Raw genomic sequence first — 114,111 nt, 5'->3', positions numbered from 1 at the left:
TCGTCGCGGTCGCGCTGGCCGCGGCCCGCGAGTTCGGGTTCGAGGTGCTCGCGTGTCCGTCGACCGGCAACCTGGCCAACGCGACGGCCGCCGCCGCGGCCCGCGCCGGCTGGCGGTCGGTCGTGCTGATCCCCAAGACCCTCGAGCGCGCCAAGATCCTCACCACCGCGGTGTACGACGGCGACCTCCTCGCCATCGACGGCAACTACGACGACGTCAACCGCCTCGCCACCGAGCTGGCGGGCGAGCACCCGAAGTGGGCGTTCGTCAACGTGAACGTCCGGCCGTACTACTCGGAGGGCTCGAAGACGCTGGCCTTCGAGGTCGCCGAGCAGCTCGGCTGGCGCATCCCGCCGCAGATCGTCGTCCCGATCGCCTCCGGTTCGCAGCTGACCAAGGTGGACAAGGGTTTCCGCGAGCTGGGCCAGCTCGGCCTGGTGGAAGCCAGCCCGTACAAGGTGTTCGGCGCGCAGGCGACCGGCTGCTCGCCGGTGTCGGCGGCCTTCCGCGAGGGCCACGACGTGGTCCAGCCGGTGAAGCCGGACACGATCGCCCGTTCGCTGGCGATCGGCAACCCGGCCGACGGCCCGTACGTGCTCGACATCGTCAACCGCACCGGCGGCGCGATCGAGGACGTCTCGGACGAAGAGGTGGTCGAAGGCATCCGCCTGCTGGCCCGCACGGAGGGCATCTTCACCGAGACGGCGGGCGGGGTCACGGTCGCCACGGCGAAGAAGCTGGTCGAGACGGGCAAGCTGGACCCGGACGCGGAGACGGTCCTCCTCATCACCGGCGACGGCCTCAAGACCCTGGACGCGATCGAGAACCACGTCGGCCCGAAGGCGACGCTGCCGCCGTCGGCCGCCGCGGTGAACAAGGCCCTCGGCTACTGAGCTGCCGCCGGGGGCAGGCAGAGCTTGCCCGCCCCCGGCGAGCGGCCGGGCGCCGCGCAGTGAGCCACTTCGCCATCGCCGCCCGGCTCGGAGCAGCCTTGCGCACTAGCGGCCGGCTCCGGCTCAGCGGCGCGGCGGTCCTCGAGGTTCGCCCCGGCGGCTGACTGCCGGGCCTGCCGGGTCGGGCACCACTGCCGTGTCGCCGTCGACGTCCGTTCTCGTGACCCGGGCTCCCAACGCCGTCAATGTGTCCAATGTGGACTTATTCGGGTGGCCGTAGGTGTTGCCCGCGCCCACGCTCACCAATGCCACTCTGGGCGCCACCGCCGCGAGGAACGTGGGCAAGGAGTACCGCGAACCGTGGTGGGGCACCTTCAGCACCTCCGCTCTCAAGTCGCCGACGTCCGCCAGCAGGTCTGCCTGTGCTGCCAGTTCGACGTCGCCGGTCAGCAAGACCCGGCCCGCCGCGGTTTGCGCGCGCAGCACCACGGAACTGTTGTTGATCGTGGTGCCGTCCTGCTGCCCCGGTGAGCGGGACGGCACGTACCGCGGGCCGAGCACGTCCAGGGACAGCCCCGGCCAGTCCAGCCGCTCTCCCGGGCTCAGCTCCGCCAGCGGCACCCCCTGCCGGGCGGCCTCCGCGGCAACCTGCCGCCACGCCCACTCCGGCGCGCGGCCCGGCCCGACGGCGATTCCGCCCACCTCCCGCCCGTCGAAGACCGACGTGAGGCCGCCGATGTGGTCGGCGTGCAGGTGGCTGAGCACCAGCAGCGGGATCCGGTCGACGCCGAGCCGGTGCAGGCACTCGTCGACCGGGCCCGGTTCCGGTCCGGTGTCGATCACGACCGCGCGGCCGGGTGACGCGGTGGCGAGGACGACGGCGTCACCCTGACCGACGTCGCACTCGACCACCGCCCAGTTCCGCGGGGGCCAGCCCGGCACCAGCACCTTCACCGGCACGAACACCAGCAGCGCCCCGACAACGAGCACCGCCATGAGCACCCGCACGCGCCGGTGCCGGGCCGCGAGCACCAGCACGCCGAGGACAGCCGCGGCGAGCAGCCCGCCCACCCAGCCGCCGGGCCAGGTGACGACCGCGCCCGGGGCCCGCGCGCCGTGGCGGGCCACCGTGATCAGCCACCGGGCCTCGGGATCGGCCAGGTGCACCAAATCCTTCCCGGCGCCCGGCCACCACGGACCGGTGAGCGTTGCCAGCACGCCGAGCACCGTCGCCGGAGCCACCACGGGCGCGGCGAGGATGTTGGTCAGCACCGAAACCAGGCTCACCGAGCCCGCCATGCCGGCCAGCACCGGCGCCGTCACGAGGAAGGCCGCCAGCGGGATCGCCAGCCCTTCCGCGAACCCCGGCGGAACCCCGCGGCGGACCAGCGCGCCGGCCCAGCGCGGCGCGAGCAGGACGAGCCCGGCGGTGGCGCAGACCGACAGCGCGAACCCGAAGTCCGTGGCCATCGCCGGATCCGCCACCACCAGCACGCACACCGCGAACGCGAGCGCGGGCAGCGCCGAACCTCGCCGTCCCAGAGCCAGTGCCAGCAACGCCACGGCGGCCATGACACCCGCGCGCAGCACGCTGGGCTCCGGGCCGACCAGGACGAGGAACCCGGCCAGGCACGTCCCGGCGGCTGTCGCCGACAACCGCGGCCCGAGCCGGAGCAGGCGCAGCAGGAGCAGCACCGCCCCGCAGACGACCGCCAGGTTCCCGCCGCTGACCGCGGTGAGGTGCGCGAGACCCGCGGTGACGAACTCCTGCTCGACACGCGGCGACAGCGCGCTCGTGTCGCCCAGCACCAGCCCGGGAAGCAGGCCGGCGGGTTCGTCGGGCAGGGCCTGGCACAGGTCGTGCAGGCCGGTGCGCAGCCCGGCCGCCGCCCGCTGCCACCACGGCGCCGGGCCGGGTTCGCCCGGCGGCCCGCGTACGGAGAGCACCGCGACGGTCAGGTCCGAGCCGCGCGGCGGCATCAGCAGGCCCGTCACGGCCACTTCCTGGCCCGGCAGCAGGGAAGCCCATTGAGCGACCGGCGCCAGCAGCAGGACGCGGCCGGAGGACGGGACCGGCCGTCCGTCGACCGACGCCGTGCGCACGTCGGCCGCGAGCACGACCGACCGGGCACCGGCCTGCCGATCGGCGTACCCCGCGCTGCGCACGGGTTTCGGACGCTCGGCGACGACGACCCGCAGCGCGGCGGGCAGCCCTTCGGCGGCGACGGCGCGGAGTTCGTCGTGCTGCGCGTCGCGGATCCGCCAGGCGACCGGGCCGGCGGCGAGCAGGCCCAATGCCAGCAGGGCTGCTGCCGCACCGCGCGCCCGGGGCCGGTCGCGGGCCCGCCAGAGCACCAGCCCGGCAAGCACTGCCGAAGCAAGGCCGATCACGGCGGCCGTCCACCAGCCGAGCAGCAAGCCCGCGAGGGCGGCGAGCCAGCACGCCAGTGCTGCCGGGACCAGCCGCATGTCCTGCCGGGTGTCGACCACGGGGAAGGTGCTCATCCGGCTGTCACCTGCTCCCGGAAGCGGACGCCACCGCACGAAGCCGGATGCCAGCGCCCAAGCTGTCGGCTCGCGTACCCAGAGGGTCGGCCGGCGTACCCAGACGGTCGGTTCGCGTACCTGGACCGTCGGACACCCGTTCGGCCTCGGGGTGCGCGAGCCGGCTCCCCCGGTACGCCAGCCGCCCGGCGGTCGGCCACTCGAGCGAACCACCGCCAGGGACCAGCCCCACGCCGACGACGAACAACCGCGCTCATTCGGCCGTCGGCTGCTGCCGGAAGCGAAAGCCGCCGCGCGCCGACCGGATGCCGGCCACGAGGGAAAGCACTCGCCCGGCGATCGGCTGCTCCGGCGAACCGCCGCCGGAAGACAGCCTCACGCCGACGACGAAGATCCACGCTCATCCGACCGTCACCTGCTCTCTCAAGCGGGCGAATTTGCTTTCCCCGATGCCGTCGACATCGCGCAGTTGCTCGACCTTCGCGAAGCCGCCGTGGTCGGTGCGCCACTGGACGATCCGCTTGGCCATCACCTCGCCGACGCCCGGCAGTGTGTCCAGCTGGTCCGGGGTCGCCGTGTTCAGGTCGACCTTTCCGGCGCCCGCCGGGTCGGCGGGGGCCGCGGCCGGTGCCGGGACGCCGACCGCGAGCTGCTCGCCGTCGGCCACCTTGCGGGCCAGGTTCAACGAGCCGAGGTCCGCGCCCGGCTGGGCTCCGCCGGCCGCGCGCAGCACGTCGGCCACCCGGGCTCCCTGAGGCACGGTGACCAGGCCCGGTGAGCGGACGCGGCCGACCACGCTGACCACGAGACCCGTCGGCGGGGCCGCGCGTGCCTCCGCCGCCGGTTTCGCGCTGGGCAGCGCGGGCGGTGGCTCGGGCGCCGGGCTGCCACCGGCGAGGGCGACCGAGCCGAGGACGATCACCACGACCGCAGCGAGGACGCCGGCCAGCGCCCACCGGCGGCGGCCGGCGCCGGTCGGTCCGCCCGGCAGCCAGCGCCGGATCAGCCGGCCGCCGGGCCCGACCGTGCTCGCGTCGGGCGAGAGCTGGTCGGCCAGCCAGGAGAGCCGGTCGTTGACGGGAGGGCCCGGATCCCGGGCGGTCTGCTCGAACACACGATCGACGTTAGGGCCCGCGGGGAGTGTCCGACAGGGGTGCCGCCGCGGCCTGTGGACAACCGGGGTGTTGTGGACGGATTCCCGGTACCGGGCCCGGGATCAGCCGTTTCCGTCGTACCCGGGTGGCATGCTGACGGGTTCGGCGCGCCGGCGCCCGGGTGGGAGCGTGCGCTGGACGACCACGCCCAGCACGCCCGGCCCGGTGTGCGCCCCGATCACCGCGCCCAGCTCGGAAACCACGCAGCCCGCCGAGCGCGGCACGGCCTCTTCCAGCCGGTTCGCCAGCTCGACCGCCCGTTCCGGCGAGGCGAGGTGGTGAACGGCGAGCTCGACGTCGTCGTCCTCGGCGGCCGCCGCGGCCAGCTCGACCAGCCGCGCGATCGCCCGGTTCATCGTGCGGACCTTCTCCAGCGGCAGGATCCGGCCGTCGGACATGTGCAGCACCGGTTTGACCGCCAGCGCCGTGCCGAGCAGCGCCGCCGCCGGGCCGATCCGGCCGCCGCGGCGCAGGTGCTCGAGGGTTTCCACGACGAACAACGTCGACGAGCAGCCGGCGGCGGTCACCGCCGCGGCCTCGACCTCGGTCGCCGAAGCTCCGGCGGAGGCGGCCGAAGCGGCGTGCAGCGCGGCGAAGCCGAGGCCCATCGCGGTGGTCCGGGAGTCGACGACGCGGACCCGGTCCGGCCCCACTTCCTGGGCCGCCAGCACCGCCGCTTCCCAGGTGCCCGACAGCTCGCGCGACAGGTGCACCGACACGATCGCGTCCGCGCCGTCGGCGAACGCCGCCCGGTACTCCGCCGCGAACTCGGTGGGGGTCGGCCGCGAGGTCGTGACGATCTTCCGCTGCTTCATCGCCTCCGCGACCGCCGCCGGTCCGGTCTCGACGCCGTCGAGCGAAACCACGCCGTCGACCAGGACGTGCAGCGGCACCACCCGGACCGCGTGCCGTTCGGCGAAGCCCTCCGGCAGGTGGGCGGTGGAATCCGTGACTACGGCGACCGACACGCCGTCAGCCTACGTGGCGGGAGGCCAGCACCGGCGCCATCAACACGGACATCGCCTCGCCCACCGCGGCGTGCCCGGGCCAGCCCCAGTGCATGCCGTCCGGGTTGCCCGCGCCGCTGAGCACGTGCTCGCCCACGACGGCTTCGAGGTCCAGCAACGGAACTCCCGCCCGCGCTCCCCAGGCCGCCATCGCCGCCGCCGCGGCCGGCCGCGCGGTGTGCACGCCGCCGTAGGCCGCCGCGCGGTGCACCGACGGCAGCATGCCGAAGATCGGCAGCCCCGGCCGCAGGACGCGCAGCGCGCCCACGGCGGTGTCGAGGTACTGCACGGTGAGCTTGGCCGGCAGCACCGCGGGCCGGCCGCGGAAGGCGACCGAAAGCCGCGGTTGCGCCGCGAGATAGGCCTTGCGGACGACGCGCCGCACCGGATCGGGCCGCAGGTACCGCAGCCCGGTGCGCAGGTAGGTCGGCAGCGGCGAGGGCAGCGTGTCCATGCTGCCGATCGCGAACACCACCGCGTCGACGTGGTGCAGGTCGGCCCAGACGCGCGGGTCGCCGGTCAGCGCCCACCAGGCATCCCGGGCGTTCCAGCCGATGCCGGCGACCAGGTCGGCGGAGCCGTCCAACGCGGCGGCCGCGACATTGGGCCACAGCCGCGGCTCGTCCGCGGCGCAGGGTCCTTCCGGACCGTGAAAGCTCAGCGAATCGCCGAACACCAGCAGGCGCGGCCCCATCGGCTAGCCGTGCATCCCCGCGTTGTAGGCGTGCAGCCGCCACTTCCCGTCGCGACGGCCCAGCTCGACCCAGTGGCAGTTCGAGATGCCGCCGAGCGACGGCCAGATCGCGACCGGCAGGTCCAGCAGCCGCGCGGTGAGCGCGATGATCAGCCCGCCGTGCGCGGCCAGCAGCACGGTGTCGCCCGCGTCGGAGTTGGCCTGCTGCAGGTCGGTGACGACTTCGCTCGCGCGGTCGGCGACGTCGACGCGGTTCTCGCCGCCCGGCGGGGCCCAGGTCGCGTCGGTGCGCCAGCGGTCGCGTTCACCGGGGTAGGCCTGGTCGACCTCCTCGCCGGTGAGTCCCTGCCACTCGCCCAGGTGCGTCTCGCGCAGCCGCTTGTCGATCCGCAGCGGGACGCCGATGGCGTCGGTGAGCACGGTGGCGGTGTCGGTGGCCCGGCGCAGGTCGGAGGCGATGACGAGGTCCGGGGAGAAGCGGGCCAGTGCGGGCACCGCGAACCGGGCCTGGTTCCAGCCGCGCGGCGTCAGCGCGGAGTCGAGGTGACCCTGCATCCGCCCGGCGGCGTTGTAGTCCGTCTCGCCGTGACGCCAGAGCACCAGCCGCCGCGGGCTCACGGGACGTCCGGGTCCTCGTCGGCGGGTGACTCCTCGAGACCGGCCACCTCGATGCGCGGGCAGTCTTTCCACAGCCGCTCGAGGCCGTAGAAGGTGCGCTCTTCGACGTGCTGGACGTGCACGACGACGTCGACGTAGTCGAGCAGGACCCAGCGCCCTTCGCGGGCGCCTTCGCGACGGACCGGCTTGTGGCCGCTCTCCCGCAGTTTTTCCTCGACGTTGTCCACGATCGCGCCGACCAGGCGCTCGTTGGACGCGGAGGCGATGACGAAGGCGTCGGTGATGACGAGCTGTTCGGACACGTCCAGCACGACGACGTCGCTGGCCTTCTTGTCCGCCGCCGCGTGGGCGGCCGCTACGGCCAGCTCTCGAGCCTCGGACGTGGCTGCCACAGTGCTCCTTTTCCAGATCGGGTTCGCCCGAGAAGGGTACCCGCAGGCACCGACAGTGGTTCAGTCGCTCTTCCGGTACAGGTCCTTCTTGGCGATGTAGCGGACGACGCCGTCGGGAACGAGGTACCAGACCGGCTCCCCGCGCTCGACCCGGTCGCGGCAGCCGGTGGACGAAATGGCCATCGCGGTGACCTCGACGAGGCTCACCTTGCCGCTGGGCAGGTGGTGCGAGTTGAGCCGGTAGCCGGGCCGCGTGACGCCGATGAAGTGCGCGAAGTCGAACAGCTCGTCGGCCTTGTGCCAGGTCAGGATCTGTTCGAGCGCGTCGGCGCCGGTGATGAAGAAGAGCTCGTCGCCGGGGTATTCGGCGTGCAGGTCGCGCAGGGTGTCGACGGTGTAGGTCTGGCCACCGCGGTCGATGTCCACCCGGCTGACGGAGAAGACCGGGTTGGACGCGGTCGCGATCACCGTCATCAGGTAGCGGTCCTCGGCCCTGGTCACCTCGCGATCGGTCTTCTGCCACGGCTGCCCGGTGGGGACGAAGATCACTTCGTCGAGCTCGAACCGGGACTGGACCTCGCTGGCCGCGACGAGGTGGCCGTGGTGCACGGGGTCGAAGGTGCCGCCCATGACCCCGATCCGCCGTGGTGACATGACCGGAGAGCCTATAAGGCCGGGAGCCGCCGGGCCGGGTGCTCTTCGCCACCCCGCCCGACCGGGTCAGATGTGTGATTCAGCTCACATTACGGCCGGTATCGGTCGCAAACTCTCCGTTCGCGGCGCCGCCGATTCCCGATCTGTCGGTGTCATGGGGTAGACGTGGGGACGTGGACACGACCAGCACCGCCTCAGCCCTCCGCGACCGCGCCGAGACCCTCCTCCGGGCCCTGGCCGGCGATGCGGCGAAGCTGCGCGAAGACCAGTGGACGGCCATCGAGGCGCTGGTCGCGCAGCGGCGCCGCGCGCTGGTCGTGCAACGCACCGGGTGGGGCAAGTCGGCGGTGTACTTCCTGGCCACGGCGTTGCTGCGGGAACAGGGCAGCGGGCCGACGGTCATCGTCTCGCCACTGCTCGCGCTGATGCGCAACCAGATCTCGGCGGCGGCGCGCGCGGGGATCCACGCGGCGACGATGAACTCCGCGAACCCGCAGGAGTGGGACCAGGTCCAGGCGGCGGTCGCGGCCGGCGAGGTGGACGTCCTGCTGGTCAGCCCCGAACGGCTGAACAACCCGGACTTCCGCGACAACGTGCTGCCGAAGCTGACCGCGAGCACCGGCCTGCTGGTGGTCGACGAGGCACACTGCATTTCGGACTGGGGCCACGACTTCCGGCCGGACTACCGGCGGCTGCGCACGCTGCTGGGCGACCTGCCCGACGGCGTGCCGGTGCTGGCGACGACGGCGACCGCGAACGACCGCGTGGTCACCGACGTCGCCGAGCAGCTCGGCCTCGGCTCCGGCGCGGACACGCTGGTGCTGCGCGGCAGCCTCGACCGGGAAAGCCTGCGGTTGTCGGTGTGCCGGCTGCCGACGTCGCAGGCGCGGCTGGCGTGGCTCGCGGAACACCTGGCCGAGCTGCCCGGATCCGGGATCATCTACACGCTGACCGTCGCGGCGGCGCACGACGTCGCGTCGCTGCTGAAGGACCGCGGCTACCCGGTGGCGGCCTACACCGGCAAGACGGACCCGGCCGACCGGCAGGCGGCCGAGGACGACCTGCTCGGCAACCGCGTCAAGGCCCTGGTCGCGACGTCCGCGCTCGGCATGGGGTTCGACAAGCCGGACCTGGGGTTCGTGGTGCACCTCGGCGCGCCGTCGTCGCCGATCGCGTACTACCAGCAGGTCGGCCGCGCCGGGCGTGGCGTCGAGCGCGCCGAGGTCGTGCTGCTGCCCGGCGAGGAGGACAAGGCGATCTGGGCGTACTTCGGGTCGCTGGCCTTCCCCGACGAGCTGCGGGTGACGCAGGTGCTGAACACCCTCGCCTACGCCGACCGTCCGATGTCGACGGCCGCGCTCGAGCCTTCGGTCGAGCTTTCCCGGTCACGGCTGGAAATGGTGCTGAAGGTGCTGGACGTCGACGGCGCGGTCCGGCGCGTCAAGGGCGGCTGGACGAGCACGGGCGAAAACTGGGAGTACGACCGCGGGCGGTACCAGCGGGTCGCCCAGGCGCGTGACCGCGAGCAGGAGGCGATGGTCGGCTACCTCGCGACCGATGGCTGCCGGATGGAGTACCTGCGGCGTCAGCTCGACGACCCCGAGGCGACGCCGTGCGGACGGTGCGACAACTGCACCGGGAAGCACTGGGACACGTCGGTGGCCGACGAGGTCGTCGACGCGACCCGGGAACGCCTGCAGCGGCCCGGTGTCGAGGTGGCGCCGCGGAAGCAGTGGCCCACCGGGATGTCCTCTTTGGACGTTCCGGTGTCCGGCCGGATCTCGGCCGACGACCAGGCCGAGCCAGGGCAGGTGCTCGGGCGGCTCACCGACGTCGGCTGGGGCAACCGGCTGCGGGAGCTCGTCGGGCCTCAGGCGAAGGACGCCGAGGTGCCGGAGTCGGTGTTCAAGGCGTGCGTGCAGGTGCTCGCCGGGTGGCAGTGGACGGAACGGCCGGTGGCGGTGGTGGCGGTGCCGTCGTCGACGCGGCCACAGCTCGTGTACAGCCTCGCGACGCGGCTGGCCGAGATCGGCCGGCTGGAGTTCCTCGGCGCACTCGACGCGGAAGGGCCGCCACCGAGGCAGGCGAACAGCGCGCAGCGGCTGGCGGACCTGTGGCGGCGGATGAGCATGCCGGCCGACCTCGCGGGCGTCCTGCCGTCCGGGCCGGTTCTGCTGGTGGACGACGTCATCGACACCGGTTGGACGATGACCCTCGCCGCGCGCCTGCTGCGGCGGGCCGGGGCGCCTGCGGTATTGCCGTTCGCGTTGGCCAGCACGGCCTGAGCGGGAGGAGGGGGCGAAGGGAGGACGCGTACTTGGAGGGACGACTCGCGTAGCTGGACGGTCGGCTCGCGTACCCGGAGGGTCGGGTCGCCGTGAACGGGGTCGGCGGCCGGTGGGGATCTTTCGCACCGCGAACGGATGTGGCAAAGTCCCGTGACACCTTCGGGTGACGTGGAGGCCGCCATGACCGAATCCGCCGTCCAGGTGTCGCAGCGCCACCGGCTGCCCTTGCGCAAGCTGCTCGCGGCGAGCGCCGGGAACGCGCTGGAGTGGTTCGACTGGACGATCTACGCGACGTTCAGCATCTACTTCGCCAGTGCGTTCTTCCCCGCCGGGAACGACACCCTCGCCCTGATCAACACCTTCGCGACCTACGCGCTGGCGTTCTTCTTCCGGCCGCTCGGCGGCGTCCTGCTCGGGCGGTTCGCCGACACGCGGGGCCGGAAGCCGGCCATGATCCTCACCATCCTGCTCATGGCGGGCGGATCGGTGGCGATCGGGCTGCTGCCGACGTTCGCGCAGGTCGGCTGGCTCGCGCCGGTCCTGCTGCTGCTCGCGCGCGTCGCGCAGGGGCTGTCGCTGGGCGGTGAGGTGTCGAACGCGTCGGCCTACCTGGGCGAGATCGCGCCGCCGGAGCGTCGCGGCCGGTACTCGGCGTTCTTCTACATCTCGACCGGGTCGGCGGTGCTCGTCGCGACCGTGCTCGGCTTCGTGCTGGCTCGGACGCTGGACAAGGCCCAGCTCGCGTCGTGGGGCTGGCGGCTGCCGTTCCTGCTCGGCGGCGTCTTCGGCCTGGTCGGGCTGTGGCTGCGCCGCAGCCTCGCCGAGACCGAGCTGTTCGAGCAGACCAAGACCAAGGCGCGGAAGATCGAACGGCCGCTGCTGACCACGCTGACGCACCACCCGAAGGCCGTCGGCCGGCTCGTGGGCTTCACGATGCTGTCGACCCTCTGCTACTACACGTTCTTCAGCGCGCTCACGTCCTTCGCGGTGAAGAACCGGCACGCCGGCGCCGACGCCGTCTTCCTCGCCCTTTCGGTCGGGACGGCGTTGTTCATCGCCCTGCAGTACCCGCTCGGGGCGTTGTCGGACCGGTTCGGCCGCAAGCCGCAGCTGCTCGTCTGGTCCGGGGCGACCGCGGTCGCCGTCGTGCCGCTGTCCACTTTGATCGGTCCGGGCATCGGCGGGCTGCTCGTCGTGTTCTGCGTCGGTCTCGGGCTGTACACGGCGATGACGTCGATCGCGCCGGCCATCATGAGCGAGCTGTTCCCCACCGAACTGCGCGGGCTGGGCATCGGGGCCTGGTACAACCTGACCGTCGCGATCTTCGGCGGCACCGCTCCCCTGCTCATCACCCTGTTCGGCGCGGTGTCGCCGACGCTCTACTTCTGGTACGTCGCCGCCGGCGCCGCGATCGCGTTCGCGGTGATCCTCACACTGCCGGAGACCAAGGGCAGCGAGCTGCGGTAAACCCTTCGTCATCGGCCGGTCACGCTCGCTACGCTGCGGGCCTTCAAGACCGAGCCGAAGGAGGGACACCGTGCAGCAGACCGCCGACGTTACCGAGGAGCTGGCGCGCCGCGTGGTGGCCGCCGCCGGCCGGGCACTGGACGTCGAGCTGACGGCGGAGCAGGCGCTGGTCCAGGCGTCGCCGCGCGATGGCGTCGACTACCAAGCGAACCTCGCGATGAGCCTGGGCAAACAACTCGGCCGCCCACCACGCGAGGTCGCCGGGCTCATCGCCGGGGCGCTGGAGCTCGACGAAATCGCCGATCCGCCGGAAGTCGCCGGGCCGGGGTTCCTGAACTTCGTGCTGCGCACGGATTGGCTCGAAGCGCGCACCGGCGCTTTGCTCGGCGATCCCCGTCTCGGCGTGCCGGAAACGACGGCGCCCCGGCGGATCGCGCTCGACTACAGCAGCCCGAACGTGGCGAAGGAAATGCACGTCGGGCACTTGCGCTCGTCGGTGATCGGCGACGCGCTCGCCCGTCTGCTGCGGTTCGCCGGCCACGAAGTGCTGCCGCACAACCACCTCGGCGACTGGGGCACGCCGTTCGGCATGCTCATCGAGCACCTCCTCGACGTCTCCGCCGGGCAACGCGCGATCGCCGACCTCGACGCCTTCTACCGCGAAGCACGCCAGAAGTTCGACAGCGACGAAGCGTTCGCGACGCGGGCGCGCACCCGCGTCGTCAAGCTGCAAAGCGGGGACGAAGACACCCTCACCGTCTGGCAGGAGCTCGTCGACGAGTCGACCCGGCACTTCAACGCGGTCTACGCGCTGCTCGGGATTTCCCTGACCGACAAGGACATCTACGGCGAAAGCTTCTACAACCCGTACCTCGCGGCCGTCGTCGACGACCTCGAGAAGGCCGGGCTGACCGAAGTCAGCGACGGCGCGGTCTGCGTGTTCCCCGAAGGGTTCCGCAACCGCGAGGGCGACCGGCTGCCGCTGATCGTCCGCAAGCGCGACGGCGGTTACGGGTACGCCGCCACGGATCTGGCGACCGTCCGGTACTGGACGTCGGAGCGCGGCGCGACCGACCTGCTCTACGTCGTCGGGACGCCGCAGGCCCAGCACTTCGCGATGGTCTTCGCCGCCTGCCGCGCGGCGGGCTGGCTGACCGGGCACGCCGAGCACATCGGCTTCGGCACGGTGCTGGGTGCGGACGGCAAGGCGATGCGGACGCGGGCCGGCGAAACGGTCAAGCTGGCCGATCTGCTCACCGAGGCCGTGACGCAGGCCGCCGCGGTCGTCGCCGAACGCAGTGAGCTCGACACGGCGGGACAGGCCGAAGTCGCCCGGGCGGTGGGCATCGGCGCGGTCAAGTACGCGGACCTGTCCGGTGACCGCGAACGCGACTACGTCTTCGCCTGGGACCGGATGCTGGCCAAGGAGGGCAACACCTCGGTGTACCTCCAGTACGCGCACGCGCGGACGCGGTCGATCCTGCAGAAAGCCGGCGGCACGCCCGAAGGCACGCAGGTGCTGCTGGAGGAGCCGGCGGAACGCGCGCTCGCGGTGAGGCTGCTGAGGTTCGGCGAAGCCTTCCGAGCCGCGACGGGCGAGTACGCACCCCACAAGCTCTGCACGTACCTCTACGAGACGGCGGTCCTGTTTTCCCGGTTCTACGGCGATTGCCCGGTCCTCAAGGCGGCGACCCCCGAGCTGCGCGCGTCCCGGCTGAGGTTGACTAGGCTGACCGCGCAAACGCTCGCGCTCGGGCTTTCCCTGCTCGGCATCGAGGCGCCCGACCAGCTCTAGCGGAGGACCACTGTGGACCTGCCCGGCGACCTGCTCGCACTGCTGCGCGAGCCCAGCCTCTGCTTCCTGGCGACGTCGATGCCGGACGGCTCGCCGCAGCTCACCCAGACCTGGGTGGACACCGACGGCACGCACGTCCTCGTCAACACCGTGCTGGGGCACCAGAAGCAGCGCAACGTCGAGCGTGACCCGCGGGTGGCGCTGAACGTCGCCGACCGCGAACGGCCGTCGCGGTACTACGCCATCCGCGGGCACGTACTGAAGATGACCGAAGACGGCGCCGTCGAGCACATCGAGAAGCTGGCGCAGCGCTACCTCGGCGGGCCGTACCCGTGGTGGGGCGGGCGGGACCAGACCCGGCTGCTGCTCACGATCAAGCCGGATCGGATCAACCCGTCATGATCATCATCGCCGGTTGGCTGGCGGTCGCCCCTGAGACGCGGGCCGCTTATCTGGAGGGGTGCGCCGAAGCCGTGCGTCTCGCGCGAGAAGCGCCGGGCTGCCTCGAGTACGCGCTGGGCGCCGACCTGCTCGACCCCGGCCGCATCACGGTGTACGAGCGCTGGGAGTCCGACGAAGACCTGGAGCGCTTCCGCGGGTCCGGGCCGTCGGACGAGCAGGCGGCGCAGATCCTCGGCGCTTCCGTGGCGCGCTACCGGATTTCGGCCGTCGAGGCGCCGTGATCCGCCAGCAGCGTCACTAGTTCACCGGCCAAGCCGCGGTCGACCGGCTCGCGCGTCGCGAGGAGCCGGTACCAGAGCGTGCCGAACACGACGTCGATGACCGTGCTGGGCTGCACACCGGCCGGGAGTTCGCCGCGCTCGCGGGCGCGGCCGACGAGCGTCCCAAGCGCCTCGCGGCGGCGGTGGAGGAAGTCTTCGCGGAACCGGTTGCCGAACTCCGGGTCGATCTGCGCCTGCGCCATCAGCGCCCGCAGCGTGTCCGCGACCGGCGACTTCTGGCCCAGTTCGAAGGTGCGGCTCAGGAAAACATCGAGGTCGGCGCGGAAGGAACCCTGGTCCGGGATGGGGATCTGCAGGTCCGCCTTCGTCGCGAGCGCGTCGAGCAGGACGTCGGCCTTCGACGGCCACCAGCGGTAGATCGTCTGCTTGCCGACGCCCGAGCGGGCGGCGATGCCTTCGACGGTCAGCGCGCCGTAGCCGCCTTCGGCGACGAGGTCGAGCGTGGCGGCGAGGATCGCCAGCCGACTCTGTTCGCTGCGCTTGCGGCCGGGACGGGACTGGTCGGTCATGGGATCCGATGGTAGCGTCGAATTCGAAACGAGACGTACCGGTTCTAAATGGAGAACAAGCATGAGCATCGCTCTCGTCGCCGGCGGCACCTCGGGCATCGGCCTGGCGACCGCGCGGCGGCTGCGGCAGCGGGGGTACGACGTCCACGTCACCGGACGCGGCAAGGAACGCCTGGACGACCTCGCGTCGAGCGATCCGGACCTGACCGGGCACCGCGCCGACGGCGGTGACGCCACGGCGATGGCCGCGCTGGCCGGGTCACTCGGGACGGTCGACGTGCTGGTGGTGAGCCTGTCCGGCACCGAAGGCATGGGACCGATCGACGCACTGGACCTGGCCATGCTGCGGCGGGCGTTCGACGCGAAGTTCTGGGCGCACCTGACCACGGTCCAGGCCGTGCTGCCGCACCTGGCCGCGGACGGATCGATCACGCTGCTCAGCGCGATCACGGCCCGGGCGGCGATGGCCGGCACGGCCGGGATCGGCGCGCTGAACGCGGCCATCGAGGCGCTGGTCAAGCCGCTGGCGGTCGAGCTGGCGCCGCGGCGGGTGAACGCGGTGTCGCCAGGGGTGGTCGACACGGCGTGGTGGAGCGGGTTCCCGGCGGAAATGCGGGAGGGGTTCTTCGCGCAGACGGCGGCTTCGATCCCGGCCCGCCGTGTGGCGACGGCCGACGACGTCGCGGAGGTGGTGACGCTGGCGGCGACGAACCGGAACCTGACGGGCACGGTCCTGGAAGCCGACGGCGGCGCCCGCCTGGTCTCGCTGGGCTGAGGCAGCTGGCGTGATCAGAGGGGCATCTCGCGTGATCAGAAGGTCATCTCGCGTGATCAGAAGGTCATCTCGCGTGATTGGAGGGGCATCACTCGTGATTGGAGGGGCATCACTCGTGATGCCTCTCGGCGCACGGGGGATGCCTGGCTGGTCACGCGAGATGCCCCTTGCGGGACGGGTCAGCGGCGGAGGGGGACCAGGTCGTCGGCGTGGACCACCTCGCGGCGGTGCTCCTGGGGAAGCTCGGGGGTCGAGCGGCCGATCAGGTCCGGGAGTTCCGTTGCGTCGAACGCCACCACTCCGCGGGCCACCGGACGGTCGCGGGCGTCGACCAGGTCGACCACGTCGCCGGCCTGGAAATCGCCGTCCACGCCCGTGATGCCCGCGGCCAGCAGGGACCGGCGGCGGCGGACCACCGCCGTCACCGCGCCGTCGTCGAGGCGGAGCTTGCCCGTCGTGTCCGCCGCGTAGCCCAGCCAGAACCGGCGGGCCGACAAGCGCGTGTCCGCCGGGGCGAACGCCGTGCCCGGGGACGCCGTCGTCAACGCCGCCGAGGCTTCCGACGCGGCCGCCAGCAGCACCGGGATACCCGCCCCGGCCGCCGTGCGGGCCGCCGCCAGCTTGGACACCATGCCGCCCGTGCCCAAGCCTGAGCTGGACATGCCGACCGAGATGCCGTCCACATCGGACTCCGAGAGGACCTCCGTCAGCTTGCGGGTCGCGCCGCTGCGGGGGTCTCCGTCGTACAGTCCGTCCACATCGGACAGCAGGAGCAGCGCGTCCGCGCCGATCAGGTGGGCCACCAGGGCGGCCAGGCGGTCGTTGTCGCCGAAGCGGATTTCCTCGGTCGCCACCGTGTCGTTCTCGTTGACGACCGGGACCGCACCCAGCGCCAGCAGCCGCGAAAACGTCCGCTGCGCGTTGCGGTAGTGCGCCCGGCGGACCACGTCGTCCGAGGTCAGCAACACCTGGCCGACGGTCAGCGAGTACCGCCCGAACGACTCGGCGTACGCGTGCGCCAGCGCCAGCTGCCCGACGCTCGCCGCCGCCTGCTGCGTCGCCAGGTCGCGCGGCCGCTTGCCCAGCGAGAGCGGGGCCAGGCCGGCGCCGATCGCGCCCGAGGACACCAGGACGATCTGGGTTTCGCGGGCGACGCGCTCGGCGATCGCGTCGACCAGCGCGTCGAGGCGGGCCACGTCGAGCCCGCTGCCCGCGGTGGTCAGCGCCGACGACCCGACCTTGACGACCAGCCGCCGCGCGGCGGCGATCGCTTGACGCGTGCCGCTCACTCGCCGGCTTCCAGGTCGTCCTCCAGCTCGTCCGAGCCGGCCCGCCGGACCCGGCGCGCTTCCTTGCGCTCGGCCGCGCCGATCCGGTCGCTGCGCTCCAGCCGGACGTCGGTGCCGCGCCCGGAGAGGTGGACCGCCACCGAAGGCGTCGACGGCTCCCACTCGAACTGGACGTCGCCGATCGTGACCGGGCTCCCCGGCCGCGCGCCGAGCTTCGCCAGCTCGTCTTCGACGCCGAGGCGGTTGAGCCGGTCGGCGAGGTAGCCGACGGCCTCGTCGTTGGCGAAGTCGGTCTGGCGGATCCACCGCTCGGGCCGCGCGCCGCGGACGACGAACGCGCCCTCTTCCTCGGGGTCGACCTCGACGGTGAACCCGGAGTCGTCGACGGCCAGCGGCCGCAGGACGATCTTCTCCGGCTCCAGCACCGGCTGCGCCTCGCGGTACTTCTCGACGATCGCCCCGAGCGCGAAGGTCAGCTCGCGCAGGCCCTTGCGGGACGCCGTCGAGACCTCGAACACCTGCAGGCCGCGGGCCTCGAAGTCGGGACGGACGAAGGCGGCGAGCTCGGCTGCCTCGGGGACGTCGATCTTGTTGAGGACGACCACCCGCGGCCGCTCCTCGAGCTTCCCGCCGAGACTGGGCGTGTACTTCGCGAGCTCCGCCTCCAGAGCGTCCACATCGGACAGCGGGTCGCGCCCGGGCTCCAGCGTCGCGCAGTCGACGACGTGCACCAGCACCGCGCAGCGCTCGATGTGGCGGAGGAAGTCCAGCCCCAGGCCCTTGCCCTCGGACGCGCCGGGGATGAGGCCGGGCACGTCGGCCATGGTGAAGACCGTGTCGCCGCCGGTGATGACGCCGAGGTTCGGCACCAGCGTGGTGAACGGGTAGTCGGCGATCTTCGGCTTGGCCGCGGACAGCACCGAGATCAGCGACGACTTGCCGGCCGACGGGAACCCGAGCAGGCCGACGTCGGCGACCGAACGCAGCTCCAGCACCAGGTTGCGGGTCTCGCCGGGCTCGCCCAGCAGGGCGAAGCCGGGCGCCTTGCGGGCCTTCGACGACAGCGCGGCGTTGCCGAGCCCGCCGCGGCCGCCCTGGGCGGCGACGAACGTGGTGCCCGGGCCGATCAGGTCGGCGACCATTTCGCCGTCTTCGGTGAACACGACGGTGCCGGACGGCACCTTCATGGTCAGGGTCTCCCCCGCCGCGCCCGCGCGGTTGCCGCCCTGGCCCATCTTGCCGTTGCCGGCCTTGGCGTGCGGGCGGAAGTGGAAGTCGAGCAGGGTGTGCACGTTCGGGTCGACGACCAGCAGGACGTCGCCGCCGTTGCCGCCGTTGCCGCCGTCCGGGCCGCCGAGCGGCTTGAACTTCTCGCGGTGCACCGAGGCGCAGCCGTTGCCCCCGTCACCGGCGGTCAGGTGGATGACCGCACGGTCCACGAACCGGGACGCCATGACTTTGCCTCACTTCACTCAACGACAAGCTACGAACAAAACAAACGAGGGGTGGCACCGGATATTCCGGCCCCACCCCTCGTCAGAGGTCTAGACAGAAGCCGAAACTCAGGCTTCCGACGGCACGATGTTGACCGTCTTGCGACCACGCTTCTCGCCGAACTGGACCGCACCGGCGGCCAGGGCGAACAGGGTGTCATCGCCGCCACGGCCGACGTTCACGCCGGGGTGGAACTTGGTGCCGCGCTGGCGGATCAGGATCTCGCCGGCGTTGACTTCCTGGCCGCCGTAGCGCTTGACGCCGAGGCGCTGCGCGTTCGAGTCACGACCGTTGCGGGAGCTGGACGCACCCTTCTTGTGAGCCATAGCTCAGTCCTCTTTCTACCTAAGATCCGGAGAAGTTCTTACAGCGAGATGGCGGTGACCTCGACGCGGGTCAGCTTCTGCCGGTGACCCTGGCGCTTGTGGTAGCCCGTCTTGTTCTTGAACTTGTGGATCCGGATCTTCGGACCCTTGGTCTGCTCGACGACCTTGCCGGTGACCGAGACCTTCGCCAGCGCGTCGGCGTCCGTGGTGACATCGCCACCGTCGACGTACAAAACGGCGGGGAGGATGTGCTCGGTGCCCGGCTCGCCCTCGAGCTTCTCGACCTCGACGACGTCGCCGACGGCCACCTTGTACTGCTTGCCGCCGGTCTTGACGATCGCGTACGCCGACACGGAAGTCTCCTGCATTACTCGACAATGGGTGGGGGCTTGCGCAACCGGCCCACCTGATGGAAACGGTGGTCCTGGACTCGCGCAGGCGACCTGCTCTGGTGGCAGGCCGTACTACAGGTTACGTGGGGTGCCCCGGTGCGTTACCACCGGGGTCCCCTAGTTGTTCACTGGCTCTGGTCGGAGGCGTGCACCGGCGGACCCGCGGGCCGCGACGCCGCCCGGCGCGGACGGCGCCGGGTGGAGCGCACGGCCGGTTCGGGCACGCTGACCTCGGGTTCGGCGACCGGCTCGGCGGCCTCCGGGGACGCGGTGACCGGCTCCTCCGCCGGTTCCGGCGCCGAAGACGCCTCGACCTCGGGCTCCTCGTCCTGCGGCACCGGCACCTCGTCCGCCTGGGTGGTCACCGGGGTGCCGGCGACCTCCTGGGCGGGCTCGGCGGGCGGCTCGGCCGCCACCGGCGTCTCGTCCGCCTCCGTGGTCGCCGGGACGCCCGCGACCTCCCTGGCCGGCTCCGGGACGGGCCCGTTGCCGTTCAGCGCGCCGTGGTCGTGCTCCTTGGCGGCCTTCGCGGCGTTGGCCACCGCGGCCACCGCGGACGCGATCGACTCGCGCCGCTCCGGCGGCGGCACCGCGTGCACCTCGGCCTTGGCGGCTTCGGCCTGCTCCTTGGCGGCCTCTTCGCCCTTGCCGCGGCCCCGCGACCGGCGGGAGGTCTTCTCCCCGCCGCCGTTGCCACCGTTGCCGCCGTTGCCGTTCCCGCCGCCGTGCGAGGACACGTTGTTCGCCGTGCGCTGCAGTTCGGTCGAGACGAGCACGCCGCGGCCCTTGCAGTGCTCGCACGGCGCCGAGAACGCCTCCAGCAGGCCGGTGCCGATCTTCTTGCGGGTCATCTGCACCAGGCCGAGCGAGGTGACCTCGGCGACCTGGTGGCGCGTGCGGTCGCGGCCGAGGCACTCGGTCAGGCGGCGCAGCACCAGCTCGCGGTTGGACTCGAGCACCATGTCGATGAAGTCGATGACGATGATGCCGCCGATGTCCCGCAGCCGGAGCTGGCGGACGATCTCCTCCGCCGACTCCAGGTTGTTGCGGGTCACCGTCTCCTCGAGGTTGCCACCCGAACCGGTGAACTTGCCGGTGTTGACGTCGATCACGGTCATCGCCTCGGTGCGGTCGATGACCAGGTAACCGCCCGACGGCAGCCAGACCTTCCGGTCGAGGGCCTTGGTGATCTGCTCGTCGATCCGGTGGTCGGCGAACGCGTCACCGGTGCCGGTGTAGCGCCGGAGCCGGTCGGTGAGCTCCGGGGCGACGTGGCTGACGTAGCCGTTGATGGTCTCCCAGGACCGGTTGCCCTGGATCTCCAGCTTGGTGAAGTCTTCGGTGAAGAGGTCACGCACGACCTTGACCAGCAGGTCCGGCTCTTCGTAGAGCATGGTCGGCGCGCCGCCCTTCTTGCCGGAACCGGCGGCGGCCTTCTCCTTGATGACGTCCCACTGCGCCTTCAGGCGGTCGACGTCGCGGCCCAGCTCCTCCTCGCCGATGCCCTCGGAGGCGGTGCGGATGATGACGCCCGCGTCCTCGGGGACGATCCGCTTGAGGATGTCCTTGAGCCGGCGGCGCTCGTTCTCCGGCAGCTTGCGGGAGATGCCGGTGGCGCCGCCCGCGGGGACGTACACCAGGAAGCGGCCGGGCAGCGAGATCTGCGTGGTCAGCCGGGCGCCCTTGTGCCCGACCGGGTCCTTCGTGACCTGGACCAGCACCGAGTCGCCGGTGGACAGCGCCTGCTCGATCTTGCGGGCTTTGCCTTCCAGGCCGGCGGCGTCCCAGTCGACCTCGCCGGCGTACAGCACGGCGTTGCGGCCGCGGCCGATGTCGATGAACGCGGCCTCCATGCTGGGCAGCACGTTCTGGACGCGGCCGAGGTAGACGTTGCCGACGATCGAGCCGGAGCCCGACTGGGTCACGAAGTGCTCGACGAGGACGCCGTCCTCGAGCACCGCGATCTGGGTGGAGTCGCCGTGCTCGACGACGACCATCGTGCGCTCGACCGACTCGCGCCGGGCCAGGAACTCGGCCTCGGACAGGATCGGGGCGCGGCGGCGGCCGGCCTCGCGGCCGTCGCGGCGGCGCTGGCGCTTGGCTTCGAGCCGGGTGGAACCGCGGACGCTGCGCACCTCGTCGCGCGCCGGGCGCTCGCGCTCGGCCGCCTCGGCCTTGGCCTGGCGGACGTGCGTGACCGTGTTCGGCGGGTCGTCGGTGCCGGTGGCTTCGGCGTCTTCGCCGTCCGAGCCCTTCCGGCGGCGACGGCGGCGGCGACGGCGGGTGCCGCCTTCGCCCTCGTCGGCGTCGCTCTCGGCCTCCGAAGACGACTCGGCCGCGTCGTCGGCCTCTTCGGCCTCCGCTTCGGGCTTCTCGTCCCCGCCGCGGCTCCTGCGGCGCGGCTGCTCCTCGACCGGCTCGTCTTCGTGCTCGGCGGTGTCGTCGCCGCCATCGGCGCCCTTGCCCCGGCCACGGCCGCGACGGCCCCGGCGGCGACGGCGGCGGCTGCCGGCGTCCTCGTCGTCGTCGGCCCCGGCGTCGGTGACCGGCGTGGTGTCTTCGGGCTCTTCCTCGACCACCTCGGGCTCGGGACGCGCGGGCTCGGCGAACGGGTCGGCCGGCTTGCGGGCCGGCTTGGCCGCGGGCTCCGGCGGCTCCGGCGGCAGGAAGACCGGCGACGGCGCGGCGAACACCGGCAGGTGCGCGCGGGTCTTCTGGCGCGGCCGCGGCTTCTCGGCCTCGGCGACCGGCACCTCGGGCACCGGCGGGCGGGCCGGCGCGGCCTCGCGGGCTTCCGGCGGCTGCGGGGTCTCCTCGGGCGCCTGCTCGGCAGGCGCACCTGCCGCGTCACCGGTGTCCGCCGGGGCGAACGCCTCGGCGACCTTGAGCGCCACGTCCCTGGTCACGCTCGACTGCGCGCTGCGGACGCTTTCGCCCAGCTCCGTCAGCTTCGCGAGGACGTCCCGGCTGTGCGATTCGAGCAGCTTGGCCAGCGCGTGCACCCGGATCCGGGCGGGCAGGTCGGCCAGCGGGCCGCTCGTGGGTGTGGCGGGATTCCCGCCGGCGTGCTCGGCGGGTGTTTCCGCGTTCGACATGTGTCTCCTCCGCCCCCGGGCGCGTCTGCCGGTTCGCACCGGCAGGGACGCGGCCGCGCAGGGGCCCCTTTCTGTTCGTTCCGCCGTGGTGGTCACCAGCGGCGGGAATCCTGGCCCGACGACCGGGCGCCGCACACCACCGCTTCCGGTGGCGCGCAACCCGGCCAAAGGTCTGCTCGGCGGCGTGCATAAAGGCACTCGCGGCCCCCGGGCCGCCCGCCACGTCGTCCAGCCGCCCGGTTCGCGGGCGGCGACGCGCGTCGCGGGAGTCCACGCACTTCACCGGGCCACAACGCCGCAGGCAGCACCTCTCACGTGCGCCCCGCGGCCCAGCGGCCACCCCGAGTATCCCACACCGGGTGACCGCTCCGGTGTACTCGGTACCTCCGCCCACGCCGCCGGGCGCGCCGGGCACCCCACCGGCGGGGGAACTTCGCCGCAGCGCTTGTCCGCCGGGCACCGGGTGGCTACCGTGCGGCTCGGGGTGACCGGGATCTCGCGCGCCGGCACCCGCGGTTCCTGCATCCGGTGGGAGGTCCGGTGTCCCTGCTGGCGCGGCCCCTGCGGGCGGCCGTGTGCACCGTCCTGGTGCTTTCGGGGTGCGTCACCGCCGGTCCCGCGGTGGCCGGCGAGCCGGGCTGCGCCCAGGGCCGGGTCCTGCGGTACGTCGTCACCTTCGACCGCGGCACCGCCGAGCCCGCGGCCCGCTCGGAGATCGCCGCGGCCTGCGGCTCGACCACCGTGTACTACCCGCAGATCGCCGTCGCGGTCGCCACCTCCGGCGACCCCGGCTTCGGCGGGCGGATCGGGCCGGACCGGGCGTTCAGCGCCCAGGCCGAACGGCTCGCCGCGCAGCGCGCGACCGAGGTCCGGCCGCAGCCGGTGCGGGCGGCGCTGCCGCCGACCGACCCCGCGAAGGTGCCCGGCGCGGACCTGAGCGGGCAGCAGTGGGACATGCGGATGATCAACGCCCGCGGCGGGTCCGGCGGCCGCCGGGACGTCGTGGTCGGCGTCCTCGACTCCGGGATCGACCCGCACCACCCCGACCTCGCCGCCGCCCTCGACCCCGACGACTCGGCCGGCTGCCTGACCGGCGCCCCGGACCGCTCGCCCTCGGCCTGGGCGCCGACGACGTCGGTGCACGGCACGCACGTGGCGGGGATCATCGCCGCGGCCGACGACGGCCACGGCGTGACAGGTGTGGCGCCCGGGGTCAGCGTGGCGTCGGTGAAGGTGATCGACGACCGCGGCTACGCCGACCCCGAAGCCGCGGTGTGCGGCCTGATGTGGGCTGCGTCACGGCACATGCGGCTGACGAACAGCAGCTTCTTCGTCAACCCGTGGACGCTCTCGTGCATCCGCGGCAACGACCGCGGCGTCGTCCACGAGGTGCTGGCCCGCGCGGTCGAATACAGCACGTCGGCGGGGACGCTGAACGTCGCGGCGGCGACCAACGAGGCGGTCGACCTGACGCCGTCGGCGCGGTCCGGCTCGCCCGGGGCGGGCAGCGGCTGCGAAGCCCTGCCGGCCGCGCTGCGGGACGTCGTCGCGGTGTCCGCCGCCGGCGCCGACCGGGTGAAGGCGGGCTACAGCTCGTACGGGCTGGGCGTGATCGACATCACGGCGCCCGGCGGCGAGGCCGGCGAGTGCGTGCTCTCGACCGTGCCGGGCGGGTACGCACCGCTGTGCGGGACGTCGATGGCCGCGCCGCACGTCACCGGGGTGCTGGCGCTGCTCGCGTCCGCCGCGGAGCAGGCCGGGCCCCGGCAGCTGCGGCGCACGCTCGACGCGCAGGCGATGCCGATGCCGTGCCCCGCCGACTACGACCTGACCGGCGACGGCCTCCAGGACGCGTACTGCGCCGGGTACGAGGGCTACAACGGGTTCTACGGGCACGGGATGGTCAACGCACCGGCGGCCGCCGCGGCACCCGGCGGGCGGCCGGACCCGGCGCGCTGACCGCGTCACGTCAGGAGCAGTTTCGCGATCCGCCGCGTCGACGCCCAGAGGCCCACCGCGCCCAGGACCAGCAGGTAGGCCAGGTTGACCAGCATGCCGCCGGACAGGATCCCGGTCGCCAGGCCGCGCATCAGCTCGATCGCGTGGTAGAGCGGGAGGCAGCGGACCACCCACTGCAGCGGCTCGGGGTAGACCGACAGCGGGAAGAACGTCGTCGCGAAGAGGAACATCGGGGTCAGGCCCAGCTGGATGTAGTCGAACTGGGCCGTCGACCGCAGGAACGTCACCAGCGCCATGCCGATCGCCGAGAACGCCAGGCCGACCAGGAGCGCCGCCGGGACCATCAGCAGCGCCCACCACGACGCCAGCAGGCCCATCGCCGCCGCGATCGCCAGGAACGCCACCGCGTAGATGCCGCCGCGCGTGATCGCCCAGCCGATCTCGCCCAGCGCCACGTCGAGCGGGCCGATCGGGGTAGCCAGCATGGCGTCGTACAGCTTGGCGTAGCGCAGCTTGAAGAAGAGGTTGTACGTCGATTCGAAGACGGCGCCGTTCATCGCCGACGTCGCCAGCAGCGCCGGCGCCACGAAGGCGACGTAGCTCATCGGGTGCCCGCCGGGGCCGGTCACCTCGGTGACCAGCCTGCCGAAGCCCAGCTGGAACGCCAGCAGGTAGAGGAACGGCTCGACGGCGCCGGACAGGAAGATCAGCCAGCTGCCCCGGTACACCATGACCGAGCGTTCGACGAGCATGCGTGCGCGGCCCGCGTACAGGCCGGGCGGCAGCACGCGGAAGAGCAGCCCGGCACGGGTTTCGACGGTCGTCATCAGACCACCAGCCTCCGGTAGAAGGCCCGGTGCGCGAGCACCCACCCGGCCGCGAACAACGCCGCCAGCACGGCGAAGTGGCCGAGCAGCGCCCAGCCGCCGACCCCGCCGATGCTGAGGCCGCGGGCCAGCTGGGTGCCGTGCCACAGCGGGGAAAGCCAGGCCAGCCACCGGATCGCGGCCGGCAGCTGGGAGATCGGGAAGAACGTGCCGGAGAACAGGGTCATCGGCATCACGACGAAGCGGAAGATCAATCCGAAGCGCTGGCCCTCGTCGAAGGTGCTCGCCGCGAGCGCGGCCATCGGCGTGGTGCAGGCGAGCCCGGTGACGGTGCCGGCCAGGACGACCAGCAGCACGCCCGGGCCGGTCCAGGCGCCGAAGAAGAGCGCGACGAACGCGTAGATCGCGCCGGCGAGGGTCAGGCGCAGGGTCGACCAGATCAGGTGACCGCCGAAGACCTGGCCCGGTGACACCGGGGTGGCGGTGACGGCCAGGTAGTCCTTCTGCCACTTGAAGCCGGACAGGACGGGGTAGCTCGACTCGCCGACGGCCTGCTGCGCGGCCCCGGCGGCCAGCAGCGCGGGCGCGATGTACTGGAGGTACGAGAGGCCGCCGGTGACCGCGCCGGGCCGCACCTGCGAGCCGAAGCCGAGCCCCATCGCGGCCAGGAAGAGCACCGGCTGGAGGCCGGTGGAGTACAAAGTGGACACCCAGTGGCGGCGGTACCAGGTCCAGTACCCCTCGACGCGGAGCCAGGCGCCGTGCCACTTGCCGACCACGCGGCCGGTGGATTCGACGGTCGTCATGGCCGGCTCCCCGGCCACGACCGGAGCCGCGGGAGACCGGGCGTGGGGGCTGCGCCCACGCAAGACACGCCGGCGGGGGTCATGGGCGAGCGCTTTCCGCGAGCATGGTTGTTTTCCATCCGAGTCAGTCCACCAGCGTCCGGCCGGTGAGCCTCAAGAACACGTCCTCCAGCGAGCTGCGCCGCACCAGGCTCGACAACGGCCGCACGCCGCGGGAGTGGGCGTGCTCCAGCGCCGCTTCGCCGTCGTCGCTGTACAGCAGGACCCGGTCCGGCAGCACCTCCACGCGCTCGGCCAGCCCCTCGATCTGCCGGGCCGCCGCGACCTGCTCCCCCGGGGCGAACCGGAGCTCGACCACCTCGCGCGTCGAATACCGCCGGATCAGGTCGGCCGGGGAGCCCTCCGCCGCGATGCGGCCGTGGTCCATCACCACCAGCCTGTCGCACAGCTGCTCGGCTTCGTCCATGTAGTGCGTCGTGACGATCAGCGTCGTGCCCTGGGCCTTCAGCCGGAACAGGCGATCCCACAGCAGGTGGCGGGCCTGCGGATCGAGGCCGGTCGTCGGCTCGTCGAGCAGGAGCAGCTCCGGGTCGTTGACCAGGGACCGCGCGATCGTCAGCCGCCGCTTCATGCCGCCCGACAGCGGGTCGACCTTGTCGTCCGCGCGGTCACCCAGCTGGGCGAACTCCAGCAGCTCCGCCGCCTTGCGCCGGGCCGCCGCCCGGGACAGGCCGAAGTAGCGGCCGTAGATCAGCAGGTTCTCCCGGACCGTCAGCTCGACGTCCAGGTTGTCCTGCTGCGGCACCACGCCGAGGCGCGCGCGGATCCGCGGCCCGGCGGCCTCCGGATCCAGCCCGAGCACGCGCAGGTCGCCGTCGGTGCGGGGCGACACGCACGCGATCATCCGCATCGTCGACGACTTGCCGGCGCCGTTCGGGCCGAGGAAGCCGAACGCCTCCCCGCGCCGCACCTCGACGTCGATCCCGCGCACGGCCTCGAACTCGCCGAAGCGCTTCACCAGTGCCTTGGCCTGCACCAGTGCCGGTTCCCGGTCCTCCGATTCGTCCACGCTCCGCACCATAGGACCCACCACCGACAAAAACCGAACGCTTTAGCCGCGCACCGTCACGACCAGCGACTGCGTCACCCCGTTGACCGTCACCGAAAGCCGCGCGACCCCGGGCCGCAGCGCGGTCAGGACGCCGGAGGCGGGATCGAACGAAACGACGCCCCGCGTGGCCGTCCAGTCCGCGCTCACCGGGTACGACACCGGCACGTCCCGCATCCCCTGCCGCAGGGACGCGCGCACCTGCGCCCGCTCGCCGGGTGCCAGGGACGACGGCCCGGTGAGCGTCAGCGAGTCGACGTTCGGCCGCGTCTCGAAGCGCACCGGCTGGGCGCGGTCGGCCGGGTCCACGCGCAGCAGCGTCCAGCCGACGAACCCGCCGTCGCCCGGTGCGGCCGCCGGTGCCTTGCCCGAATTGCCGTTGACCAGGTACGGCACGCCGTCGACCCGGGACAGCGAGAACACGCCCGCGTGCGACGCCACGGCCGCGGCGGGCTTGCCCGATGCCTGCTCGAACCCGGTCAGCCACTGGGTCAGCAGGGCCGCTTCCTTGCGGTCGCCGAGCTGGGAGTTGCCGGTCGGGCTCGGGTCCTTCACCGGGTGGTGCATCGCGACGACGACCCCGCGCACGGATCGGTCGGCGGCCGCCGAGTCGAGGGCCGAGCGCAGCAGCCGGACCTGGTCGAAGCCGCCCGCACGCAGCGAGCCGCGCGAGGAGTCCAGGAGCACCAGCCGGATACCGTGCACGTCGACGACGCGGTGAGTCTCCCCGAAGGCGGCCTGGAAGTTGGCGAGCCCGTTGCCCGCCTCGGCCTCGTGGTTGCCCGGGACGTAGTACCAAGGCACCTTGCCGTCGAGCTCTTCGGTGATCACCTGCCGGGCGAGCACGAAGTCGGGTGCCGTGCCGCGGTCGACGAAGTCGCCGTTGATCAGCACCAGGTCCGGTTTCGCCGCGACGGCTTCGCGCAGCGCCCGCCGGGCCTGCGCGACCAGCGGTCCCGCCGGGTCGTCCGCGGTGAACTGCGCGTCGCTGACCACCGCGACCCGCAGGCCACCGGTCAGGACGCCGTCGGTGACCAGGGCCGGGTCGTGCGGGGCCGGGTCGGCGGGCACGGTCGTCGCCGGCGCCACCTCGAACGTCAGGTCGTCGAACACGAGCCGGCCGTCGTACTGCTGGTCGGGCACGTTTTCGACGGCGTAGAACCGCGCCAGGCGCTGCCCGGCGGGCAGGCCGGCCGGGATCGCCGCCGTGACGTACCGCCAGCCCGTCCAGTCGACGCTCAGCGAAAGGTCCACAATGGACGCCACGTTCGCCGCGTCGCGCAGTTCGGCCCGCAGCCACGCGCCCTTGGCGTCGCCGTTCACCCACAGGCCGATCTTCTGCGTGCCGTCCGGGACCGGCAGCGGCGCCGACGGCGTCACGTAGGCCGCGCGCGTGGCCGTCGTGCCGGTGAGCCGGTAGTCGAGCGCGAGCCCGGCGCCGCCGTCACGGCCGGGTGCCGCCGACAGCGCCGCGCCGACGACCGCCGGGAACACCGTCGCCGTCCAGCCCGCCGGACCGTCCAACGGGGACGCGACCTGCGCCACGGTGCCCACCGACGCGGCCAGGTGCGTGGTGAACCCCGCCGCCGACGCGGTGATCGCCGTCGCGCCGGACGCGGTCAGCGCGGTCACCGCGTAGCCGTCCCCGGACGGTTCGACCCGCACGACCGAGTGGTCGTAGTCCAGCTTGACGTCGTCGGGTTCGAGCCAGGTGCCGTAGCCGTCGGCGTCGTAGCCGTAGACCTTGAACGTGCTTCGCGCGCCCGCGCCCGACAGCGCGACCTGCTCGGTGCTCGTCCCCAGCCGGACCGGCTCGCCCAGCACGGAAAGCGCCGTCTTCCCGGCCGCCCGCCCGGAGCGGGCGACGACGTCGACGCGGCCCGCGCGGTGCCCGGTGACGACGCCGTGCGTCACGGTCGCCCGCCGCGGATCCGACGTGCGCCACCGCGGGTCGGCGGCCACCGCGGCGCCGGTCTCGTCGTGGCCGTCGGCGACCAGGTGCCGGCTCAGGCCCGTCAGCACGCGGTCCGCGCCGTCCGCCGCCACGGCCGGTGCCGGCGCGAAGCCGGTGAGCCTGCCGCTGCCGGGCACGGTCGCGAAGCCGATCCCGTTGGGCACCAGGCGTTCCCCGCCGTCGGACGGCGAATTCCGGACGCTCGGCGCGGCTTCGCCCTCGTTGCGCGCCAGGAGCGTCGACGACCCGCCGCCGTCGAGGTTGATGGCGTCGTCGGCACCGAGGTTCTTCATGTGCCGCGCGAGTTCGAGCTCGGTCATCCCGCGGCTGTCGGCCTGCCGCCCGTCCACGGTGGCCAGCCACAGCTTCCGGCCGTCGGCGGAGAAGCCGACCGCAGTCCGCGGGTGCATGGCGACGTTGTCGACCGGCTGCACGACGCCGTCGCGGAGCAGGACCTCGTTGCCGCCCACCGCGACCGCGATCTTCCCGGCGTCCGTGCGCGGCGCGTACGTGACGCTCACGGCGTCACCGGGCTGCAGCGCGGCGAGCGCGTCCGCACCGGCTTCGCGGGCCAGCAGCACCGTCGTCCCCGCGGCGATCGGACCGGGCGCCGGCTGCTCGCGCACGGCGGTGACCACGCCGTCGCGGAGTTCGACCTCGCGCACCCGGGCAGCTCCGGCAACCGAGCTCGCGCGCCCGGATGCGCCCCACAACGGCGTGTAGACGCCGATCGCGTCCGCACCCAGGACGGGGCTGTTGAAGTTGGTCGCCTTCACCGTGCCGCCGGGCAGCGTCACGGTGGCTTCGAGGAAGATCGACGCGAGCCGGGCCTTGCCCTCGTCGGTGATCGACGCGGTGAGATTGTGCCCGTCGGCGGGAGCCGTCTGCAGCTGCCCGCGGTCGATGCCGACGCCGATCGGCGCGCCGGTGGCGGTGATGTCGAAGAAGTCGCCGTTGACGCCGGCCACCGCGCCCGCCCGCGCGATCTGCTGCGACAGCGGGGTGCGCGCCGACACCGTGCCGGGGCTCAGGTACGCCGGCTTGAGCACCTTGCTGTCCAGGTCGACGGCGAGGGTGTCGCCGCGGATCCAGCCGGCCGGGTCGAACCGGTCGAACTGGGTGAGGTTCAGCCCGGGCGCGACTTCGGTGGTCGCACTGCCGGTGACCAGGCCGTCGTCGGGGTCCGCGGTGGCGAAGGCGGCCGGGCCTTCATGGGCCGAGGACGCGGCGGGCGAGGCCTCGACCGGTGGCGTGCCGAGCGGAGCTTTGAGGGGATCGGCGTGCGCGGGGACGACGAAGGCCGACATGAACAGGGCGACCAACGGCAGCGCAGTGCGTGACTTCTTCACCAGGTACCCCAGTATCGAGTGAGAGTGAGCCGGACCAGCACAGCGCAGCGGAACGGCCGGGGGAAGACTTCCCGGTGAACGCCGCCTGAATGGTCTAGAACACCATCAAGGGGTCAGCGGTGCGGCGAGAAGCGCCTTCGCGGCGTCACCGGAGACACGCGGGTCCAGCCCGGTGCGCTTCCACAGGCGCAGCAGGAGATCGCGCGCGGGAGCTTCGACGCTCGCGGCGCCGGCGGTGGCCGCACCCAGCGCGGGCGGCTCGCCGGGGTGCACGGTCCAGACGTCGCCGGTGTCGGTGGCGCGCAGGGTGACCGGCCCGGGCAGCTGCGGCACGGCGTGCCAGCGCGTCACGCGGGGCAGCATCGCGGTGAAGACCTCGTCGACGCCGTCCGCGGCGACGGCCGGGTCGAGCCCGTGGTCACCGCCGAGGTCGGCGAGGTGGATGGCGGTTTCGTGGACCTGGCGGCGGTACCAGAACGCCTTGGTCTTCCCGGTGCCGCCGAAGTGCCAGCACGGGTCGCCGGGCTCGGCGGCCTGGAGCTCGCCGAGCAGGAGCTGCGCGCTTTCGGCGTACCACGACGCGAGGTCGTCGCCCGCTTCGGCGGCGAAGTTCTGCGGCCGCACCTCGCCGGTGCGGACGACGGTCGCGGCCCAGCGGTGGACGTTGCCCAGGTGCGTCGCCAGGTCGGCGACGGTCCAGCCGGCGCAGTCGGGCACCACCGCGGCCGGGTCGGCCGTGCGCAGGGCGCCGGCGAACGCGCCGGTCAGCTCCTCCAGCACCGGGAGGTAGGCGCGCGGCGCGAACGGCATCGTCGTCATGCGGACTCCGCGGTAAAGGGAACCGGGGCCACGCGGACGTGGCCCCGGTTCGGGCGCATCACAGGTCGGGGAACCAGAGCTTCAGCTCGCGCTCGGCCGACTCCGGCGAGTCCGAGCCGTGGACCAGGTTGTACTGGGTCTCCAGCGCGAAGTCGCCGCGGATGGTGCCCGGGGTGGCCTTCTCGACCGGGTCGGTGCCGCCGGCCAGCTGGCGGAACGCGGCGATGGCGCGGGGGCCCTCGACGGCGAGGGCGACCAGCGGGCCCGAGGTGATGAACTCCAGCAGGTCGCCGAAGAACGAACGCTCCTTGTGCTCGGCGTAGTGCTCCTCGGCCAGCGCCTGCGGAACGGTCCGCAGCTCGAGCGCGGCGAGCTTGAGGCCCTTGCGCTCGATCCGCGAGATGACCTCGCCGACGAGGCCGCGCGCGACGCCATCGGGCTTGACCAGGACCAGCGTGCGTTCAGTCACGACGGTGTTTCTCCTTGCTGATGTTTTTCGGGGTCCGGATGGCGGAGCCCCCGGCTCGGGGCGAAGCCCCGGATGCCGTTGGTGCGGTGGGTTTCGGTGCGCGCGAGCCTAGCCGACCCCGCTCAGCGCCCCGCCGGGTGCAGTGTCTTCGACCACAGCGACGCCCCGGTGGCGTCCCGGAGATCGACCGTCAGGTCGCCGCTCGCGCCGTCGACGTTCAGCTCGCCGAAGTGCTGGAAGCCGTCGATCGGGGCCGTGTTCGCCGCCGGCGGGGCGTGCACGAACACCGCTTCCGGGCCGAACGTCGGGTCCAGCGTGTTCGGCCCGAACGCGCCCGCGTTCAGCGGCCCGGACACGAACTCCCAGAACGGGTCGAAGTCCTGGAAGGCCGCCCGGTCGGGCGAATAGTGGTGCGCGGCGGTGTAGTGGACGTCCGCGGTCAGCCAGACGACGTTGCGGACGCGGCGGCGCTGGATCTCCCGCAGTACCCACGCCAGCTCGGTCTCGCGCCCGCCCGGCGCACCCGGCAGGTTGTTCGCCACGGCTTCGATGTCGGCGCCGTCCGGGACGACCAGGCCCAGCGGCATGTCGGCCTGGACGATCTTCCACGTCGCCGTGCTGCGGCCGAGCGCGTCGGCGAGCCACCGGGCCTGCGCGTCACCGAGGATGTAGCCCGGCTTCGTCTGGTCCGCGGTGTTCGCGTTGCGGTAGGTCCGCATGTCCAGCACGAAGATCTCGACCCGCGAGCCGTAGGTGAAGCTGCGGTAGACGCGGCCGTCGACGGCCCGGCGCGAGTCGATCGGGTGCCACTCGTGGAACGCCTGGTACGCCCGCGGCGCGAGGACGTCGACGCGTTTCTCGGTGTAGGCCGGGTTGTCGAGGATCTTGCCCGGGTACCAGTTGTTCAGGACCTCGTGGTCGTCCCACTGGACATACGCCGGCACCTGCGCGGCGAAGCGCTTGAAGTTGTCGTCGAGCCGGTTGTAGGCGTGCTGGCCGCGGAACTCGTCGAGGGTCTCGGCCACCTTCGACTTCTCGGGCGTGACGACGTTGCGCCAGGTGCGGCCGCCGGGCAGGGTGACCGTCTCGGTGAGCGGGCCGTCGGAGTACACCGTGTCGCCGCTGTGCAGGAACAGGTCCGGGCAGCGGGCGGCCATCGCGGAGAAGATCGTCATCCCGCCCAGTGCGGGGTTGATCCCCCAGTTCTGGCCGACGACGTCGCCCGACCACAGGATCCGGGCGTCACGGCGGCCCACCGGCGCGGTGGCGAACCGGCCGGTCAGCGGCTCGCTCGCGGCGCGCCCGTCGAGGGCTTCGGCGGTGACGCGGTAGTGGTACTCGGTGCCGGGTTGCAGCGCGGCGACGCGGACGCGGCCGGTGCCGCCGCTGCCGGGACCCACCAGCGGGCCGGCCACGCGGCGGGCGTGCCGGAACGACGGGTCCCGCGCGATCTCGACGACCAGCCGCGACGGGCGGTCCGCACGCGACCAGACGATCGCCGAGCCCGGCGTGACGTCGCCGGACTGGACGCCGTGGGTGAGCACCGGCCGGTCGCGGCGGACCAGCGGGACCGCGGCGAAGGCCGTGGACGGCGCGACGAGGCCGGCGGCGACGGCGGAGGCGCCGGTGAGCCCGGCCTTGAGCAGCGTGCGGCGGGAGTGGTGGGTCGGTTCGGTCATGCGCGGTTTCTATCCCGCCGCGGCCAACGCCGGTTTGCGGGCGGGTGAACGAATACCGGGGGTTTCCCCCATGTCCGGACGTCGTCGCCGTCGGTAGCTTGGCGATCACGACAAGGGGGTTACGAATGACACACATCCGGAAGGCGCTGGCCGTGGTGGCTGCGGCGCTCTCGGTCACCGCATTGAGTACCGGCGTCGCGACGGCCGGGGAGGACGGCGCGAAGGCCGTCCTGCGCTACACCGAACACGGCATCCCGCACATCGTCGCCAAGGACTTCGCGGGCCTCGGCTACGGCTACGGCTTCGCGGCGGCGACCGACAACGTCTGCGAGCTCGCGAAGATCTACGTCACGGTGAGCGCGCAGCGGTCTCGGTACTTCGGCCCGGACGGCGAGGGCTACCGGTCGCTGTCCGAGGCGAAGAACAACCTGCACAGCGACCTGTTCTTCCAGCAGCTCAACGACTCCGGCGTGGTCGATCGGCTGGTCGCGCAGCCCGCGCCGCAGGGGCCGCGGCCCGAGGTCCGGCAGGTCGTTTCCGGCTACGTGAAGGGGTTCAACGCCTTCCTGGCCCGCACCGGCCGGTCCGGGATCACCGACCCCGCCTGCCGCGGCGCGGACTGGGTCCGGCCGATCACCGAACAGGACTTCTACCGGCACTTCTACGCGATCGCGGTCACCGGCGGCCTCGGCTTCGTCACCGAGGGGCTGTTCGCGACGCCGCCGTCCGGCACGGCGGCCGCGAGCCCGGGCACGACCGCGCAGCTGCCGGCGAGCCTGCGTGACGGGCTCGGCAAGGGCGGCCTGGGCAGCAACGGCATCGCGATCGGCGCCGACGGGACCGCGGCGGGCAAGGGCAGCGTGCTGCTCGGCAACCCGCACTACCCGTGGCACGACGGACGGCGGTTCTGGCAGAGCCAGCTGACCATCCCGGGCCGGGTCGACGTGGCCGGGGCGAGCCTGCTCGGCATGCCGTTCGTGATGATCGGGCACACCACCGACGCGGCCTGGACGCACACGGTGTCGACGCCGGTCACCTTCGGCCTGTTCGAGGTGCCGCTGGCGGCCGGCGACCCGACGACGTACCTGGTGGACGGCAAGGCCGAGAAGATGACGTCCCGCGAGGCCACGGTCCAGGTCCGCCAGGCCGACGGTTCGCTGGAGCCGGTCCGGCAGACCTTCTGGGCGACGCGGTACGGGCCGGTGCTGAACGACGTCGGCGGGTTCGCGGTGCCGTGGACGGCGAAGTCGGCGTACGCGCTGCGAGACGCCAACGCGACCAACCTGCGCGGGTTGAACACCTGGTTCGAGCTCGACCAGGCCCGTAGCACGGCCGACATCGTCAAGACGCTCAGCAGCACGCAGGGCGTGCCGTGGGTCAACACGATCGCCACCGACCGGGCGGGCAACGCGCTCTACGCGGACATCCAGGTCGTCCCGCACGTCACCGACGAACTGGCCGAGGCGTGCAGCACTCCCCTGGGGCGCCAGACGTTCCCCGGCGATCAACTGGCCATTTTGGACGGTGGGAAGTCGTCCTGCCGATGGGGTGCCGACCCGGGTGCGGTGGAGCCGGGGATCTTCGCGCCGTCGAGGCTGCCGCTGCAGCAGCGCCGTGACTACGAACTGAACACGAACGACAGCGCCTGGCTGGCGAACGCGAAGGCGCCGATCACGGGGTACCCGCACATCGTCGGAGACCAGGCCACCGAGCGCAACCCGCGGACCCGGGAAGCGCTGCTCACGGCCGAAAAGGGCGGGTTCAGCACGGACTCGATGAAGAAGATGCTCTTCACCGACCACAGCCTGCTCGCCGACCTGGCGGCGGCGGACCTGGCGAAGCTGTGCGCGTCGTTCCCGGGCGGGCAGGCACCGTCTTCGTCCGGCCCGGTGCCGGTCGGCCCGGCGTGCACCGCGCTGGCGAACTGGGACCACACGTACTCGCTCGACAGCCGGGGTTCGCTGCTGTTCCAGCGGTTCGCCGCGCGGCTCGGCGGGGTCGACCGCTTCACCGTGCCGTTCGACCCGAAGGCGCCGCTGACCACGCCGAACACGCTCAACGTCGGGGATGCGGGCCTCCAGCGGGCGTTCGGCGACGCCATCGCCGAGCTGCGCACGGCCGGGCTCGCCCCGGACGCGCGGCTGCGCGACGGCCAGTCCGTCACCCGCAACGGCGAGCGCATCCCCATCCACGGCGGGCAGGGCTTCCTCGGCGTACTCAACGTGATGACGCCGGTGTGGGACCCGTCGCGCGGCAACACCGAGGTGGCGCACGGCTCCAGCTACATCCAGGTGGTCGGGTTCAGCGGGCGCGCCTGCCCGGATTCCTCCACGCTGCTGACGTACTCGCAGTCGGCCAACCCGGCGTCGCCGTACTTCAGCGACCAGACGAAGCTCTACAGCCGGGGCGAGTGGGTGAAGGGCCGGTTCTGCGAGGCCGACATCCTGCGCTCCCCCGCGCTGCGGGTGGTCGTGCTGCGCTGACCGTCTCGGCGGAGGCGGGTGCTCAGCCGCCTGCCTCCGCCGACAGCGCGCGCAGATCGGCGAAGGCCTCGTCGAGGTGCTCGTCCAGGCTGCGCGCGGATTCCCGGATCCACGCTCCGGCCGCGTGGTGGAAGGTGATCCAGCCGACGTGGGCGGCCAGCGCGGCGAGCCGGTCTTCGACGCCGCGCTCGCGCAGCGCCGCCGCCAGGGCATCGGCCATCGCCGCGGCCTTGGCCAGGTCGCGCTCCCGCAGCGCCGGCGTCGCGGCGATGACCGCCAGCCGCGGTTCGGCGAACGCCCGGTTCCCCTCGAGGATCCCCGCCGCCTTCCGGAAGGCGCGGAGCAGGACTTCGAGCGGCGGCAGGTCCTCGGGCGCGTCGGCCACCGTCCGGGTCAGGTCCGCGCGCAGGGCGGCTTCGCCGTCGAACAGCACTTCGCGCTTGTCCGGGAAGTGCCGGAAGAACGTGCGCTCGGTGACGCCGGCCCGGGCGGCGATCTCGGCCGTGGTGGTCCGGTCGAAACCCCGCTCGGCGTACAGCTCCAAGGCCGCCTGCTGGAGGCGGCGGCGCGCTTCTTCTCCGCTGCGTGGCACTCCGTCAGCCTACCCGTAGCGACAGTGGCTGACACTACGAGGTAGGGTCGGTAGCGTCAGTCACTGTCACTACCTCGGGGAGAGTCCCATGCACGTCTTCGTCACCGGCGGTTCCGGCCTGACCGGCCCCGCCGTCGTCGCCGAGCTGATCGCGGCCGGCCACACCGTCACCGGCCTCGCGCGTTCGGACGCGGCCGCCGCCCGGCTGGCCTCGCTCGGCGCCACCCCGCACCCCGGCTCGCTCGACGATCTCGCCGGCCTGCGCGCGGGAGCCGAAGCCGCCGACGGCGTCCTGCACATGGCTTTCGGCGGCGATTTCAGCGACCCGGACGACATGATGCGCCGCGACCGCACGGCGATCGAGACGCTGGGCGGGGCCCTGGCGGGCTCGGGCAAGCCGTTCGTGAGCACGTCCGGCACGCTGGTCATGCCCGCCGGCCGGGAAAGCACCGAGCGGGACGAGCCGGACACCTCCGGGCTCGCCGCGTTCCGGATCGCGGGCGAGCGGGCTTGCCTCGGCTTCGCCGGTCGCGGGGTGCGCGCGAGCGTCGTCCGGCTCGCGCCGACCGTCCACGGCCCCGGGGACCACGGTTTCATCGGCATGCTCGTCGAGACCGCCCGCAAGACCGGAAAGTCGGCCTACGTCGGCGACGGCGGCAACCGGTGGCCCGCGGTGCACCGGCTCGACGCGGCCGTCCTGTTCCGCCTGGCCCTGGAGCAGGCGCCGGCCGGCAGCGTGCTGCACGGAACGGCGGAGGACGTCCCGTTCCGGCGCATCGCCGAGACGATCGGGCGCGGCCTGGGCCTGCCCGTGGTTTCCCTGACTCCGGACGAGGCCGCGGGGCACTACGCGAGCCCGTTCATGGCCAGGGTCTACGGCTTCGACGCGCCGGTCTCCAGCACCTTCACGCGGGAGCTGCTCGGCTGGTCGCCCACCCGGCCGCCCCTGCTCGACGACATCGAGCACGGCGACTACCTGTGATGATCACGAGGGAGGTGCGTGCCTGCCAGGCGACGCCGCACCCGTGACGGGCTCTCCCGCGCAGTGCCGGATCCTGGCGGCCGTCAGCGGCCCGCCCAGCGCCGAGGTGAACACTTCGCACACGGGTGCCGACGTCGCCACACCGTGCAGGTTCGCGGGGAGGTGGTCGGCCACCAGGATGGGTTCCAGCACCCCGGCCACGGCGTCGGGGCAGCACTCCAGGTAGTCGAACAGGCTCGGCCAGCGCATCCGGACGATGCTCCACAGCGCCAGCGTGTCCCGGCTCGGCGTGTTGCCTTCGAGCGTGCGGACGCAGCGGAAGATGCTGTAGGTGTTGAAGAAGTGCTTCATGCCACGGGGGTTCTCGCCCAGCAGCGGGCGGAACTTCCGGAGTTCGTGTTCGGTCCGCCGGACGACTTCCGGTTGGAGGAGCGCCAATGCCGCATCGCCGGCCACAGCGGCCTTCGCGGCCGGGGATGCCTCCGCCACCAGGTCGAGGATCTCGCTTTCCCGGCCCTGTCCCGCGTTCAGCCGCCTGCGCAGATCTGTCGTCTCGGCCGTCACCGCTGTCGCGTCCTGGTCACCGATCCGCAGGAGCCGGTCGACGTAGTGCTGCTGCTTCGCCTCGGTGAGCAGGGGCATGCGGACCGTCAGCTGGAAGATCTTGTCCAGGAACAGGTAACCCAGCGGCTTCCCCGGCAGGGCGACGCAGTCGCCGAAGGTTTCGTACGTCAGCTCGTAACTCTTGCGCAGCCAGGCGCCATCGGCCGCGACGACGAAGAACGGTGCGGGCACGTCTTCGGCGCCCGCCCGGCGTGGTGCGTCGCGGAAGAGGGTCTGGACGGTGTCGAGCAGGTCGACGACCTGGGCGTGCGGGCAGCGATCGAGGTCGTCGACGAAGAAGACCACCGGCTTGCGCGTCTGCCCGAGCAGCCAGGAGAAGTGCGCCGAAACCTCGTGCAGCGGGTTGGTCCCGGACTGCTCGAACAGCTTCGCCCCGCGGGCGGAGTTCCACAGCAGGAACCGGCTCGCGACGAGCGCCCCGGCCCACAACGGGACCAGCGCCCCGGCAACGGCGGTGACGACCTTCGCGGCCGCACCCCACTGGTCCGACGTGCCTTGCCGCGGCCAGAGCCACATCGCGATGCCGCCGGCCAGCACCAGCAGCACGGCGACGGCAGCGACGTATGGTCCGCCCGTCCGCCGGACGCGCTCGGAGATCTCCTTGACCCGCAGGGCTTTCCGGCGCCACCACCCGAGGTCGCCGGCGATCGCGTCCCGGGCGGCGGTGAGCAGGAACCACCAGGGGTGCGCGAGCCGGGCCTGACGCCAGGCATCGAACTCGACGACGAGAAAGCCCGGCTCGAGGCGTTCGCGCAGGAACTTGAGCAGGGTGCTCTTCCCGGTCCCCCACCGGCCGTCGAGGTGAACCAGGAACGACGAATCCGGCCGTTCATCGGCGATCCGGGCGAGGCGGTCGTGGATCACCCTGGCGAGGGCCTTGCGGTCGAGGAGGTCGTGGTCGGCGGGCGAGTCGCTGAGCCAGTCGACATCCGAATCCGGCGGGGCGACGGCGGCCGCGGTCTCCGGGCTCCAGGCGACCCGGAGGGCCCCCACCCGCCCCCGGAGAGAGACGCTTGGCTGCTGCAGGATCGTCCGGGCGTGGTCGACGACATACTCTGCGAGCTCTTCCCCGGTCACGACCCCGTCGCCGCCGAGATCGGCGGCACCGGTTCGCAATCCCTCGATCACGACACCGGTCAGTACCCCCTCGGACCAGGCCGGCCCGTTCTCGGTCTCCCGGGAGCCGTTGGTGGCGGCGATCGTCAGGGTCGTTCCCGCGCGCTCCCGCGGAAGTTCCAAGGCTGCCATGAACGAGCCCGAGTGGCAGAAGTCGAGAACGATCACCCGGTTGAGGCACGGGCTGTCCGCCAGGCAGGCCCGGATGAAGTCGGCGCTCAGTCCGGTGCCGGCCAGGTCGGCGGGGTCGGTTTCCGTGGCGGCGAGGTAGTAACGGCCGGCAGTGCCCTCGATCCCGTGACCGGTGAGGTAGAGGAACAGGTCGTCGTCCGGCTCGGCCGTCGAGAAGAAAAGCGAGATGGTCTGCTCGACCTCGCGCAACGACGGGTTGGTGGAGGATTCGACCGAGCCGTACCGGCCGACGCCGCTGTCGCGCAGGACCTGGTAAAGCCCGTAGGCATCGACGCCAACCGGCCCCAGGGACGGGTGGTCGTACGAGGTGAAGCTGATGAGGAGGGCTTTCCTGGCCAAGGGTCGCTCCCATCGACGAGTCCCTCAGGGAGTCGCGCGACGGGGGCGAAATGTCACGGCTGGGGCTGCTGGCTCGCCAACGTCCCCGCCGCCATCCGGCGTGCGACGTCTCGCCGCAGCCACAGCAGCCACAGCCACACCGCCAGGAAGATCACGCCCAGCACCGCGATCGCCGGCAGCCAGAACACCAGCGCGATCAGCACCACCTGCAACGCCAGGATCACCGGTACCGCCCACGGGCGCTTGACGAACCCGCACGTCACGATCAGCAGGACCGCCACGGCGATGACCGTCCAGCCGGTGCCCGTCGAAATGCCGCCGCCCAGTTTGTTCACCACCGGCAACGCCAGGGCGACCGTGATCGCCTCCATGATCAGCGTCCCGGACATCACGCCGCGGAAACCCTTCATCGGGTCCTTGGGCTTCGGCTGCGAAGGCGTTTCCTGCGACGACGTCACGCCGGCTCCTTCCCGAACAGCGTGCGCGCCTCGCCTGCCGTGACCACCGAGCCCGTCACCAGCACGCCGCCGCCCGCCAGTGGCTCCTCCGGGTCGTCGTTGGTCTCCACCAGCGCGATCGCCGTCTCGATCGCCGTCTCCAGGTCCGTTTCGGCGACCACGCGGTCCTCACCGAACACCGAGATCGCCAGCTCGTTCAGCTGCTCCAGCGGCATCGACCGGGGCGAGGAGTTGCGCGTCACGACGATGTCCGACACCACCGGCTCCAGCGCGTCGAGGATGCCGTGGGCGTCCTTCTCGGCCATCACGCCGACCACCGCGACCAGGCGGCGGAACGCGAACTCCTCCGACACCGTCGTCGCGAGCGCGCGGGCGCCGTGCGGGTTGTGGGCCGCGTCCAGCAGGACCGTCGGTGCCGAACGGACGCGCTCGAGCCGGCCCGGGGTCTCGACCTCGGCGAACGCCTCGCGCACCGCCTCGACGACCAGCTGCCTGTCCTTGCCCGCGCCGAAGAACGCCTCGACCGCGGCCAGCGCCAGCGCCGCGTTCGCGGCCTGGTGGGCGCCGTGCAGCGGGAGGAAGATCTCGTCGTACACCCCGCCGAGGCCCTGCAGCTTCAGCAGCTGCCCGCCGACCGCGATCTCCTTCTCCAGCACGCCGAACTCGCTGCCCGCACGCGCGACCGCGGCGTCGACCTCGACCGCGCGCTCCAGCAGCACCTTCAGCACCTCGGGGTCCTGCTCGCCGATCACCGCGACCGAGCCGGGCTTGATGATGCCCGCCTTCTCGCGCGCCGCGCCGAGGATGTCCGGGCCGAGGTACTCGACGTGGTCGAGGCCGATCGGGGTGATGACCGCGACGTCGGCGTCCGCGACGTTCGTGGCGTCCCAGGCGCCGCCCAGGCCCGCTTCGAGGACCGCGGCCTCCACCGGGGCGTCGGCGAACGCGGCGAACGCCATCCCGGTGAGGATTTCGAACTTGCTCATCGCGACGCCGTCCGCGGCCGCACCGTCCACCATGGACACATACGGCGCGATGTCGTTCCACAGCTCGGCGTAGCGCGCGGCGGAGATCGGCCGTCCGTCGAGCGCGATCCGCTCGGTGACCAGCTGCAGGTGCGGGCTGGTGTAGCGGCCGACGCGCAGGCCCATCCGGGTCAGCAGCGCGTCGATCATGCGGGCCGTGGAGCCCTTGCCGTTCGTGCCGGCGACGTGCAGCACCGGGTAGCCGCGGTTCGGCTCGCCCAGCAGCTGCGTCAGCGCCGAAATGCGGGTCAGCGACGGCTCGATCTTCGTCTCCGGCCAGCGCTGGTTCAGCTCGGCCTCGACGGCCATCAGCTCGCGCCGCGCCTGGGGGCCGTCCGGATCGCCGTACTCGACCTGCTCGCCCTGGTCGTCGAGCTCGTGCAGTTCGGTGTCCTCGGGCACGGTGAGGTCGGGCACCGGGCCGGTGGCGAGGTTGTCGCCGAGCTGGCCGACGCCGCCGATCCCGCCGCGCGAGCCGCCACCGGCTTCGAACGCGGTGTCGCGGACGTCCAGTTCCGGGTCGTGGTCGTCGGACTCCTCGTACCCCGACGTCCCCAGTTCGTCGACGCCCGCGAAGCTGTCCAGATCCGACAGGTCCGGCCTGCGACCTGTCTCATCCTGCGGCACTGAATCTCCTCCGGCCTGGGGTTTCGCACTTGCGGTCCGAGTCTACGTGCGTGCTTGGTGGCACTCTCGACGCATGCCGTTCAACCACAACGACCACTACCACCCGCTGCTGCTGGACCTGCTGCCGCCGGGGCCCGGGATCGCGCTGGACGTCGGCTGCGGCACCGGCCGGTTCGCCCGGCGGCTGGCCGCGACCGGCATGGCGGTGGAGGCGATCGACGTCTCGGCGGCGATGGTCGCGGCGGCGGCCGGGCTGGGGTCGCCGGGGCCCGGCGAGATCGTCTACCGGCACGCCGACGTCACCACCGACGCCCTGCCCGAGGGGCACTACGACTACATCTCGTGCATCGCCTCGCTGCACCACGTGCCGTTCGAAACGGTCACCAAGCTGCGCCGCGCGCTGGTGCCGGGCGGCGTGCTCGTGGTGCTCGGCCTGGCCCGGCCGAGCACGCCGGTGGACTGGGCCCAGGCCCTCGCCGCGGTCCCGGTCAACGCGCTGGCGCGGCTGGTCGTCTACGCCGCCGAACGGCTGAACGGCGGCCCCGAGGACGGCCCGAAGGCGCCCCTCGTCGACGACTACCCGACGCTGGCCGAGCTGCGCCGCGAGTCGGCCCGGCTGCTGCCCGGGAGCACGGTTCGGCCGCTGCTGTTCTGGCGGACCTTGATCACTTACCGTGAGCAGGGCGACGGTGACCCGGCTGACGGGTGACGTCCGTCCCGGTGACGCTCAGGGCGTCGACCGGATGAAGTCCAGGACGACCCGGGCGAACTCGTCCGGCAGCTCGGCCGGGGCGCCGTGTCCCGCGTCGATCTCGGCGGCGCGCGCGTCCGGGATCGCGGCGACCAGCTCCCGCTGCTGGCCGGCGGTGACGATCCGGTCGTGCGCGCTGCCGAGCACGAGGACCGGCGCGGTGATCTTCCCGAGGACGGGCCGCAGGTCGACGGCGCGGTCGGCCGCGATCTGCCGGTCGGCGCCCGGCTGGATCACCGTTTCGAGGGTCTTGACCAGCTGTTCGTTGCTCTCCGCGGTCGCCTGGTCCCAGTAGCGCGGGCCGAAGGCCATCAGCGGGAGCATCCGGGCGAAGGTCCCCGTTTCGAGCAGGCCGAGCCAGTAGCGGAACTCGGCGTCCTGCCGGGTGTCGGTGACCGGCCACGCGGCGTGCAGGACCGCGTTCCGGACGCGGTCCGGGTGGGTGCCGGCCAGCTGCGCCGCCACGACCGCGCCGAGCGAGTGCCCGGCGACGTGGGCGGTCGCGAACCCGGCGTGGTCCAGGACGGCCGCCGCCTGGGCGGCGAGGGCTTCGACGGTGATCGGGCCGCCGCCGTCGGTGGTCAGGCCGGAGCCGGGGAAGTCCGGGGCCAGGACGGTGAAGCCGTGCGCCTGCGCGGTCAGCGGCGCCCACTGCTCGCGGGAGGCGGCGGTGCCGTGGAGCAGGAGCAGGGCGGGCCCGTCGCCGGTCCGGTCGTAGTGGACGACGGCGTCTTCGAGGGTCACTTTCGGCATGGTCGTGTCCTTCAGGCGATCTGGCGGAGGGCGGCGGTGAAGGCGCGCGGCTTTTCCTGGTGCGGCAGGTGCCCGCAGCCCGCGAGGACGTGCACGCGGGCGCCGGGTGTCCGGGCGGCACAGGTGCGCGGCACCTCGAGCGGGATTTCGGCGTCGAGCTCGCCGTGCAGGTAGGTGATCGGGACGGCGAGGTCCGCGAGCCGGGGCCGCGGGTCGTAGGTGGTGCACTCGGTGAACAGCTCGTCGATGTAGACGCCGGAGTCGAGCAGCTGGCGGATCGTCCAGTCGACGAGCCCGCGCGCGGTGCCGGGGGCGAACCAGTTCGGCACCCAGTCCTCGAGCGTGCCCGCCCGGTCGTCGACGAGCCGTTTCCGCAGGTCGTGGACCTTGTCGAGCATGCCGGTGCCGGGCCAGTAGCCGGGGCTGCCGACGGCGACGACGCGTTCGACGAGCTCGGGCCGGGCGAGGGCCAGCTCGGTGGCGAAGACGCCGCCGATGCTCGACCCGACGACGGCGGGGATGATCCCGAGCCGTTCGACGAGGCCGGCGACGTCGGCGGCGATCCGGGCGATGGTGTTGCCCTCGGCGGGGTGGTCGGAGCGGCCGCAACCGCGCCAGTCGAGCGTGATGACGCGGTGGTCGCGCACGAGGTCGGGCAGGCACGACTGCCAGACCCGGCTGCTGGTCCCCCAGCCGTGCAGGAACAGCAGGGCGGGGCCGGTGCCGGCGTCTTCGTAGTGCAAGCGGGTGTGGTCGATTTCCATGAACGGCATGCAGGTGATGGAACCGTGCTCGTTCGCGATCATCGATGGGCAATCCGCTCCTACACTGATCACGGATCCTGATGAATGGGGGCGGCGTGGAGCTGCGTCAGCTGAAGTACTTCGTGACGGTGGCGGAGGAGCTGCACTTCGGCCGCGCGGCGGAGCGGCTGCACATCGTCCAGCCGGCGGTGAGCCAGCAGGTGCGACGGCTGGAGCGGGAGCTGGGGGTGACGTTGTTCACCCGCACGACGCGTTCGGTGGTGCTGACGGAGGCGGGGCAGCGGTTCCTGCCGGAGGCGCGGGCGGTGCTGGCGGCGGCGCGGCGGGCGGAGGATTCGGTCGTGACGTTCCGGCCTTCGGAAGCTTTGGTCCGCCTGGGGACCAGCGAGGGACTCGGCGACCGGCTGGACGGGTTGCTTCGGGCGTTCGCGCGGCTGTGCCCGTCGGCGTCTCTGGAGTTGCTTCACGCGCCGACCCTCGACCGGCTTCAGCGGGTCCGGGACGGTTCTTTGGATGCGACGATCGTGCGAGGATCCTGGCCTGCTTCGGGGCTCGACCTCACTCCTTTGTGGATGGACGAGGTGTGGGTGGCGCTACCCGCGTCGCACGAGCTCGCTTCGTCTGCGACGGTTTCGTTCGCTTCGCTGGCTTCGCTTCCGGCGCGGCTGAGCCCGCCTTCGCGGAATCAGCCGCTGTACGACCTGGTGGTTTCGTCCTGCCGGGAGGCGGGGTTCGAGCCGTTGCTGGGCAAGGAGTTCACGACGGCGCAGGACACCTTGGGGACGCTGGGTTTCGGCCGTCCACACTGGACGGTGTTCTACCGGGCGCACGCGAACCTGCTGCCGGTACCGGGGGTGGTGTTCCGGCCGCTGCGGGACCCGGCACCCCGGATGCAGACGTACCTGGCAACACCCTCGGACCGGCGGCTGACACCGGAGCTGGCGGCGCTGATCGAAGCCGCGCGGGAGACAGCGGGCGACTGAGCAGCCTTCACGGCGCGTTGCCCGGGCACGGGGTCGCCGATGCGCCATCATGTCCGGGTGGCCGACGCCGAGCCGGGCAGCAAGCCTGCCGAGAAGGAGCAGAAGCCGCCCGAGGGCTTGTCCCAGTTCATCGGCAAGGTGCTCGACCAGCTGAGCTTGAGCGCCTGGATGCCGGCCGCCATGCTGGTCGGCTGCGGTGCGGTCCTGCTCCAACTGCGAAGCCAGCAGAACTTCAACGTGGGCGCCGCGGTGGTGGCCTTGACCGCGAAGCCGCTCGGCATCCTCGTCGTGTTGGCGTTCGCCCTCGTCCTAGCCACCAAGATCAGCCAGGCCTTTTCGTTCTCGGCGATCCGGTTTTTCGAGGGCTATTGGAAGGGACCACTGGTCTGGCTCGGTGTCTACCGGCTCTTGGTCCGCCGGAAGGCGAAAAAGCGAGTCAACCTGGAGACGAGGCTGGAAAAACAGACCAAACGAGCATTCGAGGCCGCCCGCCCGATCTTGCTCGAGCGCCACATCGCAAGGTCGCTGATCGATGCGGCCGAGGACGCGGCCTACTCGAGACCACTCACCGCCCGGCGCGAACAACTCGCCGCCGAGTTCCACTGGCAGGAGTGGCTCCCACCGGACGTGGCGGGACGGCTGGTGAGGATCGAGCAGGCACAACGCGACTACCCGCCGCCACACCTGATGTTGCCCACCAAACTGGGCAACATCCTGCGCGCCACCGAGTACGAGATCACCGAAGGAGTCGGGGATCCCCAGGATCTCGTGCTCCGGCGGGGAGACACGATCCCGTCCCGGCTGCGGCTCCACCACGACCAGTTCCGGACCCGGCTCGACATGTACTGCACGCTGATCCTGGTCCACCTCGCCTTGGCGGCCCTCAGCCTCGCCTTACTGGGGTCGGCCGGCCTGCCGGTGGCCGGTACCGCAGTGACGACCACGACTTTCCTGATCTTGGCAGGGGCCAGTTACTCGGCCGCCATCGCGAGCGCCCGCGGATACTGCACCACCCTGAGCGTGATCTTCTCGACGGAATCCGAATCAACGCCCCGGGGATGAGGACGGTTTCATCGGCAGCTTGTGCTTCGGACAGTCGGGCTTGCCGAAAGAGCTCTTGCGCTCCTTGCAGCCCGGCACCCTGCATTCGTACTGCTTCATGTGCGGCCCAGGTGTGCCAGGAACCCGGTCTTCGACCACCGACCGACTTTCCCCCGGTGCGAGGCGAGTTGTCAACGCGCCGAACGGCGGCAATGCCTGCCCGATCCTCGACACATCTTGTTCGGCCTTCACGACAAAGCCCGGCGCTCCGCACGAGAGCACCGGGCTTTGTCCACAACCTCAGGAAGCCGGCAGGGCCGCCAGGCGAGCGGTGATCCGGTCGATGTCCGCCACCGCCGTCTCCTTGCGGAGCTTGATCTTGGCCACCACCTGCTCCGGGGCCTTCGCGATGAATGCCTCGTTGCCCAGCTTCGCCTCCGTCTGCGACAGCTCCTTCTCCGCCGCCGCGAGGTCCTTCTGGAGCCTCTTGCGCTCGGCCGCCACGTCGACCGTGCCCGACAGGTCCAGCTCCACCGTCACCACGCCGTCCGCCAGGGCCACCTCCAGGGACGCGCTCGCCGCGAACTCGGGCGCCGGCTCCGTCAGGCGGACCAGGGACCGGATCGCCGGTTCGTGACCGCCCGTGTACCCCGCCAGGCGGGCCGCCACCTTCTGGCCCGGCTTCAGCCCCTGGTCGGCGCGGAACCGGCGGATCTCCGTCACCAGCTTCTGGACGTCCGCGATCCGGGCGTCGGCCGACGCGTCCGCGTAGCCCTCGAACGGAGCCGGCCAGGCCGCGACCACCAGCGACTCGCCGCCCGTCAGGGCCGTCCAGAGCTTCTCCGTGATGAACGGGATGAACGGGTGCAGCAACCGCAGCACCGTGTCCAGCACGTGGCCCAGCACCGACCGCGTCGCGGCGACGCGCGCGTCATCCCCTTGGTACAGCTGGACCTTCGCCAGCTCCAGGTACCAGTCGCACAGCTCGTTCCAGGTGAACTGGTAGAGCGCGCCCGCCACCTTCGCGAACTGGAAGTCCTCGAACAAGCCGTCCACTTCGGACACCAATGCGCCCAGGCGGCCGAGGATCCAGCGGTCGGCCTCGGTCAAGGAAGACGCGGAAGGCAGCGGCGAAGCGACCGAAGCGCCGTTCATCATCGCGAACTTCGTCGCGTTCCACAGCTTCGTGCAGAAGTTGCGGGAGCCCGCCGCCCACTCGTCGGCCAGCGCCATGTCCGCGCCCGGGTTCGCGCCGCGGGCCAGGGTGAACCTGGTCGCGTCCGCGCCGTACGCGTCCATCCACTCCAGCGGGTCGATCACGTTGCCGCGGGACTTCGACATCTTCTTGCCGTGCGCGTCGCGGATCAGGCCGTGCAGGTACACGTGGTCGAACGGCTGCTTGCCCGCCATCTGGTGCACGCCGAACATCATCATCCGGACGACCCAGAAGAACAGGATGTCGTAGCCGGTCGACAGCACGCTCGTCGGGTAGAAGCGAGCCAAGTCTTCGGTGTCGGCCGGCCAGCCCAGCGTCGACATCGGCCACAGGCCCGAGGAGAACCACGTGTCCAGCACGTCCGGGTCCTGCGTCCAGCCCTCGCCGGACGGCGGCTGCTCGTCCGGGCCGACGCACACGACTTCGCCGTCCGGGCCGTAGTAGACCGGGATGCGGTGGCCCCACCACAGCTGGCGCGAAATCGTCCAGTCGTGCATGTTGTCGACCCAGTCGAAGTACCGCTTGCCCAGCTCCGGCGGGTGGATCTGGGTGCGGCCGTCACGGACCGCGTCGCCGGCCAGCTTCGCCAGCTCCTCGACCTTCACCCACCACTGCAGCGACAGCCGCGGCTCGACCACAGTGTCGCAGCGCGAGCAGTGCCCGACCGCGTGCACGTACGGCCGCTTCTCGGCGACGATCCGGCCCGCCTCCCGCAGCGCGGCGACGACCGCCGGGCGCGCCTCGAAGCGGTCGAGGCCCTCGAACGGCCCCGGCGCGGTGATCTCCGCGCGCTCGTTCATGATCGTCAGCATCGGCAGGTCGTGGCGGCGGCCGATCTCGAAGTCGTTCGGGTCGTGCGCCGGGGTGACCTTCACCGCACCCGTGCCGAACTCCGGGTCGACGTGCTTGTCGGCCACGATCGGGATGCGGCGGCCGGTCAGCGGCAGCTCGACCTCGGTGCCGACCAGGTGCGCGTACCGCTCGTCGTCCGGGTGGACGGCGACCGCGGTGTCGCCCAGCATCGTCTCCGCGCGGGTGGTGGCCACCACGATGGCGTTGTCGCCGTCGCCGTAGCGGATCGAGACGAGCTCGCCGTCGTCGTCGTTGTGGTCGACCTCGATGTCCGACAGCGCCGTCTGGCAGCGCGGGCACCAGTTGATGATCCGCTCGGCGCGGTAGATCAGGCCCTCGTCGAAGAAGTTCTTGAACACCGTCTGGACGGCCTTCGACAGGTTTTCGTCCATGGTGAAGCGCTCGCGCGACCAGTCGACGCCGTCGCCGAGGCGCTTCATCTGGCCGAGGATCTTGCCGCCGTACTCGGCCTTCCACTCCCAGACGCGCTCGACGAACTTCTCGCGGCCCAGGTCGTGGCGCGAGAGGCCCTCGCCGGCCAGCTGCCGCTCGACGACGTTCTGCGTCGCGATGCCCGCGTGGTCCATACCCGGCAGCCACAGGACCTCGTAGCCCTGCATGCGACGGCGGCGGCTCATCGCGTCCATCAGCGTGTGGTTGAGGGCGTGACCCATGTGCAGCGAACCGGTGACGTTCGGTGGCGGCAGTACGATCGAGAACGGCGGCTTCCCCGACGAAGCGTCGGCCGTGAAGTACCCGGCCGCTACCCAGCGGTCGTACATCGGTGCTTCCTCGGCGGCCGGGTCCCAGGCACCCGGAAGGTCGGTGGTCTGCTGCGGAGCGTTCTCGGTCACAATGGACAAGTCTACGAACCCGTCACCGCGGGTCACCCAGGGGGAAGGCACTCTGACGATGGCGGAGCCTCAGCAGCCGCAGGACCCGGACGACCGGCGCCTCGAAACGCACCCTGACCTGATGAACCCGGACTGGCAGAAGTACGCCGAGCGGGACGCCTGGCTGGGTGCGAAGAAGGACCTGAAGAAGCGCCGCAAGCGCGAGCGCCGCACCGGCGGTTTCCAGCAGCCGGGGCACAGCCGCTGGCCGGGCGTGCTGGCCCTGCTGATCGTGGTCGGCCTGGTGGCCGCGGCGATCATCGTGCACCAGATCCAGGGCGTCGGCGTCAACGAATTCGCGTACTTCGGGTAACGCTCGTCCCCCGCTGTCGATGATCAGTCGTCGACCTTGGGGGAACACGTGGACCTGATGGACCCGGACTGGCGCGAGCACGCGCAGACCGACGCTTGGCTGGACCCGGAGCAGGCTCGTAAGCGGCGGACCGCCGGACGCCGGCGCTGGTGGTTGTTCGCCGCGTTCCTGCTGGTCCTCGCCGTGGGCACGACGGCGATCGTGCTGGCCGCCCGCCGGCCCGCCCACGACGCCGCGCCGCCGGACCCGACTTCGGTGCCGGACGTCGCCCCGGTCGACCTGGCCCGGCCGTACGCGCACACCCCCGCCGACATCTGGCCGAAGGGTCTCGACGGCATCACCTCGCCCGCCCCGGCCGCCGTCGGCCCCTTCAAGGCCGACGCGGTCGCGGACGCCTACGCGAAGGTCCGACACGCGATCGCCGCCGCGAACCTCGACCCGGCCGTGCTCTACCGCCACGACACCACCGCCTTCCTCGCCGCCTTCGCCCCCGACCAGCGCGCGGACCTGACGTCGAAGCTCACCGAGAAGCCGTCGAAGGACGGCGGCTTCGACACCTACGTGACCGAGATCGCCGACGGCTACCACCTCCTCGACGCGGGCCCCCGCACGTTCGGCACGCTCACCGCACGCGTCGGCGACAACCCCGGCGAACTGGCCGTGGCGGCGAAGTACGTCATCGCCTACGCCTTCGACGACCCCCACCCGCAGACGCTGACCAGCCCGAACGAGATCGTCACCTTCCTGCGGGTGGACGAGACCTACGTGGTGGTCACCGGTTCGCGCGCCGCGAAGTCCAGCCTGGGCCTGTGGCTCGACGGCGGGCAGAGCGCCCTTTCGTCGGTGGGCTGCGCCGCCGCCAAGGAGGGCTACCTCACCCCCGGCTACGCGAACCCGCCGTCGGCCACGCCCTCCACCGGCGAGAAGAACCCGCCGGGCTACTACGACCCGAAGTACCCGGTGCCGACCATCGACGACTGCGGCTGATCGTTCCGGCCCCACAAGATGCACAGCCTGGACTGCACAGTTAGACTGTGTGTATGGGCGAAGTACCTCCGCACGTGGCCGAGAGCGCCGGGTGGATCCGCGGGGTCGTCGGGCAGCTGCACCGGCGGCTGCGCCAGGTCGACAACGCCGGGATCCTGACGCCGTCGCAGTCCGCCGTGCTCAACCGGCTCCACCGCGAGGGCCCGGCCACGCAGGGCGAGCTCGCCGCCGCCGAGCACGTGCGGCAGCAGTCGATGGCCGCCACCCTCGGCGTCCTCGACGAGCTCGGTTACCTCGCCCGCACGCCCGATCCGGCCGACCGGCGGCGCGTGGTGATCAGCCTCTCCGAGGCCGGCACCGCCACCGTGCGCGGGATCCAGCAGCACCGCGACGAGTGGCTGGCACAAGCCCTGCTGGACGAGCTGTCCCCCGCCGAGCTCGACGCCGTCACCCACGTGCTGCCGCTGCTGCAGCGCGTCGCCGAACACTGAAGGAGTTCCTCACGAGCACCGTCACCGCTCCCGCCAAGTTCGGCGCCCGCCTGGTCACCCCGCTGGTGGCCGGCGCGGTGCTCAACCCGATCAACTCCACGCTCATCGCCGTCGCGCTCGTCCCGATCGGGCAGAGCTTCGGCGCCGGCCCCGGCCAGACCGCCTGGCTCATCTCCGCGCTCTACCTGGCCACCGCGGTCGGGCAGCCGGTGGTGGGGCTGCTGGTGGACCGCTACGGCGCCCGCCGCGTCCTGCTCGGCGGCGCGAGCCTCGTCATCGTGGCCGGGATCGCGGGCATGATCCCCCTCTCCGTCGGCTGGCTGACCGGCGTGCGCGTCGTGCTCGGCCTGGGCACGTGCGCCGGGTTCCCGGCCGCGATGGCCGTGCTGCGCCACCACGCCGAAGCGCACGGCCAAGGCGTGCCCGCACGCGTGCTGTCGGTGCTGTCGATGTCCGCGCAGACGGTGATGGTGATCGGCCCCACCCTGGGCGGCGTGCTGATCGGCCTCTTCGGCTGGCCCGCGATCTTCGCGGTGAACATCCCGCTCGCCGGGCTGTCGCTGGTGCTGGCGCTGCTGTGGGTGCCGAAGGACGAGCGCGGCGCACGCACCGCCACCCGGATCGACGTGCTCGGCATCGCGCTGTTCTCCGCGACCCTGCTCGCGCTCCTGTTCTTCCTGATGGACCCCGGCACCGAGGTCTGGCTGCTCGCCGTCGTCGCCGCCTTCGGGACCGCCTTCACCCTCGTCGAACTGCGGCGCGACACGCCCTTCCTCGACCTGCGGATGCTCGCGGCCAACCGGGCGATCCTGCGGACGTACCTGCGGCAGGCGCTCAGCTTCATGGCCATCTACGCGGTCATGTTCGGCTACGTCCAGTGGCTGGAGACCGCGCGGCAGCTGTCCGAGGAGGCTGCCGGGCTGATGCTGCTGCCGATGTCCGGCACCGCCGTCTGCGCCGCGGCCTTCTCCGGACGCGCGTCGGGGATCAAGGCGCGGCTGGTCATCGTCGCGGTGGCCCTGGTCGGCGGCTCGGCCCTGCTGCTGCTCGTCCACGACGGCACCTGGGCCGGCGCGCTGCTCGCGCTGGCCGCGTTGTTCGGCTTGGCCCAGGGCCTGACCAGCGTCGCGAACCAGACGACGCTCTACCGCGAGGCGCCGTCCGAGCAGATGGGCACCGCGAGCGGCCTGTTCCGGACCGCCCAGTACCTCGGCGCGATCGTGGCCTCGACGCTCATCGCGCTCTGCTACGGCCCGCACGCGGACTCTGCGGGCCTGCACCGGCTGGCCGTCGCGCTCGTCGTCATCAGCGGGCTCCTGCTGCTCGTCACCGTCGCCGACCGGGGACTGCGCGCCGGAAAGGCGTGACCCTCGTGGCGCCCGACGATCATCGAGGCGCACGATGAACGCATGACCCGTGAAGCGCCGGCGCAGGACGTGGACGAAACCCGCCTCGAGGTGGGCAAGCCGAAGGGGTGGGCGGCCGGGATCCCCGGCGTCGCCGTGTCGCTCGCGCGCAGCGTCGAGCAGATGGGCACCGGGCGGACCATCAAGGCGCTGCGGCTGCTGAACCAGCGCGAGGGCTTCGACTGCCCCGGCTGCGCGTGGCCGGAACCCCGCGAGGTCGACGGCGAGAAGCGGAAGCCGGCCGAGTTCTGCGAAAACGGCGCCAAGGCCGTCGCCGAGGAAGCCACGAAACGGCGGGTGGACCGCGAGTTCTTCGCGCACCACCCGGTCCGGGACCTGAAGACCAAGACGGACTACTGGCTGGGCCAGCAGGGCCGCGTCACCGAGCCGTTCGTGCTGCGCGAGGGCGCGACGCACTACGAGCCGATCTCCTGGGACGACGCGTTCGAGCTGGTCGCCGGCGAGCTGAAGGCGCTGACCGACCCGGACGAGGCGATCTTCTACACCTCCGGCCGCACCAGCAACGAGGCCGCGTTCCTCTACCAGCTGCTGGTGCGCTCCTTCGGCACCAACAACCTGCCCGACTGCTCCAACATGTGCCACGAATCCTCGGGCGCGGCGCTGTCGGCCACCACCGGTGTCGGCAAGGGCTCGGTGAGCCTCGCCGACATCCACCGGGCCGACCTGATCGTCGTCGTCGGGCAGAACCCGGGCACCAACCACCCGCGGATGCTCTCGGCGCTGGAGGAAGCCAAGGTCCGCGGCGCGCAGATCATCGCCGTGAACCCGCTGCCCGAGGCCGGGCTGATGCGGTTCAAGAACCCGCAGAACGTCCGCGGCGTCGTCGGCAAGGGCACGCCGCTGGCCGACGAGTTCGCCCAGATCCGCCTCGGCGGCGACCTGGCGCTGTTCCAGGCGGTCGGGCACCTGCTGCTGGCCTGGGACGCCGAAGCGCCGGGCGCGATCGTCGACCGCGAGTTCGTCGACCGGGTCACCGAGGGCTTCGACGACTACGCCGAGCACCTGCGGGAAATCGACTGGGCGGCGGTCGGGCGCGCGACCGGGCTGCCGCGCGAGCAGATCGAGCGCATCGCGCGGATGATCGCCTCCTCCGAGCGGACGATCTACTGCTGGGCGATGGGGCTCACCCAGCACAAGCACGCGGTCCCGACGATCTCCGAGATCGCGAACCTGGCCCTGATGCGCGGGATGATCGGCAAGCCCGGCGCCGGCCTGTGCCCGGTGCGCGGGCACTCGAACGTCCAGGGGGACCGGACGATGGGCATCTGGGAGAAGATGCCGCAGTCGTTCCTCGACGCCCTCGACGCCGAGTTCGGCATCGAGGTCCCCCGCGCGCACGGCTTCGACACCGTCGACGCGATCCGGGCGATGCGCGACGGCCGCGGCAAGGTGTTCTTCGCCGTCGGCGGCAACTTCGCGTCGGCCACGCCGGACTCGGAGCTGACCGAGAAGGCGCTGAGCTCGTGCTCGCTGACCGTGCACGTGTCGACGAAGCTGAACCGCTCGCACGTCGTGCACGGCCGTACCGCGCTGATCCTGCCGACGCTCGGGCGCACCGAGCGGGACGTCCAGGCGAGCGGCGAGCAGTTCGTCACGGTCGAGGACTCGATGTCGCAGGTCCACACTTCGCGCGGGCGCCTGAAGCCGGCGAGCGAACACCTGCTGTCCGAGGTCGCGATCGTCTGCCGGCTGGCGGAAACGCTGTTCGGCGCGGGGCACGCCGTGCCGTGGCGGACGTTCGAGACCGACTACGACCTGATCCGCGACCGGATCTCGCGGGTCGTGCCGGGCTGCCAGGACTACAACCGCCGCGTCCGCGAGCCGGACGGCTTCGTGCTGCCGCACGCCCCGCGCGACTCCCGCGAGTTCACCGGCACCGCCAACGGCAAGGGCAACTTCACCGTGTCCGGCCTGGAGTACCCGCAGGTGCCCGGCGGCCGGCTGCTGCTGCAGACCCTGCGCAGCCACGACCAGTACAACACCACGATCTACGGCCTCTCGGACCGCTACCGCGGCATCGAGAACGCCCGCCGGGTCGTGCTGGTGCACCCGGACGACCTGGCCGAGCTCGGTCTCGCGGACGGCGCCGTGGTCGACCTGGTCTCCGAGTGGCGCGACGGCGACCGGCGCGCGCCGGTGTTCCGGATCGTGGCGTACCCGACCGCGCGCGGCTGCGCGGCGGCGTACTTCCCGGAGGCGAACGCGCTGGTGCCGCTGGACTCGGTCGCGGACAAGTCGAACACGCCGGTGTCGAAGGCGATCGTGGTGCGGCTCGAACCGGTCCGGGCCGAGCCTCAGCCCTGAAAGCTCCGCTGCAGGGTGCTGGTCATGTCCGTCACCGCGGCTTGGACGTTGTCCAGCGTCGCGGGCGCGATCAGCGCGGCCTCGGTGCCGCCGTCGGCGATGGCCACCCCCAGCACAACGTTGCCGGTGCGCACGGCGGCCCACTGCTCGGAGAAGCCGGCCTCGTCGCCGACCCCGGTGACGAGCCGGACGCCGGAGTGGTCGCCGAGCGCGTCAGTCATCAGCTGGCTCGCCTTCGTGGCGCCCTGCTCGGCGTCGGAACCGGTGAACCGGACCACGGCGATCGTCACGACCCGGTAGTCCTGCGGGTCGGCCTTCCCGCCGCCGAGGTCACGGGCGAACACGCGCTTGCAGCCGGTGACGTCGGTGCCGTCGCCGGGCTGGTCCTCCGGGATGACCTTGGTCTCGGCGGTCTTGAGCGAGCCGGCCGGGATTTCCACGGTTCCGGGCGCGAGCTGCGCCTGCAAGTTGGCGCCGGGCAGCCGGCAGGCGTCGATCGCGCCGGGGTAGTGGACCGAAGCGGACGCCGACTGGCACCCGGCACAAAGCACGGCGAGGACCGGCAAGATCCATCGGCCGCGGGCGAAGCTGCTGCGCATAAATCCCGGACTTTCCGTATTCTCTGAAATTGACTTTCCGACTCGCTTCACCGATCGGGTGAACTTCTCGGGCCGTCACGTGGTCCTGCCCGCCGACGGTCACCGCACCCTGCCTCACCAGTGCGGCAGCGTCAAGACCACCGACCCGGGTGGTCCACCGTGGTCCGGTGGCACGGCGGGGCCGCGGCGCCCGCGGGAATTCCGGGCGCATTTCACAGAATCAGTCGAAATCCGGTTACCCGAGGACGATCAAAAAACGCAGACGACCCCGTCGGAGGTGATCTGCTCGTCGCCGGCGGGGGCACCGCCGCCACCGGCCGCGCCGGGCCCGGAGTACACCGAGCCGAGGATGACCTCGATGTGCCCGGCCGGGACCGCCGCGGACTGCTGCGTCGCCAGGCCGCCGAGCAGCTTCGCCACCTCGGCGCCGCGCTCGGCCAGGCCGGGGCCGAACCGGACCAGCGACGTCCGCCGGGTGTCGGTGTTGCGGGTCGGCCCGGGGGTGAAGCCCTTGTCCTTCAGGACGCCGGCCACGCGGGCGGCGAGCCCCTCCTTCGGGCCGGCGTTGGCGATGTCGACGGTGACCGGGGCGCCCGGCCGGGTGGACGGCGCCGGCGGCGGGGTCCCGATCAGGCTCGCCGCGAAGGCCTTCACCGCGGCCGGGTCGACCTGCACCGCCGTCAGCCGGCGGTCGGCCGGGTCGTACCGGTAGTCGACGTTCTCGACCGGGATCGTCCCGAACTGGATGCCGCCGCCGCTGACCCCGCGCATCTGCGCGACGAAGTCGAGCAGGTTCCACGAGTCGTCCAGCACGACCGAGCGCTTCACGGCGTCGATCAGGTCCGAAAGCTTCCCCGGGTCGCCCAGCGTGCCCGCCGACAGGACCTGCCGCGCCAGCCCGGCGAGGAACACCTGCTGCCGCCGGACGCGGGCGAGGTCGGTGCCCGGGAGGCCGTCACGCTGGCGGACGAACGCGAGCGCGTCGGCGCCGGAAACGCGTTGCGGCCCGGCCTGGAAGTCCGCGCCCGAGTTCTTGTCCTTGGTGGCTTCCTTGAGGCAGACGTCGACGCCGCCGACGGCCTTGCTGATCTCGTAGAAGCTGAGCAGGTTGACCTCGGCGAAGTGGTCGATCTTCACCCCGGTGAGGTCCTCGACGGCCTGCCGCGTCGCCCGCCGCCCCGCGGTGAGCGCGCCCTGGTTGATCTTCGCCTTGTCGGTTTCGCCCGCGTTGCGCAGCCGCCGGGCTTCCGCGGCCTTCCCGCGCCCGAAAGCGGCGTTGATCTTGTCCTTGCCGCCGCCCGGCATCGACACGTAGCTGTCCCGCGGGATGGAGAACGCTTTCACTTCCTTGGTGCCGTTCGGGATGCGCAGCACGATCAGGGTGTCGGTGAGGTCGTCGCCGTTGGCGCCCACCCGCAGTTCGCGCAGCACCTCCGGCGGCAGCGGATTGCCCTGCTGGTCGGCGCGGGAGTCCCGGCCGACCAGCAGGATGTCGAGCGAGCCGTCGGCCGGCTGTTCGCCCGGCCGCGTGCCGCCGTCCGCGTCGATGACGCTGTCCCGCGTCACCTCGTCGAGGGCGTGGAGGTTCGCGTAGCCGTACGCCGTGCCGCCGAAGACGACCAGGGCCAGCCCGGCGACGGCGATCTTGCCCAGAACATGCACGCCCTCTCGACGCGCGGGCGCCGGGCTCCGCTGCACGGGTGACCGGAGTCACATCCGCAGGTGCGAGGCTCCGTTGAGGTCGAGGATCGCGCCGGAGGCCCAGGTCGCTTCCGCGGAAGCCAGGTACACCACCGCCGCCGCGACCTCTTCGGGCGTCCCGACCCGGCCGAACGGGCTCTGCGCGCGCAGGGCGTCGTCGATCCGGTCCGCCACGCGCTCGGTGGCGGTGAAGCCGGGCACCACCGACGTGACGGCAATCCCGTGGGGCGCCAGCGAGACGGCGAGCGACTGGCCGAACGCGTGCAGCGCGGCCTTGCTCGCCCCGTACGCCGGGTGGTCCGGCTCGCCCTTGAAGGCCCCGCGCGACCCGATGTTGACGATCCGGCCGGGCGCGCCGCGCCCGATCAGGTGGCGGGCGACGCAGTAACTCAGGTTCGCCGCACCCACGAGGTTGACGTCGAGGGTGCGCCGCCAGATCCGCTGCCAGTCCGCATAGGACACCGCGCCGACCGGGTGCGCGGTTTCCGGCGACGTCGCGACCGCGGCGTTGTTGACCAGCACGTCCACCCCGCCTAGCCCGGCCTCGGCCGCGTCGGCGATCCGCCGCGCGGCCTCGGGATCGGCGAGATCGCCGCTGACCAGCACGTGCCCTCCGCAGGGAAGCGCTTCCAGCGTCTCCTCGGCGTCGGCGACCCGGTGTCCATAGTGGACAGCTACGCGGTCGCCGCGCGCCGCGAACGCGACGGCCACGGCGCGTCCGATACCACGGGACGCGCCGGTGACCAGGACTCCGCGGCTCACCCGAACAACTGCACCAGCTTCAGGAACAGCTGGTAGACCCCGTACCCGAACGGGATCACCACCCACGCCCAGGCCAGCACGATCAGCGGCATCCGGTTGGGCCGCGCCGACGGTTCGGTCATCACGCCTCACTCCTCACGGCCGCGGGGACCGGCTCGTGGAACTTCTCCTTGACCGGCCGCACCAGTTCGTTGGCCACGAAGCCGACCACGAGCAGGCCGATCATGATGTAGAACGACGTCGTGTACAGGTCGGGGCCGGACTTGCCCGCCGCCTTCTCGCTGTCGGCGATCCGGTTGACGATCAGCGGGCCGAGCACGCCGGCCACCGACCACGCGGTGAGCAGCCTGCCGTGGATCGCGCCGACCTGGTAGGTGCCGAAGAGGTCCTTCAGGTACGCCGGGACGGTCGCGAACCCGCCGCCGTAGAACGACAGGATCACCATCGCGCACAGGATGAACACGAGCTTCGACGAGTTCTGCGTCAGCGCGATCACCAGGTACAGCAGCGCGCCGACGCCGAGGTAGGTGCGGTAGATGTTCTTGCGCCCCACCAGGTCCGAAGTGGACGACCAGACGAACCGGCCGAGCATGTTGCACAGCGACAGCAGCGCGACGAACCCTGCCGCCGCGGCCGTACCGACCGGCGTCGACGTATTCTTGAAGAAGTCGACGATCATCGGGGACGCCTTCTCCAGGATCCCGATGCCCGCGGTGACGTTGAAGCACAGGACCACCCACAGGCACCAGAACTGCGGCGTCTTGATCGCGTTGGCGGCCGAGACGTTCGCCGTGCTGATCATCGCCTTGCCGTGATCGGTCTTCGGCTCCCAGCCCGCCGGTTTCCAGTCGTCGGCCGGCACCCGCACGAGCAGCCAGCCCATCGACATGAACACCGCGTAGACGATCCCGTGGACCAGGAACGCCGTCGCGATGGTGCCTGTGGTCGGCGTGGTGCCCAGCATCGACGACGACCACGGCGAGGCGATCAGCGCGCCGCCGCCGAAGCCCATGATCGCGATCCCGGTGGCCATGCCCGGCCGGTCCGGGAACCACTTGATCAGCGTCGACACCGGCGAGATGTAGCCGATGCCGAGCCCGACGCCGCCGACCCCGCCGTAGCCGAGCACGACCAGCCAGAACTGCCCGGTCGCCACACCGAGGGCGGAAATGAGGAATCCGCTGGCGAAACAGCACATCGACACGAACATCGCCCAGCGCGGCCCGTTGCGCTCGACGAGGGTGCCGCCGAACGCGGCGGACAGCCCGAGCATGACGATGCCGAGCTGGAACGGCAGCGAGCTCTGCGTGCCGTTCAGGTGCATCGCCTTTTCGAGCGGGGTCTTGAAGACGCTCCACGCGTAGGCCTGCCCGATCGACAGGTGTACCGACAGGGCCGCCGGCGGCACCAGCCAGCGCGTCCAGCCAGGGGGTGCCACGATCCGGGAACGGTCCAGGAAGCCGAGAGCCATCGGATCCCTCTCCTAGAGTGGGGGTGATGGTGGGAATGTATTACTAAATACCCGGTGTTGCACTATGCGACTGTCAAACTTCCGGGCAGGGAAAGGTGTGCCGATGGGCAGGGTGACCGTGCGCAGGCCGGTGCGGCGGATCTCCGCGGCCGGGGACCGGCGCCGCCTCGACGCACTCGCGGCCGAAGAGCCCTTGGAGCTGCGGGTCGGCGGCAAGGCGCTGGCGGTGACCATGCGCACCCCCGGCCACGACGTCGAACTCGCCCACGGCTTCCTGCTGTCCGAAGGCGTCATCGGCGGCCGCGAGGACATCGCGGTCGCCCGCTACTGCGACGGCGTCGACGACCAGGGCCGCAACACCTACAACGTGCTGGACATCGCGCTGGCCGACGGCGTGCCGCCACCGGACACCGGCGTCGAGCGCAACTTCTACACCACCTCGTCGTGCGGCGTCTGCGGCAAGGCGGCGCTCGACGCGGTCAAGCTCCGCACCCGCTTCTCCCCCGCCGAGGCCGCCTTCGCGGTGAAGAGCGAGACGTTGTCGGCCCTGCCGGACGCCCTGCGCGCCCGGCAGAAGGTCTTCGCCAGCACCGGCGGCCTCCACGCGGCGGCCCTGTTCACCCCGGACGGCGGCCTCGGCGTCGTCCGCGAGGACGTCGGCCGGCACAACGCGGTCGACAAGGTCCTCGGCTGGGCGGTCCTGGAAGGACGGGTGCCGGCACCGGGGTACGGCCTGCTGGTGTCCGGGCGCGCGTCGTTCGAGCTGGTCCAGAAGGCCGCGATGGCCGGGATCGGCCTGCTGGCCGCGGTGTCCGCGCCGTCGTCACTGGCGGTGGAACTGGCCGAGGAGAACGGCATGACGCTCGTCGGCTTCCTGCGCGGCGACTCGATGAACCTCTACACCGGCGACCACCGCATCCTGACGTAGCTCGGCGCCGGCGGTCGTGAGTGGTAAGGCGCGTTAGAACTCGCCTTACCACTCACGAGGCCGAGGCGACCCAGTTGCCGTGGAAGCCGTTCGGCACGCGGTCGGGCAGGTGGACCGCCGCCACCGTCTCCAGCGTGCCCGCGTCCAGGATCGTCAGGTCGCTGCGCTGGGTGGCCGGGTCGTACACGAAGCCCATCAGGACGCCGTCGTCCTCCGCCGCGTCGTCGTGGCAGGGCACGAACACGAACTCGCCGGGCTGCCGTCCCGCACCGAACGCGCGCTCAGCCCGCTCGCCCGTCCGGAAGTCGTGCTTGTACAGCGAGCCGCCGGGCTGGGCGCCGTCGTCGGCCGACATCGCGTAGCCGTAGCGGTGACGGCGGCCGACCAGGCGCTCGTCGACGCGCGGGAACTCCTGGCCGCGGTCGTCGAGCCGCTCCTCCAGCACCTTGCCCCCGGCCAGGTCGACGGTCCAGCGGTCCAGCGTCGGGCCGCCCTCGTCCGGGCCGTGCAGCTCGGTGTCGAACATCTTCGGGTGGCGCACGACGTCGAGCACGATGCTGTCGCCGTCGTCGTAGGCGTTGAGCGGGTGGAAGACGTAGCACGGCTCGACCTCGAACCAGCGGACGTCGCCGGAGCCGCCCTCGCGCGGCATGACGCCGATCCGGGCCGGGTACTTCGGGTTCCAGCGGTAGGGCAGGCCGCCGTTCGCGCCGATCTTGCGGGCCATCATCGCGGTCACCGGGTCGGGCACGCGGACCTTGCCGACCATGGCCGACACCACCAGCTTCGCCGGCGCGCGCAGCACACCCGGCACGCTCGCGGCGACCGCCATCTCGGCGTTGAACGTCACCGGCAGGTCATAGAAGACGACGTGCCGCTCGGTCAGCGAGAAGTCGTGCATCATCGGCGACCCGGTGACCTCGACGTCGACCGTGCGGCGGACGCGGCCGGCCGTGTCGATCACCGAGTACTGGACCTGGTGGCCCATGCCGAAGAAGTACGAGACGGCGTGCAGCTCGCCGGTGCGCGGGTCGCGCTTGGGGTGGGCGGTGTAACCGCCGGGCAGCGTGCCGTCGAAGTCGCAGCGGCCGACGGTGTCGAGCTCGTCGGTCAGCTCGTAGATCGGCGCGCCCGCCTCGACCAGGGCGAGCGTCTTGCCGCCGTGGCCGATGACGTTGGTGTTGGCGCCGAGCGCGTCCAGCCCGCAGAACCGGCTCGCGTCCTCGCCGTTCAGGGTCGCCGCGACGGCGGGGTTGCGGACCCACCGGTTGCGGTACCACTCGGCCTTCCCGTCGCGCAGGCGCACGCCGTGGACCATGCCGTCGCCCATGAACCAGTGGTAGGCCGCCGGATCCACCTCGGACAGCGGGTTGGGGCCGTTGCGCAGGTAGCGGCCGTCGAGGAAGTCCGGGATCCGCCCGGTGACGGCGAGGTCGGTGATCGTGTGTTCCCGGCTGACCGGAGCGAAGTTTCCTTCGAGGAACTTGTTGCCCATGTGACCCCTCCACGGTTTCTATAACTCGGTTATAGAACCAGGTATAACAGGGTTATGGGATACTGGCAAGCATGAGCCCCAAACCGCGCGCGACCGACGTCAAGGACCGGCTCGTCGAGGCCGCCATCCGGCTGCTCGACGAGAGCGGTCCCGAAGCCCTGCAGGCCCGCAAGCTGGCGGCGGAGGTCGGCGTCTCGACGATGGCGGTGTACACGCACTTCGGCGGCATGGCCGCGCTGGTCGACGAAGTCGCGCGGGCCGGGTTCCTGCGCCTGTCGGAGTGGCTGGCCGGGGTCGGCGAGACCGACGACCCGGTGGCGGACATCTTCAGCCTGGCCCGCACCTACCGGCAGGCGGTCGCCGAGCAGCCGCAGCTGTTCGCGGTGGCCTTCGGCCAGTCCGCCCCCGGCGGCAAGCGGGCGACGCTGTCCGACCTGACCACCGCGGAAGGCCGCGAGGCCGCTCAGGAGGGGCTGGAGGCGTTCGCCCACATCGTCCGGGCCACCGAACGGGCAATCCGGGCCGGCCGGTTCCGGCCCGCGGACGAGTACCAGGCCGCCGCCCAGCTGTGGAGCGCGCTGCACGGCTTCGTCACGCTGGAGGCGTCCGGCCACTTCGGCCCCGGCGAACAGGGCATAGACCACATTTTGCTCCCCCTCGGGATCACCATGGCGGTGGGTCTCGGGGACACTGTGGACCAGGCCCGGGCCTCGGCCGAAGCGGCGAAAGCGGCTTGGCGAGCGAGGACCGGAAACACCGGGCAGGGTGGTAACGATTGACCCGGTGAACAGGGACGCGAGGGAACGCGCAGCGGCTGCGCGGCGTCTCTGATTACGGGGGCAGGGGGATGGAGACAGGGTGAACGAGCAAAACGGGGACGCGGACCCGGCCGGGACGGTCGCGGAGGCGGTCCAGGGCGCCCGGCGGTGGCTGAGCCGCCGATCGGTGCTGATTGCGGGCGCGTCCGGGCTGGCCGTGACGGGGCTGGCCGCCGGCACGGCGACCGGCAAGCTGCCGTTCAGCCAGGCCCTGCAGCGGACGCTGGGCGTGACGTCGTCGAACCCGACGACCCAGCTGGGCAGCACGCGCGTCGAGCGCGTCTATTCCGCCGCCCGCGGCCGGATGGTCGACCTGGTGTTCATCCTGCCGTCGAAGACCCCGCCCAAGGGGCTGCCGATGTCGCTGATGCTGCACGGCCTGCACGGCAATGCCCGCAGCGCGGTCCCGACCGGCACGCTCAAGCAGCTGGCCAGCGACGTCGCCCGCAAGGCGGTCCCGGCGTTCGGCTTCGTGGCCGTCGACGGCGGCGACAACTACTGGCACGAGGTGCACCCCGGCGACGACCCGATGGCGATGCTGCTGGAGGAGGTCCCGCAGTGGCTGCGGGCCCGCGGCTTCGCCGGCCCGACCGGCCAGCCGTTCGCCTGCACGGGCGTGTCGATGGGCGGGTTCGGCGCGCTGGTGTACACGCGCCGCCGGGTCGAGCGGCGCCAGCCGCCCGCCGCCGTCGCGACGCTGGCCCCGGCGCTGATCACGTCGTGGCCGGAGATGGCCAAGCGCCACATCTTCACCGGCATCCAGGACTGGACCGCACTGGACCCGCTGCGGCACATCGACGAGACCAAGAGCGTGGCCAACGGCATCTGGTGCGGCACGGAGGACCCGTTCATCACCGGCGTCCGCCGCTACATCGACGCGGCCCGCCCGGCGGTCGCCCACACCGCCCACGGCAAGCACGGCGACCCGTTCAACCGGACGGTGGTGCCGAGCCTGGTCAGCTTCCTCGGCAAGCACGTCCCCCGCGCCGACTGACCGGTCCGGCTCGCGTCCGGGTACGTCAGCGGGCGAAGTGGATGCGGGTGGTCGTGCGGCCCGGGATCCAGTACGTGCGGACCAGGTCGGCCAGGCGGTTCACCAGCAGCAGGCCGCGGCCGCCCAGGGTGGTCGCCGCGGGCGGGACGCGGCCGGCCAGCGGCTCGGCGATCGTGCCCGCGTCGGTCACCTCGCCGACCACCTGGGCCGGCTCCGCCCACAGCCGCAGGACGCCGGTGCCGCCGCCGTAGAGCACGCTGTTCGTGGTCAGCTCGGCGATCGCCAGCGCGAAGTCGTCACGGCGGGGCCGGCGCAGGCCGTGCCGGGCGGCCCAGATCTCCGCGAAGCCGCGCAACGACGCCAGCTGGCCGAGGTCGAACCCACGCTCGACCGCGCCCGACGGCGGGTAGAGCGGACGCGTGAAGTCCGCGCGCACGCCGTCGGGGTCGAAGCGGGAGCTGACGAACGGCCCGGCCAAGCCCCACAGCTCCGGGTGGGTCCGCTCGGCGTCGGCCAAGACCGGCGGCGGCAGCTCCCCGACGTCGTACGGGCAGAGCACCGCCAGGTCACGTCCCGCGAAGGCGTTGTTGATCAGGGCTTCGTGCACCACGCACGCCGGGTACTCCGAGTCCGAGCGGCCGGCCCAGATCGGCTCCCCCACGATGCGCACCGGGCCCGCGTGCGCGCCGGCGAAGGCGTGCAGCACCGAAGGCAGGATCGCGCCGGGGTTGCGGCCCGCCCGTTGCATGTCGATCAGCCGGACCTCGTTCGCCCGGTCTTCCAGAGCCTTCTCGATCAGCAGCAGGTTGCGCCCGGGAACGGCGACAGCCGCGGGCTCACCCCGGTCGAGACCTTCGAGGAGGAACGGAATGACACCGTCCAGATACTCAGTGTCACCACGGTAGAAGAGTGCGGGATGCCGGAACGGTCTGAGGGCATCTACCACGGGACTGACATACCCCACCGCCACCGGGCCGAAACCCTACGGACGTCGGGAATTCACTCCACCCAGCGGCCGACGACCGAAATCAGCCAAAATCCCACGATCGTCGCCAGGGCGAACAGCAGCACCCAGTTGAACAGCTGACGCCGGGCGCTGACACCGCGGGCCTGCCGCAGCGCGTAACCCGCGACGACGAACAGCGGGACCGGGATCAGCGGCAACGGCGACAGCCGGGCCACCACGGCCACGACGCAGGTGCCGGTGAACACGGCCAGCATGCCCATCAGCACGCGATTCAGCCACGGGTACCGCTCGAACACGGACGCGATCACGCGTTCGCTCAGCTCGCGGAACCCGAGAACCGGCCCGGCCGGAGCGGGCTCATCGGGTACCGGGGCCGGCGGTGGGGGCGCCTGCACGCCACCACCCGCCACGGCCCCGGAACCCGGGAGAGAGTCAGCAGTCATTCAGCTTTCCTGTCGGGTCTCCGGGCCGGGTGGCCCGGAGACGCCCGGCCTCAGGCCGACTTCTCGCCGCGCTCGCTGCGCGCGCGCCGCGTCGGCTGCCGGGCGACGATCGTCGGGTTCACGTTCTCCCGGACGGTCTGCTCGGTGATGACCACCTTCGCCACGTCGTCGCGGCTCGGGATGTCGTACATCACCGGCTGGAGCACTTCTTCCATGATGGCGCGCAGGCCGCGGGCACCGGTCCCGCGCAGGACCGCCTGGTCGGCGATGGCGTCGAGCGCGGTCTTGGTGAACTCGAGCTCGACGTTGTCCATCTCGAAGAGCTTCTTGTACTGCTTCACCAGGGCGTTGCGCGGCTGGGTCAGGATGTTGACCAGCGAGTCCTTGTCCAGGTGGTTCACCGTCGCCACGACCGGGAGGCGGCCGATGAACTCCGGGATCAGCCCGAACTTGATCAGGTCCTCGGGCATGGTGTCCGAGAAGACGTCGCTCTCCTCGATCTCGGACTTGGTGCGGATCTCCGCGCCGAAGCCGAGGCCGCGCTTGCCGACCCGCTCGTTGATGATCTTCTCCAGCCCGGCGAACGCGCCGGCCACGATGAACAGCACGTTCGTCGTGTCGATCTGGATGAACTCCTGGTGCGGGTGCTTGCGGCCGCCCTGCGGCGGAACCGAGGCGGTCGTGCCCTCCAGGATCTTCAGCAGCGCCTGCTGCACGCCCTCGCCCGAGACGTCCCGGGTGATCGAGGGGTTCTCGCTCTTGCGGGCGATCTTGTCGACCTCGTCGATGTAGATGATCCCGGTCTCGGCCCGCTTGACGTCGTAGTCCGCCGCCTGGATGAGCTTGAGCAGGATGTTCTCGACGTCTTCGCCGACGTAGCCCGCCTCGGTCAGCGCCGTGGCGTCCGCGATGGCGAACGGCACGTTCAGCAGCTTCGCGAGCGTCTGCGCCAGGTAGGTCTTGCCGCACCCGGTGGGGCCGAGCATCAGGATGTTCGACTTGGCGAGCTCGACCGACTCCTCCTTGGAGTCCTTCGGCCCGGCCTTGTCGTCCGCCTGGATCCGCTTGTAGTGGTTGTAGACCGCTACCGCGAGGGTCCGCTTGGCGTCTTCCTGCCCGATGATGTACTGCTCGAGGAACTCGTGGATGTCGGCGGGCTTGGGCAGCTCGTCGAGTTTGACGTCGCCGGCCTCGGCCAGCTCCTCCTCGATGATCTCGTTGCAGAGGTCGATGCACTCATCGCAGATGTAGACCCCGGGGCCGGCAATGAGCTTCTTCACCTGCTTCTGGCTCTTCCCGCAGAAAGAACACTTCAGCAGGTCTCCGCCGTCACCGATCCGTGCCATGGCCGTTGACCTCGTCCCCTCCGGCGCGGGTTTCCGCGCCTGACGTGTGTTGCGACGGTGCGACCCGGCCGGTCGCACGGACCGGGCGGAGCCTCACGCATTGCCACTGACGGTACCCGTCCGATGCCGCGGGCGGGAACACCCACGAGCTTCGGCAGCACGTCAGAGGACGACCCTAAACCAGGATGCCGGTGTGTGTCGTCTTCTCGACACACACCGGCCTGGCGGATCTACAGAGCCGACGCCTTACGGTACGGCAGCACCTCGTCGATGATGCCGTACGCCTTGGCCTCGTCGGCGGTCAGAATCTTGTCCCGCTCGATGTCGGTCTTGATCTGGTCCGGATCCTTGTTCGTGTGCTTGGCCAGGATGACCTCCATCTGGCGCCGCACCCGCTGGATCTCGTTCGCCTGGATCTCCAGGTCGGAGACCTGCCCGTAGGTGCCCTCGGTGGCCGGCTGGTGGATCAGCACACGCGAGTTGGGCAGCGCGTAGCGCTTGCCCGGCGTGCCGGCCGCCAGCAGCACCGCGGCGGCCGAGGCGGCCTGGCCGAGGCAGTAGGTCTGGATGTCCGGGCGGACGAACTGCATCGTGTCGTAGATCGCCATCAGCGAGGTGAACGAGCCACCCGGCGAGTTGATGTAGATCAGGATGTCGCGGTCCGGGTCCTCGTGCTCGAGGTGCAGCAGCTGGGCCATCACGTCGTTGGCCGACGCGTCGTCCACCTGCACGCCGAGGAAGATGACCCGCTCTTCGTACAGCTTGTTGTACGGGTTCGACTCCTTGACGCCGTAGCTGGTGCGCTCGACGTAGGAGGGCAGGATGTACCGCGACTGGGGGATGTTCGGAGCCCGGAAGTCATCACCCGGGAGCCTGAAGTTGCTCATCGAAAGTCTCCTTGGTGCTGCGGGCTCAGCGGGAGCCCGGACGGGCGATGTCGGCGGTGAGGACGTGGTCCACGAAGCCGTAGTCCTTCGCCTCCTGCGCGGTGAACCAGCGGTCGCGGTCGCCGTCCTTGATGATCTGCTCGACCGTCTGGCCGGTCTGGTCCGCGGTGATCTGCGCCAGCTCGCGCTTCCACTTGTTGAACAGGTCCGCCTGGATCGCGATGTCCGACGCCGTGCCGCCGACCCCGGCCGACGGCTGGTGCATCAGGATGCGCGCGTGCGGCAGCGCGTAGCGCTTGCCGGGCGTGCCCGAGGAGAGCAGGAACTGCCCCATCGAGGCCGCCATGCCCATCGCGTAGGTCGCGACGTCCGGGCGGATCAGCTGCATGGTGTCGTAGATGGCGAACCCGGCGGTGACCGAACCACCCGGCGAGTTGATGTAGAAGCGGATGTCGGACTCGGCGTCGTCCGCGTCGAGCAGCAACAGCTGCGCGGTGATCCGGTTGGCGATCTCGTCGTTGACCTCGGAACCGAGGACGACGATGCGCTCCTGGAGCAACCGCTCGAACACCGAGTCGGTGAGGGTGAGCCCTGCGGTGCCGGTCCGCGCCTCGGGCGTGTGCTGCGTCACGTCTGCCTGCCTTTTCGCCGGCAGCGGCCCGGTGCTGACGGCCGCCGCTGTCGTTTCAGATGCTTGAGATCTTGTATCCGACCCTAACGAACTTGGGCGGTGCAGAATGCCTGACACCGCCCAAGTTCGCTCACAGCTTCACTCCGCCGGAGTCTTCGCCGTCTCGTCGGTGACCTGCGTCTCTTCGGTTGCCTCGTCGACGACCGGCTCGTCGCTGCCGAACAGCTCCGAGAGGTCGACCTCGGCACCCGAGCCGTCGGTCACGGTCGTCTTGCGGACGACCGAGGCGAGGGCCTTGCCGCGGCGCACGTCGGCGTAGATCGCGGTCAGCTGGCCGGACTGCTGGGCGCGCTGGACGTACTCGTCCGGGCTGATCCCGAAGCGCTGGGCCTGGTAGATGATCCGCTCGGTGAGCTCGCCGTCGTTGACCGACACCGACTCCTTGTCGGCGATGGTGTCCAGCAGCAGCTGCGTGCGGACGGCCTTCTCCGCCTCGGTGCGGGTCTCCGCGTCGAACTCCTCGAGCGTGCGGCCCTCGGCCTCGAGGGCCTTCGCGAACTGGGCCTCGTCGTGGTCGAACGGGTGGATCGCGTCGTGCTTGCGGTTCTCGATCTCGGCGTCGAGGACCTTCTCCGGGATCGGCACCTCGGTGCGCTCCAGGAGCTCGTCGAGCACCTTGTCGCGGGCCTGGACGCCCTGCTGCATCTTCTTGACGCGGCCGAGCCGCTCGCGCAGGTCGTTCTTCAGGTCTTCGATCGTGTCGAACTCGCTGGCCATCTGGGCGAACTCGTCGTCGGCCTCGGGCAGCTCGCGCGTCTTGACCGACTGGACCGTCACGGTCACCTCGGCGTCCTTGCCGGCGTGCTCCCCGGCGACGAGCTGGGTGGTGAACGTCTTGGTCTCGCCGGCACCCGCGCCGACGATCGCCTCGTCGATGCCGTCGACGAGCTGGCCGGAGCCGATCTCGTAGGACAGCCCGGTGGTGCTCGCCTCTTCGACGGTCTCGCCGTCGACGGTCGCGGACAGGTCGATCGAGACGAAGTCGCCGTTCTCGGCCGGGCGCTCGACGCCGGTCAGCGTGCCGAAGCGGGCGCGCAGCTCGTCGAGCTGCTCGTCGACCTCCGCGTCGGTCAGCTCGACGTCGTCGACGGTGATCGCGAAGCCGTCCAGGTCGGGCAGCTCGATCTCCGGGCGCACGTCGACCTCGGCGGTGAACTCGAGCACGTCGCGGTCCTCGAGCTTGGTCACGTCGAACTCGGGGTTGCCGAGCGTGCGGACCTCGTTCTCGCGGACGGCCTCGATGTACTTGGCCGGGATGGCCTCGTTGACGACCTCGTCGAGCACCGGGCCGCGCCCGATCCGGCTTTCCAGGACGCGAGCGGGCGCCTTGCCGGGCCGGAAGCCCGGGATGCGCACCTGCTGGGCGATCTTGCGGTAGGCGCGGTCGAAGTTCGGCTTGAGCTCGTCGAACGGCACCTCGACATTGATCTTGACTCGCGTCGGGCTCAGCTGCTCGACGGTGCTCTTCAAGGTCTTCTCCTCGAGCGGTAACGATTGTGGTGGACAATCCTGCGGAAATGGCCCCGGCCATGTGCAGACCGGGAGGTCCGAGTCTAGGCCAGTGGCCTTCACGGCCGGGCCGGGGGCCACCTGCGACGTCAGGCGCCCAGCATCCGGCCGATCACCCAGCGCATCTGGCCGCTCGCGTGCGCCACCGACCCGCTCGGCTGCACCAGGTGGGACAGCAGCAGCCGGACGAACGCCTCGACCGCGACCGTCCACTCCGAGCGGGTCAGCCCGGCCTCCGGGTAGCACCGCGCGAACAGGGCCGACACGGTGTCGACCGAGCGCGCCAGCACGCCCTCGGGCCGGGTGGTCAGCAGCGGGAGGAAGTCGTCGCGGCCGCCCTGGGAGCAGCCGAGCGCGATCAGCAGCAGCGGGTCGGCCCGGGCGGCTTCGAGAGTCTCGCGGAACGCGGCGGTGACGCCCTCGGCCGCGCTCCCGGGGTGGGCGGCGACGACCTCGCCGACCCGTTCGGCGAACCGCTCGGTTTCCCGCAGCAGCAACGCCTCGGCCAGCTCGGCCTTCGAGCCGAGTTCGTTGTAGACGGTCTGGCGGCTGACGCCGACGTGCGCGGCCAGCTTGCCCATCGTCACCGCGGCCCAGCCGTCCCCGGCGATCAGGCCGGCGGCCGCGTCCAGCAGCCGGTCCCGGGTGCTCGACGGGGCGGGTGGGGTGACGGCCTTCACAAGGGCAGCTTACCTGCCGCTTGCGTTCGGCTGGCCCAGACCTTTTTTCGAAGCCTGGCACGACGTTTACAAACGTCGGCGGGTTGTCTACGGTGACTCCCGCCTCGCCAGGAGCTTCTCGACCGAGGAGACCGCTCGATGCCCGTCGTCGATACCCCGCCGCGCGGCTCCCGGACGCCCGGATCGCCGCCGTCCGGATCGCCGCCGTCGCCGCTCGGCCGTCGCCCGGTGCCCGCGCCCCGGATCCCGTTGCCGCGCCTGTCGGTGCCGACGCTCCTGTTGTTCGCCGGCGGCGTCGCGCTGTGGGTCACCGCGACCTGGCTGCTGCTGGCCGGGATCGCGCCGCCGGTGTACACCGTGCCGCTGCACGCGATCGTCACCTTCACGATGTTCACCGTGGTGCACGAATCGGCCCACCACGCCGCAGGGAAGCTGACATGGGTCAACGAACTGCTGGGCCGGCTGGCGATGCCGTTCGTCGCCGCCTATGCGTCGTTTCCGCTGCTGCGGTTCGTCCACAGTGAACACCACCGCAACACGAACGCGGACTCGCACACGGATCCGGACGCGTGGACGTCGCAGGGAGCCTGGTGGTCGCTGCCGTTCCGCTGGCTCACCATCGACTTCTGGTACGCGCACTTCTACACCTCCCGCGTGCGGGGCAGGCCCGCGCCGGAGCGGGCGGAGACGATCGTGCTGCTGTCGCTCGCGTTCGTCGCCGCCGCGATCCTGATCGCCTGCGGCCACGGCCTCGAGCTGCTGCTGGGGTACCTGCTGCCGCAGCGGATCGGGCTGGCCGTGCTCGCGTGGTGGTTCGACTGGCTGCCCCACCACGGCCTGCCCGCGGCGAAACCGCGCGACAAGTTCGGCACCACGCGGGTGCGGGTGGGGCTGGAGTGGCTGATGACGCCGATGATGCTGTTCCAGAACTACCACCTGGTGCACCACCTCCACCCCGCCGTGCCGTTCTACCGCTACCTGCGGGCGTGGCGCGCCAACCGGGACGCGTACCTGGCCCGCGACGTCCCGATCATCACCGCGTGGGGCCGGGAGCTGACCCCGGCGGAGTACCGCGCGTGGCGGCGGCTGACCGGCGGCCTCGGCGACCACGAGCCCGGCCCCGAACCGCCGCCCCACGGGCCGAGCCGGTTCCACCGGCTGCGGGTGCGGGAGGTCCGGCCGCTGACCGCGGACGCCGTCGCGATCGCCTTCGACGTCCCGCCGGCGCTGGCACCGGAGTTCCGCTTCACCGCCGGCCAGCACGTGGCCGTCCGCGCGGTGGTCGACGGCCGTCCCGTGCGGCGGACGTACTCGATCTGCGCGCCGGCGGACCCGGGCGAGCTGCGGATCGCGGTGAAGCGGCGGGCCGGCGGCGCGTTCTCCGGCTACGCGACCACGACGCTGGCCGCGGGCGACCACCTCGACGTGCTGCCGCCGTCCGGCGCGTTCAAGCACGTCCCGGACCCGGCGCGGACCGCGCACTACGTCGCGCTGGCGGCGGGCAGCGGGATCACGCCGGTGCTGTCCATCCTGGTCAGCACGCTCACTGCGGAGCCGCACAGCCGGGCGACGCTGCTGTATGTCAACACCTCGGGCGCGACGACGCTGTTCGCGCCGGAGCTGAGCGCGCTCGCCGAAGGGTTCGGCGGGCGGCTGCACGTCGTCCACTACCGCACCGACGAGCGCGACCCGGACCTGCACGCGCACCGGCCCCGGCACTTCGACACGGTCGGCGAGGCGCTCGCCATCTCGCACGAGCGCTACCAGCGCGGGCGGCTCGACGGCACGCGGCTGCGCGCGCTGCTGCAGAACCGCCTGCACCCGGCGAAGGTCGACGAGTGGTTCCTGTGCGCCCCGCGCGGCCTGCTGGACGTGGCCCGGCGCACCCTGGCCGACGCGGACGTCCCGGAGGAGAACGTCCACTTCGAACTGTTCCGCGGCGCGGCACCCCCGGCCGACCCGGCGGGCGCGGCGGCGACGGTGGCGGTGACCCTGGGCGGCACGACGACGTGCGTGCCGGCGGAGGCGGGCGAGACGGTGCTGGACGCCGCCCTGCGGGCGGGCTTCGAGGTGCCGTACTCGTGCACGGGCGGCGCGTGCGGCACGTGCCGGGCGACGCTGCTGCACGGCCAGGTCGACATGGACGTCCGCTACGCGCTGACGGAGGACGACGTCGCGGCGAACCGGATCCTGACGTGCCGCTCCCGCGCGACGACCCCGGAGGTCGCGGTCGACTACGACCGCCGCTGACCTCCGGGACCGCCGGGCCCGTGTCAGCCGGTCCGGCCCGGGACGCCCGAGGGCGGCGTGCCCTGCCCCTGCCCGCCCGACTCGCCGTCCGTCACCGACGTCGCGGTCGCCGTGCTGCCGGACTCGGTCGCCACCACCGTGACCGTGTCGCCCGTGGCCAGGCCGGTCGCCTGCGCCGACGTGATCGTGTACGTCTTCGAGAAGCCGTCGTCGCTCTTCGCGGTCAGGGACGTCGCGCTCAACGCCGTCACCTGGCCCGTCTGCATGATCTTCGTGACGTACCCGCCGTTGCCGTCCGACGACACGTACTCGCCGTGCAGGGCCGAGCCCAGACCGCCCATGCCGCCACCCGGGCCGCCCGTCATGCCGCCGGGGCCGCCCATCGTGCCGCCCGGGCCGGCCTGCGTGCCGGTGGCCGCCGAGGAGGACGCGGCCCAGATCGCCGCTCCCCCGCCGGCCACGATCACCGCCGCGACAGCGCCCGCCGCGACCTTCTTGCCCGTCGGCCAGGCCGGCTTCGGGGCCTGGCCCGGCGCGGGTGCCGCGCCCCACGTCTGGTCCGGAGTGGACGGTGCCTGCGGTGTGGTCATGGTGTTGCTCCTTAACGAGATCCTTCGGTGCGATCCACGGTGGAGCCGTTCGCTGTGTGCGGACTGTGTCCGCCGTCAGCCGTTCCTGTGACCGGAGGAACCGGACATCCCGTCACGGGCCCGTCACCCCACAGCCGCCTCACAGGCAGCACACAACCCGCACACACGGCGCGGACCGACGCTGGTTCCATGGCCGCGCGAACCGACCCGTCACGCCCCCGCCGGGGGCGGCTTTCGCTGCGCGCGAAGCTGACCGGCTCGATGGTCGTGCTGCTCACCGTGGTGTGCCTGCTCGTCGGGGTGGTCAGCGAGTTCGCGCTCGACCTCTTCCTCACCCGCCAGATCGACCAGCAGCTGTCCGCCGCGGCGAACCGCTCGCTGGCCTTCGCGAGCAACGCGCGGCCGCCGGACGGCGGCCCGCCGCCCGCGGAGCTGGGCCAGCATCCCTTGGGACAGAACGTCGGCACGGTGAGCGCGACCTTCTCGGGACGGCTGCTCGTCCATGACGACAGCATCGCCGAGCACGGCGGGCGGCTGTACCTCAGCGCGGGCCAGCAGGCGCTGATGCTTTCGGTGCCCGCCGACGGCAAGCCGCACACGATGTCCTTCGCCGACCTCGGCGAGTACCGGCTGATGGCGCTGCCGGTCACCGGCACGCCGGACGTGGTGGTCACCGGCCTGCCGATGAAGCCGGTGACCGACACGCTGCTCACCGTCGGGCTGATCCTGTTCGGCGTCGCCGCGGCGGGCGTGCTCGGCGTGGCCTTCCTGGGCGCGTTCGCGGTCCGCCGCACGCTGCGCCCGCTCGAGCGCGTCGCGGCCACCGCCGGGCGCGTCAGCGAGCTGCCGCTCGACCGGGGCCAGGTGGCGCTGTCCATCCGCGTCCCGGAGGCCGACACCGACCCGCGGACCGAGGTCGGCCAGGTCGGCTCGGCCCTGAACCTGATGCTCGGCCACGTCGCGCAGGCACTGGAAGCGCGTCACGACAGCGAAATCCGGGTGCGGCAGTTCGTCGCGGACGCCAGCCACGAGCTGCGCACGCCGCTGGCCGCCATCCGCGGGTACGCCGAGCTGGCCGCCCGCGGCAGCGCGCTGGTGCCGCCGGACGTCGCGCACTCGATGGGCCGGATCCAGTCCGAAGCCGTCCGGATGACGTCGCTCGTCGAGGACCTGCTGCTGCTGGCGCGGCTCGACGCGGGCCGGCCCCTCGACGTGCGCGAGGTCGACCTCACCCGCCTGGTCGCCGACGCGGTCGGCGACGCCCGGGTCGCCGGGCGCGAGCACCGGTGGCTCCTGGAACTGCCCCCGGAGCCGGTGCTCGTGCTCGGCGACGTCCAGCGCCTCCACCAGGTGCTGGCGAACCTGCTGGCGAACGCCCGCACGCACACCCCGCCCGGCACGGCGGTGGTGACGGCGCTGGCCCGTTCGGCGGACGGCAGCGCGGTGCTCACGGTGACCGACGACGGCCCCGGCATCGCGCCGGACCTGCTGCCGGACGTCTTCGAGCGGTTCGCCCGCGGCGACTCGTCGCGCTCCCGCCACGCGGGCAGCACCGGGCTCGGGATGGCGATCGCGTCCGCCGTCGTCGTGGCCCACCACGGCACGATCGAGGTGCACAGCCGCCCCGGCCGGACGGAGTTCGCGGTGCGGCTGCCCGTGGCCGTCCCCGCACAGCGGGTGCACAGCATCGGCACAACCCGGCCCCAGCTGGAGACCGGAAGCTGATCTCATGACCGCTGTGACATCCGGGGCTTCGCCCCAGGCCGGGGGCTCCGCCACCCGGAACCCCCGAAGCGAAGCACGCGCCTCCCGCGAAACCGTCGTGACCCCCGCGCTATCAACTGGCCGTTCGTGGCACCGGCCGCTCCTCGGCGTCCTCCTGCTCGGCACCGCCGTGCTCTACCTCTGGGGTCTCGGCGCCTCCGGCTGGGCCAACGCGTTCTACTCCGCGGCCGCCCAGGCGGGCTCGCAGAGCTGGAAGGCGCTGTTCTTCGGCTCCAGCGACGCGGCCAACGCGATCACCGTCGACAAGACCCCGGCCGCGCTGTGGGTGATGGGCCTGTCGGCGCGGCTGTTCGGCGTCAACGCGTGGAGCATCCTGGTGCCGCAGGCGCTGATGGGCGTGGGCTCGGTCTGGCTGCTGTACGCGACGGTCCGCCGCTCGTCCGGGCCGGCGGCCGGGCTCGTCGCGGGCCTGGCGCTGGCCCTGACACCCGCGGCGGCGCTGATGTTCCGGTTCAACAACCCGGACGCGCTGCTGGTGCTGCTGCTCGTGGCAGGCGCGTACTGCGTGGTGCGGGCGCTGGAGAAGGCGAGCCCGCGCTGGCTCGCGCTGGCCGGCGTCGCGGTCGGGTTCGGGTTCCTGGCGAAGATGCTGCAGGCGTTCCTGGTGCTGCCGGCGTTCGCACTGGCCTACCTGGTGGCCGCGCCGGTGTCGCTCGGCAAGCGCCTGCTGCACCTGCTGGCCGCGCTCGCCTCGACCCTGCTGGCGGCGGGCTGGTACCTGGCGGTCGTGGCCCTCTGGCCGGCGGCGTCGCGGCCCTACATCGGCGGATCCCAGACGAACTCTCTGTGGGAGCTGATCTTCGGCTACAACGGCTTCGGCCGCATCACCGGCGACGAGGTGGGCAGCGTCGGCGGCGGCGGAGGCCGCGGCTGGGGTTCGACCGGCCTGACGAGGCTGTTCGGCAGCGAGATGGCGGGCGGCATCGCCTGGCTCATCCCGGCGGCGCTGCTGGCACTGGGCGCGGGCCTGTGGTTCACCCGCCGCACCCCGCGCACGGACAGTTCCCGCGCAACCCTGCTCCTGTGGGGCGGCTGGCTCCTGGTGACGGCCCTGGTGTTCAGCTACATGGGCGGCATCATCCATCCGTACTACACGGTGGCACTGGCCCCGCCGATCGCGGCCCTGGTCGGCACGGCGGCGGTCCAGCTCTGGCGCATGCGAGCCAACCCGGCGGCATCCGGGCTGCTCAGCGGAGGAGTGGCGTTGACGGCGCTCACGGCGTACCTGCTGCTGGGCTCGTCGTGGCAGCCATGGCTGGCCCCGGCGGTCCTGGTGGGCGGCCTGCTGGCGGCGGTAGGGCTGTTTTTCGCGGCCCACCTGACCCGGTGGGCGGCTTGGTCCGTGGCCGCGCTGTCAATGGTCGTCCTGCTTTCCGGCACGGGCGCGTACACGCTGGCAACGGCATCGACGACGCACAGCGGCGCAATCCCGTCAGCCGGCCCGTCATCGGGTTTCGGCAGCGGCCGTTTCGGCGGTCCAGGCGGTCCTGGCGGTGGCTTCGGCGGAGGTCGTGGCCCGGGTGCGCTGCTTTCGACGACGTTGCCCGGCACTTCGCTCACCGCGTTGCTTCAGAAGGACGCAGCTCGGTACACCTGGACGGCGGCCACCGTGCTGTCGAACGCGGCGGCGGGCTACCAGCTGGCGAGCGGGGCGCCGGTGATGGCGGTCGGCGGGTTCAACGGAACGGACCCGTACCCGACGCTGGCGCAGTTCCAGCAGTACGTGGCTCACGGGCAGATCCATTATTTCCTGGGCGAGGGCATGACGATGCAGGGTTCGACCGGCTCGGACGCGGCCCAGCAGATCGCCGAGTGGGTGGCATCGACGTACCAGGCGTCCACTGTAGACGGTGTAACAGTCTACGACCTCACCGCGACCGGGTGAGACAAGACGAAAGCAGGGTGTGACGCCGGTCCGGACCGGGGCAACCTGGTCAAGAACCGGCTCACTCCGGCACACTGGTGGTGCCCAGGCGAACAGGAGTTCCTGCTGATGACCGAGCCCTCCGTACGGCCGGCCCGCTCGGCAGATCTGGAATCGTTCGCCACCGCCCTCGGTGACCGCGCATTCTTCGCCGAACGGTTCGAACGGCAGCGGAAAGGGCTGGGCGAGCTGCTTCTCGCCTGGCTGGGCGGCCGGGCCGCCGGGGCCGTCTACCTGTGGCTCGAGGAGGCCGAGGAACTGCCCATCCTCCGGCACCTGCCCGGCGTCCCGCTGATCACGCACCTGGAGGTGCACCCCGAACTGCGGAACCTCGGCGTCGGCAAGGCACTGGTCGGCGCGGCCGAACGCCGCCTCTTCGAGAAGGGCCGCTACCGGGTCGCACTCGCGGTGCGGACGGACAATCACGACGCCGCCCGCCTGTACGACAACCTCGGCTATCGCGACTGGGGCCACGGCAAGGTCACCTGCTACGCGCGGAGGACCTCACCGGAGGGCAACCTCTTGCTCGAAGCGGAAGAGTGTCACGTACTGGTCAAGGAACTCGTCTCGGTCACGCCTGCGCCCCGGTCCGAACCCACCTCTATACGGCAGCCTAAGGCCATTCGTGCAACCGGTTCTCCTCAAGAGTCCAGTCGGGAGTCAAGCCGCAACCAGCAACGACGGGCACCCGGCTGATGATGCTGAAGGATTCGGCATCGCCGAACCGCTTCTGCACATATGCGGTGTTCCGGTCACGAAAGCGCGCATCCGTCAGCGCTCTTACCGCACCCAGTGTTCCACGACCGTACACACCATTGCACAAGGTCACGGTGCGCATCCGATTGAACGGACTTGCCCCCCGGTAGAAGTGGGCGACGTCCTCCAGCAGGTGGCCCCGGCTGTCGAGCCTGGGCTCGAAGAGCCTCGGACGGCCGTCCTCATGCACCCGGAACCCGCCGAGCTCGGCATCGTCCCACCGGCCGACCTGCTCCACCGGCAGGTCTACCCGTTCGATCACGTCCCGGGTCACCGAGTTGAAGTCGACGCCGCCGAGCAGGACGAGGTGAGTCGTGTAATGGTCGGTCGTCAGCTCGTCGCTGGTGCAGAACCTGACCATGTGGTCCGGGTTGCGCGCGCGAATGTGCCCGAACAGCTCGATCAGCGCATCCGGGTCGGCGTAGCTGTAGAGCGAAACGAAATCGGCGCTCTCCGGGTCCGCATAGGACAGGTGCTGCCGGTACTGCTCCGGTAGCGGGGCACAAACAATGGTGATGTCCTGCCCCTCGTCAAACCTCCACATGTCCGCCGCCGGCGGCGCAGCGGCGGAGTTCCAGCCTTCGCGAAGCTGCAACAGCTCCTCGAGCAATTCCTGGCGTTGCGTCCGCTCCCCGTCTGTCAGTTCATGGACGGGAAGAACACGAAGCGTCTTGCCGTCCAGAGACCGCCGAGTCGCGAACAGCGTCGCGTACGCGACGAGCCGTTTGGTCGGCGGCGTGACCGGGTGGTCGAAGTTCTCCCACGACGAGATCAGCGAAACACTGAGGGACCTGGTTCCGCCGAGCGCTTGGGCGAGCTGGGCCTGGGTGATCCCGGCGTCCGGCCAGCACGTCTCGCGCAGGGCGCGCAAGCGACGGGCGAGTGCGGGACGCGGCTGCTGGACCGGGGACAACCTCCGCCGCCTTTCAGGGTTTTTCAGTACCGCGGGCGAGGTGTGAATTCTAGACCGCCCGAGGGCGATTCGATTGCTGCGGGACTGCTTCAGGCCCTTACAGTGAACTTCAGTTCGAGGTTCACTGCTTCCCCAGCATCTCGGCTATCACCCTGGACGGTTCACCGCCATGCCACGAACTGGGCGAGAACCGCTCCTGCGCGATGCCTTCCCACGGATCGTCCCCGGCTCCCAGCGTAAGCCGCGGATCATCGGTTGTGGTGCCGATGTCCTGCGCAGGTACGCCTTCTTCCCACAGTGCCTTCGTGAGCAGGTCGACGTCCTCGGGTCGGGTGGTGACTACAAGCCCCCAGTCTCCCCACGTCTGCGCGAGGTCGAACGGCCGCAAGCCGCTCTGTGCAGCGACGTCGGCCACGAGCGCGTCCAGCTCGAACTCGCCGGTGACCGCCGCGCCGAGGCCGTTCGTCTCGCAGAGCGTCCGGACGGTCGCGAAGAGCCCGTCCGAGACGTCCATCGCCGCCCGGGCGAGGCCGGTCGCGGCCAACAATCGTCCGGCCTTCAGCTGGGCTGTCGGCCTGCACGCGCGCTGCCACAGCTCGTCCGTCTCCGACGCCGGGAGCTTCGCCCGGCCGGTCTTCACCAGAGCTGCGGCCCAGAGATACCCGGGCGAGCCGACCAGCAGCAGCCGGTCACCGGCCTTCGCCCCGGACCGGCGGAGCCGGTTGCCCGGCGAGCACCGGCCGATCGCGGTGGCGGTCAGCTGCATCGCGGCACCGTCACGGATGTCGCCGCCGGCGACCGCCGTCCCGTGCGCGTGGCAAGAGGCGTCGACACCGTCGAGGAGCCTCTCGAATTCCCCGACCGTGGTCGCCTTCGGAAGGGTGTAGTTGACGACGAGACCCAGCGGCTCGGCGCCGGCTGCCGCCAGATCGGACAGGTTGATCGTGGCCAGCAGCCAGCCCGCATGGAACAGGTCCGGCTCGGCAAGCAGGTTGACCAACGGGGTGGGGCAGCTGTCGGTGGTGGCGACGAGCTCGCTCGGCGTCTTCACTTCCCCCAGGAACGCGCTGTCGTCGCCGAAGCCTTCCATGCCGCCGTAACGCGGCAGCAACACCTGTTCCTGGATACCCCGCTCACCCAAATCGCCGAGGCGCAGCTCAGTTTTGCCGGACATGGCCAGCCAATCGCGAGGGAACGACCACGTGATCGTTCGAGTAGTTGTGTGGCAGATCGCCGTAGGGCAGCTCGCTGCCGCCGGAAGCGAACAGCATCAAGTTGCAGATCCGGGCGCCGGGATACAGCAGCACCGGGTGCCGAAGATGGTTGACGATCTCCAGCGTGAGCACGGCGCCCGCGTCCCGCCCGAAACCAGGACTGACCTGACCGCACAACACCACGCTGATCCCGAGCCGGGCGTAGTCGCTCGTGCCGTCGACCAGGCCCGCCAGGTTTTCGGAGAGGCCGATCTTCTCCAGAGTCGGCGCGAGCACGACTTCGCCGGGCTCGATCGCGAGGCGTCCTTGGGCGTCCAGCCCCTTCGGGACGAGCTGTGGATGAGTCGACCGGTCCGCGACGTCGACCGGTCCGGTCGTCGCCAACGCGAACGCCTTGTGCCCGAGCCGGAGACTGAGAGCGGCCGGACGCACGAGCGCGTCGTCGAACGGCTCCACCCGCAGCTCGCCGGCCTCGTGCGCCCGCCGGATGGCCCGGTCGGTCAGCACGCCGCGTTCTATGGCCGGCTCGACCTGGACCGTCAGTTCCACGGACGTCATCGTGCGACCTCGCTGTCGAGGGTTGGCAGTAGCTGAGTCACGAGTGCCACGAAATCGGCGTCGGTAAGCTCGAAGTTGGGCTGGTCGTCACTTTCGCCTGGCTCGCAGTAGACGACCGTGGTGGGTGTCCGCCGGGGTCCCTGCACCACGACCGTCGCTGTCAGTCCCGCGTCGATCGGGCGCACCGTGTGCACGATCGAGGTGTCGCAGGTGTACACCTCGCCGTTCTGGACGTGCGGTACTCCGCGGCGTTTCAGCCGCACCTCGCCGTCGGCGACGAGGGCCGCCGGGTCCGTGGGGTCCGTGCCGTAGCGGTACCGCCGATACGGCTTGCCACCCTCGGTGGACTCCGCGAAGTCGACCATGTGCATGCCGGTTCCCGTCACCACGCAGGAAGCGAACTCCCAGCGGTGACTGTGCGGATTGGACTCGCCACGCGAAGGCGTCTCACCGCGCGGCCACACGTGCAGGCGGATCCGGAACTCGGGGTCGACGCTCGTATGGAGAACGATCTTCGCGAATCCGTTCGGATGCCAGTACGAACGTTTCGCGATCTCGGCCGCCGCCGCTTGATCGTCGATCAGGTCTCGCAGCCAGCCCGCGAGTCCGCGCCGCGCGGCGCGGACGTGCTGGGCCGCCGCTTCGAGCCGGCCCAAGCCGGGCCGGGAGCCGTCACCGCGCAGGCTTTCCGCGATCTGGTGCGGGAAAGCGTGACCGGCCGAGCGGTCAGCGGCAATGACGAAGGAAGGAGTCGTGCTCATCGTGCGGGGAATCTCTATTCTGCGGCTGCGGACGGAAGGAACGGTGGTGCCGCGAAAGCCAGCGCAGCCGCGCGCAAGGCGGTTACGGCGTCAAGGGTCATCCAAATCGGGAGATCACCGCTGCCCCAGGCCCACAGCCCGAGACCGGCTTCATAGCGCTCCCAAAGAGAGCTGAGCGCGCGGCTCAGCCGGCCCCTCGGCACCTGTGGTGCTTCGGCCAATGCCTGAACGACCCACGCGGAAGTGAAGTGCTTGATGTTGACCCGGACGTCTTCGCGGCCGCCAGGCTGCGGAAGAGCGAGATCCTCCATGATCCCGTCGTCCGGATGGGTTCGTTCGATAAGCCAGTTCGTGCCCACTTCGACGGCTTCCCGGACGTCGGCGCGTTCCTCCCCGGCGCGCAGGAGGTCACGCAACGCCACGACAGCGCGCGCGGTGTGCGCCGTGGATGCCTCCGGTGCCACCAGCCCCGGTTCGTTCTTCTCCCCCCACAGGGGGACGCCGCGGAAATCGAGGCGGGCGGCAAGGAGGTCGTCGGCAAGCCGGCGGGTCAGCGGGGCATCGGGTCCGAGCCGGACCGAGGTACGCAGTGCCGTGGCGAGCAGGAACGGCCGGGTCCGGCTGTAGTCGTCGAGTGAACTTTCGAGGCGGGTCAGCCCCTCCTCGGCGGAAAGGACGGTACTGGCCTGCAACAGCGCATCGACGACGGCCGAAGTCACTTCCGGCCGTTTTCCCGCCGACCGCCCCTGCCACCCGTACTTCGAGCGTTTGGCGTAGAGATCGTCCACGACCGTGTGTAGGTCGATGTAGGGCTCCCCTACCACGACCATCGCGCTGATCCCGTAAGCGGTGGCGAGCGTGGTGTGCTCGCCGTTTTGCTGGAGGTTGTGCCGCCAGCCGACCGCCTTGCCGGTCTCGTCGCGGATCAGGTGGCCGGCCAGGCTGCGGCCCGCCAGCCGGAAGACATCGAGCAACGAACCGCTCGCCGACCGCGCCCCCACGGCCGCCGAGCCGGGCGATCGAGCGGCTTCGACCATCTGGACCAGCGCATTCGCTCTTCCGAAGTGCTCATCGAGCAGGCGGGCGTTCTCCGGAGAGGGGAGGTGGCGCCCGGTCTCCCACTGCGTCAGGTTGGCCCGGCTGACCCCGACGATCCGGGCCACGCCTTCCTGGGTCTGCCCGGCCGCCTGCCGCAACCGCCGCAACTCGGCACCCACCTGCCTGATGCTCACCGTTACCACATCAGTATCTATCGGCCTCGCGACAGCCGACATAGAATGTAGGTTAGCAGGAGGCACCTGTCTTACCTACCTAGGTAGGTCAAGCGTAGGAGGTGACAAATTGCGGACACAGAGCGCACCCTATCCCTTCCTGGACGCGGACTTCAAAGAACTCGCCCGAACGGATTGTCTTCGCTGCTCACAAGCCACCTCTTTGTCGGGATCGACCGCGAGCGCGCGCGGGTGGGACTTCACCGAGAGTGCCTGACGGGCCCCGATGGGCCACCGAGGTGGTCTGGCCGGTGACTCGTCAGGGTCGGTGTTCTATACCCGGCGAAGCAGCGATGCAAGGACCTACCTCCCTACCTACGTATCACCGCCTCGCCCGGTTCGCTCCGGGTTTCGAGGGTGATCGGCCCAGGTGACGATCCACCGCTTGGCCGAACTTCGACGTCTGGCGAGCTGAATTCCGCGTTCTGTGTCAGCTGACACAGAACGCACGGCGAGCCGGAGGTTTCCTGGATTCACGCCGAGGAGGAGGGCTTTCATGGATCTCTACACCACTGCACCGGGCCGGAGCCGCTGGCGTCGGGGCGTCTACGCAGCCGGTCTCGTCATTCCCTTCACCGCTTCGCAGCTGTGGGCGCTGCTGGTACTGCTGCGGCTCGCCCCGCTCGACGGGCTCGTGGGGCAGGCCTTCGTGCTCGTCCTGCTGGGGTCCGTCGTCGCGATCTGGGCGGGGTGGCGCTGGACCTGGCAGCTCGGCCGCGACCGCGACGTGAAACCCGCGCCCACACCCAAAACCCGGATTCCGACATGACGTCCGGGCCGGTCATCGTCGCCGCCCTCGTGCTGGCCTCCGGTGCCGGACGTCTCCTGCGCCACCTCGGCGGTCTCCTGCGCCGCCGGCCGACCGAAAGGACCACGGAAATGACCAGCACGCAACCGGCGTTCCCGCTGCGGCTGTACCACTGGCGCTGGGAGATCCTGGCCGTGACACTGCTTCCCTACGGCGTGGTGATGTTCGCGCTCTGGGCCGGCCCGCTGTGGGCGTCGGCGATCCTGGCCGCCGCGCTCGGCTGGGGGGTGCTGCGCCGCCGCCAGGTGCGGGCCCGCATCCACGCCGTGGTCTTGCAGCACCGGCTGCGGGCGGCGTTCCCCCAGCTGCGCCTGCCCGGCGGCCGCCGGCCGGCGATCCTGTGGAGCCGTCCCCGCGGCGGCGACATCGTGGTGTCGCTGTACGGCCGTGAGGCGTTCGAGCACCTGCACCGCCACCGCACGGTGCTGGCGGCCGCGTGCGGGGTTCCGGAGGTGTACGTGGACCGCCACCCCAGGTACGCGAGCCTGGTGACGCTGACGATCAGCACGACGCCGCCGAAGCAGGAACCCGGCCGCGCGGCCCTGCCGAGCAACGTCGTGCCGCTGCGCGTGCACAGCTGAGTACCGCCGGTGCCCGGCCGCGGGCCGGGCACCGCACAGGAACCGCACAGAGAGATCACACGGTCACCAAAGCGGCGGCCGCGACCGTAGGGGCATGACAGCCACCGCCTCCGCGTCGCGGCCCGGGACCGTTCCAGTCGATCTGAGCGGCCCGCAGCCCGTTCTCGATGTCGTCATCCCGGTCTACAACGAAGAGACCGACCTCGAACCGTGCATTCGCCGGCTGCACGCCCACCTGGCCGAGCACGTCTCCTACCCGTACCGGATCACCGTCGCCGACAACGCGAGCACCGATGCGACGCTGCAGGTGGCCGAACGGCTCGCCCGGGAGTTCCCCGAGGTCGCCGTCCACCACCTCGACGAGAAAGGGCGCGGCCGCGCGCTCAACGCCGTCTGGCGGGCCTCCGACGCCGCCGTGCTCGCCTACATGGACGTCGATCTCTCCACCGATCTCGCCGCGCTCGGGCCGCTCGTCGCGCCGCTGCTGTCCGGGCACTCCGATCTCGCCATCGGCAGCAGGCTCGCCCGGGGGGCGCGAGTCGTGCGCGGGCCGAAGCGCGAGTTCATCTCCCGCTGCTACAACCTGATCCTCCGCTCGACCCTCGCCGCGAAGTTCAGCGACGCGCAGTGCGGCTTCAAGGCCATCCGCGCCGACGTCGCCCGCGAGCTGCTGCCGCACGTCGTCGACACCGGGTGGTTCTTCGACACCGAACTGCTCGTCCTGGCCCAGCGGGCCGGGCTGCGGATCCACGAGGTGCCCGTCGACTGGGTCGACGACCCCGACTCGTCGGTCAACATCGTCAAGACGGCCACCGAGGACCTCAAGGGCATCGTCCGGGTCACCAAGGCCACCTTCACCGGCGAGATCCCGGTCAGCCGGCTGCGCGAGCAGCTCGGCCGGCAGCCGATCGGCGTCGACGCGCCGGGCGTGCCGCCGCGGCTGGTCACGCAGCTCGTGCGGTTCGCCGCGATCGGCGTCAGCAGCACCCTCGCCTACCTCGTGCTGTTCCTGCTGCTGCGGACGGTCGTCGGCGCGCAACCGGCGAACTTCGCCGCGCTGCTGGTGACGGCGGTCGGGAACACCGCGCTGAACCGGCGGCTCACCTTCGGCATCCGCGGCCGTACCGGCGCCGGGCGGCACCAGTTCGAAGGACTGATCGTGTTCGGGCTGGGGCTCGCGCTCACGAGCGGGGCGCTGGCCCTGCTCCACGGGTCCACCACCCCCGGCCTCGTCCTGGAGCTCACCGTGCTCGTGCTGGCGAACCTCGCCGCGACGGTGCTCCGGTTCCTGCTCCTGCGCGGCTGGGTGTTCAACCCGCGCCGCCAGGCCACCCCCCAGAAGGAGTACTGATGACCGCCGTCCTGCCCGCCCCGGTGTCCGAACCCCGGCACCGCAGGGAATCCGCCGCGCACGCGCCATCGCGCTGGGTGCGCCCGGCCGCGTTCGGTCTGCTGGCCGCGACCGCCGTGCTGTACTTCTGGAACCTCACCGCCTCCGGCTACGGCAACTCGTTCTACGCCGCCGCCGTCCAGTCCGGGACGCAGAGCTGGAAGGCGTGGCTGTTCGGGTCGCTGGACTCCGGCAACGTGCTGACCGTCGACAAGCCGCCCGCGGCGCTCTGGGCCGGCACGGCGTTCGCCCGGATCTTCGGGTTCTCGAGTTTCACCGTGCTGGCCCCGCAGGCGCTGATGGGCGTCGCGTCCGTCGGGATCCTGTACCTGACGGTCAAACGGACTTCGGGCCCGGTCGCCGGGCTGCTGGCCGGGGCGATGCTGGCGGTGACGCCGGTCGCGGCGCTGATGTTCCGCTTCAACAACCCGGACGCGCTGCTCGTGCTGCTCATGGTGGCGGGCGCCTACTTCGTCGTGCGGGCCACGGAAAAGGCGAGCCCGCGGTGGCTCGCGCTGGCCGGCGTCGCGCTCGGCTTCGGCTTCCTGACGAAGATGATGCAGGCGTTCCTGGTGCTGCCGGCGTTCGGCCTCGCGTACCTCGTCGCGGCGCCGGCGTCGCTGGGCAAGCGGCTGCTGCACCTCGGTGGCGCGGTCGTGGCGCTGGTCGTTTCGGCGGGCTGGTTCATCGCGCTGGTGGACCTGTGGCCGACGGCTTCGCGGCCGTACATCGGCGGGTCCGAAGGGGACAGCCTGCTCGAACTCGCGTTGGGCTACAACGGGTTGGGCCGCATCTTCGGCGGCGAGGGCAACGGCGGCATGGGCGGCGGCGGCATGGGCGGCAACACCGGGTTCGGCGGGGCGAGCGGCCTGTTCCGGATGTTCGGTGCCAGCTTCGGCACGGAGATTTCGTGGCTGCTGCCGGCCGCGCTGATCGGCCTGGCCGCCGGGCTGTGGTTCACCCGCCGCGCGCCGCGGACGGACCCGTCCCGGGCGGCGCTGCTGCTGTGGGGCGGCTGGCTGGTCGTCACGGCGGCGGTGTTCAGCTTCATGAGCGGCACGGTGCACCCGTACTACTCGGTCGCGCTGGCCCCGGCGATCGCCGCGCTGGTCGCGATTTCGGGCCGCGCGCTGTGGCAGGGCCGGGCGCACGTGGCGCCGCGGGCGGCGCTGGCCGGGATGGTGGTCGCGACGGCGGTGTGGTCGTTCATCCTGCTGGACCGGACGCCGGAGTGGTTCCCGGCGCTGCGCTGGATCGTCGCGGTGCTCGGGGTGCTGGTGGGCACGGTGCTGGTGATGGGTGCACCCGCGTCGCGCCGGCTGGTCGCGGTGCTCGCGGCAGCCGTGGTCCTGACGATCGGTGTCTCGTCGGCGGCTTACGGCGTCGAGACGGCGTCGGTGGCCCACAGCGGCTCGATCCCGACTTCGGGCCCGACGTCGAGCGCGATGGGCGGCGGCTTCGGCGGCGACGACTCGTCGTCGAGCGCGATCGGCGCGCTGCTGGCGAAGACGACGACGAAGTGGGCGGCGGCCACGACGGGTTCGCAGAGCGCGGCGTCGCTGGAGCTGGCGAGCGGCAAGGCGGTGATCGGCATCGGCGGCTGGAGCGGCTCGGACCCGGCACCGACCCTGGACGAGTTCAAGGCGTACGTGGCCGCGGGCGAGGTGAAGTACTACATCGAGGGCGGCCGCGGCGGCGGCCCGGGCGGCGGCTCGTCGGAGATCACGGCGTGGGTGACGGCGAACTTCACCGCCACCACGGTCGACGGCCAGACGGTGTACGACCTGCAGAGCTGAAGGTCGCGAAGGGGTCGTGAGTCCGCTCACGGCCCCTTCGGTGGCCGACGCCGCTCGGCCTCCGGCGCGCGGTAATCGTCCGCCGGACGTTCGTACAGAGAAAATATAGCGATCCTCCGTACCTTGGCGGCGAACGGCGGCAGGGGGCCGCCGCATCAGGGGGTACGCACATGGATCGCCGCAGTCTGCTCAAAGTCGGGGCCGTCACCGTGGCCGGGGTTGCGCTCAGCGCCGCCGGTGCCGGGACCGCGTTCGCCGATTCCGGCCTGCCGCCCGTTCCCGGGATGCTCGGGGACCGGCGCGCCAACGAACTCTGGTACCAGCTCGACGAAATCGCGCTTTACCACCCGTCGCAAGAAGTCACGGACGCCTACACCGCACTCGGCGCGTTCCTCAAGGACAACGCGCCGGAGGGCCTCTACCAGAAGTGGCGGGAGCTGAGCCAGGAACCCGGCTACCCGCGGAACTACGCCGAGTTCGTCAAGCCGGTGGAACAGCCGCTGCGCACGCTCTCGACCCTGCAGCTCGACAACTTCGACCGCTTCTACCGCTGGGACGAAACCGGGCTCGTCAGCGCCTTCGCCGACTTCGGGCAGGGTGTGCTCTTCGACCCGCGGCGTGCCGATGTCGAGTCGGAAGTGCACACCATGAACGGGAACCCGCCGAGCAGCTACCACTTCTGGCACGTCATCCAGCGTGCGCAGATGCTGCTCGGCATCGACCGGCACCGGTGGGCGCGGATCGACCCGATGGTCGGCTTCGCCTGGGCGCTGCAGTCCATCGCGAAGCCCGACCACCGCCACGTCAACCCCGCCCTGCCGCGCGAACAGGTCCAGCACGAGGCCCGGTACTGGCTGCGGCGGACGCCCGCCGAGCTCGACCGGGACTTCCAGTCCTCGCCCTACCCGGCCTGAACGTCCAGCACCCGCTGGTACGCCGCCCGCAGCGCCGGGCCCGGTGCCATCCCGAGCCGCTCGTCGAGCAGGCGGCGGCCGTGGTGGTACACCTCGACCGCGTCCGCCGGGCGGCCGCTCGCGCAGAGCGCCGCCATGAGCAGGGCACGGGCGCGTTCGCGCAACGGGTGATCGAGGACGAACGCCGTCGCGTCGGGCACCGCGCGCAGGTGGTCGCCCGACGCGACCTCGGCTTCGAGCCGGCCCTCCAGCACCGCCAGGCGCAGCTCGTCGAACCGCGCCGCCTCACCCGCGCGCAGGGGTTCGGCGACGTCGGCGAGCACCGGGCCGCGCCACAGCTCCAGCGCGGCGCGGAACAGCGCCGCCGCGCGGACCGGCCGGTCCGCGCGCAGCTCGTCGTGGCCCGCCGAAGCCAGCCGCTCGAACTCCTCGGCGTCGACGGTGCCGCCCGGCGCCAGCAGGTAGCCGCCGCCCACCCGGATGAGCTGCGCCGGCTGCCCGAGGGCTTTCCGCAGCCGGGACGCGTACGTGCACACCTGCGCGTCGACGGTCGAGGGCCGGACGCCTTCCCACAGCAGCGAAACCAGCCGTTCGTCGGGCACCACGCGGCCGCGGGCCAGCAGCAGCGCCGCCAGCAACGTCCGCGGCTTGCGGCCGCCGAGCGCGACCGGGCGGCCGTCGGCGCGCGACACCGTCAGCGGCCCGAGAATCCGGAACTCCATGCCCCACCCCGTTCCCACGGTACGCGGACCGGCGCCGCCGGGACAGGAAAGTCTCAGACGGCCCACAGCTTGGGCGCGGATCATGGAGGGCAGAGGGGACGAGGAGGCCGCGATGATCACCACACGTCCGGGTTACCCACGCTGGCACACCGCGAGTGCGCAGGGGCCGCGCTCACTCAACGCCGACGCGGTCGGCGCGTACGCCGCGGCCGGCGGGCCCGGGATCGCCTTCGCGCTCGCCGACGGGGTCGGGGACGATCCGGCTGCCGCGCGGGCCGCCCGCGTCGCCGTCGCCGCGGCCGCGCGCACGCCGGTCCACAAAGGACCGATTGAAGCCGTGCTCGCCGCGCAGCGGGCGGTGCGGGAGCAGACGCACGGGGACGCCGTGCTCGTGGTCGCCATGCCGGCCGGGCACGGCGGGTACCGCATCGCCTGGGTGGGTGACGCCCGCGCGTACGCCTGGGACGGCGTCACGCTCAGCCGCCTGACCACCGACCACACCCTCGCCGAGTACTTCCGCGCCCACCACCAGCCGGTGACGCCGCGGATGGAGCACGTCGTCACGACCAGCGTCCGCACCGCGGAGCCGCACGAGATCGGCACGGCGGAGACCACGAGCGCCGGCCTGCTGCTGACCAGCGACGGGGTCCACAAGCCGCTCACCGGCGGCGGCATCCGCGCGGTGCTGGCCCAGCCGGGCACGGGCGCGGCGGAGCTGGTGGAGGCAGCGCTCGCCCGCGGCGGCTCGGACAACGCGACCGCCCTCTACGTCGAACCCCTGGAGGTCGACAGCACCACGGTCCGGTTTCCCGTCGCCGCGTGAACCCTAGGATTCGCGCTTGAGCTGCCGGTACTCCCGCAGCACCAGCACGATGATCACCACGTCCAGCGCCGCGAAGAACGGCAGCGCGATCGAGTGGGTGTGGATCGCGCGGAAGATCTCGTACGCCACGAACGCGGCGAGGATGACGGCCGCGACCGGGTAGGCGCGGACGATCTTGCGGGCCAGGGCCCACACCAGGCCGAGCTTGATCAGGCCGTGGGCGAGCAGGTACGCGACGGCGAACGTCTTCGTGTCGCCGTGGAGGAAGTTCTCCGTCGCCGACTCGAGGTGGCGCGCCAGCGTGCCCGACGGGTCGCCGAGCAGGTCGCGGGTGATCACCGCGTGGGTGAACCCGCTGACCGTCGAGGCCGGGACGAACGCGAGGATCAGGGCCCCGACGACCTGCAGCGCGCCGTCGAGGCCCTTGATCGCGATCGCGATCCGGAAGAACCGCTCGGTGGCGGTCGTTTTCTGGTCGGGCATGCCTCCAGCTCAGCAGAAACGGCGGGGCACCGCACGGGGAGGCACCTTTCGTGCCGTCTTGTCCGGTGCCCCGCCGGGCTACATCGCGGGCGGTGCCGTCTTCGTGCCCCACGTGGTGGGCGTGTCGCTCAGCGTGAAGCGGATCTTGCCCGCGCGGAGCAGGTCCGCGTGCGAAATCCAGCTCCGGTCGTACCCACGGTGACCGACCTGGACCTCCTTCGTGTACTGCAGCTTCGCCGCGCTCGCGCCCGGGGCCTCGATCTCGATCCTGCGGCCGCCGGCCGGGCGGATCTCCACCTTCTCGAACATCGGCGTGCTCAGCAGGTACGTTCCGGAGCCCGGCTGCGCTTCGAAGACGCCCGTCATGCCGAAGACCAGCCACGACGAGATGGTGCCCAGGTCGTCGTTGCCCGGCATGCCGTACGGCGTGTCGGTGAACAACGTGCGCGCCGCGCGCAGGACCGCCGAGGTCTTCCAGGGTGCGCCCGTCCAGCTGTACATCCAGGGGGCGTGCAGGTCCGGCTCGTTGTTCGGGTTGAAGGCGAAGTTGTTGTGGTAGTCGTACGCGCCGTGGACCCAGGAGTCCTTGGCCGCCTTCGCCGGGTCGGTGAGCAACAGCGGCATGTCGAAGAACGTGTCGAGCCGCTTCTCCGCCTGCGCCGGGCCGCCCATCAGGGCGAACAGCTTCGCGGTGTCCTGCTGGGCGAGCCACTGGTACTGCCACGGCGTGCCCTCGTGGAAGCCGGTCGATTGGGCGGGATCCGGGTCGCCGACGCCCGTGCCGTCCGCGGCGCGAGTGCGCGGGAAGCCGGTGAAGCCGTGGGATTCGACGCTGGTGTCCCAGAGCTTCGAGAAGTTGCCGCAGCGAGCGGAGAGGGTCGCGGCCTTGTCCCGGTAGCCCAGGCCGGCCGCCATGGTGGACAGGGCGCAGTCGGCGAGGGCGTACTCGAGGGTTGCCGAGCCGGCCTGGCGCGTGTCGCCGTAGGTGTAGCCGGGCAGGTCCTGGTAGCCGATCCAGCCGTTCTTCACGTAGGTCGGGTTGCCGTCGCGGCCGCGGAAGATCGACTGGTCCGCCGGCACCTCGTTGGCGTTGCGCCACAACGCGTCGAACAGCTGACGCGCGGTCCGGTCGTCGAGCAGGCCGCGGCGGTAGTTGTCGACCACCCACGGCGTGACGGGGTCACCGCTCATCACGTTGGTCTCGCCGCCGGCCAGCGCCCAGCGCGGGACCCAGCCGCCGTCCTGATAGATCCGGAGGACGGACTTGGTCATGTCGGCGGCCTTGTCCGGGTGCAGCAGCGCGACCAGCTGGTTCTGCGAGCGGTAGGTGTCCCAGAGCGAGAACATCTGGTAGTACGTGTCGCGGCTGCGGTGGACGGCGTCGTCGAAGCCGCGGTACGAACCGTCCACATCGGACCCGACGGACGGGTGCAGCAGCGACCGGTACAGCGCGCTGTAGTAGGTGCGCTGGTCGGCGGTCGTCCCGCCGGCGACGCGCAGGCGGTTGAGCTCATCGCGCCAGGTGTCGTGCGCGGCGGCGCGGGCCTTGTCGAACGACTTGGGCTGCTCGGCCGCGCGGTTCAGGCGAGCGCCGTCGATGGAGGTGTAGGAGAGCCCGACCGACGCGCCGACCTGGTTCTTCGCGGTGGCGAAGGTGAGCCAGGCGCCGGTGCGCTGGGCACCGAGCTTGGCGTCACGCTGGTTCGGCGTCAGCTTGCTGTCGGTCCAGGTGCCGAAGCTGGTGAACTTGCGGTCGAACTTGGCGCTGAAGAAGACCTTGTAGCGCTCTTTCTGCGTCTCCCAGCAGAAGTTGCCGCCCTGCAGCCAGCCCTCGACGGTGTCGTCCCCGACGACGTGGACGTCGCCGGCGTAGGTGTAGCCGTTGCTCTCGCCGACCTCGATGAGGACGTTTTCGCTGGTCGCGCCGCTGGGGAAGGTGTAGCGGTGCTGGCCGGTGCGCTGGGTCGCGGTCAGCTCGGCCTCGATGCCGCCGGCCAGCTTGACGCCGTAGTACCCGGGCTCGCGGGTTTCGTCGGCGTGGCTGAACTTGGCGCCGTACTTCGCGGGATCGCTGCTGGTGACGGCGCCGGTGGTCGGCATGAACCGGAAGTTGCCCATGGTCTGGCAGCCGACACCGGAGAGGTGGGTGTGGCTGAAGCCGAGCGTGGTGTCCTGCGCGTAGTCGTAGGACGCGTACTTCTTGAGCTGGGTGTCCGGGCTGAGCTGGACCATCCCGAAGGGCGTGGTGGCGCCGGGGAAGGTGGTGCCGTCGCCGTTGTTGCCGATCGAGGTGTCGACGAGCGTGGTCGGGTCGTCGGCGAACCGGGGTCCTGCCTCCGCGGGGGTGGCCAGCGCCAGCGTCGTGGCTCCGGCGAGCAGGGTGGCCAGGACGCGCGTACGCGTTCTCATCCGTGTCCTCCTGACAACGTTGTCACATGCACGGTGGGATCTTTTCCGTTGTCCGGTGGACAAATCAAGCCCTCCCCGCGACTTGAACCCGACGTGGCGTCAGGTCCTACCGTCGGGGCGTGAGCGAACGCAGGTGGAGCATCGGTGAGCTGGCGGCGGCCGGCGGCGTCACGGTGCGCACGTTGCACCACTACGACCGGATCGGCCTGGTGTCACCGGCGGAACGGACCCCGGCCGGGCACCGGCGGTACGCCGAGGCGGACGTGCGCCGGTTCTACCGGGTGCGGACCCTGTGCGGGATGGGGCTTTCCCTCGACGAGGTGGCCGTCGTGCTGCGGGACGCGGGAGACGATCCCGGGTCGCTGCGCGGCCTGCTGACCGCGCAGCTCGCCGACCTGGAGGCCCGGGCCGCGCGCCTCGCGGAGTCGGCCCAGCGCCTCCGGGGTCTGCTCTCCCGGCTCGCCGAGGAAGCCATGCCGGAACCGGAGCAGTTCCTCGCCGCCCTGGAGCCGATGTCCGTCGACGCGGGCCGGTACCTCTCCGCCGGTCAGCTCGCGACGATCACCGGACGCGCCGCGGAGCTGGGCGGCGAGGCGATCGAAACGCTGAAGACCGAGTGGCTCGGCCTCTTCACCCGGCTCAGGAGGCACCTGCTCGACGGGACGCCCGTCGACGACCCGGCGGTGCAGGACCTGATCGGCCGGTGGCGGGAGACGGCGGCCGCGTTCCACCCCGGCGACCGCCGGTTCGAGGCGGCGACCACGGCGCTGTGGGCGGACAACCGGGCCGGGATCGGGCGGGAACTCGACGAGCGCCTCGGCTGGTCCGGGCCGGCCGGCGCCGCCGAGGTCGTCGACTACCTGCGCAAGGCCCGGGCCGCGGGCGAAGGCTTTCTCGAAGGAATGGACGAATGATGGACGCCGACGTCACCGCATGGCTCCAGGAGAACCTGGTCCGGCTGCGGACGCTCGAACCCGGCGAGGGCTACGCCGGACTCGAGCCGTTGCGCGACATCGTCGGCGACGCCCGGGTCGTCGCGATCGGCGAGAGCACCCACCGGGTGCACGAGTTCTACCAGCTCCGCCACCTGGTGACCCGGTTCCTCGTCGACGAGCTGGGGTTCACCGGGTTCGCGATGGAGTCCGGCTTCCCGGAGGGCTGGGCGGTCCACGACTGGGTGCTCGGCGGCGACGGCGACCTCGATCTGCTCCTGCACACCGGGATCACCTACCACATGGGCAAGTGCGCGGAGATGCGCGACCAGCTGCGGTGGATGCGCGAGCACAACCGCACCCACGACCGCAAGATCCGCTTCTACGGCATGGACCTGCCGGACTCCAGCGCGTCCGCCCTGCCCGGCGTCACAGCCGCCTTGGCGTTCCTGGACGACGCGGACCCGGCCTACGCCGCTGCGGCCCGCAAAGCCCTGTTGCCGCTGTTCGATTACCTCCCCGCCGACCGGACCGGGCTGGCCTGGGCCGCCCCCGCGATCCACGCCTACCTGGCCCTCGGCACCGCTCATCGCCACGAGCTGACCGCCCGGATCGGCGAGCTGGCCGAGCGCCTTCGCGCCCTGCGCGTCCCGTATTCCACTGTGGACGCAAACCGGGCCGGCATCGCGCTGCAGTGCGCGGTCACCGCGAGGTCCGCGGACGCCTTCCTCGCCGGCATGGCGGCCGCGCCGGGACGCACCTACCGCGGCGCCAACGTCCGGGACGCGGCGATGGCCGCCAACGTCGAATGGATCCTCGGCCGGGAGGACCGCATCGTCGTCGGGGCGGCCAACGGGCACGTGCAGCGCTGGCCGTACCGCGTGCCGCCGATCATCACCGACGAACAGGTCATGCTCGGTCAGCACCTGGCCCGCTCGCTCGGCGACCGGATGGTGGTCATCGCCACCACCTATGACGGCGGCCGTGTGTTCAGCCACCGCCCGTCGGCCGACGGCCCGCCCGGCCACACCGAGGTCTTCCACGAGGACGTCGCCCCCGGCACCGACCCGGGCGATCTCGACGTCCTGCTCGCCCGGGCCGGTGAACCGCTCGCCCTGCTGGATCTCCGCAAGGTTCCCGGCGAAGGCGCGGTGGCCCGCCGCTTCGCCGAGATCGACGGCACGCGGAACGGACCGTACAAGCAGCTGGTGAACCCGCTCGTCGCGTTCGACGCCGTCGTGCACATCGACAAGGTGACCCCCTGGCACACCTTCGTCGACGGGGTCAGACCTGGTGCGTGACGTGCCCGCCGACGATCGTCGCCGTCACCGGGAGGTTCCGCAGGTCGGCCGGCGACAGCACCGACGGGTCCGTCGCCGTCACCACGAGGTCCGCGACGTCCCCCACCGCGACGCCCCGGCGGCCGCCCGAAGAAGCCGCCAAGGCTTCCGTGAACGGGATCGACTGTTCCGGGTGCCACGGCGGGCGGTCGTCGTCCGTGCGGGCGATCGCCGAAGCCATCCCGTCCCACGGGTCCAGCGGGGCCACCGGGGCGTCCGAACCGAACTCCAGCCGGGCGCCCGATTCCAGCAGCGCCCGGTACGGGAACGCCCGCTCGGTGCGCCCGTGCCAGTGGCGGTCCGCGACGTCGCGGTCGTCCGGCTGGTGGGCCGGCTGGACCGCCGCGATCACGCCCAGCGCCGCGAACCGGGGGACGTCGGCCGGGGCCAGCAGCTGGGCGTGCTCGATCCGGCCCGGGCAGCCGACCTGCTCGAAGGCGTCGAGGGCGATCGTGTTCGCGCGGTCGCCGATCGCGTGGACCGCCGGGAGGAGGCCGTGGTCGAACGCCCGCTGCATCAACGGGATCAGCTCGGCCGGCGGGAGTTCGAGCTGGCCCGGGGAATCACTGCCGGGGTAGGGGTCGTGGCAGTAGGCCGTGCGGGTGTTGAGGGAACCGTCCACGAAGAGCTTGAACGGCCCCACCGTCAGCAGCCCGCCGGAATCGGGGAGGACGTCGCCCGTGCGGTGGCCGCGCTCGATGGTCTGGTCCAGCAGGTGCTTGGCGATCACGCACGAGATCCGCGCCGCCGGGGCACCCCGGCGCGTCCAGTCCGCCACCGTGTCCGCGTACTCGTAGTCGACGATCTGCGTCACGCCCCGGGTGGCCGCCGCCGACACCGCTTCCGCCACCCAGCGGTCCTGGACGTCGATCGCCGCCGTCGGGAGCTGGGCTGTGGCGCTCATGCAGTCGCCCTCCAGCAGGACGCCCGTCGGGTGCTCGCGGCCGATCAGCTTCAGCGCCGCCGGGCTCAGCCACAGCGTGTGCAGGTCCGCGCTGAACAACGCGACCGCCCGCCCGGGCAGCGCGCGCTGCAGCAGGTCCTTGTGCGGCTTGTCCGGCCACAGCGCATCACGGAACCCGGCGCCCACGACGAGTTCCTTCTGCGGCGCGGGCGTGGCCAGCAGGTGCGCGAGCAGCAGCTCGATCGCCTCCCCCGCCGAGCGCGCCGCGTCCAGCGGGATCCGCCGCCGGAAAGTCGCCCACTGCAGGAGGTGGACGTGCGCGTCGACCAGGCCGGGCAGCAGCGTCCCGCCGTGCCCGTCGACGACGCGCGCCGCGAACCCCGTGGACCCCGGTTCGGTGATCGACGTGACCCGGCCGTCGTTCACCCGGACGTCCGCGAGGTCGCCGCCGAGACCCGGCCGGACGCGGCGCAGCAGGAGATCATCCATGCGGACCACCATGCCAGCCCGACCCGTCCGGGTGAAGCACGGCTTGAGATGAGGAATAGCCGGGTACTCGGCTACCGTTGAAACACACGGCAGCCGTCGCCCGCCGAAGGGTCAGGGCCGGTCAGGGGCGCCGCCTTCACAAGCCGCGCAGGGTTCGACTCCCTCGGTTGCCACCGAACCGGAAGGCCACCGCGAGGTGGCCTTCCGGCCGTTCAGCCCACCGGGATGTCCCGGCGCCGCAAGGCGAACAGGCCGCCCGCGCCGGCCGCGGCCGCGATCACCAGCAGCCACAGCAGCGGTGTCACCGAGATCGTCCCGCCCGGCAGGCGTGGCAGGTGCTGGAACGGCGACATCCCGAGCACCACGTCGTTCCACCGCAACGCCGAACCCACCAGCGACAGCAGCAGGAACCCCGCCAGCAGCCCCCACGCCGCCGCCGCGAAGCGGGGGAGGAAGCCGATCAGCGCTACCGCCAGGCCGGTGAGCACCCACACCGCCGGCAACTGGGCCAGTGCCGCCGGAACCAGCCCGAGACCGCTTCCGTACGCCACGCCCGTCGCCGCGCCCGTGACCGCCAGCGCGAACGCCGGGCCCAGCAAGGCGAACGTCAGGTGGGCCAGTGCCCAGCCCCCGCGCCCGACCGCCGTCGCCAGCACCGGTTCCGCCCGGCCCGCCGCCTCTTCGGCACGCAGCTTCAGCGCCGCCTGCACCGCGTACCCCGCCGCGGCCAGCCCGAACAGCGTCATCGTGCCCGCCAGGTACGCGTCCAGCACCGGACCGCCGCCGCCCACGCGGGAGAACACCTCCGCGACCGCCTGGTTGTCCCGCATCATCTCCGCGACGTTCTGCGCGACCCCGCCCATCAGCAGCCCGACCAGCGCCAGGCAAACGGTCCAGACCAGCAGCGTCCCCCGCTGCAGCCGCCAGGCCAGCGCCAGCGGCGAGCGCAGCGACGCCTTCGCCGTCTCACGTCCCAGCCGTGCGGGCAGCAGCGCTGCCCCGAGGTCCCGGCGAGCGGACAGGGCCACCGCCGAGACGACCAGCAGGCCCGTTGCGAACAAAGCCAGGAGCAGAACCCACCACTGCTCCCCCGCGAACGGCCTCAGCCGGTGCGCCCAGCCGATCGGCGACAGCCACGCGAGCCAGCCCGCCGAGCTGCCGTCGCCCGCCGCGCGCAGCAGGAACGCCACGACCAGTGCGCCGATCCCGATGCCCCTCGCCCCGCTCGCACCCCAGGTGAGCTGAGCGGCGACCGCCCCGACCCCGGCGAACACCCAGCCCGCCAAGGAGAACCCGAGCCCGAGCGCCAGCGCGCCGGCGAGCGGCACACCCTGCGCGGCGACGCCGAAGGCGGCCAGCAGGCCGAACCCCAGGCAGGCACCGCAGGCGGCGAGGACCGCCGCCGCCAGGCCCGCGTGGCGTCCGACGACCGTCGCGCCGGTGAGCTCGCGGCGGCCCGCCTCCTCCTCGGTGCGGGTGTGCCGGACCACGGTGAGCAGCGCGATCAACCCGACCACCACCGGGACGAACCCGCATTGCCACGCAAGGAGATTCCCCGGGGACGAGCCGTACAGCGGGCCGTTGCGGACCACGAACGTCGCGCTCGTCGCGTTGAGGTCGTAGAAGTGCTGCCGGGCCGCCGCGTCCGGGTACGCCGCCTTGATCGACGACAGGTACCCGACCGGCGCGAGCGCGAGACCGGCGATCCACAGCGGCATCAGCCACCGGTCGCGGCGCAGCACCAGCCGCAGCAGCGCCCAGGTCCCGGTCATCGCGGCGCTCCGACCGGCTCGTCGTGGCGGTAGTGGCGGAGGAACAGCTCCTCCAGCGTCGGCGGACGGCTCACCAGGCTCCGCACCCCTGCCCCGGCCAGGTGCCGCATCACCTCGTCCAGCGCCGGCTGGTCGACGGACAGGTGGACGTGCGAGCCGTACGAGCTCAGGTCGTGCACGCCCGGCAGGGACCCGAGGTCCGCCGGGACGTGCGCGAGGGAGGCGTCGATGGTGATCCGCCCCAGGTGGCGCAGCTCGTCGAGGGTGCCCGACTCGACCGTGCGGCCCGCGCGGATGATCGTGACGCGGTCGCACAGCGCTTCGACCTCGGACAGGATGTGCGAGGACAGCAGCACCGTGCGGTCGCCGCGCTCCCGTTCCTCCGCGACGACCTGCCGGAACGCCTCCTCCATCAGCGGGTCGAGCCCGGACGTCGGCTCGTCGAGGACCAGCAGCTCCACATCGGACGCCAGCGCGGCGACGAGCGCGACCTTCTGCCGGTTGCCCTTCGAGTACGTGCGGCCCTTCTTGCGCGGGTCGAGGTCGAAGCGCTCGACGAGATCCGCACGCCGCCTGCCGTCGAGGCCGCCGCGCAGCCGGCCGAGCAGGTCGATGACTTCGCCGCCGGTGAGGTTGGGCCACAGGGTGACGTCGCCCGGCACGTACGCGAGCCGCCGGTGCAGCTCGGTGGCCTGGGCCCAGGGGTCGCCGCCGAGCAGGGTGGCGCGGCCGCCGTCGGCCCGCATCAGCCCCAGCAGGACGCGGATCGTGGTGGTCTTGCCGGCGCCGTTGGGCCCGAGGAACCCGTGCACCTCGCCGGTGTGGACGGTCAGGTCGAGCCCGTCGAGGGCCCGTGTCCGGCCGAACGCCTTGGTGAGGCCGTCGGCGGTGATCGCGTCGGCCATCGTCATTCCTTCCGTTGGTAGGCGGCCAGCGCTTCGCGGGCCTTTTCGAGGACTTCGGTGGTGGCGAGCGGGTTGAGGAACAGGTGCCCGGCGGCCGCCGACATCCGCAGCATCGCCTCGTTCGTGCCCGGTTCCTCGCCGAGCGCGCGGGCGACGTGGTCCTGCAGGATCATCAGCCCGCCGGTCATCGCGGCGAGGGCGGCGGCGGCGCCCCGCGGGTCCGGCATGTCCATGCCCTGCTCGCGGAAGTAGCGCTCGGTCTCGTCGACGATCCCGGTGAACTGCGCCTGGGCGGCGGCGGAGCCGTCGACCATCGCGCGGCCCATGTACCGGCGGTACAGCAGCTGGCGGGCGTCGAACGTGGGCAGGAATCCCGGGTTCGCGGCGCCCTTCGCCAGCACTTCTTCCTTGAACTTCACCAGTTCGCCGAAGACGTGCGTGTCGCAGGCCTCGCGCAGGCCGTCCTTGGAACCGAAGTGGTGGCGGATCAGGCCACCGGAGACCCCGGCCTCCTCGGCGATGTCCAGGATCGACGTCTTTTCCATGCCGCGCTCGGTGAAGAGCTTGATGGCGGCGTCGCGGATCCGGGCCCGCGCGGTGAGGTCTTCGGTGCTCATCAGAGGTCCTATACGTGCGTGTAGTCGACTACACGTGAATATAGCCCACTACACGCACGTATAGCAAGACGGCACTTTCACGTGAAAGTGCCGCTTCCGGTGACCGCCTAACCGGGCAGTGCATTACTCCATTTGGCTCGCAACCAATTGCGGTCTTTGGGCTAACTGTCTGATTGCTGCCGAAGATCTCACCCTGTGTACTTCTCGGACGCACATCTTCATGAAGGGTCGTTTCAGTGACACAGCACAGATCGCGCTGGAGACGGCGGGCCGGGATCACCGTCCTCGCCACCGCACTCGGCGCCTCCGTCCTCGGCGTCGCCGTTCCGGTGGCGTCCGCCCAGCAGGCCCCGCCCTCGAACGGCGCCGCCGACGGCAAGACCCTCGACGAGCACGACCGCGCGCTCGTCGCCGAAGCCGAGAAGGCCGGGAAGCCCGACGTCACCCTGCTGATCGCCGCGGAGAAGGGCCAGACCGGCGCCGCCGTCACCGAGCTCAAAGCCCTCGGCGGGGTCGTCCAGTCCACCGACACGAAGCTCGACTACGTCAAGGTCAGCATCCCCCCGGAAAAGGCCGAAAAGGCCGCCAAGCTCAAGTCGGTGAACGCCGTCGACGTCGACGGGCTCATCGTGCGCGACGACCCGAAGCCCGACGGCGCGACCACCCCGCTGCCGCAGCCGGCCCCGGGCAAGAACACCCCGCGCGTCAACCCGTACCTGCCCACCGGGGACACCTACGCGGCGCAGTTCGGCCAGGTCCTGCCCAACTGGGACGGCAAGGACACCACGGTCGCCGTGCTCGACTCCGGCGTCGACCTCGACTCCCCTGCGCTGGCCACCACCAGCCACGGCGAACGCAAGATCGTCGACTGGTACAACGCCAACGCCACCAACTCCGGCGACGGCACCTGGGTCAAGCAGTCCACCCAGACCTACACCGGCACCTTCACCGCGAACGGCAAGACGTGGACGGCGCCCGCCACCGGCGGCCCGTACACCTTCGGCGTGTTCGGCGAGACCGCGGGCGACCTGGGCGCCGCGGACAGCGAGACCGGCGGTGACATCAACCGCGACGGCGACCGCGCCGACTCCTGGGGCGTGCTGCTCGACCCGGCGACCAAGGAGGTCCGGGTCGACCTCAACGGCAACGGCGACTTCACCGACGAAAAGCCGATGACCGACTACAACAAGAAGTTCGACGTCGGCTACTTCGGCACCGACAACCCGGCGACCGACATCGCCGAGCGGATGGCCTTCGTGGTCCAGACCGACAAGCCGGGTTACGTCGGCATCGGCATCGCCGGCGCGGAACACGGTTCGCACGTCGCCGGCATCGCGACCGGCAACGACCTGTTCGGCGGCAAGATGGACGGCGCCGCGCCGGGCGCGAAGGTGCTGGCCGTCAAGGTCTGCCTCACCAGCGCCGGCTGCACGTCGTCGGGCCTGCTCGACGGTGTCGTCTACGCGGCCAGCCACGGCGCCGACGTCATCAACATCTCGATCGGCGGCCTGCCGGCCCTCAACGACGGCAACAACGCCCGTGCGGAGCTCTACAACCGCACGATCGCCGAGTACAACGTCCAGATCTTCATCTCGGCCGGCAACAGCGGCGCCGGGGCGAACACCGTCGGCGACCCGTCGGTGGCCACGGACGCGATCTCGGTCGGCTCGTACATCACCAAGGAGACCTGGCTGTCGAACTACGGTTCGGTGACCAGGAACCCCGAGTCGATGCACCCGTTCTCCTCGCGCGGCCCGCGTGAGGACGGCGGTTTCAAGCCGGACATCATCGCGCCCGGCGCGGCCATCTCCACCGTCCCGCGGTGGGAGCAGCCGAGCCCGGTTCCCGGCACGTACACCCTGCCCGCCGGTTACTCGATGCTGCAGGGCACGTCGATGGCGGCGCCGCAGGCGACCGGCGCGGCGGCGCTGCTGGTGAGCGCGTACAAGGCGACGCACAACGGCCAGCGCCCGCCGGTGGCGCAGCTGCGGGCGGCGATCAAGTCGACCGCGCGGTTCGTGCCGGGCATCGGCGCGTACGCCCAGGGCGCGGGCCTGTTCAACGTCCCCGCCGCGTTCGTCGCGCTTTCGCTCAACCCGAAGCCGGACGTCGTCTCGACGTCGGTCGAGGTGCACACGGTCCAGTCGGGCCTGCTCGCCACGCCGAACACGGGCGTGGGCATCCACGACCGCGAAGGCGTGACCACGGGCAAGGCGTACACCCGCACCTACACGATCACCCGGACCACGGGCTCGGCGCACCCGGTGCCGTACTTCGTGCGGTGGGTCGGCAACGACGGCACGTTCTCCTCCGGCTCGACGGTGGTGCTGCCGCTGAACACGCCAGTGAAGTTCGACGTCAAGGTGAACCCGAAGAACGCCGGGGTCCACTCGGCTCTGCTCTACCTGGACAACCCGCTGACCATCGGCATCGACGTGCAGACCCTCAACACGGTCTTCGCGCCGCAGGAGTTCGTCGCCGGCAAGGGTTTCCAGGTCGACGTCTCGGGCAAGGCCGCCCGCAACCAGGCGACCAGCTACTTCGTGCGGGTGCCCCAGGGCGCCAGCGCGCTGAAGGTGGACCTGGACGCCGGCGGCGGCGCCCCGGGCAAGGGCCAGGTGCGGTTCCTGCGGTACGACCCGACCGGTGTCCCGGCCGAGGCCAGCACCGCGACGACCGCGTGCTACCTGCCCGACGCGGGTGCGGGCTGCGCCGGCGGCACGCCGACCAGCCGGACCATCGCCAACCCGCTGCCGGGCGTGTGGGAGATCACCGTCGAAGCGCGGCGGACGTCCGATGTGGACGAAGCGCCGTACAAGCTGTCGGCTTCGGTGCTGGGCACGGCGATCTCGCCGAACCCGGACGTCATCGCTTCGGCCACGCTGGGCACGCCGATCGCGCGGACCTACACCGTGCAGAACACGCTCGGCGCGTTCACCGGCAAGCTCACCGGCGCCACGCTGGGCAGCGCGAAGACGCAGCGGCCGACGATCACCGAAGGCACGCAGCAGCAGTACCAGATCGCGGTGACGCCGGGTTCGACGTCGCTGACGGCCACGATCGGCAGCCCCGCCGTCGTGGGCACGGACCTCGACCTGGTGCTGTACAACTGCACGACCGGTTCCTGCGTGCAGGCGGGCGTCAGCGCGGACGGTGACTCCGAGGAGTCGGTGACCGTGCCCAACCCGGCACCCGGGGTGTGGGTCGCGCTGGTCGACGGCTACGCGGTGCCGGGTGGCACCACCGCCTACGACTACCTCGACGTGTTCACCAACCCGGCGTTCGGTTCGGTCGCGGTGAACGACGCCAACGCCCTGCGCACGTCGGGCAGTTCGTGGACGGTCCCGGCGACGGTCACGGCCACCGCGGCTCCGGCCGCGGGCCGGACCCTGCGTGGCCAGCTGGCCGTGCAGACCGACACCGGCGTCACGGTCGGCACCTCGCTGGTGCAGATCACCGCGGTGAGCTGATTCCGTAGTCCGTGAAGGCCGTCCCGAGGTTTCCTCGGGGCGGCCTTCACGCTTTCTAGGCTTCCTGCGCCCGGGTGACGAACGGCGCCGGGTCGGCGAGGACCCGGTGGATGACCCGGCCGGCCGCGCCGAGGGTCGCCGCGTCGCCGCCGAGGCGAGACGCCGTCAGCACCGGGGGTGTGCCGCGCAGGCCGCCGAGGCGGGTCGTCAGCACCTCCGACACGGGGCCGGACAACCACGGGTACAGCTGGGTGAACACCCCGCCCAGCACGATGCGGTCCAGGTCCAGCAGGTTCACCGCCGACGTCAGGGCGATGCCGAGAGCGCGTCCCGCCGACGCGCACGCCGTCAGGGCCGGGCCGTCGCCGCGCTCGAGAGCGGCCAGCAACGCCGGGACCGAAGGGGCGTTTCCCGCCGCCAGCAACGCTTCCTGCCCCGCGTACGTCTCCAGGCACCCGCTGCCGCCGCAGCGGCACTGTGCTCCCTCCGGTGCCACGACGACGTGACCGAGCTCGCCGGCCAGGCCCGTCGCGCCGGAGTACAGCACGCCGTTCACCACCAGGCCGGCGCCGATGCCGATTTCGCCGGACACGTAGAGGAAGTCGCGCTCGCCGGCGCCGTACCAGAGCTCGCCCAGGGCCGCCAGGTTCGCTTCGTTGTCCAGCTCGACCGGGACCGGCAGGCGCAGCAGGTCGGCCGGGCGGACGTCCTGCCAGCCCAGGTTCGGGGCGGTGAACAGCACGCCGTCGCCGACCGGGCCGGACACCGCCAGGACCGCGCCCGCCACCTCCAGTCCCAGCCGGTGGGTCTCGGCGAGGGCCTCGGTGGCCAGCGCCTGCAGTTCGGCCAGGACCTTCTTCGGCCGCGAGCCGCGGTTGTCGCGCTCGCGGCGGGCGGCGAACCGGACCCCGCCGGTCAGGTCGAGCACGCGCACGGCGAGGTAGTCGACGTTGATCTCCAGCCCCAGTGACGCCACCCGCGCGCCGCTGAGCACGACCTCCACCCCCGGCCGGCCGCGTTCGCCCGCCCGCGCGGGCCCGGTCTCGGCGAGCAGGCCCGCGTCCACCAGGTCGCCGACGAGCTTCGAGACGGTCGACTTGGTCAGCCCGGTGACCTCGGCGAGCGCGGCGCGGGTCAGCGGACCGCCGCGGCCGACCGCCCCCAGCACGACCTCGAGGTTGCGGGCGCGCATCTCCTCGTGCCGCACGGCCTGGGTCATCGCGTCCTCCTGCGAAGCACTCTAACCGCCCCCCTTGACGCCCGGGACCCCGCGGCGCATATTTAGTCTACAACGTGAACTAAATGAAGGGACAGTCATGAGCGACTACGCTCCCCAGCCGGCCGACAAGTTCACCTTCGGCCTCTGGACCGTGGGCTGGCCCGCGGCCGACCCGTTCGGGGTGGCGACGCGGCCGCCGCTGGACCCGGTGGAGAGCGTGCACCGGCTGGCGGAGCTGGGCGCCTACGGCGTCACCTTCCACGACGACGACCTCTTGGTCACCGAGCCGGACCGCGACAAGGCGATCGAGCGCTTCCGCAAGGCGCTCGCCGAGACCGGCCTCAAGGTCCCGATGGCGACGACGAACCTGTTCACCCACCCGGTGTTCAAGGACGGCGGCCTGACCAGCAACGACCGGGACGTCCGCCGGTACGCGCTGCGGAAGGTGCGGCGCAACCTCGACCTCGCGGCGGAACTCGGCGCGGAGACCTACGTCGTCTGGGGCGGCCGCGAAGGCGCCGAGTCCGACGCCGCGAAGGACGTCCGCGCGGCGCTGGACCGCTACAAGGAAGGCTTGGACCTGCTCGCCGACTACGTCGTCGAGAAGGGCTACAACCTGCGGTTCGCGCTCGAGCCGAAGCCGAACGAGCCGCGCGGTGACATCCTGCTGCCGACGATCGGGCACGCGCTGGGCTTCATCTCGCAGCTCGCGCGGCCGGAGCTGTTCGGGCTCAACCCCGAGGTCGGGCACGAGCAGATGGCCGGGCTGAACTTCGTCCACGGCATCTCGCAGGCGCTGTGGCAGGGCAAGCTGTTCCACATCGACCTCAACGGCCAGCACGGCCCGAAGTACGACCAGGACCTGATCTTCGGCCACGGCGACCTGAAGAGCGCGTTCTTCCTGGTCGACCTGCTGGAGAACGGCGGCTACGAGGGCCCGCGGCACTTCGACTACAAGCCGCTGCGCACCGAGGACCCGGCGGACGTGTGGGTCTCGGCGGCGGCGAACATGCGGACCTACCTGATCCTCAAGGAGAAGTCGGCCGCGTTCCGGGCCGACCCGGAGGTCACCGAGGCCCTGGCCGCGTCGCGGGTCCCGGACCTCTCGACGCCGACGCTGGCGCCGGGCGAGTCGTTCGACGACCTGCTGAACGACGACTTCGACCTCGACGCGGCGGCCGAGCGCGGCTACCACTTCACGCGGCTCAACCAGCTGGCCCTGGAGCACCTGCTCGGCGTCCGCTGAACCGGGGTGAGGGCCACGCCGCATCCGCCGGCGTGGCCCTCACGCTTCGCCGGGACCTCCTCGGTGAGCTTCACTCGCCGCGGGCGGCGGCCGCCAGCAGCAGCTCCTTGACCTCGGTCGCGTGGAACTTCTCCCGTGCGAGCGCCGGGTCCGAGCACAGCAGCACCGGGCCGTCCGCGGCCGAGTCGGGCAGCCGGCCGTGGCTGCCGCGCACCGGCGCGGGGTCGAGCGGGACCACCTGCATCGAATACCGCAGGCCGAGCTTCTTGCGGGCCAGCGCGGCCGCCGCCTTCAGCTTGACCCTCGGGTCGGCCGGGTCGAAGAACAGCTCGGCCGGGTCGTAGCCGGGCTTGCGGTGGATCTCGACGGTCTTCGCGAAGTCCGGCGCGCGATCGTCGCTCAGCCAGTAGTAGTAGGTGAACCAGGCGTCCGGCTCGGCGACGGCCACCAGCTCGCCCGCGCGTTCGTGGTCGATGCCCAGCCCCGCCTGCCCGGCCCGGTCGAGCACGACGTCCACTCCGGACAGTCCGGCCACGAGGTCCCGCACCCGCGCCAGATCCGCCGGGTCGGCGACGTAGACGTGCGCGACCTGGTGGTCGGCGACCGCGAACGCGCGGGACGTCCACGGGTCCAGGTACTCCATGCCCGCCTGGACGTACACGTTGAGCAGGCCCTCGCGGCGCAGCGCCCGGTTGACGTCGACCGGCCGGTTCGCGTTCGTGATCCCGTACTCCGACAGCGCGACGACGGTGTGCCCGCCCGCGGCGGCGAAGTCCAGCAACGGCTTCAACGCGGTGTCGACCTCGCGCGCGGCGGCCGCCGCCTGCGGCGCGTCCGGGCCGAAGCGCTGCAGGTCGTAGTCCAGGTGCGGGATGTAGACGAGCGTGGTGTCCGGCCGGTCCTGGGTCATGATCTGCTGCGCGGCGGCGATGATCCACTGCGACGACGTGATCGACGCCGTCGGGCCCCAGTAGGTGAACAGCGGGAACTCGCCGAGATTGCCGACGAGCCGGTCGTGCAGCTGCGGCGGGTGGGTGTAGGCGTCCGGGGACTTCTTGCCGTCGGCGTGGTAGATCGGCCGCGGGGTCACCGTGAGGTCGGTGTCCGCGCCCATCGCGTACCACCAGCAGATGTTGGCGACCTTGTGGCCGGGCTGCGCGCGCCGGGCCGCGTCCCAGAACTTGTCCCCCTGCACGAGCTTGTTGTGCTGGCGCCAGAGGAACACCTCGCCGAGCTCGCGGAAGTACCAGCCGTTGCCGACGATCCCGTGCTGTGCCGGGACGAGCCCGGTCAGGAAGGTCGACTGCACCGAGCAGGTGACGGCGGGGAACACGGTGTCCAGCTGGGCGGTGAAGCCGGGTTCGGCCATCTTGCGCAGGTTCGGCATGTGCGGGAGCAGCCGCGGCGTCAGCCCCACGACGTCGAGGACGAGCAAACTCATGGGGTTACCTCTTCCAGGCCCAGGGTGGTCAGTGCGCGCCGGGTCCAGTCCAGCTCGGCCGCGATGCCCGCGACCAGCCCGGCGTCGTCGGCGGGTGCGTCCGGGAGCACCTGCCAGGTGTAGGTCTCGACCTCGACGTGGTCGGTGCGCGCGGTGGCGCCGCCGAACAGCTCGGCGAGGGTGCCGGCCAGGACCGGCCGGGTCGACGTCAGCGGCGGTGCCGGGTCGGCGTGCAGCGGCACGTGGAAGTGCACCCGCCACGGCGCCACCCCCGGCAGGGCACCGCCCAGCGCGAGGTCGAGGTCGTCAGCGCCCGGCGGGGCGCCTTCGTTGCTCTGGTGCAGGAACCGCGGCTCCACGAAGGACTCCAGCGCCCGCCGGGTCGCCGGGTCCCGCGGTGAAGCGGCCTCCAGCGCCGCCGACGCCTGCAGCTTGACGACGGCCAGCCCGGCGGCTTCGAGCCGGCCCAGAGCGGCGGCCGGGTCCTCGAAGCCGACCGCCAGGTGGCACGTGTCCAAGCAGACGCCCAGCCAGTCGGTGTCCACTTCGGACAGCCGGGCCGCGGCCTGCGCGGTGGTCTCGATGACGCACCCCGGCTCGGGCTCGAAGGCCACCCGCACCGGGCGCTCCTGGGCCGCCAGTCCCTTCGCGAGCAGGTCGAGCTGCCCGTCGTCGCCCCGCCATTCCGTGCGCCAGCCCAGCGGCAGCGTCGACACGCTGCCGCGCACGGTGTCGTCCGGCATCAGCTCGGCGAGCAGCCGCGCGAGGTCCAGGGTGTACCGGGTCCGCTCGGGCGCCGCCCAGTCCGGCCGGTAAACCTTGTGCTTGACGACGGGGTCGTGGAAACCCTGGTACGGGAACCCGTTGAAGGTGACGACCTCCAGGCCGCGCGCGGCGAGCTCGGCCTTCAACGTCGTCACCGCGCCCGGGTCCGCCACCAGCTCGCTCGCCACCGGCCGGGCCAGCCACAGGCCGAGCCCGAGCCGGTCCACGCCCAGCCGCTGCCGGACCGGCTCACCGAAGCGAGCCAGCTGGGCGAGCACGCCGTCGAGGTCCTCGGCCTGGTGCACGTTGGTGCAGTAGGCGAGGTGGACGACCGTGCCGTCACGGTGCCGGAACCTCACTTGCGGGCCCCCCGGAGGATGGAGTTGCCCGCGAACTCGGCCGCCGCCGCGCCGGATTCCAGCGAAAGCCGCCCGCTCTGCCCGTAGAACTCGACCGGGTTGCGCCACAGCACCCGGTCGACGTCGCCGGAGGTGAAGCCGGCGGCCAGCATCGCGTCGCCGGTCTTGCGGGTCTTGAGGGGGTCGCTCTTGCCCCAGTCCGCCGCGGAGTTGACCAGCACGCGCTCGGTGCCGTACTCCCGCAGGATCGCTACCATCCGGTCCTCGTCCATCTTCGTGTCCGGGTAGATCGAAAACCCGAGCCAGCAGCCGGACTCCTTGACCATCGCGACGGTCAGCTCGTTGAGGTGGTCGAGCACCACGCGCTCCGGGGCGATCCCCGACTCGCGGACGACGGCGATGCTCCGCTCGGTCCCGGCCGCCTTGTCGCGGTGCGGGGTGTGCACGAGCGCGGGCAGGTCGTGGTCGATCGCCAGCGCGAGCTGCGCGGCGAACGCCTTGTCCTCCTCCGCGGTCATCGAGTCGTAGCCGATTTCGCCGACCGCGACCACGCCGTCCTTCTCCAGGTACCGCGGCAGCAGGTCGAGCACCGGCGTGCACCGCGGGTCGTTGGCCTCCTTCGGGTTGAGCGCGATCGTGCAGTGGTGGGCGATGCCGTACTGGCTCGCCCGGAACGGCTCCCAGCCGACGAGCGCGTCGAAGTAGTCGGTGAAGCTCCCGACGCTGGTGCGTGGCTGGCCCAGCCAGAAGGCCGGTTCGACGAGCGCGCGGACGCCGGCGGCGTGCATGGCCGCGTAGTCGTCGGTGGTCCGGGAGCTCATGTGGATGTGCGGGTCGAAGATGCGCATCAGGTGTCCTGTCCGGTCAGCAGCGGGAGGAGGTCGGCGGGGACGTCGCGGCCGGCGGCGGTGCGCTCGGCGGCGAACGACCGCAGCATCCGCCGCAGCTCCTCGTCGGTCCGGCGGTCCAGCCCGGCCACCTCGGCCAGGGGAACGCCCATGAAGACGCACTTGAGGACGCCGTGGCGGTACGCGGCGGCATCGAGGTGCGTGGCGGCGTACTCGCCCATCGCGGCGGCGACGAGCCGGGTGTCGTTGGTGCGGAGGGCGTCCGCGACCAGGGCTGTACCCGCGTCCCCGATGTCCACAACGGACAGTCCATGGAGGACGGCCCGCTTCTCCGCCGCGTCGCCGTAGCGGTAGAGATCGGGCATCTCCGCCGCGGCACCGGGTGCCGCCTTGAGCAACGCGACGCGGGCGAGGTCGTCGACGGTCCGGCCCGGCACGTCCGACGGTCCCCGGCCGACCCGGCGGCCGACGGCGGGGAAGACCGTGCGCAACGCCGTCGCGTCGGCCGCCACCCTGGTCAGGGCTTCGTCGAGCCAGGCGGTCACCCCGCCACCGCCGAGCGCAGGAACGCCAGGGACTCCCGGGCGATCCGGGGTGCGGCGTGGCTGTCCCGCGGCAGTTCGACGGCCACTAGCCCGGTGTACGGCGCCAGCGCGGCCAGCACCGGCGGGAAGTCGATTTCCCCGCGGCCGAACTCGAGGTGCTCGTGCGTGCCGCGGCACATGTCGTCGATCTGGACGTTGACCAGCCGCGGCAGGGCGCGGCGGACGCAGTCGGGCACGGAGGCGCTCTCGTTGCACCGGCAGTGCCCGATGTCCAGCGTCAGCCCGAACCGCGCCGGATCGCCGAGCCGGCGGGCCAGCTCGAAGTAGCCGTCGAGGTCCTCGACGAGCATCCCGGGCTCCGGTTCGAAGCCGAGCTCGACATCGTGCTCGTCGGCGGCCTTGAGCACCTCCGCGCACCCGTCGGCCAGGTACGCCCACGCGTCCTCCGTGGACAGGTCCGCGGGTTTGTTGCCGCTCCAGAAGGACACCGCCTCGGCGCCTAGGTCCGCGGCGATCTCGACGGCCCGGGTCAGGAACTCGACGCGGCGCGCGCGATCGGGGTCGAGGAACGTCGGCGCGTGCTTGCGCCACGGATCCAGCAGGAACCTCGCCCCGGTCTCGATCACGACGGCGAGGCCGAGCCGGTCCAGGTCCGCGGCGACGCCGGCGACGCGCCGGGCGAGGTCCGGCCCGAACGGGTCCAGGTGCTGGTGGTCGAGGGTGAGCGCGACGCCGTCGTACCCGAGGTCGGCCAGCACGCGCAGGGCGTCCCCGAGCCGGTGGTTGGCGAAGCCGTTGGTGCCGTACCCGAACCTCATGTCGGCGACACCTTCCGGCCCAGCGCCCGCGCGAGCGGGAACGCGGCGGCCACGGCCAGCGCCGGGCGCCACGCGCCGGTGCGCGCGATCAGCCCGGCCTGCAGCGGGATCATGCCGTGGATGCCGGCGCCGACCGCGCGCCGGATCTTGCCCGCGACCGGGTCGCGGACGGCGTCGTACTGCGCCCGCCCGGTCGTCGCCACGTACGTCCCGAGCAGCGCCGAGGCCAGCGGCCCGACGCGGCCGGCAGCGAGGCGCACCCCGGCCGTCGCGGCCAGGGTGGCCGCCGGCAGCGCGGGTTTCGCACCGTCCACTTCGGACCGGGACAGCACGGTGACGGCGTAGGTGTGCGCCCCGACCGTCAGCGCCGCGGGCAGCGCGGGCCGGGCCCCGCCCGCGCCGAGCAGGACGTCGAGGGTGCGGGCCGCGGCCATCGCGGCCGGGCCGAGCACGGTGTTTTTGAGCACGAAGTCGTACGCCCAGACGGTCGCGGCCAGCGGCAGCGCAACGCGCAGCGCCCGCCGTCCGCCGGCGGCCGCGGCGATGCCCAGCCCGCCCGCGGTCAGCCCGGTGGCGACGCCGAGCGCCGTGCCCGGGGCGACCCGGCCGGACGGGATCGGCCGCTCGGGCCGCTCGATCGCGTCGAGCCGGCGGTCGGCGTAGTCGTTGAGCGCCATGCCGGCCCAGTAGATGCAGACGGAAGCGCCGGTCAGGGCGAGCGTGCGGCGGCCGAACGGCCAGCCCGCCGCGGCGGCCCCGGCGACGGCGTCCCCGGGCACGGTCAGCGCGGCGGGCGCGCGGACGAGTTCGACGAGCGCCTTCACCGGTGCGCCCACTCACGCAGGGCCGCGTACTGCGACGCCAGGTCGTGCGGGCCGTCGCCGACGGGATCCTTGAAGAAGAAGCCGAATTCGGCGACCGGGCCGGCCACGCCGTCGCGGCACGCCTTGGCGGTCAGCCGGGCGAGGTCGAGCACCAGCGGGGCGGCGAGCGCCGAGTCGCAGCCCTGCCAGGTGAGCTGCAGCGTCATGCGCGCGCCGAGGAACCCTTCGAAGAGCACGTGGTCCCAGGCGGTCTTCCAGTCGCCGAGCGCCGGCACGTAGTCGATGTGCACCTCGCCGTCGACGTCCCCGCCGAGGTTGCGCGAAAGCACCTGCTGCTTCGACGCGTTCTTGCTCGACGCCGCGCCGGGGTCGGCCAGCGTGGCGCCGTCGCCGCCGCCGAGCAGGTTCGTGCCCGACCAGGCCAGCACGTTCAGCCCGCGCTGGGCGAACATCGGCGCGAGCACCGACCGCAGCAGCGTCTCGCCCGTCTTGCCGTCCCGGCCCGCGTACGGCTGCCCGGTGACGCGGGCCAGCTCGTCGAGCGCGGGCAGCCGCGCACCCGTGGACGGCGTGAAGTCGACAAAGCCACAACCCGCGCGAAAGGCGGCGTAGGCGTACAACGCGCTCGGCGGCAGCACGTCCAGATCCGCTTCCAAGGCGGCCAGCGACGCGTGGGCCGGGTGCGGGACGCACGGCGGCTCGGTGGACGAAACGTTGACCACGACGACGTGGTCGACTCCGGCGCCGAACCCGGTCAGGTCCGCGACGATCCGGTCGGCCGCCGCGCGCCCGCCCCCGGACGGCGCCGGGCGCAGCCGCGCCTCGGCCGCGTCCAGTTCGGCGGTCACCGGGCCGGGCAGCGCGGCGGGGAGCACCCCCGCCGCCGCCAGCTGCTCCGCGCGCTTGACCAGCGGTGTGTCCACGACGTCGTGGCCGCCGAAGACCAGGTCCCCCAAGCCGGGCAGTGCCGCCCCGGCGAAGTCCGGCAGCTCGGTCACGCAGCCCGTGCGCGCGGCGAGTCCCGCACGCAGGGCGGCGGCTCCGGCGATGGCCGTGGTGGCCACCGACCCCCGGGCGCCGACCAGCCAGACACCGATCTTCCCCATGTTTCCCCCTCCGGTTGTTTCAGCCCCGCCGGACGCTTCGATGCCGGCGCGGGTCCAGCCACTGCTCACGCACCTCGTGAGCGGACGTGTGCCCGATCGGCGAGCCGGTCACGGCGCCGGCGGTTTCCCGCCCAGCACGTCCTTGCCCGTGGCGAGCGCGATCTCCGCGCGCATGCCGCCGGGCGGGCAAATGTCCACCAGGGTTACATCGCTTGACCCCAGCAAGCGTTTCGGCAAAACCTTCGCCCGGCGGCGAACGCCGTCAGGCCGAGGGCGCGGCGCTGAGCGTGCCGAGGGCCGCGACGAGCGGGGAGAGTTCCGGCCGCGTCTCCGCTTCGGCCAGCGCCTCCGCCAGCGCCGTGTCGTGCGTCGGGCGGGCGGCCGTCAGGAGGGCCTGGCCCGCCGGGGTCACCTCCGTGTAGATGCCGCGGCGGTCGTCCGCGCAGAGGTAGCGGGCCAGCAGCCCGCGCCCCTCCAGCCGCGTCACCAGGCGCGTCGTCGCCGACTGGCTGAGCACCACCGCGTTGGCGAGCTGGTTCATCCGGAGGTGGAAGCCGTCCTGGCGGGCCAGCACGTCCAGCACCGTGTACTCGCTCACCGACAGTTCGTGGTCGCGCTCGAGCGCGCGCTGCAGCCTGTCCTCGATCCGCGCGTGGAGCGCGGCCAGCGTCCGCCAGCCCTGCGCGCGGGCTTCGACGGCGTCGTCGTCCAGTGACACGGTTCACCTCTTCCCGGCTTGCACACGCACCCGCAAAGTCGCAAGCTTGTGCAATATACGGCGTCTGCAACTATCTCGGACGCTTGTAGTTGCCAACGCCCTCAGTCTACCCCGGAAAGAAGGAAGTCCATGCCCGCCGCCCTGCTCGCACTCGCGATCAGCGCTTTCGGGATCGGCACCACCGAGTTCGTGATCATGGGCCTGCTGCCCGAGGTCGCAGCCGATTTCGGCGTCTCGATCCCGTCCGCAGGCCTGCTCATCTCCGGCTACGCGCTCGGCGTCGTCGCCGGTGCTCCCCTGCTCACCGCGCTCGCTTCGCGGGTGCCGCGCAAGACCGTGCTGGTCGCGCTGATGGGCCTGTTCATCGCCGGCAACGTGCTCTCGGCGCTGGCCCCGAGCTACGGCCTGCTGATGACCGGCCGGGTCGTCGCCGCGCTGAGCCACGGCGCCTTCTTCGGCGTCGGCTCGGTCGTCGCCGCGTCGCTGGTCGCGCCGGCCAAGCAGGCGGGTGCCATCGCGCTGATGTTCACCGGGCTGACCGTGGCGAACGTCCTCGGCGTGCCCGCCGGCACCGCGCTCGGCCAGGCCTTCGGCTGGCGTTCGACGTTCTGGGTGGTCAGCGCCCTCGGCGTGGCCGGCGCGATCGGCATCCTCGCCCTCGTGCCGCACCAGGCACCGGACCCGGACGCCGGCCTGCGCCGCGAACTCGCCGTGTTCCGCCGCCCGCAGGTGTGGCTCGCGCTGGTGATGACGGCGCTCGGCTTCGCCGGCGTGTTCGCGTCCTTCACCTACATCGCCCCGATGATGACGCAGGTCGCCGGCTTCTCCAGTGGCGCCGTCACCTGGCTGCTCGTGCTCTTCGGCGCCGGCCTGTTCGCCGGCAACCTGCTCGGCGGCCGGGCCGCGGACCGCAGGCTGATGCCCAGCCTGTACGTCATCCTCGCCGCGCTGGCGCTCGTGCTGGTGGCGTTCGTGTTCACCGCGCACGCGAAGGTGCCCGCGGCGATCACCATCGCGCTGTTCGGGGCGGCCGGCTTCGCCACCGTGCCGCCGCTGCAGGCCCGCGTGCTGGCGAAGGCCGAAGGCGCTCCCGCGCTGGCCTCGGCGGCGAACATCGCCGCGTTCAACCTGGGCAACGCCGGCGGCGCGTGGCTCGGCGGCCAGGCGATCGACGCCGGCCTCGGCTACACCGCGCCCAACTGGATCGGCGCCCTGCTCGCCGCGGCCGGCCTCGCCGTGGCGCTCGTCTCCGGTCTGCTCGACCGCCGGACCCCGGCCCGTTTCACCGCCGCAGAACGGGTTCCCGCCCGATGAACCACCCACCGAAAGGAACCCTCGTGACCAGCGTGCCCGTGATCGAACTCAACAACGGCGTGCGGATGCCGCAACTCGGCTACGGCGTGTTCCAGATCCCGGACGACGAGACCACCGCCGCCGTGAAGACCGCCCTCGAAGCGGGCTACCGGAGCATCGACACCGCCGCCGTCTACGGCAACGAAAAGGGCGTCGGCCAGGCGATCGCCGAGTCCGGCATCGCCCGCGACGAGCTCTTCGTCACGACCAAGCTGTGGAACTCCGCCCAGGGCTACGACTCGACGCTCAAGGCGTTCGACGACAGCATGGCCCGGCTCGGGCTGGAACAGCTGGATCTCTACCTCATCCACTGGCCGACGCCGAAGCGCGACAAGTTCCTCGACACGTGGAAGGCGTTCGAGAAGCTCTACGCCGACGGCCGGGTCCGCGCGATCGGCGTGTCCAACTTCCAGCCGGCGCACCTCGAACGGCTGATGGACGCTTCGAACGTCGTCCCGGCGGTCAACCAGGTCGAGCTGCACCCGTACCTGCAGCAGCCGGAGCTGCGCGAGTTCGACACGAAGCACGGCATCGCGACCGAGGCGTGGAGCCCGCTCGCCAAGGGCGGCAGCCTGCTCGGCGACCCGGTGATCGCCGACCTCGCGGTCAAGCACAGCCGCACGCCCGCGCAGATCGTCCTGCGCTGGCACCTGCAGCTGGGCAACGTGGTGATCCCGAAGTCCGCGACGCGGTCGCGGATCGAGGAGAACTTCGACCTGTTCGGGTTCACCCTCACGGAGGAGGAGCTGGATTCGCTGACGCCGCTGGACCGCGGCGAGCGCACCGGCCCGGACCCGGACACCTTCAACGCCGCCTGACCAGTCGTGGGGGGTGGGGGGGGGTTGGATAGTAAGGAAGAAACACAACCGCGCGCCGCCGGCCCCACCCCGGGGGGGGGGCCCCCCCCCCGGGGGGGGGGGGAGGCACG

Annotated in this window: 99 protein-coding genes (1 of these 99 only partly in view); 37 read left to right on the top strand and 62 right to left on the bottom strand. The window is 71.8% G+C overall.

Annotated features, from left to right (window positions below):
• Positions 1-893, top strand: the 3' portion of a protein-coding gene (gene thrC / locus AB0M93_RS10850) for a threonine synthase (RefSeq protein ID WP_364270977.1). It extends 373 nt beyond the left edge of the window; only the last 893 of its 1,266 coding nucleotides appear in the window; the start codon falls outside the window, past its left edge; its stop codon occupies positions 891-893.
• A gap of 123 nt (positions 894-1,016) precedes the next feature.
• On the opposite strand, the gene AB0M93_RS10845 is transcribed toward thrC, so the two are convergent.
• The 7 genes from AB0M93_RS10845 to nadD all read right to left on the bottom strand — a co-directional run bounded on the left by AB0M93_RS10845 (position 1,017) and on the right by nadD (position 7,917).
• On the bottom strand, positions 1,017-3,398 hold the full coding sequence (locus AB0M93_RS10845) for a ComEC/Rec2 family competence protein (RefSeq protein ID WP_364270974.1): 2,382 nt from the start codon (positions 3,396-3,398) through the stop codon (positions 1,017-1,019).
• Positions 3,399-3,798: 400 nt separating this feature from the next.
• Positions 3,799-4,512 (bottom strand): ComEA family DNA-binding protein, encoded by a 714-nt coding sequence (locus AB0M93_RS10840; protein ID WP_364270971.1) that lies wholly within the window; start codon positions 4,510-4,512, stop codon positions 3,799-3,801.
• 102 nt (positions 4,513-4,614) lie between these two features.
• Positions 4,615-5,520 (bottom strand): DegV family protein, encoded by a 906-nt coding sequence (locus tag AB0M93_RS10835; protein WP_364270969.1) that lies wholly within the window; start codon positions 5,518-5,520, stop codon positions 4,615-4,617.
• 4 nt (positions 5,521-5,524) lie between these two features.
• A complete protein-coding gene (gene octT, locus AB0M93_RS10830) occupies positions 5,525-6,253 on the bottom strand; it encodes a diglucosylglycerate octanoyltransferase (protein ID WP_364270966.1) in 729 nt (242 codons plus the stop codon).
• A gap of 3 nt (positions 6,254-6,256) precedes the next feature.
• Positions 6,257-6,871 carry a histidine phosphatase family protein gene (locus AB0M93_RS10825; RefSeq protein ID WP_364270963.1) on the bottom strand — a complete coding sequence of 205 codons (615 nt, stop codon included), beginning with the start codon at positions 6,869-6,871 and terminating at the stop codon, positions 6,257-6,259.
• Positions 6,868-7,263, bottom strand: a complete 396-nt coding sequence (gene rsfS, locus AB0M93_RS10820) for a ribosome silencing factor (RefSeq protein ID WP_103343441.1) — start codon at positions 7,261-7,263, stop codon at positions 6,868-6,870. Before rsfS ends, AB0M93_RS10825 begins: the two co-directional genes overlap by 4 nt.
• A 60-nt stretch (positions 7,264-7,323) precedes the next feature.
• Positions 7,324-7,917, bottom strand: coding sequence for a nicotinate-nucleotide adenylyltransferase (nadD, locus tag AB0M93_RS10815; protein ID WP_364270960.1), 594 nt, complete (start codon positions 7,915-7,917; stop codon positions 7,324-7,326).
• A gap of 173 nt (positions 7,918-8,090) precedes the next feature.
• Between nadD and AB0M93_RS10810 the strand changes: the two genes are divergently transcribed.
• The 5 genes from AB0M93_RS10810 (at position 8,091) to AB0M93_RS10790 (ending at position 14,150) form a co-directional block, all read left to right on the top strand.
• Positions 8,091-10,202 (top strand): RecQ family ATP-dependent DNA helicase, encoded by a 2,112-nt coding sequence (locus tag AB0M93_RS10810; protein ID WP_364270957.1) that lies wholly within the window; start codon positions 8,091-8,093, stop codon positions 10,200-10,202.
• Between the two features lie 183 nt (positions 10,203-10,385).
• On the top strand, positions 10,386-11,672 hold the full coding sequence (locus tag AB0M93_RS10805) for an MFS transporter (RefSeq protein WP_364270954.1): 1,287 nt from the start codon (positions 10,386-10,388) through the stop codon (positions 11,670-11,672).
• A 70-nt stretch (positions 11,673-11,742) separates the two neighbouring features.
• A complete protein-coding gene (gene argS, locus AB0M93_RS10800; RefSeq protein ID WP_364270951.1) occupies positions 11,743-13,467 on the top strand; it encodes an arginine--tRNA ligase in 1,725 nt (574 codons plus the stop codon).
• Between the two features lie 12 nt (positions 13,468-13,479).
• Entirely contained in the window at positions 13,480-13,869 is a 390-nt protein-coding gene (locus AB0M93_RS10795; RefSeq protein ID WP_364270948.1) for a PPOX class F420-dependent oxidoreductase, read from the top strand.
• Complete coding sequence (locus AB0M93_RS10790) at positions 13,866-14,150, top strand: antibiotic biosynthesis monooxygenase family protein (RefSeq protein ID WP_364270945.1); 285 nt, start codon at positions 13,866-13,868, stop codon at positions 14,148-14,150. The genes AB0M93_RS10795 and AB0M93_RS10790 overlap by 4 nt, the downstream gene beginning before the upstream one ends.
• Here the strand turns inward: AB0M93_RS10790 and AB0M93_RS10785 are convergent.
• A complete protein-coding gene (locus AB0M93_RS10785) occupies positions 14,120-14,719 on the bottom strand; it encodes a TetR/AcrR family transcriptional regulator (RefSeq protein WP_364270942.1) in 600 nt (199 codons plus the stop codon). The two genes, AB0M93_RS10790 and AB0M93_RS10785, sit on opposite strands and share 31 nt — an antisense overlap.
• Before the next feature lie 61 nt (positions 14,720-14,780).
• Between AB0M93_RS10785 and AB0M93_RS10780 the strand changes: the two genes are divergently transcribed.
• The gene (locus AB0M93_RS10780; RefSeq protein ID WP_364270939.1) at positions 14,781-15,494 is read left to right on the top strand and encodes an SDR family oxidoreductase; all 714 of its coding nucleotides are present in this window, start codon (positions 14,781-14,783) and stop codon (positions 15,492-15,494) included.
• A gap of 179 nt (positions 15,495-15,673) precedes the next feature.
• Here the strand turns inward: AB0M93_RS10780 and proB are convergent, their stop codons facing one another.
• From proB to AB0M93_RS10755, 5 genes are all read right to left on the bottom strand, one after another.
• Positions 15,674-16,783, bottom strand: a complete 1,110-nt coding sequence (gene proB / locus AB0M93_RS10775) for a glutamate 5-kinase (protein WP_364270937.1) — start codon at positions 16,781-16,783, stop codon at positions 15,674-15,676.
• Positions 16,780-18,237: a GTPase ObgE gene (obgE, locus tag AB0M93_RS10770; RefSeq protein ID WP_364270934.1), complete on the bottom strand. Its 1,458-nt coding sequence runs from the start codon at positions 18,235-18,237 to the stop codon at positions 16,780-16,782. The genes proB and obgE overlap by 4 nt, the downstream gene beginning before the upstream one ends.
• Positions 18,238-18,345: 108 nt before the next feature.
• Positions 18,346-18,603: a 50S ribosomal protein L27 gene (gene rpmA / locus AB0M93_RS10765; RefSeq protein WP_003067129.1), complete on the bottom strand. Its 258-nt coding sequence runs from the start codon at positions 18,601-18,603 to the stop codon at positions 18,346-18,348.
• A 38-nt stretch (positions 18,604-18,641) separates the two neighbouring features.
• Positions 18,642-18,956 (bottom strand): 50S ribosomal protein L21, encoded by a 315-nt coding sequence (gene rplU, locus AB0M93_RS10760; RefSeq protein ID WP_003067132.1) that lies wholly within the window; start codon positions 18,954-18,956, stop codon positions 18,642-18,644.
• 164 nt (positions 18,957-19,120) lie between these two features.
• Entirely contained in the window at positions 19,121-22,090 is a 2,970-nt protein-coding gene (locus AB0M93_RS10755) for a translation initiation factor IF-2 N-terminal domain-containing protein (RefSeq protein ID WP_364270931.1), read from the bottom strand.
• A gap of 540 nt (positions 22,091-22,630) precedes the next feature.
• Here AB0M93_RS10755 and AB0M93_RS10750 point away from each other — a divergent pair.
• Positions 22,631-24,049 carry a S8 family serine peptidase gene (locus AB0M93_RS10750; protein ID WP_364270928.1) on the top strand — a complete coding sequence of 473 codons (1,419 nt, stop codon included), beginning with the start codon at positions 22,631-22,633 and terminating at the stop codon, positions 24,047-24,049.
• Positions 24,050-24,054: 5 nt separating this feature from the next.
• Here AB0M93_RS10750 and AB0M93_RS10745 read toward each other — a convergent pair whose 3' ends face one another.
• The 7 genes from AB0M93_RS10745 to AB0M93_RS10715 all read right to left on the bottom strand — a co-directional run bounded on the left by AB0M93_RS10745 (position 24,055) and on the right by AB0M93_RS10715 (position 33,060).
• Positions 24,055-24,876: an ABC transporter permease gene (locus AB0M93_RS10745; protein ID WP_364270925.1), complete on the bottom strand. Its 822-nt coding sequence runs from the start codon at positions 24,874-24,876 to the stop codon at positions 24,055-24,057.
• Entirely contained in the window at positions 24,876-25,682 is an 807-nt protein-coding gene (locus tag AB0M93_RS10740; protein ID WP_364270922.1) for an ABC transporter permease, read from the bottom strand. The genes AB0M93_RS10745 and AB0M93_RS10740 overlap by 1 nt, the downstream gene beginning before the upstream one ends.
• Before the next feature lie 124 nt (positions 25,683-25,806).
• The gene (locus AB0M93_RS10735) at positions 25,807-26,763 is read right to left on the bottom strand and encodes an ABC transporter ATP-binding protein (RefSeq protein ID WP_364270919.1); all 957 of its coding nucleotides are present in this window, start codon (positions 26,761-26,763) and stop codon (positions 25,807-25,809) included.
• A 30-nt stretch (positions 26,764-26,793) separates the two neighbouring features.
• A complete protein-coding gene (locus AB0M93_RS10730) occupies positions 26,794-30,051 on the bottom strand; it encodes a phosphodiester glycosidase family protein (RefSeq protein WP_364272828.1) in 3,258 nt (1,085 codons plus the stop codon).
• Between the two features lie 147 nt (positions 30,052-30,198).
• Positions 30,199-30,912 carry a maleylpyruvate isomerase family mycothiol-dependent enzyme gene (locus tag AB0M93_RS10725; RefSeq protein WP_364270916.1) on the bottom strand — a complete coding sequence of 238 codons (714 nt, stop codon included), beginning with the start codon at positions 30,910-30,912 and terminating at the stop codon, positions 30,199-30,201.
• A gap of 58 nt (positions 30,913-30,970) precedes the next feature.
• On the bottom strand, positions 30,971-31,381 hold the full coding sequence (ndk, locus tag AB0M93_RS10720; protein WP_310972320.1) for a nucleoside-diphosphate kinase: 411 nt from the start codon (positions 31,379-31,381) through the stop codon (positions 30,971-30,973).
• Between the two features lie 122 nt (positions 31,382-31,503).
• A complete protein-coding gene (locus tag AB0M93_RS10715) occupies positions 31,504-33,060 on the bottom strand; it encodes an alkaline phosphatase D family protein (RefSeq protein ID WP_364270913.1) in 1,557 nt (518 codons plus the stop codon).
• Positions 33,061-33,185: 125 nt separating this feature from the next.
• Between AB0M93_RS10715 and AB0M93_RS10710 the strand changes: the two genes are divergently transcribed.
• On the top strand, positions 33,186-35,543 hold the full coding sequence (locus AB0M93_RS10710; protein WP_364270910.1) for a penicillin acylase family protein: 2,358 nt from the start codon (positions 33,186-33,188) through the stop codon (positions 35,541-35,543).
• Positions 35,544-35,565: 22 nt separating this feature from the next.
• Here the strand turns inward: AB0M93_RS10710 and AB0M93_RS10705 are convergent, their stop codons facing one another.
• Entirely contained in the window at positions 35,566-36,135 is a 570-nt protein-coding gene (locus tag AB0M93_RS10705) for a TetR family transcriptional regulator (RefSeq protein WP_364270907.1), read from the bottom strand.
• Positions 36,136-36,223: 88 nt separating this feature from the next.
• Between AB0M93_RS10705 and AB0M93_RS10700 the strand changes: the two genes are divergently transcribed.
• Entirely contained in the window at positions 36,224-37,117 is an 894-nt protein-coding gene (locus tag AB0M93_RS10700; protein WP_364270904.1) for an SDR family oxidoreductase, read from the top strand.
• A gap of 3 nt (positions 37,118-37,120) precedes the next feature.
• Here AB0M93_RS10700 and AB0M93_RS10695 read toward each other — a convergent pair whose 3' ends face one another.
• The 3 genes from AB0M93_RS10695 to AB0M93_RS10685 are packed head-to-tail and all read right to left on the bottom strand — an operon-like array spanning position 37,121 to position 41,498.
• Positions 37,121-39,388, bottom strand: coding sequence for a P-loop NTPase fold protein (locus tag AB0M93_RS10695; RefSeq protein ID WP_364270901.1), 2,268 nt, complete (start codon positions 39,386-39,388; stop codon positions 37,121-37,123).
• Positions 39,389-39,441: 53 nt separating this feature from the next.
• Positions 39,442-39,798, bottom strand: coding sequence for a DUF4233 domain-containing protein (locus AB0M93_RS10690; protein ID WP_364272826.1), 357 nt, complete (start codon positions 39,796-39,798; stop codon positions 39,442-39,444).
• Between the two features lie 44 nt (positions 39,799-39,842).
• Positions 39,843-41,498, bottom strand: a complete 1,656-nt coding sequence (locus tag AB0M93_RS10685; RefSeq protein WP_364270898.1) for a folylpolyglutamate synthase/dihydrofolate synthase family protein — start codon at positions 41,496-41,498, stop codon at positions 39,843-39,845.
• 73 nt (positions 41,499-41,571) lie between these two features.
• Between AB0M93_RS10685 and AB0M93_RS10680 the strand changes: the two genes are divergently transcribed.
• Positions 41,572-42,207, top strand: coding sequence for a class I SAM-dependent methyltransferase (locus AB0M93_RS10680; RefSeq protein ID WP_364270895.1), 636 nt, complete (start codon positions 41,572-41,574; stop codon positions 42,205-42,207).
• A gap of 18 nt (positions 42,208-42,225) precedes the next feature.
• On the opposite strand, the gene AB0M93_RS10675 is transcribed toward AB0M93_RS10680, so the two are convergent.
• Together AB0M93_RS10675 and AB0M93_RS10670 are read right to left on the bottom strand one after the other, a co-directional pair.
• The gene (locus AB0M93_RS10675; RefSeq protein ID WP_364270892.1) at positions 42,226-43,002 is read right to left on the bottom strand and encodes an alpha/beta hydrolase; all 777 of its coding nucleotides are present in this window, start codon (positions 43,000-43,002) and stop codon (positions 42,226-42,228) included.
• Between the two features lie 11 nt (positions 43,003-43,013).
• Complete coding sequence (locus tag AB0M93_RS10670; RefSeq protein WP_364270889.1) at positions 43,014-43,775, bottom strand: alpha/beta hydrolase; 762 nt, start codon at positions 43,773-43,775, stop codon at positions 43,014-43,016.
• 86 nt (positions 43,776-43,861) lie between these two features.
• On the opposite strand from AB0M93_RS10670, the gene AB0M93_RS10665 reads away from it, so the two are divergent.
• Positions 43,862-44,749, top strand: coding sequence for a LysR family transcriptional regulator (locus tag AB0M93_RS10665; protein ID WP_364270886.1), 888 nt, complete (start codon positions 43,862-43,864; stop codon positions 44,747-44,749).
• 57 nt (positions 44,750-44,806) lie between these two features.
• On the top strand, positions 44,807-45,811 hold the full coding sequence (locus AB0M93_RS10660) for a hypothetical protein (RefSeq protein ID WP_364270883.1): 1,005 nt from the start codon (positions 44,807-44,809) through the stop codon (positions 45,809-45,811).
• A gap of 279 nt (positions 45,812-46,090) precedes the next feature.
• Here the strand turns inward: AB0M93_RS10660 and AB0M93_RS10655 are convergent, their stop codons facing one another.
• Entirely contained in the window at positions 46,091-48,712 is a 2,622-nt protein-coding gene (locus AB0M93_RS10655) for a valine--tRNA ligase (protein WP_364270880.1), read from the bottom strand.
• Between the two features lie 58 nt (positions 48,713-48,770).
• On the opposite strand from AB0M93_RS10655, the gene AB0M93_RS10650 reads away from it, so the two are divergent.
• From AB0M93_RS10650 to AB0M93_RS10630, 5 genes are all read left to right on the top strand, one after another.
• The gene (locus tag AB0M93_RS10650; RefSeq protein ID WP_364270877.1) at positions 48,771-49,064 is read left to right on the top strand and encodes a hypothetical protein; all 294 of its coding nucleotides are present in this window, start codon (positions 48,771-48,773) and stop codon (positions 49,062-49,064) included.
• Positions 49,065-49,100: 36 nt separating this feature from the next.
• Complete coding sequence (locus AB0M93_RS10645) at positions 49,101-50,051, top strand: hypothetical protein (RefSeq protein ID WP_364270874.1); 951 nt, start codon at positions 49,101-49,103, stop codon at positions 50,049-50,051.
• Positions 50,052-50,104: 53 nt separating this feature from the next.
• Complete coding sequence (locus tag AB0M93_RS10640; protein ID WP_364270871.1) at positions 50,105-50,542, top strand: MarR family transcriptional regulator; 438 nt, start codon at positions 50,105-50,107, stop codon at positions 50,540-50,542.
• A gap of 65 nt (positions 50,543-50,607) precedes the next feature.
• Positions 50,608-51,909: an MFS transporter gene (locus AB0M93_RS10635; RefSeq protein ID WP_364270869.1), complete on the top strand. Its 1,302-nt coding sequence runs from the start codon at positions 50,608-50,610 to the stop codon at positions 51,907-51,909.
• A 42-nt stretch (positions 51,910-51,951) separates the two neighbouring features.
• On the top strand, positions 51,952-54,273 hold the full coding sequence (locus AB0M93_RS10630) for an FdhF/YdeP family oxidoreductase (RefSeq protein WP_364270866.1): 2,322 nt from the start codon (positions 51,952-51,954) through the stop codon (positions 54,271-54,273).
• On the opposite strand, the gene AB0M93_RS10625 is transcribed toward AB0M93_RS10630, so the two are convergent.
• From AB0M93_RS10625 to AB0M93_RS10605, 5 genes are all read right to left on the bottom strand, one after another.
• Positions 54,264-54,872, bottom strand: coding sequence for a hypothetical protein (locus AB0M93_RS10625; RefSeq protein ID WP_364270863.1), 609 nt, complete (start codon positions 54,870-54,872; stop codon positions 54,264-54,266). The two genes, AB0M93_RS10630 and AB0M93_RS10625, sit on opposite strands and share 10 nt — an antisense overlap.
• Before the next feature lie 249 nt (positions 54,873-55,121).
• A complete protein-coding gene (locus AB0M93_RS10620; protein ID WP_364270860.1) occupies positions 55,122-56,534 on the bottom strand; it encodes an LCP family protein in 1,413 nt (470 codons plus the stop codon).
• 48 nt (positions 56,535-56,582) lie between these two features.
• The gene (locus tag AB0M93_RS10615; RefSeq protein ID WP_364270857.1) at positions 56,583-57,335 is read right to left on the bottom strand and encodes an SDR family oxidoreductase; all 753 of its coding nucleotides are present in this window, start codon (positions 57,333-57,335) and stop codon (positions 56,583-56,585) included.
• Entirely contained in the window at positions 57,332-57,457 is a 126-nt protein-coding gene (locus AB0M93_RS10610; protein ID WP_364270854.1) for a hypothetical protein, read from the bottom strand. The genes AB0M93_RS10615 and AB0M93_RS10610 overlap by 4 nt, the downstream gene beginning before the upstream one ends.
• Positions 57,457-58,806, bottom strand: coding sequence for an OFA family MFS transporter (locus AB0M93_RS10605; protein WP_364270851.1), 1,350 nt, complete (start codon positions 58,804-58,806; stop codon positions 57,457-57,459). Before AB0M93_RS10605 ends, AB0M93_RS10610 begins: the two co-directional genes overlap by 1 nt.
• 103 nt (positions 58,807-58,909) lie before the next feature.
• Here AB0M93_RS10605 and fdhD point away from each other — a divergent pair, with 103 nt between their 5' ends.
• Positions 58,910-59,734, top strand: coding sequence for a formate dehydrogenase accessory sulfurtransferase FdhD (gene fdhD / locus AB0M93_RS10600; RefSeq protein WP_364270848.1), 825 nt, complete (start codon positions 58,910-58,912; stop codon positions 59,732-59,734).
• Between the two features lie 52 nt (positions 59,735-59,786).
• Here the strand turns inward: fdhD and AB0M93_RS10595 are convergent, their stop codons facing one another.
• Complete coding sequence (locus tag AB0M93_RS10595; protein WP_364270845.1) at positions 59,787-61,229, bottom strand: carotenoid oxygenase family protein; 1,443 nt, start codon at positions 61,227-61,229, stop codon at positions 59,787-59,789.
• Positions 61,230-61,300: 71 nt separating this feature from the next.
• Here AB0M93_RS10595 and AB0M93_RS10590 point away from each other — a divergent pair, with 71 nt between their 5' ends.
• Together AB0M93_RS10590 and AB0M93_RS10585 are read left to right on the top strand one after the other, a co-directional pair.
• Entirely contained in the window at positions 61,301-62,008 is a 708-nt protein-coding gene (locus tag AB0M93_RS10590; RefSeq protein WP_364270842.1) for a TetR/AcrR family transcriptional regulator, read from the top strand.
• Positions 62,009-62,087: 79 nt separating this feature from the next.
• The gene (locus AB0M93_RS10585; protein WP_364270839.1) at positions 62,088-63,041 is read left to right on the top strand and encodes an alpha/beta hydrolase-fold protein; all 954 of its coding nucleotides are present in this window, start codon (positions 62,088-62,090) and stop codon (positions 63,039-63,041) included.
• Between the two features lie 25 nt (positions 63,042-63,066).
• Here AB0M93_RS10585 and AB0M93_RS10580 read toward each other — a convergent pair whose 3' ends face one another.
• The 7 genes from AB0M93_RS10580 to AB0M93_RS10550 all read right to left on the bottom strand — a co-directional run bounded on the left by AB0M93_RS10580 (position 63,067) and on the right by AB0M93_RS10550 (position 69,564).
• Positions 63,067-63,987, bottom strand: coding sequence for a sensor histidine kinase (locus AB0M93_RS10580; protein WP_364270837.1), 921 nt, complete (start codon positions 63,985-63,987; stop codon positions 63,067-63,069).
• Positions 63,988-64,040: 53 nt separating this feature from the next.
• Entirely contained in the window at positions 64,041-64,451 is a 411-nt protein-coding gene (locus tag AB0M93_RS10575; protein ID WP_364270835.1) for a hypothetical protein, read from the bottom strand.
• 50 nt (positions 64,452-64,501) lie between these two features.
• On the bottom strand, positions 64,502-65,797 hold the full coding sequence (gene clpX / locus AB0M93_RS10570; protein ID WP_364270832.1) for an ATP-dependent Clp protease ATP-binding subunit ClpX: 1,296 nt from the start codon (positions 65,795-65,797) through the stop codon (positions 64,502-64,504).
• Between the two features lie 230 nt (positions 65,798-66,027).
• Positions 66,028-66,684 (bottom strand): ATP-dependent Clp protease proteolytic subunit, encoded by a 657-nt coding sequence (locus AB0M93_RS10565; RefSeq protein WP_364270829.1) that lies wholly within the window; start codon positions 66,682-66,684, stop codon positions 66,028-66,030.
• A gap of 25 nt (positions 66,685-66,709) precedes the next feature.
• Complete coding sequence (locus AB0M93_RS10560; RefSeq protein WP_013228512.1) at positions 66,710-67,315, bottom strand: ATP-dependent Clp protease proteolytic subunit; 606 nt, start codon at positions 67,313-67,315, stop codon at positions 66,710-66,712.
• Between the two features lie 138 nt (positions 67,316-67,453).
• Positions 67,454-68,845, bottom strand: a complete 1,392-nt coding sequence (gene tig, locus AB0M93_RS10555; protein WP_364270827.1) for a trigger factor — start codon at positions 68,843-68,845, stop codon at positions 67,454-67,456.
• Between the two features lie 128 nt (positions 68,846-68,973).
• On the bottom strand, positions 68,974-69,564 hold the full coding sequence (locus tag AB0M93_RS10550; RefSeq protein ID WP_364270824.1) for a TetR family transcriptional regulator: 591 nt from the start codon (positions 69,562-69,564) through the stop codon (positions 68,974-68,976).
• A 138-nt stretch (positions 69,565-69,702) separates the two neighbouring features.
• On the opposite strand from AB0M93_RS10550, the gene AB0M93_RS10545 reads away from it, so the two are divergent.
• Positions 69,703-71,814: a fatty acid desaturase gene (locus tag AB0M93_RS10545; RefSeq protein WP_364270821.1), complete on the top strand. Its 2,112-nt coding sequence runs from the start codon at positions 69,703-69,705 to the stop codon at positions 71,812-71,814.
• A gap of 23 nt (positions 71,815-71,837) precedes the next feature.
• On the opposite strand, the gene AB0M93_RS10540 is transcribed toward AB0M93_RS10545, so the two are convergent.
• Entirely contained in the window at positions 71,838-72,404 is a 567-nt protein-coding gene (locus AB0M93_RS10540) for a hypothetical protein (protein WP_364270818.1), read from the bottom strand.
• Between the two features lie 189 nt (positions 72,405-72,593).
• On the opposite strand from AB0M93_RS10540, the gene AB0M93_RS10535 reads away from it, so the two are divergent.
• The 3 genes from AB0M93_RS10535 to AB0M93_RS10525 all read left to right on the top strand — a co-directional run bounded on the left by AB0M93_RS10535 (position 72,594) and on the right by AB0M93_RS10525 (position 76,809).
• Positions 72,594-74,129 carry a HAMP domain-containing sensor histidine kinase gene (locus AB0M93_RS10535; RefSeq protein ID WP_364270816.1) on the top strand — a complete coding sequence of 512 codons (1,536 nt, stop codon included), beginning with the start codon at positions 72,594-72,596 and terminating at the stop codon, positions 74,127-74,129.
• A 4-nt stretch (positions 74,130-74,133) separates the two neighbouring features.
• On the top strand, positions 74,134-76,074 hold the full coding sequence (locus AB0M93_RS10530) for a glycosyltransferase family 39 protein (RefSeq protein ID WP_364270813.1): 1,941 nt from the start codon (positions 74,134-74,136) through the stop codon (positions 76,072-76,074).
• Between the two features lie 108 nt (positions 76,075-76,182).
• The gene (locus AB0M93_RS10525; protein WP_364270810.1) at positions 76,183-76,809 is read left to right on the top strand and encodes a GNAT family N-acetyltransferase; all 627 of its coding nucleotides are present in this window, start codon (positions 76,183-76,185) and stop codon (positions 76,807-76,809) included.
• Here AB0M93_RS10525 and AB0M93_RS10520 read toward each other — a convergent pair.
• From AB0M93_RS10520 to AB0M93_RS10500, 5 genes are all read right to left on the bottom strand, one after another.
• Positions 76,727-77,782, bottom strand: a complete 1,056-nt coding sequence (locus AB0M93_RS10520) for a helix-turn-helix transcriptional regulator (RefSeq protein ID WP_364270807.1) — start codon at positions 77,780-77,782, stop codon at positions 76,727-76,729. The genes AB0M93_RS10525 and AB0M93_RS10520 overlap by 83 nt on opposite strands.
• A gap of 121 nt (positions 77,783-77,903) precedes the next feature.
• Positions 77,904-78,956 (bottom strand): thiamine-phosphate kinase, encoded by a 1,053-nt coding sequence (locus AB0M93_RS10515; RefSeq protein WP_364270804.1) that lies wholly within the window; start codon positions 78,954-78,956, stop codon positions 77,904-77,906.
• The gene (gene dcd / locus AB0M93_RS10510) at positions 78,940-79,554 is read right to left on the bottom strand and encodes a dCTP deaminase (RefSeq protein WP_364270801.1); all 615 of its coding nucleotides are present in this window, start codon (positions 79,552-79,554) and stop codon (positions 78,940-78,942) included. Before dcd ends, AB0M93_RS10515 begins: the two co-directional genes overlap by 17 nt.
• Entirely contained in the window at positions 79,551-80,315 is a 765-nt protein-coding gene (locus AB0M93_RS10505) for a hypothetical protein (protein ID WP_364270798.1), read from the bottom strand. Before AB0M93_RS10505 ends, dcd begins: the two co-directional genes overlap by 4 nt.
• Before the next feature lie 14 nt (positions 80,316-80,329).
• A complete protein-coding gene (locus AB0M93_RS10500) occupies positions 80,330-81,547 on the bottom strand; it encodes a helix-turn-helix domain-containing protein (RefSeq protein WP_364270795.1) in 1,218 nt (405 codons plus the stop codon).
• A gap of 535 nt (positions 81,548-82,082) precedes the next feature.
• Here AB0M93_RS10500 and AB0M93_RS10495 point away from each other — a divergent pair.
• The 5 genes from AB0M93_RS10495 to AB0M93_RS10475 all read left to right on the top strand — a co-directional run bounded on the left by AB0M93_RS10495 (position 82,083) and on the right by AB0M93_RS10475 (position 87,075).
• Positions 82,083-82,355, top strand: coding sequence for a hypothetical protein (locus tag AB0M93_RS10495; protein WP_364270793.1), 273 nt, complete (start codon positions 82,083-82,085; stop codon positions 82,353-82,355).
• Positions 82,352-82,975 (top strand): hypothetical protein, encoded by a 624-nt coding sequence (locus tag AB0M93_RS10490; protein WP_364270790.1) that lies wholly within the window; start codon positions 82,352-82,354, stop codon positions 82,973-82,975. The genes AB0M93_RS10495 and AB0M93_RS10490 overlap by 4 nt, the downstream gene beginning before the upstream one ends.
• Before the next feature lie 94 nt (positions 82,976-83,069).
• Positions 83,070-84,326: a bifunctional glycosyltransferase family 2/GtrA family protein gene (locus AB0M93_RS10485; protein WP_364270787.1), complete on the top strand. Its 1,257-nt coding sequence runs from the start codon at positions 83,070-83,072 to the stop codon at positions 84,324-84,326.
• The gene (locus tag AB0M93_RS10480) at positions 84,326-86,161 is read left to right on the top strand and encodes a glycosyltransferase family 39 protein (protein WP_364270784.1); all 1,836 of its coding nucleotides are present in this window, start codon (positions 84,326-84,328) and stop codon (positions 86,159-86,161) included. Before AB0M93_RS10485 ends, AB0M93_RS10480 begins: the two co-directional genes overlap by 1 nt.
• Before the next feature lie 170 nt (positions 86,162-86,331).
• Positions 86,332-87,075, top strand: coding sequence for a twin-arginine translocation signal domain-containing protein (locus tag AB0M93_RS10475; RefSeq protein WP_364270782.1), 744 nt, complete (start codon positions 86,332-86,334; stop codon positions 87,073-87,075).
• Here AB0M93_RS10475 and AB0M93_RS10470 read toward each other — a convergent pair.
• Entirely contained in the window at positions 87,063-87,797 is a 735-nt protein-coding gene (locus tag AB0M93_RS10470; protein WP_364270779.1) for a BTAD domain-containing putative transcriptional regulator, read from the bottom strand. The genes AB0M93_RS10475 and AB0M93_RS10470 overlap by 13 nt on opposite strands.
• A 112-nt stretch (positions 87,798-87,909) precedes the next feature.
• On the opposite strand from AB0M93_RS10470, the gene AB0M93_RS10465 reads away from it, so the two are divergent.
• A complete protein-coding gene (locus AB0M93_RS10465; protein ID WP_364270776.1) occupies positions 87,910-88,620 on the top strand; it encodes a serine/threonine protein phosphatase in 711 nt (236 codons plus the stop codon).
• A gap of 3 nt (positions 88,621-88,623) precedes the next feature.
• Here AB0M93_RS10465 and AB0M93_RS10460 read toward each other — a convergent pair whose 3' ends face one another.
• Positions 88,624-89,103 carry a DUF2127 domain-containing protein gene (locus AB0M93_RS10460; protein WP_364270774.1) on the bottom strand — a complete coding sequence of 160 codons (480 nt, stop codon included), beginning with the start codon at positions 89,101-89,103 and terminating at the stop codon, positions 88,624-88,626.
• 78 nt (positions 89,104-89,181) lie between these two features.
• Positions 89,182-91,512: a GH92 family glycosyl hydrolase gene (locus AB0M93_RS10455; RefSeq protein ID WP_364270771.1), complete on the bottom strand. Its 2,331-nt coding sequence runs from the start codon at positions 91,510-91,512 to the stop codon at positions 89,182-89,184.
• Between the two features lie 119 nt (positions 91,513-91,631).
• On the opposite strand from AB0M93_RS10455, the gene AB0M93_RS10450 reads away from it, so the two are divergent.
• Complete coding sequence (locus AB0M93_RS10450; protein WP_364270768.1) at positions 91,632-92,426, top strand: MerR family transcriptional regulator; 795 nt, start codon at positions 91,632-91,634, stop codon at positions 92,424-92,426.
• A complete protein-coding gene (locus AB0M93_RS10445) occupies positions 92,423-93,745 on the top strand; it encodes an erythromycin esterase family protein (RefSeq protein ID WP_364270766.1) in 1,323 nt (440 codons plus the stop codon). The genes AB0M93_RS10450 and AB0M93_RS10445 overlap by 4 nt, the downstream gene beginning before the upstream one ends.
• On the opposite strand, the gene AB0M93_RS10440 is transcribed toward AB0M93_RS10445, so the two are convergent.
• From AB0M93_RS10440 to AB0M93_RS10425, 4 genes are all read right to left on the bottom strand, one after another.
• The gene (locus AB0M93_RS10440) at positions 93,729-95,177 is read right to left on the bottom strand and encodes an amidohydrolase family protein (RefSeq protein ID WP_364270763.1); all 1,449 of its coding nucleotides are present in this window, start codon (positions 95,175-95,177) and stop codon (positions 93,729-93,731) included. The two genes, AB0M93_RS10445 and AB0M93_RS10440, sit on opposite strands and share 17 nt — an antisense overlap.
• Before the next feature lie 212 nt (positions 95,178-95,389).
• Entirely contained in the window at positions 95,390-96,949 is a 1,560-nt protein-coding gene (locus tag AB0M93_RS10435; RefSeq protein ID WP_364270761.1) for an ABC transporter permease, read from the bottom strand.
• Positions 96,946-97,854 carry an ABC transporter ATP-binding protein gene (locus tag AB0M93_RS10430; RefSeq protein ID WP_364270758.1) on the bottom strand — a complete coding sequence of 303 codons (909 nt, stop codon included), beginning with the start codon at positions 97,852-97,854 and terminating at the stop codon, positions 96,946-96,948. The genes AB0M93_RS10435 and AB0M93_RS10430 overlap by 4 nt, the downstream gene beginning before the upstream one ends.
• Before the next feature lie 2 nt (positions 97,855-97,856).
• A complete protein-coding gene (locus tag AB0M93_RS10425) occupies positions 97,857-98,471 on the bottom strand; it encodes a TetR/AcrR family transcriptional regulator (RefSeq protein WP_364270755.1) in 615 nt (204 codons plus the stop codon).
• Between the two features lie 236 nt (positions 98,472-98,707).
• Between AB0M93_RS10425 and AB0M93_RS10420 the strand changes: the two genes are divergently transcribed.
• Positions 98,708-101,941 carry a S8 family serine peptidase gene (locus AB0M93_RS10420; protein WP_364270752.1) on the top strand — a complete coding sequence of 1,078 codons (3,234 nt, stop codon included), beginning with the start codon at positions 98,708-98,710 and terminating at the stop codon, positions 101,939-101,941.
• Between the two features lie 55 nt (positions 101,942-101,996).
• On the opposite strand, the gene AB0M93_RS10415 is transcribed toward AB0M93_RS10420, so the two are convergent.
• The gene (locus AB0M93_RS10415) at positions 101,997-103,160 is read right to left on the bottom strand and encodes an ROK family transcriptional regulator (protein WP_364270749.1); all 1,164 of its coding nucleotides are present in this window, start codon (positions 103,158-103,160) and stop codon (positions 101,997-101,999) included.
• Between the two features lie 97 nt (positions 103,161-103,257).
• On the opposite strand from AB0M93_RS10415, the gene xylA reads away from it, so the two are divergent.
• Positions 103,258-104,406, top strand: coding sequence for a xylose isomerase (xylA, locus tag AB0M93_RS10410; protein ID WP_364270746.1), 1,149 nt, complete (start codon positions 103,258-103,260; stop codon positions 104,404-104,406).
• 70 nt (positions 104,407-104,476) lie between these two features.
• Here xylA and AB0M93_RS10405 read toward each other — a convergent pair whose 3' ends face one another.
• The 8 genes from AB0M93_RS10405 to AB0M93_RS10370 form a co-directional block, all read right to left on the bottom strand.
• Entirely contained in the window at positions 104,477-105,847 is a 1,371-nt protein-coding gene (locus AB0M93_RS10405) for a nucleotide pyrophosphatase/phosphodiesterase family protein (RefSeq protein WP_364270743.1), read from the bottom strand.
• On the bottom strand, positions 105,844-106,971 hold the full coding sequence (eboE, locus tag AB0M93_RS10400) for a metabolite traffic protein EboE (RefSeq protein WP_364270740.1): 1,128 nt from the start codon (positions 106,969-106,971) through the stop codon (positions 105,844-105,846). The genes AB0M93_RS10405 and eboE overlap by 4 nt, the downstream gene beginning before the upstream one ends.
• Positions 106,968-107,819 carry a TatD family hydrolase gene (locus AB0M93_RS10395; protein WP_364270737.1) on the bottom strand — a complete coding sequence of 284 codons (852 nt, stop codon included), beginning with the start codon at positions 107,817-107,819 and terminating at the stop codon, positions 106,968-106,970. Before AB0M93_RS10395 ends, eboE begins: the two co-directional genes overlap by 4 nt.
• The gene (locus tag AB0M93_RS10390) at positions 107,819-108,364 is read right to left on the bottom strand and encodes an EboA domain-containing protein (RefSeq protein WP_364270734.1); all 546 of its coding nucleotides are present in this window, start codon (positions 108,362-108,364) and stop codon (positions 107,819-107,821) included. Before AB0M93_RS10390 ends, AB0M93_RS10395 begins: the two co-directional genes overlap by 1 nt.
• On the bottom strand, positions 108,361-109,182 hold the full coding sequence (locus tag AB0M93_RS10385) for a sugar phosphate isomerase/epimerase family protein (protein WP_364270731.1): 822 nt from the start codon (positions 109,180-109,182) through the stop codon (positions 108,361-108,363). The genes AB0M93_RS10390 and AB0M93_RS10385 overlap by 4 nt, the downstream gene beginning before the upstream one ends.
• On the bottom strand, positions 109,179-110,006 hold the full coding sequence (locus AB0M93_RS10380; RefSeq protein WP_364272824.1) for an SCO3242 family prenyltransferase: 828 nt from the start codon (positions 110,004-110,006) through the stop codon (positions 109,179-109,181). The genes AB0M93_RS10385 and AB0M93_RS10380 overlap by 4 nt, the downstream gene beginning before the upstream one ends.
• Entirely contained in the window at positions 110,003-111,112 is a 1,110-nt protein-coding gene (locus tag AB0M93_RS10375; protein WP_364270728.1) for an inositol-3-phosphate synthase, read from the bottom strand. Before AB0M93_RS10375 ends, AB0M93_RS10380 begins: the two co-directional genes overlap by 4 nt.
• A gap of 262 nt (positions 111,113-111,374) precedes the next feature.
• Complete coding sequence (locus tag AB0M93_RS10370) at positions 111,375-111,830, bottom strand: MarR family transcriptional regulator (protein WP_364270725.1); 456 nt, start codon at positions 111,828-111,830, stop codon at positions 111,375-111,377.
• Between the two features lie 129 nt (positions 111,831-111,959).
• Here AB0M93_RS10370 and AB0M93_RS10365 point away from each other — a divergent pair, with 129 nt between their 5' ends.
• Both AB0M93_RS10365 and AB0M93_RS10360 read left to right on the top strand, forming a co-directional pair.
• The gene (locus AB0M93_RS10365) at positions 111,960-113,144 is read left to right on the top strand and encodes an MFS transporter (protein WP_364270722.1); all 1,185 of its coding nucleotides are present in this window, start codon (positions 111,960-111,962) and stop codon (positions 113,142-113,144) included.
• 23 nt (positions 113,145-113,167) lie between these two features.
• Positions 113,168-114,001: an aldo/keto reductase gene (locus AB0M93_RS10360; RefSeq protein ID WP_364270719.1), complete on the top strand. Its 834-nt coding sequence runs from the start codon at positions 113,168-113,170 to the stop codon at positions 113,999-114,001.
• Positions 114,002-114,111 lie beyond the last annotated feature (110 nt).

This window comes from Amycolatopsis sp. NPDC051102 (assembly GCF_040682815.1).
Classification (GTDB): Bacteria; Actinomycetota; Actinomycetes; order Mycobacteriales; family Pseudonocardiaceae; genus Amycolatopsis.
Note: the sequence above shows the minus strand (reverse complement) of the source record. Positions and strands in the feature narration are given on the sequence as shown.

What these genes read in the sequence shown, in the direction of transcription:
- AB0M93_RS10435 (WP_364270761.1), bottom strand. Translation starts at nt 96,949, where the DNA reads ATGACCGGGACCTGGGCGCTGCTGCGGCTGGTGCTGCGCCGCGACCGG.
- AB0M93_RS10465 (WP_364270776.1), top strand. Translation starts at nt 87,910, where the DNA reads ATGATCACCACACGTCCGGGTTACCCACGCTGGCACACCGCGAGTGCG.
- nadD (WP_364270960.1), bottom strand. Translation starts at nt 7,917, where the DNA reads ATGTCACCACGGCGGATCGGGGTCATGGGCGGCACCTTCGACCCCGTG.
- AB0M93_RS10605 (WP_364270851.1), bottom strand. Translation starts at nt 58,806, where the DNA reads ATGGCTCTCGGCTTCCTGGACCGTTCCCGGATCGTGGCACCCCCTGGC.
- AB0M93_RS10430 (WP_364270758.1), bottom strand. Translation starts at nt 97,854, where the DNA reads ATGGCCGACGCGATCACCGCCGACGGCCTCACCAAGGCGTTCGGCCGG.
- AB0M93_RS10715 (WP_364270913.1), bottom strand. Translation starts at nt 33,060, where the DNA reads ATGACCGAACCGACCCACCACTCCCGCCGCACGCTGCTCAAGGCCGGG.
- octT (WP_364270966.1), bottom strand. Translation starts at nt 6,253, where the DNA reads ATGGGGCCGCGCCTGCTGGTGTTCGGCGATTCGCTGAGCTTTCACGGT.
- AB0M93_RS10495 (WP_364270793.1), top strand. Translation starts at nt 82,083, where the DNA reads ATGGATCTCTACACCACTGCACCGGGCCGGAGCCGCTGGCGTCGGGGC.
- AB0M93_RS10425 (WP_364270755.1), bottom strand. Translation starts at nt 98,471, where the DNA reads ATGAGCACCGAAGACCTCACCGCGCGGGCCCGGATCCGCGACGCCGCC.
- AB0M93_RS10470 (WP_364270779.1), bottom strand. Translation starts at nt 87,797, where the DNA reads ATGGAGTTCCGGATTCTCGGGCCGCTGACGGTGTCGCGCGCCGACGGC.
- AB0M93_RS10515 (WP_364270804.1), bottom strand. Translation starts at nt 78,956, where the DNA reads ATGTCCGGCAAAACTGAGCTGCGCCTCGGCGATTTGGGTGAGCGGGGT.
- AB0M93_RS10845 (WP_364270974.1), bottom strand. Translation starts at nt 3,398, where the DNA reads ATGAGCACCTTCCCCGTGGTCGACACCCGGCAGGACATGCGGCTGGTC.
- AB0M93_RS10440 (WP_364270763.1), bottom strand. Translation starts at nt 95,177, where the DNA reads ATGGATGATCTCCTGCTGCGCCGCGTCCGGCCGGGTCTCGGCGGCGAC.
- dcd (WP_364270801.1), bottom strand. Translation starts at nt 79,554, where the DNA reads ATGACGTCCGTGGAACTGACGGTCCAGGTCGAGCCGGCCATAGAACGC.
- AB0M93_RS10675 (WP_364270892.1), bottom strand. Translation starts at nt 43,002, where the DNA reads ATGCCGAAAGTGACCCTCGAAGACGCCGTCGTCCACTACGACCGGACC.
- AB0M93_RS10625 (WP_364270863.1), bottom strand. Translation starts at nt 54,872, where the DNA reads ATGCGCAGCAGCTTCGCCCGCGGCCGATGGATCTTGCCGGTCCTCGCC.
- AB0M93_RS10590 (WP_364270842.1), top strand. Translation starts at nt 61,301, where the DNA reads ATGAGCCCCAAACCGCGCGCGACCGACGTCAAGGACCGGCTCGTCGAG.
- AB0M93_RS10700 (WP_364270904.1), top strand. Translation starts at nt 36,224, where the DNA reads ATGCACGTCTTCGTCACCGGCGGTTCCGGCCTGACCGGCCCCGCCGTC.
- AB0M93_RS10745 (WP_364270925.1), bottom strand. Translation starts at nt 24,876, where the DNA reads ATGACGACCGTCGAAACCCGTGCCGGGCTGCTCTTCCGCGTGCTGCCG.
- AB0M93_RS10725 (WP_364270916.1), bottom strand. Translation starts at nt 30,912, where the DNA reads ATGACGACGATGCCGTTCGCGCCGCGCGCCTACCTCCCGGTGCTGGAG.
- AB0M93_RS10630 (WP_364270866.1), top strand. Translation starts at nt 51,952, where the DNA reads ATGACCCGTGAAGCGCCGGCGCAGGACGTGGACGAAACCCGCCTCGAG.
- AB0M93_RS10780 (WP_364270939.1), top strand. Translation starts at nt 14,781, where the DNA reads ATGAGCATCGCTCTCGTCGCCGGCGGCACCTCGGGCATCGGCCTGGCG.
- AB0M93_RS10575 (WP_364270835.1), bottom strand. Translation starts at nt 64,451, where the DNA reads ATGACTGCTGACTCTCTCCCGGGTTCCGGGGCCGTGGCGGGTGGTGGC.
- AB0M93_RS10525 (WP_364270810.1), top strand. Translation starts at nt 76,183, where the DNA reads ATGACCGAGCCCTCCGTACGGCCGGCCCGCTCGGCAGATCTGGAATCG.
- AB0M93_RS10530 (WP_364270813.1), top strand. Translation starts at nt 74,134, where the DNA reads ATGACCGCTGTGACATCCGGGGCTTCGCCCCAGGCCGGGGGCTCCGCC.
- AB0M93_RS10650 (WP_364270877.1), top strand. Translation starts at nt 48,771, where the DNA reads ATGGCGGAGCCTCAGCAGCCGCAGGACCCGGACGACCGGCGCCTCGAA.
- AB0M93_RS10455 (WP_364270771.1), bottom strand. Translation starts at nt 91,512, where the DNA reads ATGAGAACGCGTACGCGCGTCCTGGCCACCCTGCTCGCCGGAGCCACG.
- AB0M93_RS10790 (WP_364270945.1), top strand. Translation starts at nt 13,866, where the DNA reads ATGATCATCATCGCCGGTTGGCTGGCGGTCGCCCCTGAGACGCGGGCC.
- AB0M93_RS10785 (WP_364270942.1), bottom strand. Translation starts at nt 14,719, where the DNA reads ATGACCGACCAGTCCCGTCCCGGCCGCAAGCGCAGCGAACAGAGTCGG.
- AB0M93_RS10595 (WP_364270845.1), bottom strand. Translation starts at nt 61,229, where the DNA reads ATGGGCAACAAGTTCCTCGAAGGAAACTTCGCTCCGGTCAGCCGGGAA.
- AB0M93_RS10475 (WP_364270782.1), top strand. Translation starts at nt 86,332, where the DNA reads ATGGATCGCCGCAGTCTGCTCAAAGTCGGGGCCGTCACCGTGGCCGGG.
- AB0M93_RS10480 (WP_364270784.1), top strand. Translation starts at nt 84,326, where the DNA reads ATGACCGCCGTCCTGCCCGCCCCGGTGTCCGAACCCCGGCACCGCAGG.
- AB0M93_RS10690 (WP_364272826.1), bottom strand. Translation starts at nt 39,798, where the DNA reads ATGAAGGGTTTCCGCGGCGTGATGTCCGGGACGCTGATCATGGAGGCG.
- AB0M93_RS10730 (WP_364272828.1), bottom strand. Translation starts at nt 30,051, where the DNA reads ATGTCGGCCTTCGTCGTCCCCGCGCACGCCGATCCCCTCAAAGCTCCG.
- AB0M93_RS10375 (WP_364270728.1), bottom strand. Translation starts at nt 111,112, where the DNA reads ATGGGGAAGATCGGTGTCTGGCTGGTCGGCGCCCGGGGGTCGGTGGCC.
- AB0M93_RS10610 (WP_364270854.1), bottom strand. Translation starts at nt 57,457, where the DNA reads ATGACCGAACCGTCGGCGCGGCCCAACCGGATGCCGCTGATCGTGCTG.
- xylA (WP_364270746.1), top strand. Translation starts at nt 103,258, where the DNA reads ATGAGCGACTACGCTCCCCAGCCGGCCGACAAGTTCACCTTCGGCCTC.
- AB0M93_RS10535 (WP_364270816.1), top strand. Translation starts at nt 72,594, where the DNA reads ATGGCCGCGCGAACCGACCCGTCACGCCCCCGCCGGGGGCGGCTTTCG.
- fdhD (WP_364270848.1), top strand. Translation starts at nt 58,910, where the DNA reads ATGGGCAGGGTGACCGTGCGCAGGCCGGTGCGGCGGATCTCCGCGGCC.
- AB0M93_RS10460 (WP_364270774.1), bottom strand. Translation starts at nt 89,103, where the DNA reads ATGCCCGACCAGAAAACGACCGCCACCGAGCGGTTCTTCCGGATCGCG.
- clpX (WP_364270832.1), bottom strand. Translation starts at nt 65,797, where the DNA reads ATGGCACGGATCGGTGACGGCGGAGACCTGCTGAAGTGTTCTTTCTGC.
- AB0M93_RS10640 (WP_364270871.1), top strand. Translation starts at nt 50,105, where the DNA reads ATGGGCGAAGTACCTCCGCACGTGGCCGAGAGCGCCGGGTGGATCCGC.
- AB0M93_RS10755 (WP_364270931.1), bottom strand. Translation starts at nt 22,090, where the DNA reads ATGTCGAACGCGGAAACACCCGCCGAGCACGCCGGCGGGAATCCCGCC.
- AB0M93_RS10505 (WP_364270798.1), bottom strand. Translation starts at nt 80,315, where the DNA reads ATGAGCACGACTCCTTCCTTCGTCATTGCCGCTGACCGCTCGGCCGGT.
- AB0M93_RS10395 (WP_364270737.1), bottom strand. Translation starts at nt 107,819, where the DNA reads ATGCGCATCTTCGACCCGCACATCCACATGAGCTCCCGGACCACCGAC.
- AB0M93_RS10385 (WP_364270731.1), bottom strand. Translation starts at nt 109,182, where the DNA reads ATGAGGTTCGGGTACGGCACCAACGGCTTCGCCAACCACCGGCTCGGG.
- AB0M93_RS10710 (WP_364270910.1), top strand. Translation starts at nt 33,186, where the DNA reads ATGACACACATCCGGAAGGCGCTGGCCGTGGTGGCTGCGGCGCTCTCG.
- AB0M93_RS10805 (WP_364270954.1), top strand. Translation starts at nt 10,386, where the DNA reads ATGACCGAATCCGCCGTCCAGGTGTCGCAGCGCCACCGGCTGCCCTTG.
- AB0M93_RS10485 (WP_364270787.1), top strand. Translation starts at nt 83,070, where the DNA reads ATGACAGCCACCGCCTCCGCGTCGCGGCCCGGGACCGTTCCAGTCGAT.
- AB0M93_RS10445 (WP_364270766.1), top strand. Translation starts at nt 92,423, where the DNA reads ATGATGGACGCCGACGTCACCGCATGGCTCCAGGAGAACCTGGTCCGG.
- AB0M93_RS10735 (WP_364270919.1), bottom strand. Translation starts at nt 26,763, where the DNA reads ATGGTGCGGAGCGTGGACGAATCGGAGGACCGGGAACCGGCACTGGTG.
- AB0M93_RS10670 (WP_364270889.1), bottom strand. Translation starts at nt 43,775, where the DNA reads ATGCCGTTCATGGAAATCGACCACACCCGCTTGCACTACGAAGACGCC.
- obgE (WP_364270934.1), bottom strand. Translation starts at nt 18,237, where the DNA reads ATGGCGTCCCGGTTCGTGGACCGTGCGGTCATCCACCTGACCGCCGGT.
- rpmA (WP_003067129.1), bottom strand. Translation starts at nt 18,603, where the DNA reads ATGGCTCACAAGAAGGGTGCGTCCAGCTCCCGCAACGGTCGTGACTCG.
- AB0M93_RS10415 (WP_364270749.1), bottom strand. Translation starts at nt 103,160, where the DNA reads ATGACCCAGGCCGTGCGGCACGAGGAGATGCGCGCCCGCAACCTCGAG.
- AB0M93_RS10565 (WP_364270829.1), bottom strand. Translation starts at nt 66,684, where the DNA reads ATGAGCAACTTCAGGCTCCCGGGTGATGACTTCCGGGCTCCGAACATC.
- AB0M93_RS10365 (WP_364270722.1), top strand. Translation starts at nt 111,960, where the DNA reads ATGCCCGCCGCCCTGCTCGCACTCGCGATCAGCGCTTTCGGGATCGGC.
- AB0M93_RS10405 (WP_364270743.1), bottom strand. Translation starts at nt 105,847, where the DNA reads ATGAGTTTGCTCGTCCTCGACGTCGTGGGGCTGACGCCGCGGCTGCTC.
- AB0M93_RS10540 (WP_364270818.1), bottom strand. Translation starts at nt 72,404, where the DNA reads ATGACCACACCGCAGGCACCGTCCACTCCGGACCAGACGTGGGGCGCG.
- AB0M93_RS10490 (WP_364270790.1), top strand. Translation starts at nt 82,352, where the DNA reads ATGACGTCCGGGCCGGTCATCGTCGCCGCCCTCGTGCTGGCCTCCGGT.
- AB0M93_RS10680 (WP_364270895.1), top strand. Translation starts at nt 41,572, where the DNA reads ATGCCGTTCAACCACAACGACCACTACCACCCGCTGCTGCTGGACCTG.
- AB0M93_RS10545 (WP_364270821.1), top strand. Translation starts at nt 69,703, where the DNA reads ATGCCCGTCGTCGATACCCCGCCGCGCGGCTCCCGGACGCCCGGATCG.
- AB0M93_RS10740 (WP_364270922.1), bottom strand. Translation starts at nt 25,682, where the DNA reads ATGACGACCGTCGAATCCACCGGCCGCGTGGTCGGCAAGTGGCACGGC.